Raw genomic sequence first — 110,068 nt, 5'->3', positions numbered from 1 at the left:
CCCCCGGATTCGCACCGAACAGGCGCCTGGCCATCCTCAGAGCCCCGCGACAGAGCCGCGCAGGAGACCGCACGCAGGCGTGCCGGAGGCGCCGGAAGTCGCGGCGGTCCCGCGCAGCCGGCCGGGCCGGACCCGGGGAGGGCCCGGCGGACACCCGCCCCACGCCACGCACAGCCAACGCCCGCACCACCGGCCGCCCGGATCCACGGAAGGAAGGGGACCTCATGAACGGGACGTCGACCCGCGGAGATGCCGCGATCTCCTTGAGCTCCTGGGAGGACCTGGTCACCACCGCCCTGCTCGGCACGGACCGGCGCCCCCTTGCGGCCGGCGCGTCCGAGGCATCCAGCGCGTCCAGAACATCAGCGGCCGGCCGCTCGGCGCCCCTGGCGCTGCTGGACGCGGCTGCCCTGGCGACCGTACGGCGGCGGGCAGGGCTACGGCCCGCGCGAGCGGCGCGGCGGCCGGAGCCGGCCCCGGAGGATCCGCGCCCGGCCCTGCCCGCCGCGGCGGCGCGCAGACTGGCGCTGCTGCTGGCCGACCGTTCCGGCGGCGCGGGCGGCGGCCGCAGGGGCAGCTCCCCGGACCTGATGGAGCTGCTCCCGCAATGGCTCGCGGCGGCCAACGGGCACGGGTACGCGGCACCCCCGCAGGCGCTCCCCGCCCTGCTGGACGCGGCCCGGGGCCGTACGGACCTGCGCCCGGCGGCGCTGGCGTTCGCGGGCCCGCGCGCCCTGTGGCTGGCCCGGCTGAACCAGGACTGGCGCTTCGCCCTGCGCGCGGCCCCAGGCGGCGGTGCCGCACTGCCCGGCCCGGAGGACACCGAGGGGGTGCGCCGACTGTGGCAGGAGGGGCTGTTCGCCGAGCGGGTGGCCCTGCTGGGTGCGCTGCGCGCCCGTAGGCCAGCCGTCGCGCGCGAGCTGCTGGCGTCGACCTGGGCGTCGGAGCGGGCGGAGGACCGGCTGATGTTCCTGGACTCACTGCGCGCCGGCCTGTCCGCCGGGGACGAGCCGTTCCTGGAGCAGACGCTCGGCGACCGCAGCCGCAACGTCCGTGCGACGGCGGCGGAGCTGCTGTCGGGGCTGCCGGACTCGGCGCTCGCCGGGCGCATGGCCGTACGGGCGGCAGCGTGTGTGGCCCTGGACCGTTCGGGGAACTCGACGGTGATCGTGGTGGAGGCGCCGCACGAGTGCGACTCCGGCATGGAGCGGGACGGTGTGGTGGCCACGCCGCCCACAGGCAGAGGAGAACGGTCGTGGTGGCTGGGTCAGCTGGTGGAGGCCGCCCCGCTCGGCACCTGGCCGGAGCGGCTCGGCGGGCGGACGCCGCGGGAGATCGTGGCGCTGCCGGTGGCGGACGGCTGGCAGGGAGAGCTGCACGCGGCCTGGTGCCGGGCGGCGGTACGGCAGGGGGACGCCGAGTGGGCGAGGGTGCTGCTCGGGGTGCCGTCCGCGCCGGAGGCGGGCGGGCCGGGCGCGGTGTCCCTGGCGGAGCGGGCCAAGCTGCTGGCGACGCTGGAGCCGGTGGAGAGGGCCGCGTGGGTGGCCGGCTTCATCGCCACGCACGGCCTGTCGGAGGCGTTCCAACTGCTCGGCGTGTGCGCGGTCCCGTGGTCCGCGCCGCTGGGCCGCGCCGTGGTGGACGCCCTCGACATCGCGCGGGACGCGGGCAGTTACCCATGGAGTTTCAGCGGGGTGATGGGACTCGCGGAACGCTGCCTGGACCCGGCCGAGGCCACCCGGCTGGAGGGGCTCCTGGCGATGCCCGACGAGCGGGAGGACGCCGCACCGGGGGCCGGCGGATACTGGTCGGAGGCCTTCCAGCGGCTGGTCACCACGCTGCGGTTGCGCGCGGCGATGGCAGCCGAACTCCGCCCCGAGGAGCACCGGCCCGCGGCGGGCGCCCCCTCGGTTCAGTCCCCGGACGCGGTTCAGCCTCCGGACGCGGCAGGCTGACGCACGTTCTCCCGCACCCACTCCACGATCGACGCGGTCGTCGCACCGGGCGTGAAGATCTCGGCGACGCCCTTCTCCTTCAGCGGCGGGATGTCCTCGTCCGGGATGATGCCGCCGCCGAACACCAGGATGTCCTCCGCGTCCCGCTCCTTGAGCAGGTCGATGACCTTGGCGAACAGCGTGTTGTGCGCGCCGGAGAGGATGGACAGGCCGATCGCGTCGGCGTCCTCCTGGATGGCGGTGTCGACGATCTGCTCCGGTGTCTGGTGGAGCCCGGTGTAGATGACCTCCATACCGGCATCGCGCAGAGCGCGCGCGATGACCTTGGCCCCGCGATCGTGGCCGTCGAGCCCCGGCTTGGCGACCACCACGCGGATCGGACCGGCTGCCACACCCATCACTGCCTCCATCAAACGACCACGGAAGCGATCGCTTCCGTCCGTAACGACAAGTACCGCACTTTTGGCGCGTTCCGCCACCCGTCGCGAAGTGAACGAACGTTATCTCCAGCATCCCGCAACCGGCAGTTTTACGGGGCCCAGCGAGGGGGAAATCACACGGTGGGACATAAGGGCACACGGGGGAGCGAGCCGTCCTCCGGCGTGCCGACAGGAGGTCGGCCATGAAGGTCACCGGGGTACTGCCACTCTTCCTCCCGCTCTGCCGCCGTCTCTGGCCGGGCAGGCTCGCCGGACTCTCCCTGGCGCTGCTCAAGGCGACGGCCCTGGAGGCCGCGATCCTGGCCGGCCACCTCCTGTTGTATCCGACCGGCCTCGTCCAGGAGCGCCGCTGCGCCGCACTGCCCCCAGGTGACGGCATGGCCCAGCTCCCGGTCCGCACCGGCCCGCCGGTCGTGCTGCTGCACGGCTTCATCGACAACCGCTCGGTGTTCGTGCTGCTGCGCCGCAACCTCGCCCAGCACGGCAGGCAGCGGGTGGAATCGCTCAACTACTCCCCGCTGACCTGCGACATCCGCGTCGCGGCCGAGCTGCTCGGGCGGCACGTGGAGGAGATCTGCGAGCGCACCGGCAGCAACCAGGTGGACATCGTGGGGCACAGCCTCGGCGGCCTGATCGCGCGGTACTACGTGCAGTGCCTCGGCGGCGACCTGCGGGTGCGCACGCTCGTCACCCTGGGCACCCCGCACTCCGGGACCCGTTTCGCACCGCTGGCCGACGCCCACCCGATCGTGCGCCAGATGCGGCCCGGCTCGGAGGTGATCGAGGCGCTGTCCGGGCCCGCGCCCGGCTGCCGTACCCGGTTCGTCAGCTTCTGGAGCGACCTGGACTCCCTCATGGACCCGCTGGAGACGGCCTGCCTGGAACACCCCGACCTCGAGGCACACAACGTCCGTGTGACCGGCATCGGGCATCTCGCCCTGCCCGTGCACCCCGCCGTGGCGGCCGGGATACGCGAGGTCCTCGACGCACCACACCCCGGGGACCGGATCTCCGGCGGACTGACGGTGGCGTGACGCGGAGGCGGGCGGTCGCGTGACGCGGAGGTGATGCGGTCACGTGAACCACCGGTTGACGACAGCGTGACATTCTGGTGACGGAAAGTCACCTCGCATCGAACACCAATCGAACTCTCGGCCAAACTCCCGTCCGGCGCCCCCCGAAACACGGCTGATTGCCCGTTTCGGCCAACGCGAAACCGGCCGAAGATTGTCGCGCCCAGGTACCGGCGGGTACAGTCGCCGCACTGCTCTGGCAGCCCCTGTTGTCGAGGCGAAAGAGAAGTTGGTGAACGACCGTCACCCGTCGGGGATCATGACCACCCCGGCCCCGGCTTCCGACGCCTCCTCCGCGCACTACGCGCCGTACGGGACAGCGGAAGCCCGCTACGACGACTTCACCACCTACGGCGGCTACGACACCACCGGTTCTGCCACCCAGGGTGCAGGCACCGCGACGTTCTCCACCGACCCGCTCTTCGGCAGCTTCCCCGGCACCGAGCAGACCACCGGCACGTACGACACCACGCAGTGGCAGACCGGTCAGAGCCCGATCCACGACCCGTACGCGGCCCAGCACCATGCGGCCTACGACTCCGGCGCCTACGACAGCACCGCCTGGACCGTTCCCGCGCAGGCCACGGGGCACGACATCAGCGGCCAGTGGGACGCGAGCGCGTGGCTCCAACCCGACCAGACCGGCGGCGCCGACCCGACCCAGCAGTGGGAATGGGGCACGCAGGCCTTCGACACGGGCGCCTACGACGCCACGCAGTGGAACTCCGGCGGCCATGCGGTGCCCGAGCAGGCCGGTGAACCGTTCGACCACGAGGCCGGCGAACCGTTCGACCAGCAGGCCACCGCCACGTTCGAGCAGGTCGGCGAGGTGCAGGCGACGGCGGCCGACGAGCAGTTGCTGGACGACGTGGAGGAGGTCGCCCCGGCGCCTGCGACCCGCGCGGGCTCGCGCAGCGCGGCGCGTTCCCGGCGTCGTACGCCCGCCAAACGGTCCGCGCTGCTGACCGTCGCCGTGCCCTCGGCCTGCGTGATGGGGGTCGCCGGGATCGCCGCCGCCTCCGTCGGCGCCCTCACCGACGGCACCAAGGACACCACGGCGTCGGCCTCGGACGCGCACGCGGTGCAGCCGTCCGTCGCCAACAGCAAGCTGGACACCCAGCTCAAGACGCTCTCCGCCGGCGCCGACGACTTCGCCGACCGCGCGAGCCGTACCCAGGAGCGGATCGACCTCAAGAACCAGCAGGCGCTGGAGAAGAAGAAGGCCGCCGCGGAGGCCGCGCTCAAGGAGCGGCTGCGCCCCAAGTTCGTGCTGCCGGTGACGCAGAAGGGGCTCAGCGCCTACTTCGGCCAGGCGGGCGTGAACTGGATGTCGGTGCACACGGGCATCGACTTCCCCGTCGCCTACGGCACCACGGTGATGGCCGCGACCGACGGCACCGTCTCCACCAAGTGGAACAGCGCCTACGGCAACATGCTGATCCTGACCGCGAAGGACGGCACGCAGACCTGGTACTGCCATCTGTCCAGCTACCGCGTGCCCTCCGGTACGACCGTCAAGGCCGGCCAGCCGATCGCCTACTCCGGCAACTCGGGCAACTCCACCGGCCCGCACCTCCACTTCGAGGTGCGTCCGGCGGGCGGGGCCGCCATAGACCCGCTGCCGTGGCTGCGCAGCCACGGGCTCGACCCCACGTAGCAGCCGGGGGCTGCGCCCCCGGACCTCCTACAGCTTCTCCACCGGCGCGTACCGCAGCAGCAGCCGCTTCGGCTTGCCGTCGCCGAAGTCGATCGTCGCCTGCGCCTTGTCCTCCGCGCCCGACACCGCGACGACCGTCCCGAGGCCGAACTGGTCGTGAGTGACCCGGTCGCCGACCGCCAGGGACACCGCCGGCCTCTCGGCGGTCCGCCGCGTGGCGAACCCGGACGCGCCCGCCGCCGACGAGCGCGAACGCGTCGAGGACAGCGAGGCCGCGATCCCGGACGCCGGCCCGGACGACACCGGCGCCGCCGCCCCCGTCCGCTTCCAGTCCACATGCGTGGGCGGAATCTCCTCCAGGAACCGGGAGGGCGGGTTGTACGACGGCTGGCCCCAGGCGCTGCGCATCGCCGACCGGGTCAGGTACAGCCTCTCCCGCGCGCGCGTGATGCCGACGTACGCCAGGCGGCGTTCCTCCTCCAGTTCCTTGGTCTGGCCGAGGGCACGCATGTGCGGGAAGACGCCGTCCTCCATGCCGGTCAGGAAGACGACCGGGAACTCCAGGCCCTTGGCGGTGTGCAGCGTCATCAGCGTGATGACGCCGTCGCCGTCCTCCTCGTCGGGGATCTGGTCGGAGTCGGCGACCAGGGCGACCTGCTCCAGGAAGTCGGCCAGTCCCACCGGCTCGCCCTCACCGCGCTCCTGCTCGAACTCGAGGGCGACGGCCGCGAGTTCCTGGAGGTTCTCGATGCGGGTCTCGTCCTGCGGGTCGGTGGAGTTCTGCAACTCGGCCAGGTAGCCGGTGCGTTCGAGTATGGCCTCCAGGACCGTGGCCGGTCCGGCACCGGACTCCACGATGGTGCGCAGGTCCTCCATCAGCGTGTTGAACCGCTTGACCGCGTTGGTGGAGCGCGCGGCCATGCCGTACGCCTCGTCGACCCGCTTGAGCGCCTGCGGGAAGCTGATCTTCTCGCGCTGGGCGAGGGCGTCGATCATCGCCTCCGCGCGCTCGCCGATGCCCCGCTTGGGCACGTTGAGGATGCGGCGCAGCGGCACCGAGTCCTCCGGGTTGGCGAGGACACGCAGGTAGGCGAGGACGTCCCGGACCTCCTTGCGCTCGTAGAAGCGGACACCGCCGACGACCTTGTAGGGCAGGCCGACGCGGATGAAGACCTCTTCGAAGACACGGGACTGGGCGTTGGTCCGGTAGAAGACGGCGACGTCGCCGGCCTTGGCGTCGCCCGCGTCGACCAGGCGGTCTATCTCGTCGGCGACGAACTGGGCCTCGTCGTGCTCGGTGTCGGCGACGTAGCCGGTGATCCGGGCGCCCTGGCCGGCGTTGGTCCACAGGTTCTTCGGGCGGCGGGACTCGTTGCGCTCGATGACCGCGTTGGCCGCGCTCAGGATGGTCTGCGTGGAGCGGTAGTTCTGCTCCAGCAGGATCGTCGTCGCGTCCGGGTAGTCCTCCTCGAACTGGAGGATGTTGCGGATCGTCGCACCGCGGAAGGCGTAGATCGACTGGTCCGCGTCACCCACCACGCACAGCTCGGCGGGCGGGACATCGTACTCGCCGGGCGGGGTGTCCTCGTCGTGATCCCCGGTGCCGACGAGTTCCCTGACGAGCGCGTACTGGGCGTGGTTGGTGTCCTGGTACTCGTCGACCAGGACGTGCCGGAAGCGGCGGCGGTAGTGCTCGGCGACGTCCGGGAAGGCGCGCAGCAGGTTGACCGTCGTCATGATCAGGTCGTCGAAGTCGAGGGCGTTGGCCTCGCGCAGCCGCGACTGGTACAGGGCGTAGGCCTGGGCGAGGGTCTTCTCGAAGCCGTCGGAGGCCTGGGCGGCGAAGTCCTCCTCGTCGATCAGCTCGTTCTTCAGGTTGCTGATCTTGGCGCTGAAGGACTTCGGCGGGAAGCGCTTGGGGTCGAGGTCCAGGTCGCGGCAGACCAGGGCCATCAGGCGCTTGGAGTCCGCGGCGTCGTAGATCGAGAACGACGACGTGAAGCCGAGCTTCTTCGACTCACGGCGCAGGATGCGCACGCACGCGCTGTGGAAGGTCATCACCCACATCGCGTTCGCCCGTGGGCCGACGAGCTGCTCGACGCGCTCCTTCATCTCGCCCGCGGCCTTGTTGGTGAAGGTGATCGCGAGGATCTGGCCCGGGTGCACGTTCCGCTCGGCGAGCAGGTGCGCGATGCGGTGGGTGAGCACACGGGTCTTGCCGGAGCCGGCACCGGCGACGATGAGCAGCGGGGTGCCGGCGTGCACGACCGCGGCGCGCTGGTTCTCGTTCAGCCCCTCCAGGAGCGCCGCCGCGTCGATCGCCGGGCGCGGGGCGCCGTCGCGGTAGTAGGCATCCCGGTCCGGCGGCACGTCGAACTTCCCGCCGAACAGATCGTCCGGAAGCGGCTCCGGAGCGTGGTCGTCCTCGGGCGGTGGCGGGGGCTCCTCCTCGTGCCCGCGCGAGGGCTGGAGGTCCGCCAGGAAGCTGTCGTCAAAGAGGCTGCTCATCGCTCTCCGAGTCTAGGGCGCCCCACCGACAACCGGTCGCCGTCCCCGGAACATGGCCGGTCCGGCGGAGAGTTGATCTTCACGTCAATAGTGCCCGGTAACCCCTCACGCTGCGGAAGCACCTGCTCACGTGGACGTGAAAGTGCCCTCAGGTCACGGAAATGTATCGGACATACCTCGCACCAACCTTCACAGAAGACACACGAGTTGGCTAGGTTTCCGTCAGGCCGCACGACCCCTCTCCGGCGAACGTCGCCGGGCCATGCGGCCTCCGCCGAGTCCGGCGCGCCCCGCACGGCGCCCGGAGCCGGGGACCCACCGATCCTGGGGTGAATCGGCCGACTCCCGCCCGGGACGACGCCGTAGGGCAACCCTTCCGAAGCACGCGCCCGAACCCGACAGCTAACCCGGTAGGCGGCACGTTGGAAGGAGTCGCCAGCCTTGGCGTCGCACCGCAAGCCGCGCCCCGTCGGCACCCGTGGACCGGGCCTGCGTGGCCCTGCCCTCGCCACCGCCGCGTTCACCTCCGTGGCCGTCCTGTCCCAGACGGCCGAGGCAGCCTCCGCCGACGACGGCAGGCCGAGCCTGGAGGAGATCGAGAAGAAGATCGACGAGTTCTACCGCCGCGCCGACGCATCGCCGGAGGAGGAGTCGGCGGCCCGGCAACGGGCGCGCGCCGAGGAACAGGCCGCGGCCCGGCAGCGGGCCAGGGCCGAGGACCAGGCGGCCCGGGAGCGCGCGCTGGCCGAGAACCGTACGGCCCGGGACAGGGCTCTCGGCGAGGACCGGACGGTCCACGAGCGGGCGCACGTCGGGGACCGGGCGGTCCCGGAGGGGGCGCGTGAGCGGGGTTGGACGGCCCACGAACGGGCGCGCGTCGAGGAACCGCGCCAGGAGGGCGCCCGGCGCGCGGCCCGGCGCGCCAGGGCCCGCGAGGGTCTGGCGCCGTTCACGGCGGCCCCGGACCCGGCCGCCTCCCTCCTCGCGGAGTATCCGCAGGACCACTTCGCCCAGCACAGGGTGATGAACCGGCTGGCCTCGCGCGTGAAGGACGCGACCGAACGCGAGAAGGCCACCAGGACCACGGAGACACCGGCCGCCGCGCCGTACGACGTGAAGGGCGCCAAGGCCGCCGTCCAGCGCAAGCTCGGCACCGCGCGCGAGCTGCTGTCCCGGCTCACGGCCGAGGCGAGCCCCCGCCCGACCGCGCATTCCCAGGAGAAGCAGCCGGACGCCGGACCGCAGGCCTACGTCGCCCCCGGCCCCGAGGCCACCAGGGCCGAGAAGGCGATCGCCTTCGCCCGCGCCCAGATCGGCAAGCCGTACGTGAGCGGCGCCAGCGGCCCCGGCTCCTACGACTGCTCGGGCCTGACCCAGGCCGCCTGGAAGGCCGCCGGCGTCACCCTCCCGCGCGCGGCCCGGGACCAGGCGTTCGCCGGCACGGCCGTGCCCCTCGACGACGCCCGCCCCGGTGACCTGGTCTTCTTCCGCGACGACAGCAGCCACGTCGGACTCTGTACCGGCGACGGCATGATGATCCACGCCCCGGGCCCCGGCGCGTACGTCCGCGAGCAGGCGGTCCACCACCTCGGAGAGCCGGTGATCCACAGCGTGGTGCGACCGGTCTGACCGCGGCGCACGCGCGCGTGCGGTGCACACGACGCGGACGGCCCGCGTCGTGCCCGGGGCCGGCACGACCTCCACACCGTGCCCACGCGCGCGTAGCGGCGTTTTCGCCCGCCCTCGCGCGCGTGCCCTTCCCGATGCCGGGCCGCTCGGCTGCCTAGCATCGGCGCATGTCCGGCTTCTCGGCTCTGCGTGCGTGGTGGGCGGGTCGGCCTCCCGCGGCCGGGGCCGCCGTGATGGCGACCGGCATCCTCTCGGTGGGCCTGCACCTGACCGGTGACGAGACGCTCTCGCAGCCGGCGCTGGTGCTGACCGGACTCGGCTGGATCGCGCTGGCCGCCGACTTCGTGCTGCGGCTGGTCGGCGAACGGCAGCGCTGGATCGCCGAGGCGCAGAGTCCGGGTGCGCTCACCGCCGTGGCCGCGACCACCGTGCTGGGCACGGGGCTCTCGGTGTCGGGCCGGCAGACCCTGGCCGAGGCGCTGCTGGCGCTCTCGGCCCTGCTCTGGCCGGCGCTGCTCCTGCTCGTCGTGGGGCACTGGAAGCGGCGCATGCCGGGTGCGGTGTTCCTGTGCTGTGTGGCCACGCAGGGGCTCGCCGTGCTGGCCGCCACGCTGGCCGTGGCCGAGGGGACGGCGTGGCTCGCGCACACCGCGCTGGTGCTGTTCTGGCTGGGCCTGGTGCTCTACGGCTTCGCTCTCGCCCACTTCGACGCGCGGCAGGTGCTGGAGGGCCCCGGAGACCACTGGATCGCCGGCGGAGCGCTGGCGATCTCGGCGCTGGCCGGGGCGAAGCTGCTCATGGCCGGCGATGGCCGCATGTACCTGTGGGACGGCGACGACCGCGCGGTGTTGCGCACGGCGACGGTCGTGCTGCTCGCGCTGGACCTGGCCTGCTACGTCGTGCTGCTGACCACCGAGGCGGTGCGGCCCCGGCCCGCCTACGACGTACGGCGGTGGGCGACGGTGTTCCCGATGGGGATGACGGCGGCGGCGACGCTGTCCGTCGCGACCGCCGTGGGCGTCCCGTGGCTCGAGGGGCCGGGACACGTGCTGGTGTGGGTGGCGGTGGCGGCGTGGCTGGTGACCGCCGCCGGTGCGGTGCGTGCGGCCCGCGCCGGCGGCAGGGACGGCTGACCCGTCAGGTCCAGAGGACCGCGATGAAGACGTTGGCGGCGGTCAGCGCCCCGACCAGACCGAACTGGGCCTTGTCGATCTTCTCCTCGTCGCGCTTCACATAGACCAGCCCGAGGATCACGATCAGCAGGGCGAGCTTCACACCGATCTTGACGGCGTTGACGTGGTGGCCGTCGGCCTGGTTGAGCCCGACCAGGGCCACACCGGTGACGAGCATGGTCAGCGCGCCGTGCAACATCCCGGGGACGAACCGGGCCGTGCCCTGGCCCATCGCCTTCATCTGGGTGAGGAAGCCGCCGAGGAGCGCGGCGATGCCGATGATGTGCAGGCCGACGAAGAGATGGATGAGTACGTCCATGGGGCCGGAGCCTAACCAGGGGCCCGGGAGCCCTCTGCCACCGGGCCCGGCGACCGAGGCCGGGAAGCCCGGTGATGATCGGGGCCACGGCGCCCGGTGGTCGCGGCTCGGGAATCAGTGATCGGGCCGTGGATCTTGCATATATGCGCTCCGTAGCATCCTGCGGCTGTCGCCGGGCACGGTTTCCCCGCTTCGGTCACCACGCTGTGTGAAGAAGGCAACCTTGGACCGTCGATACGGTCACGAACAGTCACTTCGAGATCCGTCGAAGCCAGTTTCGTACACCGCGTTACCGACTCGTCACCGTCCGGCCTAGCGTCCTCCCCCAGGTGACCGGCTCCCCACCGCCGCCCGGGCCAGGGGCGGCAGCCGGTCGCCCCGCCGAGAAAGGTCCGGCGGCGGCCCGATACCCCTGTGCGGGCCGCCGCCGGCCGTATCGACCGCTCGGTCGTACGGGTCGTACGGAAGGACGTGACGGTCCAGGTGGCAGAGCACCGCAAGCCCCGGCAGAGCTCGCTCAGCGGTCATACGGTCCGGACGGCCGTCACGATCGTCCTGGCGGGTGCCGCCACGGCGACGGGCTTCGACGGGACCGGCCACGCCGAGCCGCAGCTGACGCCGGCGCAGGTGAAGGCCAGGGTGGACAAGCTGTACCAGCAGGCCGAGACCGCCACCCAGAAGTACGACGGGGCGAAGGAGAGGGCGGACGCGGCCCAGCGGCGGCTGAACACACTGCGGGACGAGGCCGCCCGCAGACAGGACCGGCTCAACACCGCCCGGGACGCGCTGGGTTCGATCGCGGCGGCGCAGTACCGCGACGGCGCCGTCGACCCCGCCTGGCAGCTGGCTCTGTCCGGCGATCCCGACCGGTACCTGGACGACGCCGCGTTCGCGGAGCGGGCGGGTCACCGGCAGGCCACCGCCGTGGCGCGGGTGCGTGAACAGCTGCGGGAGATCGAGCAGTTGCGCGGCGCCTCCCGGGTGGAGCTGACCTCGCTGCGGTCCCGGCAGGCGGAACTGCGGCGGCAGAAGAAGACCGTCACCGGCAAGCTGGACCAGGCCCGGCGGCTGCTGGGACAGCTCACCCCGGCGCAGCGGACCGAGGTCACCGGTGCCGGCGCCGCGGCGGGACGCGCCTCGCGGTCGGCCTCGAGTGCGCGGGACGCGCTGGAGCGGGCGGGGTCCGTCACGGCCCCCGACGCACGCGCCGCGGCGGCCCTCGCGTACGCCTACGCCAAGCTCGGCAGCCCCTATGTGTGGGGCGCGACCGGCCCGAACGCCTTCGACTGCTCAGGCCTGGTCCAGGCCGCCTACCGCTCCGCCGGCATCTCCCTGCCCCGCACCACCTACGCCCAGATCGACGCGGGCCGACGCGTCTCCCGCTCCGAACTCCAGCCCGGGGACCTGGTGTTCTTCTACTCGGGCATCAGCCACGTCGGCATCTACATCGGAGGCGGCCGGATGATCCACGCCCCGAACCCCTCGGCACCGGTGCGTGTGGCACCGATCGACGAGATGCCGTTCGCCGGGGCCACCCGGGTGGTGTGAGGGGGCGCTCCCGCAGGGGTCAGACCAGTCGGCGGGCCGTCGCCCAGCGGGTCAGCTCGTGCCGGTTGGACAGCTGGAGCTTGCGCAGGACCGCCGAGACATGGGACTCGACCGTCTTCACCGAGATGAACAGCTGCTTGGCGATCTCCTTGTAGGCGTAGCCCCGGGCGATGAGGCGCAGCACCTCGCGCTCGCGCTGGGTGAGGCGGTCGAGGTCTTCGTCCACGGGCGGGGCGTCGGTGGAGGCGAAGGCGTCCAGCACGAACCCGGCCAGGCGCGGCGAGAAGACGGCGTCGCCCTCCTGGACCCGGAAGATCGAGTCGATCAGGTCGGTGCCGGTGATGGTCTTGGTGACATAGCCGCGGGCGCCACCGCGGATCACGCCGATCACGTCCTCCGCCGCGTCCGACACGGACAGCGCGAGGAAGCGGACGGGCCGCTCGGCGTCGGCCATCAACGCCGCGCACCGGCGCAGCACTTCGACACCCCCGCCGCCCGGCAGATGGACGTCGAGGAGAACCACCTCGGGCCGGCTCGCGGTGATGACCGTGACCGCCTGGTCGACGTCCGCGGCCTCGCCGACCACCTCGACGCCGGTCTCGGCGGTCTGGCCGATCTCGGCCTGCACGCCGGTGCGGAACATCCTGTGGTCGTCCACCAGCACGACCTGGACGTGCCGTCCCACCTCCGCCGCTCCCGCCGTGCCGTTCGCCTCGGTCGCGTCGCTCATGACGTCTTCTCCACCCTCTCCATCTCCAGCTCGACCTCCGTGCCACCGCCCGGCACCGCCCGCAGCCGTGCCGTGCCGCCGTTGCGCTCCATGCGGCCGATGATCGATTCTCTGACGCCCATACGGTCGGCGGGTATCGAGTCCAGGTCGAAGCCCGGGCCCCGGTCGCGCACGGACACGAAGACCGCTCTCCCCTCGACCTCGGCATAGACCTGTACGGCGCCGCCCTCGCCACCGTACTTGGCGGCGTTCACCATCGCCTCGCGCGCGGCCTGCATCTGGGCCCCGATTCTCTCGTCGAGCGGGCAGTCGCCGACCACGACGACCTCGATGGGCACACCGTGCTTGTCCTCCACCTCGGCCGCGTTGCGCCGCACCGCCTCGGCGACCGTGTCCGGCTCGTCGGCCTCGTCCTTGCCGGTGCCCTCCGGCTTGTACAGCCAGGTGCGCAGGTCGCGCTCCTGGGCGCGGGCCAGGCGTCGGACCTCGTTCGCGTTGTCGGCGTTGCGCTGGATCAGGGTGAGGGTGTGCAGCACGGAGTCGTGGACGTGGGCGGCGACCTCGGCACGCTCCTGGGCGCGGATGCGCATCAGGCGCTCCTCGGACAGGTCCTGGGTCATGCGTACCAGGTACGGCCCGGCGAGGAGTGTGATGCCGACGAGGACGGCGAGGGCCGCCTGGAGGACCGCGCCGAGGTGAGCGGCGGAGCCCTGCAGGACGAAGACGGCGGAGACGCCGGCGGTGACGAGCAGGACACCGGCGGCCGCACGCAGCAGGGTGAGGGTGCGGCGCCGACGGCCGGCCTCGACCCAGCGGGCCCGCCGGGCGTTGTCCGCCTGCCGCCAGACCAGGGCGACACCGGCCGCCACGAGCACGGCGGGCACCAGATACGCCTTGGCCGCGCCGCTGAGATTGACGCTGCCCACGAAGACCATGGACACGATGACCATGAGGAGCAGCGCGGCGATCTGCCCTTTGTCAGGCTTGCGGGTCAGCAGTCTGCGCCGGCCGCCCGGTGCGGTCTCCGTGGCCACCAGCGGCGGCTTCTGGCCGCCGACACCCCCGACGCCGAGCGGGACGAAGAACCAGAAGGCCGCGTACAACAGCGCACCGAGTCCGTTGGCCATGAACAGGCCGACGAAGGCCAGCCGCACCCAGACGACGGGCAACCCGAGATGCCCGGCCAGGCCCCGCGCCACTCCGCCGAGCCAGCGTCCGTCGCTGCTGCGGTAGAGCTTGCGCGGCGGCCGCGGGTCGTCGAGTGGCAGGCTTGCGGCTTCCGGCATGCCAACGATGGTCACACGGCGGGCGGGGCGGAGCATCAGGGTCGGCCCCCGAGACGCCCCTGATCTTCGCCGGGGGCGGGTCGGGGAGGGCCGGGCAGGCGGCGGTCCGGGCTGCTCGAACGCTTCCCGGCCCCGTCTCAGGGCCGATTTCAGGGTTCACCCAGGGTCGTCCCGACTGCCGTCGCACCGGGTGGGCCGTCACCATGGACGCATGACGGATCACGAGCACGCCGCGACGGGTCCGGGACCCGGCCCCGGCCCGCGCCCGGACCCGGGCACCGGGCCGACGGATGCCGCGCCCGCCGCGACGGAAGGGGCGGGAGCGGCCGACGCCGACACCGGTTCCGGCGCCGACCCCAGGACCGACGACCACGGCCAGGAACAGGGCCGGGACCAGCTGCGCCAGGACGCCGCCGGCACCGCCCGGTTCCGGCGCGACCGCGGGCACAAGATGATCGCGGGCGTGTGCGCGGGACTCGGCCGGCACACCGACATGGACCCGGTGATCTTCCGCATCACCCTGGCCGTGCTGTCGGCGACCGGCGGCATCGGCCTCATCTTCTACGGCTTCGCCTGGCTGCTGGTGCCGTACGAGGACAGGGAGCAGAACGAGGTCCGCAGGCTGCTCACGGGCCGGGTCGACGGCCAGGCGCTGGCCGCCGTGCTGTTCGCCCTGGTCGGCTGCGGGGTCTTCCTGACCATGCTGAGGAACGGCTCGGTGCTGGCCTTCGCCGTGGTGCTCTCCCTGCTGCTGGCGGGCGCCGGGTACTGGTCGCGGCGCCGTGGCGCCCCCGATCCCGATCCGCTCTCCGCGCAGGCCGCCGCCGACGCCCCGCCGGAGGCCCAGGCCCCGCCGGTCGTCACCGCCTACCCGTCCTGGTGGCGGGACCCGATCGTCAAGGACGGCACCCATGTCGGCGGAACCGGCTATCTGTGGGGGCCCGGCGAGGCCCGTGAGAGGGATCTCCTCTCGGTCGTCGACGTCGGCATCGCCGCCCCCTGGACCCACCCCGGTTCCCCGCAGCCGTCGCGCACCGCGCCCTCGAGACCGCGCGGCCCGCGCTGGGTCGGCGGCTGGGTGTTCCTGTTCGCCCTGCTCGCCGGCGGCCTGGGCACCGGGCTGACCTGGGACACCCACCCGCTGGGCACCAGCCTGCAGACCGGCCTGGCCTGTGCGCTGGCGGTCTTCGGACTGGGCGTCATGGTCAGCGCCGTCCTCGGCCGCACGGGAGCGGGGACGGTGTTCCTGGCGCTCGTCACGGCGGCGCTGCTCGCCGGGGCGGCGGCCATGCCCCGGGACATCACCACCCACTGGCGGGACACGACCTGGAGACCGGCCGCGACGACGGAGCTGCGGCCCCGATACGAGCTCGGCACCGGGCGGGGCGTCCTGGACCTGACCCGGATACACCCGGGCAAGGGACGGACCGCCGCGACGGACGCCCATGTGGGAGCGGGACAGCTGAAGGTGATCCTGCCGGCGGACCCGACCGTGCACATGGACATCGACGTGGGCCTGGGCGACATCCGGTTGCCCGGCGCCGACAGGAAGGACGTGGACGTGCAGCCGGGCAGGCACAAGGTCGTGACGGTGGCGCCGGCCAAGGGCGCCGAGGACGCGGGCACCCTGGACCTCACGCTCGGGGCCGGCGTCGGAGAGGTGGAGGTCAGCCGTGCTGCGTCATGAGTTCCAGCCGGGGAGGCTGGTCGCCGGGCTCTTCCTGACGGCCACGGGCGTGGTCTACGCGGGAGACGCGGCCGGGGTGTGGCGGACGCCGTGGTTCGTGGTCGTGCCGCTGGTGGTCGGCGGCCTGTGCCTGGGCGGTGCCACGGGGGTACTGGCCCGGGCGATACGCAGACGGGGCGGTGCCGAGGGCGGCTAGTGCTCTGACCGGGAAGGTTCGCCGGGTTCGCGGGCCGGTGGATGCCAAGACGACTTCCGACGATGTGGATCCGCCCCATACGATCTTGAGTCCAGACCATGGATGCCGGAGGGCGACGATGGAAGAGCCGCGGATACGCCTCGGCAACGACGACGTGTGGCTGGAACTGGCTCGGACCCGTGCGGACAGCTGGCAGATCACCGCAGATTGGTCCTCATGCCTGACAGCTGACTTCACCGCGGATCTCAGCGCTGCGGAGGTGGTGGACTTCGTGGCCCGCATGCTCTCTCACCTGCGCGCGCCGTCGGGTGGACGCTTTTCGGCGGCGGTGACCCCTGGTCGGAACAATCCGCTGACGTTGAAGGCGGAGCCGGTCGGGGACGGTTTCGCCTTTTTCGTGCGCCTCACGCCCAACGGCGACGACGACGTGTGCCATGTGCAGATGGAGATCGACCCGATCGCCACGTTGGAACTGCGTGAGACGTTCAGTGCGCTGCAGGCGGCGCTGGTGGTCTGAACCGCCGGAACGTTTGGTCAGGCTGCCGTCGTGAGCAGGCGTTTGCCCCAGCGGATGCCCTTCTCGCTTCGGACGCGGGCGCGTTCCTTGCGTTCGGCGGCCAGGACGTCGCGGTGACGAGCATTGGCGTTGTGCCACCGCAGGCAGGCGTGCAGAGCGCGGGTCCGGACGGTGTGGTTGGGGTAGTCGGAGTTGGCGATGGTGAACTGCCTCAGCGGTCCGAAGTGCGCTTCAATCGAGTTTGCCCACGAGGCGTAGGTCGGGGTGAAGCACAACTCGACCTTGTGCTTCAGCACGGCACGGCCTACGACGAGTCGCTCGCCTTCGGGGCCCCTCTCGCCGAGGCCGTTGGCGACGCCGCTCGAGACGGTCAGCGGGGAGTGAGACAGGCTTCGAGAGCGGCTCGCCGTTGCGGGGGCAGGTGGTCGCCGAGAGGGGTCTTGCGCGGGCTGTGATCGCCCTCGCAGAGCCAGCTCTGCTCGTCCTCGTCGAACCACCAGTCCTCGACACCCCACATGGGGTGCCCCTGAAGCAGCTGCCTGGCCAACGCCTCGCTCGCCTCGGGCGCACCCTGAGCGATCAGAGCCTCGACCACCGCCGCCACGGCCTCCTCCGGAACCGCCGCGTCGCCGAGAACAGGCAACAGAAGGAGGAGACGGGCGTGCGGGTCGGCAACGCCTGCGGCACCCGGTGGTGCCTCCAGCAGGGCGGCGAGCTCGGGCCAGCACAGCCCGGGGCCGATGCGGTCCTGATCGTCGCTGGCCAGGACAAGATCCTGGTTCCAGTCGGGGTGCGTGAGGAAGTAGTCCGTAGTCGTGAACTCCTCGCCGCTGTTGTAGTGCACGACGATCGTGAAGCCGCCGGTCAGAGGCACCGTGAACACTGGCCACGCTGATGGGTCGTGGAGCTTGTCCAGCATGGCGTCCGCGTCACCCGCGTCCGAGCCGTACGCCTCCGGCGCGAAGCCCTCGGACAGATCCCCCAAGTGCGCCGGCCAGAAGCCCGGCTCATCCAGGAGCGCTTGCCCGTCCACAACGGGCGACGAGGAGTACCAATGCCGTGCCATCACCATGCCGGGATTCTCCCCTGCCTGGTCAGAACTGTTCGAAGAACCCGGCCCTCAAGGCCGACCGACTTGACGGCATGGCAACGTGAGGTGTCTATGCGGTCAGAGCACTAGCGGTAGCCGCCGGACCGTCGGCGGCGCCGGGTCCGCCAGGCCGCGTCCAGGGAGAGGTAGGGGGCGCCGGCGAGGATCAGCGGCAGCCAGGCCATCAGGTAGGCGAGGTCGTTGCCGTAGTAGTAGGGGGTCGTCGCCCAGCTCACCGTCAGCCACAGGCTGAGCGAGATCAGGGCGCCGCCGAGCGCGGCCAGCCGGCCGAACAGGCCGAGGAGGGTGCCGATGCCGACGGCCACTTCACCGAGGGCGATGCCGCAGCCGAAGCCGACCGGGCTCTTCAGCGCCAGGTCGATCAGCGCCGGGACGGCGGCGGAGTCGCGGGCCGCGCGCATGGTGTCGCCGATCGAGCCGGTGCCGGCGGACTTCAGGAAGGCGCTGTCGGTGAGCTTGTTGAGGCCGGCGTAGAGGAAGGTGACGCCGAGGAAGATGCGGAGGGGCAGCAGGGCGTAGTGGCTCGCGGTGTCCCGCAGGCTGCGCAAACCACCCAGCCGGTCCATGTCCGTGTCCGTCCGGATGCTGTGGGTCATCGTTTACAGCCGCCTCTCGCCCGCGGTACCGCCCTCACTTCGACGATACGTATGACGCGCGGGGCCCGTTCAATCCTGTCCCGCGGATTTTTCCGGATTTCGGTCCTGCGCACGCACGGCGGAAGGGTGTGCGCGACGGGAGGGGGACGCGCAGTGGGAGCTTGTCGGAGCCGGTCGCGCCGTTCACTCGGTCACCTGGACGATGCACCGGTTGGTCGCCACCCCGGCCGCGGTGATCACCTGGATCTCCACCGTGCCGGGTTCGACATCGGCGGGGACGGGCACGGTCAGGACGGTGTCGGTGGGGTTGCGGAAGCCGCCCGTGACGGGGACCAGCGGGACATGGACGTCGACCGCGCCGATACGGACGACCGTCCGGCAGAGCCGGTCGGCGCCCTGGGCGCCGGGCGGGACGAAGCCCGTGCCGCGGATCTCGATGTCGTCGCCGGTGCGGATCGGACCGTCCAGGTCGCCGGGTTCGCGGGCGCGGACCACCGAGAGGATCACCGGGCGGCCGCCCTCGGCGTACTTGCCGGCCAGGTAGGTCGCGGCCGAGACCAGCACGATCACCCCCAGCCCCCAGGGAAGGTCGGGCAGCTGGTCGGGGCGGCGGGCGAGCCGTACGGCGGTGAACAGCAGGGCGACGGCGCTGACGGCGACGTACTGGATGTCGGTGAAGGACCCCCGGCCGGAGTCGTCGGTGAGCAGGTCGGCGGCGCTCGGCCGGTGCGCCGGCACCTTCTGCAGCCGCTGGGCGAGGACACGCAGCGTCACCACCCGGCGGACCAGGACGGCGATCCCGCACACCACGGCGAGGACGCTCACCGTGCCGGCGCCGCGCGCCAGATCGAGGCCCGAGATCAGCGCGTCGCGTTCGGTGTGGTCGGAGGCGGCGGCCAGGCGGGCCGCCAGCAGCAGGACGGCGTAGCCGACGAACAGCACCCAGGAGGCGGCCACCGTCCGGGAGGTGGACATCCGGTTGTCCTCGCCGATCACCGGGGCGAGCATCCCGCCGCGCGCCCGGTGGAGCCGGCAGGCGGCGGTCAGTGCGCCGGCCACGACGAGCGCGGCCAGCAGGGCCGCGCTGCGGGCGCCGGTCCAGCCCGCGCCGATCGCGGTGAGCGCCTCGCCGAGCAGCAGGGCGACGACCGCGCCCCACACCACGCACACCGTCCGCACCCACAGCCCGGCGAGCCATGCCTCGCCCTCGGCGCGACCGCGTTCGGCAACGGCCTCCGCCCGCTGGGTCAGCTCCTCCGAAACCCACTGGCGGGACGCCGACGCCGAGTGCGCCACGGCCGCCGGCAGGCCCTGCCCGGCCGCGAACTCGTCCCGACGGCGCAGGAACGCGGCGACGGCCCGCCGGTGTCCCTCCCGGGCGCCGTGCGGACAGTCCCCGCAGGTGCAGCCGCCCTCATGAAGCCGCCCGGCACCCGCACCCGTGCCTCCTCTCGCCTCCTGCACCGCCATGCCCGACGCCCGCCTTCCCCACGACCTTCCGACACGGCCGACGGCCCCTCGGTGGGCCGTCCCGTCGCCGTGCAACTCCCCTGCGTCGCCAGCGAATTGTTCCCTACGGCGGGCCGTGCGGGGCCGTCGGGCCGGGTCACGGCGGGTGAAGTACGGGCTGCCGTGTTGACCCGGCTGCGAGAATTCCCGCATGGCCGAGATCATCCAGCGGGACGGGACCTGGGCCTTCGACGGCAGCACGATCCGGATCACCCCCGGACTGCACCGCTCCGTGCCGCTGTTCCGGCAGACGTACGGGGAGATCGCCGTGCCCCTGGAGGCGGTGTCGGGGGTGGTCTACGAGCCGGAGCGCAAGGGGGGCAGGCTGCGGATGCGGCTGCGCGAGGGCGCCGACCCGCTGCTGCAGGCCACCGGCGGCCGGCTCCCGGACCCGGCCGACCCCTACCGGCTGTCGGTGGACGCGAACCGCGGCGGGGTCGCCGAGTACGTCGCGGAGGAGATCCGGCACGCGCTGCTCCTCGACCAGGTGCCCAAGGAGCCCGCGACCGCCTATCTGCTGCCGGGCCCGCCGGTGCCGGTGTCGGTGCGGTCCTCCGACGGCACGGTGTCCTTCGACGGCGGCCAGGTCCGCATCGACTGGGCCGACACCTCGGACCGGGTCAAGCGCGCGACGGGCCCCAGGATCATCGCGGTCGGCGATCTGGTGCAGGTGGAGTGGCTGCCGAACTCGGGGCACGAGGACGGCTTCCTGCGGTTCGTGACCCCGGAGACGGTGTTCTCCAAGCTGCCGCCCGAGCGCGACCCCTACACCCTGGACCTGTGGGGCAGCGTGCGGCGCGATCTGCTGACCGCGCTGGTCGCGGCGGCCGTCACGGCCCGGCTGCCGCACCCCTCCACCCGGGTGGGCGGCGGGTACGACGGCCTGGACGGGCAGCGTCCTGCCGTACCGGCGCAGGGCGACCGGCACGACGTACTGCTCCGCCGGCTGCGGGAGTTGGGGGCGCTGCACCGGGACGGGGTGCTCACGGACGAGGAGTTCGCGAGGACGAAGGCAGCGGTGCTGCGGGGCTTCAGCTGAGGAGGTCCGGTTCGCTGCGGCTGATGTCCTGCCACAGGGGCTGGTAGTTGATCCAGGCCACCAGGTCGCCGCCGAGCTGTTCGCGCGTGGCGACGGCCAGTTTGTGGTCGATGAGCACCGGGCGTCCGGCGGCGCGGGCCAGCAGCTGCACCTGGCAGGACCGTTCCATGGACAAGAACCACCAGGCAGCGGCGTCCACCGAGTCCCCGACGGTGAGCAGGCCGTGGTTGCGCAGCACGAGCGCCTTGCGCGAGCCCAGGGCGCCGGCGATGCGGCGGCCTTCCTCGGCGTCCACGGTGACGCCGCTGTAGGCGTCGTAGAGCGCCACGTCCTCGTAGAAGGCGCAGCTCTCCTGGGTGATCGGTTCGACCAGCTCGCCGAGCGCGGCGAGGGCGCGGCCGTGCACGGAGTGGCAGTGGGCGACGGCGACGACGTCCGGGCGGGCGGCGTGCACCTGGGCGTGGACGGTGAAGGCGGCCTGGTTGACGTGGTAGCGGCCCTCGATGACCTGCCCGTCCTGGTTGGCGAGGACCAGGTCGCCGACGGTGACGTGCTTGAACGGCATCCCGAACGGGTTGACCCAGAAACAGTCGGAGAACTCCGGATCGCGGGCCGTGATGTGCCCCGACACCCCGTCCTCGAGGCCGGTCCGCCCGAAGATCCGCAGGGCGCCGGCGAGGCGCTCCTTGCGGTGCCGGCGTTCGTCCTCCAGGGATTCGTGCATCGGGGGCATGGCGAACTGCAGCTGGTCGGTGGGCAGCGGCAGGGGCGGGGTCGGCCCGTGCATAGATCCTCCAGCACTGGGATTGCGGTACGGGCCGGAAGTTACCGCCGGCCGGCGCAAAAGGGCAGAGCTGTTTTGTAAAGATGACGTACGCAGCGAATACCTGACAGAAGATGTCGGGGTTGTCCGCGAGGCTGGTGCGTATGAACTGGGCAGCCTTCACCACCACCGCACCCGGACTGGCAGCGGTCGCCGAGGAACGCTTCGGTGCGTACCGGCACCACGTGCTCGCGACCCTGCGCAAGGACGGCTCTCCGCGCACCTCCGGCCTGGAGGTCCGCTTCCTGGGCGGAGAGCTGTGGCTCGGGATGATGCCGGGCTCCCTCAAGGCGCTCGACCTGCTCCGCGACCCGCGCTTCGCGCTCCAGACCAACCCCGGTGCCGACGACATGAGCGACGGCGGGGACGTCCGGGTGGGCGGGCGGGCGTTCGAGGTCGTCGATGCGGACGTGAAGGGGGCGTACGTGAAAGAGGTGGAACCGCCGCAGCCGTTCCACCTCTTCCGTACCGAGCTGACCGAGGTCGTACGGACCTGTGTCGAGGACGAGAAGTACCTCGTCGTCCAGGTCTGGAAGCCCGGTGAGCCCCTGCACACGCTCAAGCGCACCTAGGGCTCCTGGGGACTACTCCCACTCGATGGTGCCCGGGGGCTTCGAGGTCACGTCGAGGACGACGCGGTTGACGTCCCGGACCTCGTTGGTGATCCGGGTCGAGATGCGGGCGAGGACGTCGTACGGCAGTCGCGACCAGTCGGCCGTCATGGCGTCCTCGGAGGAGACCGGGCGCAGCACGATCGGGTGACCGTAGGTGCGGCCGTCGCCCTGGACGCCGACCGAGCGGACGTCGGCGAGCAGGACCACCGGACACTGCCAGATGTCCCGGTCCAGGCCGGCCGCGGTCAGCTCCTCGCGGGCGATGGCGTCGGCGTCGCGGAGCAGGTCCAGACGCTCCTTGGTCACCTCACCGACGATGCGGATGCCGAGCCCCGGGCCCGGGAACGGCTGGCGCTGGACGATCTCCTCCGGCAGGCCCAGCTCCTGGCCGACCATGCGGACCTCGTCCTTGAACAGCTTGCGCAGCGGCTCGATCAGCTGGAACTCGAGGTCCTCGGGCAGGCCGCCGACGTTGTGGTGCGACTTGATGTTCGCGGTGCCGGTGCCGCCGCCGGACTCCACCACGTCCGGGTACAGGGTGCCCTGGACCAGGAACTCCACGGCCGGGCCCTCGTCGGCGATGATGTCCGCCTGCGCCTGCTCGAAGACGCGGATGAACTCACGGCCGATGATCTTGCGCTTCTCCTCGGGGTCGGAGACGCCCTTGAGGGCGGTCAGGAAGCGCTCCTCGGCATCGACGACGACCAGCTTCACGCCGGTCGCGGCCACGAAGTCCTTCTCGACCTGCTCGGTCTCGCCCTTGCGCATCAGGCCGTGGTCGACGTACACGCAGGTCAGCTGGTCGCCGATGGCCCGCGCGACGAGGGCGGCGGCGACGGCGGAGTCGACACCGCCGGACAGACCGCAGATCGCGCGCTTGTCGCCGACCTGCTCGCGGATCGCGGCGACCTGCTCCTCGATGACGTTGCCCGTGGTCCAGTCCGGCTTGAGGCCCGCGCCGCGGTACAGGAAGTGCTCCAGCACCTGCTGGCCGTGCGTGGAGTGCATGACCTCGGGGTGGTACTGGACGCCGTAGAGCTTCTTCTCGTCGTTCTCGAAGGCGGCGACGGGGACGACGTCCGTGGACGCGGTGACCGCGAAGCCCTCGGGGGCGGCGGAGCAGGCGTCGCCGTGCGACATCCACACGTGCTGCTCGTCCGGGGTGCCCTCGAACAGGGTGGAGGAGTTCTTCGAGACGTGCAGGTCGGTACGGCCGTACTCACGGGCACCGGTGTTGTCGACGGTGCCGCCGAGGGCCTGGGCCATCAGCTGGAAGCCGTAGCACATGCCGAAGACGGGGACGCCGGCCTCGAAGAGCGCACGGTCGAGGGTGGGCGCACCCGGCTCGTACACCGAGGAGGGGCCGCCGGAGAGGATGATCGCCGCCGGGTTCTTGGCGAGCATCTCCTGGACCGGCGTGGTGCTCGGCACGATCTCGCTGTAGACCCGCGCCTCGCGGACGCGACGGGCGATGAGCTGGGCGTACTGCGCACCGAAATCGACTACCAGGACGGTGTCGGGGGTGGCGTCAGTGGGAGTCGCTGATGACACGGGGTGCCTTCTGGTGGTCGGGCGGGGGTCTGTGCTACCGAGTCTAACGGTGTGGGCGGGAAGGCTTCCCCTGGACTTCGCCATGGCATACTGGGCCCATGCTTCAGCACTCGACCTTCGTCTTTACCTATGGCACCCGGCCCGCCGGCTGCCATGGTCGTGCTGCTTGAGCGAACCGCCAAGCGACTTCCCAGGCGCCCCGGGCCGACAAGGCCCGGGGCGTCTGGCGTTCTCCGGGTTCTGTCGTTCCGGGGCTCCACACCCTTCCGATCGAGGAGCCCCGACATGAGCAGCACCGTCACCCCGGAAGCCATGACCGCCACGGTCACTCCGCAGGACGTGACCCGCGCGGTCACTCCGGAGACGACCATCGCGAACGCCCGCGAGCGCATCGACTCGCTCGACGACCGGATCATCGGTCTCGTGCAGGAACGGATGGCCGTCTCCGCCGTCGTCCAGGAGACCCGGATCGCCTCCGGCGGCCGGCGGGTGAACCTCTCCCGTGAGATGGAGATCCTCGGCCGCTACCGCGAGGCCCTCGGCAAGCCCGGCACCGCCCTCGCCATGACCCTGCTGGAACTGAGCCGGGGTCGCATCTGAGTTCGAGCGCCGTCTCACCCGTACGGCGCGTGACCGGCCCGCGCAGCCCTTCGTTGAGCGGGGTGTCCGTGCCAGCCAGGGGCGGGCCCGACAGAACCACGCGTGGCTCGCTGGGGCGATGAGGCGTACGGGTCGTGCCGTGCGCCGTGGGACCTCGCTCCAGGGAAGTGACCGGACGGCAGGGGACAGCAGCCCGGTCACCCAAGAGAACGATCGGCTCCGGGGACGCCCGGAGCCGATCGGCGGAAAACTGCACATATACCACCGGTGCCGGGTCGCACGGTTGCGGATGTCACCCATCCAGCACAATGCGCCGAATCCCCGAGTCCCCGCGCAGACCCCGGCACTGCTGCCTCCCCGGAACCAGCGGCGCACCCCCCCGGCGCCGCTCCTGGCACCGACGCCGCTCTGACGTCGGTGCTGACCCGAGAAGGGCCCCGCGGTTTCTCCGTCCCGCGGGGCCCTTTCGTCATCCCGATGTGACGCACCCCACACCACAAACCGGTGCGGCCGGAGCAACCCTTCCGCGTTCTCGCTGATCAAACCTGCCGAGTCCGAAAAGACGCCAAGAGGGACCTGCCTTCGGAGGGGGATGCAGGTCCCTCTGTGCGGTTGCGGGCTCTACTGCTTCTTCGCCGGCACCGCCGGCATCCCCAGGAACGGCAGCCGCAGCGCCCCGAACGCCTCCGCCGGCACCGCCGGGGACTGCGGCTCCACCGGCTTCAACCGCTCGTACGCCGCTCCCTGGGCCGGACGCGGGTCCTCCTCGCCCTTGTTCGGCCAGAAGGACATCGCCCGCTCGGCCTGCGCGGTGATCGTCAGCGACGGGTTCACGCCCAGGTTCGCCGAGACCGCCGCACCGTCCACGACCGAGATGCCCGGGTGGCCGTAGAGGCGGTGGTAGGGGTCGATCACGCCCGTCTCCGCGGAGTCGCCGATGGGGCAGCCGCCGAGGAAGTGCGCGGTCAGCGGGGTGCCCATCAGCTCGCCGACGTTGCTGCCCGCGAACCCGTTGATCTCGGCGGCGAGCGCGGAGGCGGCCTCCGTGGCGGCCTTGATCTGCTTGGGGTTCGGGGAGCCGTGGCCCTGTCGCGCGGTGAGCAGGCCCTTGCCGACGCCGCCCGGCTTCAGGTACGTGGTCAGCGAGTTGTCCAGCGACTGCATGACCAGGCCGATGATGGTCCGCTCCGACCAGCGCCGGTTGGACAGCGAGCGGGCGACCAGCATCGGGTGCCGGGCCGCGTTCGCCAGCCAGGCCAGGACCCGCGAGGAGCCCTCGCTGTAGGGCACCTGGAGGATCGACAGACCGCCCATCGCGTTGGAGCCCTTGCCGTAGCGGACGGGCTCGATGTGCGTGTTCTCGTCCGGGTGGATGGAGGAGGTGATCGCGACGCCGCGGGTGAAGTCGGCCTTCGGCTCGCCGGTCGCCTTGCGGTAGCGCCGGCTGTCGGTCTGCGCGCCGACCAGCGCCTCGGAGTTGGTGCGGGTCAGCTCGCCCAGCCGGTTCGACAGGTACGGCAGCTGGCCGCCCGACCGCATGCGGTGCAGCAGGGTCTGGGTGCCGTAGGTGCCCGCCGCGAGGACGACCCTGCGCGCGGTGAAGATCCGGCCCTCGCCCTTCTTCTTCCGGTCGGTCGGCAGGGTGGCCACGGCGTATCCGCCCCGCGAGTCGTCGGTGACCGACACGACCGTCGTCATGGGGTGGACCACCGCGCCCGCCTTCTCGGCGAGGTGCAGGTAGTTCTCGTTGAGGGTGTTCTTCGCGCCGTGCCGGCAGCCCGTCATGCACTCGCCGCACTCGGTGCAGGCGTTGCGGGACGGCCCGGCCCCGCCGAAGTACGGGTCCGCGATCCGCTCCCCCGGCTTCGCCTTCGCCGACCCGTCGGCGTCCTTGCCGTCGCCGAAGAAGACGCCGACCGGGGCGAGGTGGAAGGTGTCGCCGACGCCCATCCGTTCGGCCGCCGCCTTCAGATGCACGTCGGAGGGGGTCATGGTGGGGTTGAGCCGGACGCCGAGCATGCGCTGGGCCTGGTCGTAGTACGGCGTCAACTCCTCCTGCCAGTCGGTGATGTGCCGCCACTGCGGGTCCTCGAAGAAGGGCTTCGGGGGGACGTAGAGGGTGTTGGCGTAGTTGAGCGAGCCGCCGCCGACGCCCGCGCCCGCCAGCACCATCACGTTGCCCAGCAGGTGGATGCGCTGGATGCCGAACAGGCCGAGCCTGGGGGCCCAGAGGTAGTTCTTCAGGTCCCACGAGTTCTTCGGGAGGGTGTCGCGGGTGAAGCGGCGTCCGGCTTCGAGGACGCCGACCTTGTATCCCTTTTCCGTCAGACGCAGGGCGGATACCGAGCCGCCGAAGCCGGAGCCGACGATCAGGACGTCATAGTCGTAGGCATCTTGCGGCACGTGTACTCCTCATTGAGTTTCGGCTGCGGGCCGTCTGTGGCCGGGCGCGCTTCCCCGCGCCCCTGGGTTGGCTACCTGAACCGGAACGCCTTCATGACCCGGAGGCTCGTGCTCATGAACTGGGCGTACTTCTCGTCCGTCATGCCCAGCGACGGCGCCATCGGCAGCAGGCGCTGCTGGGCCACCGTCTGGGCCTCCGTGTACTTGAGGATGCCTTCGGAGCCGTGCCGGCGGCCGAGGCCGGAGTCCTTCATGCCGCCCATCGGGGACTGGACGCTGCCGTAGGCGGGGGCGTAGCCCTCGTTGACGTTGACCGTGCCGGTGCGCAGGCGGCCGGCGACGTCCAGGCCGCGGCGGGCGCTCCTGGTCCACACGGACGCGTTCAGGCCGTACGGCGTGGCGTTGGCACGCTCGACGGCCTCCTCGTCGCTCTTGAAGCGGTAGACCGAGACGACCGGGCCGAAGGTCTCCTCCTCGCACACCGCCATGGAGTCCTCGACGCCGTCGAGGATGGTGGGCTCGAAGAAGTAGGGGCCGATGTCGGGGCGGGCCACCCCGCCCGCGACCACCTTCGCGCCCTTGGTGACGGCCTCCTGGACGTGCCGTTCGACGGTCTTCAGCTGCCGCTCCCCGACCAGCGAGCCCATGTCGGCGCCGTAGGCGAGGGAGTTACCGAGCCGCATGGCCCGGGTGCGGGCGGCGAAGCGCTCCAGGAAGGCGTCGGCGACGGACTCGTGGACGTAGAGCCGCTCGATGGAGATGCAGAGCTGACCGGCGGAGGAGAAGCAGGCCCGTACGGCGCCGGCGGCGGCCTTCTCGATGTCGGCGTCCTCCAGGACCAGCATGGCGTTCTTGCCGCCGAGTTCGAGGGAGACGCCGACCAGGCGGGCGGCGGCGCCCTGGGCCACCTCGCGGCCGGTGCGGGTGGAGCCGGTGAAGGAAACGTAGTCGGCGTGCTTGACCAGCTCCGGGCCGACGACGGGGCCCTCGCCGAGGACGATCTGGAAGACGCCCTCGGGCAGGCCTGCCTCGATGAGCAGGTCGCGTGCCCAGAGCGCGGTGAGGCAGGTCTCGGTGTCCGGCTTCATCACCACCGCGTTGCCCGCGACGAAGGCCGGCAGGGCGTCGCCGACGGACAGCTCCAGGGGGTAGTTCCAGGGGGCGATCTGGCCCACGACCCCGCGCGGCTGCCGGAGTTCGGTGACCTTGGTCAGGGTCGGCATGGCGCCCGCGTGCCGCTTCGGCTTCAGGTAGGCGGCGGCGCGGCGGCCGTAGTGACGGGCCGCGACGGCGACGGCCTGCACCTCCTCGTGCGCGTGCAGCCGGGCCTTGCCGGTCTCCAGCTGGATGAGGTCGAGGACCTCGGCCTGCCGCTGGAGCACCAGGTCGTGGAAGCGGAGGAGGACGGCGGCCCGCTGCCGTACGGGGGTCTTCGCCCAGACGGCCTGCGCGGTCCGGGCCGCCTCGAACGCCTCGAGCACGTCGTCGGGGGTGGACTCGGGCAGGTCGGCCAGCTTCTCGCCGGTGAACGGGGTGTGGTTGGCGGTACGACCGGAGCCGACGACGCCCTTGGTGAGCTGGGCCACCAGTTCCGGGGTCACCACGTCGGCGGCGGTGCGGGCGCCTTCGGGGGCGGGCGCGAGGGGGTTGGTACCGGCGATGTCCGAGGCCTGCGTGTCCGTCATGACGCGCAGGGTATGCCGCGCCGGAGGCTTTGGGTACCCGTCGGTAACGGGGATTCACCGACTGCTCACACACTGCCAGTGATCACTGGCAGCGAATGCGCTGATCAGGGCGTTGACGCGGCTGCGGGCGAGACGATCAGTCGGTTCCGGGTTTTTTCGCGAGGAGGAGACCGAGGGCGGCGAGGGGGGTGCGGCGGCGGGGGTCACGGTGGGGGCCGCGGTCCTGGTCGCGGTGCTTGCCGTGATCCTCGCCGTGGTCCTGGTCACGGTCCCGCCTCGGGACGTCCGGGACGTCCGGGACGTCCGGGACCAGCCCCGGCAGGGGCTCGGGCACGAGTTCGGGCTCGGACGCGGATCCGGGCATGGGTTCGGCTTCGGTCGCGGCTTCGGCTTCGGATGCGGGGGTGCGCGCTTCCGGGGCGGGAGTCGGTACGGGCGTGCGCGCTTCCGGTGCCGGCGTCAGTCCGAGGTACGCGCGCAGTTCCGCCGTGACCTCCTCCGCGCCGGGCCGCGCCTCGGGGGTGTCCGCGTGCAGGCGGTCCAGCAGCGGGCCCAGCGAGCCCAGTTCTCCCGGGGCCGCGTCGCCGACGGCGGTGCGCAGCAGCGCACCCAGGGACCACAGGTCGGAGGCGGGACCGGCGCCCGGCCCGGCGGCCCGCTCGGGGGCGACGAAACCGGCCGGAGCCTCCTCGGTGTGCCCGCCCCCGATCGCGAAGTCCGTGACGACCACCCGCCCGGTGCCGGACTCGAGCAGGACGTTGGCCGGTTTCACGTCCCGGTGGACGATCCCGACGGAGTGTGCGGCGCGCAGGGCACCGAGAACGGCGAGGCCGATCCGGGCGGCCTCGCCGGGCGGCAGCGGGCCGCGCCGCACGGCTTCCTCCAGGGACTCCCCCGCCACCAACTCCATGACGATCCAGGGGACTCCGGCCTCGGTGACGACGTCGTACACCGTGACGGCGGAGGGGTGCCGGACCCGGGCGGCGGCACGGGCCTCCCGGTAGAGCCGGTGCGCGGTCCGCCGGCTCTCCTCGTCGTCGGCCGGATCGCCGGGCAGCAGCGGCTCCTTGACGGCGACGTGGCCCTGCCCCTGTTCGTCCCGGGCGCGCCAGACGGTTCCGGTGGGACCGGATCCCAGGCGCCCGGTCAGCCGGTAGCGGCCGCCGATCAGACGTGCGTCGGGCGGGCGTTCGCCGTCTCCACTCATGTCACATGAGTACCGTGCGCACCACGCCGTTGTCGAAATGGACCGGCTCAGAGCTTCCCGATGTCGAGGTCGGCGATCGCCGCCTTGGCCACCTCCCGGCCGCGGGCCGTGAAGTCGCCCTTGCCCGGGTAGCCGACGATGAGCTTGTAGAGGTCCCCGGCGTCGGTGCGGTAGTAGAAGATCTGCAGTTCGCGCGGGCGGGGGTTCTCGCTGTCGTCGGTCCGGTAGCGGACGGTGTTCTGCGCGGCCGGCCTGCCCTGGTACGTGACGTCCTTGTCCGGGGACGTCGTCGCCCCCTTGGGCATGTCGAGCGTGTACTCGCCCTCGTTCTTGAACTTCTCGTTGTCGGACAGCATCTGGGCCGGCGCGTTGCTCAGGATCTCGTGGCCGGCGTCCTGCGACCTCCTCGACAGCTGCAGGAGGACCGAGATGCCGCCGCTCCAGTCGGAGTACGACACCCAGTTCTTGTCGGTGTCGTCCTTGCCGGGCCGGGTGACCTGGTAGTCCGCCGGGACGGCGAGGGTCGCGCCCAGTGCCGGGACGGGGCGTTTCGCCCAGCCGTCCGGGAGCGGGCCCGCGAAGGGGTCGGCGAGGACCAGGTACGCCGTCACCGCCGCCGCGACGAGCACCGCGCCCAGTCCCAGCCAGGCGCCGCGGCCGAGGCGCCGGGGACCGGCGGCGGGAGCCGTCGTCTGCACCTGCCGGGTCGGCACGGGCGGCGCGGGGGGCTCGACCGCCTCCTCCAGCAGCGCGCGGACCCGGGCCGCCGGGGGCCGGTGCGCGGGGTCCTTCCGGAGCAGCCCGTCGATGACCTCGGCCAGCGGGCCCCGGGCGGCGGCGGGCGAGGCCGGATGGGCGTTCAGGACGGACTGGAGGGTGGCCGGGGTGTTGCTGCGGCGGAAGGGCGAGACGCCCTCGGTGGCCGTGTACAGGAGCACGCCCAGGGACCACAGGTCGCTCGCCGGACCGGGCCGCTGCCCCAGCACCCGCTCCGGGGCGATGTACTCGGGCGAGCCGACGAAGCCGCCGGTGTCCGTGAGCCGGGAGTCGCCCTCGATCTGGGCGATGCCGAAGTCGGTGAGGACCACCCGGTCGTGCCGGCCGAGCAGGACGTTGTCCGGCTTGACGTCCCGGTGCAGGACGCCCGCCGCGTGCGCCGCCTCCAGCGCGCCGAGCACCTCCAGACCGACCCGGGCCGCCTCGCGCGGGCCCATCGTCCCCTCCTGGAGCACACTGCCGAGCGTGCGGCCGCGCACCAGCTCCATCACGATCCAGGGCCGGCCGTCGACGACCGCGACGTCGTGCACGGTCACCACGGCCGGATGGTCCAGCCGGGCCGCCGCACGGGCCTCGCGGCGCATGCGCTCGAAGGCGTTGGCGCGTTCCCGTTCGGGAAGGTGGTCCGGGACGCGGGGCTCCTTCACGGCGACCTCGCGGTCCACCGTCTCGTCCTTGGCCCGCCACACGGTGCCCATCCCGCCGTGCCCCAGTTTGCCGAGCAGCCGGTACCGGCCCGCGACGAGCCGTCCGGCACCCGGGTCCTGGGCCCGGGACGGCGGCGGGACCGCGGGCGGGGCCTGGAACGGCGACGGTACCGCGGGCGGGGTCTGAGCCGGCTGCGGGGCCTGGTGCGGGACCTGAGGCGGCTGCGGGGCCTGGTGCGGGGCCTGAGACGGCTGCGGGGCCTGAGGCGGCTGCGGGGTCGGGTGCGGGCGCGCAACCGGATGCTGCTGCGGCGGTTGCAGAACAAAACTCGTCGTGTCGTCGGTCCCGTGACCGACTCCCCCGTCACTGCTCATGCGTCATCCATATCGCGCCAGGCGCGCCCGCAGCCACAGAGAAGACGAACCGGTCACAGACCCGTGACCGAGAGGCCGGTCAGCCGCCCGTGGCCGAGAAGGTGTCCACCGCCACGTCGAAGTACTCGCGCGCCTCCCGCACCTTCCCCACCGGTGCCGACACCCACACGTCGTACAGCCGTCCGGCCTCCTCCCAGCACAGGTCGTAGGTGTGGCGCGGGCCCTCCGCGGCGCTGAAGCCGTCCCAGGTGAACTCCCACAACGCGGCCCGGTGTCCGCGGTGCGTGGTGCGGGTGACCCGGCCGTCGCGGTAACCGGGGTTGGTGGACGCCCCGTCGGCGGCCGACCGGTCCATCACGCCCTGGGGACCGCCCGGTTGGGGCTCGGTGGTCTTGATGCCGAGGCGGTAGGCGCCGCCCGGGGAGAGATAGAAGACGCGCTCGCCCTGCGGACTGCGGGTGAAGTCCTCCGGTACGGCGAGGGAGAAGCCGCCCGGGTCCCGGGCCGTGCGGTACCCGGAGGGCGCCGTGTGCGCGTCGCCGGTGCCCGGCGTGGAGGCCGTCGGGCGGGTCGCCGAGGGCGTCGGACGCGCCGTGCCGCCCGAGGGGGAGGCCGGGCCGGTGCTGCTCCCCGGCGCCCGACTCGTCGCCGTACCTCCCGGGCTGCCGCCGCCCCCGCCCCCGTCCCGGTGCAGCAGCAGCGCCGCCGACACGCCCGCACCGGCCAGCGCGGCGACGAGCAGCGCCGCGACCAGCATGCCGCGCGTCGACGACCGGGCCGGGACCGGGGCCGTGGCTCCGTCCGCCGGCGATCCGGGCGCGGCGGACGGCAGCGGGCCACCGCGCGGCCTGTCGGGCCGGGTCGGCGCGTGGGCCGCGGCGTCTCCCGCCCCGGACGCGGGTGTCCCGCCGGGGCCGGGTTCCGCCCCGGCGCCGGACCCCGGCGTACGGCCCCCGGCCGCACGTCCGCCGCGCGCCCCGGGCCACGCCGAACGGCCGCCTCCGGACCCCGGCCACGCCGTGAACGCCCCGCCGATCCGGTGCCCGCGCCCGGTGCCCGGTGCGCCGGACGACGCGCCGGGCGGGCCCGGGGCTTCCGGGGTCCGGCCCGTCTCCAGGTAGGTACGCAGCATCCACTCGGCGTCCGCCGCGTCCAGCCGCCGCTCGGGGTCGCGTTCCAGCAGCCCCCGTACGACGGGCAGCAAGGGCTCGGCCTCGGCCGGCGGCCGGATGTCGTCGGCGACGACGGCGTGCAGGATGCCGCCGAGCGAGTCGCGCCGGAACGGCGACTCGCCGCTGAGCACCGTGCACAGCAGCGCGCCCAGCGACCACAGGTCGGACTCCGGCCCGGTGCGCAGCCCCGACATCCGCTCGGGCGCGGTGTACTCGGGCGAGCCGACGAAGGAGCCGGTCTCGGTGAGCGTCGTCGCGCCCGCGACCTGAGCGATGCCGAAGTCGGTGAGCACGACCCGGCCGGTGTCGGACTCGATCAGGACGTTCGCCGGTTTGATGTCCCGGTGCAGCACCCCCGCCTCGTGCGCGGTGCGCACCGCACCGAGCAGGGCGATGCCGATCCGCGCGGCCTCGGCGGCGTCCACCGGGCCGTCCCGCGAGATCCGGTCGGCGAGCGAGCCGCCGTCGATCAACTCCAGGACGAGGTAGGGACGTTCGTCGTGCTCCACCACGTCGTGCACGACGATGAGGTGCGGGTGCCGCAGCTGGGCGACCGCGCGGGCCTCGCGGAAGGTACGGTCCCGGCGGCGGCGCGCGTCGTCCTCGGAGAGCGAGTCGTCCGGCAGGAGTTCCTTGACCGCGACCCGCCGTCCCAGCACCTCGTCGACGGCCTGCCACACGACGCCCATGCCGCCACGCCCGATGCGTGCCTCCAGGCGGTAACGGCCCGCGATCAGCCGGAAGTCGGCGCCCTCGGTCCCCATGCGCCCCATCATGCCGCACCGGACCCATGCGCTCCGGGGCACCGGTCGGCCAAGCCGGGCGGTTCACCCCGCCCTTTTCGGCCGTCTTCGGCCCGCCCCGGCCGCCGACGGCGGCCCGTCAGCCGCCGCTCGCTTCCTGCCAGCTCTGCAGCACCCACTTGAACTGTTTGCTGGTCGTGGCCCAGTCCTCGGCCGGCGTCGACATGTAGATGGCGTACTCGGTGCCGGTGCGCGCGTAGTACGTCTCCTCGATCGCGTGGCGCTCACCGGCCACGTGCGGAGGATCCTTCTCCAGGGCGTACCAGGTGTACTCCCACACCGAGCCGCTGCGGTCGCGGTAGAGGTTCGCCTTCATGGTCACGCGCTTGTAGTCGACCAGCCCCTGCAACTGCTGTTCCAGGTCCTTCTGGTGCTCGAAGGCGTTGGCGAAGTCCGGGGAGCTGTCGACGGAGACGCGGGCGAAGTGCAGGCCGTTGTCCGGGGAGTAGTCGACCTGCTTGATGTTGGTGTCCTTGAGCTTGTAGGCCTTCCGCTTCCAGCCCTTGGGCAGGGAGAGGCTGAAGCCGAGCGGGTCGTGGTACACCTCCCAGCCGGCGCGGACCGTGCCGTCGCCGCCCGGCGTGGCGCTGCCGCTGACGACGGGGCTCGTGGCCGGGCTCGCACCACCGCTCGCGCCGCTGTCCTGCTCCGATCCGCCCCACTGCTGGTAGGCCACCGCCGCGCCACCGCCGAGCACGGCCGCGAAGGCGACGACGAGCGCGAGCGTGCGGAGCCGGCGCCGGCGCCGGGGCCGGTGCGCGGGTCCGCCGGGCTGGACCGCCGTACCGCCCGCGGCCGTCCCCGCCGACGGCCCCATCGGCGTGGGCCCGACCGCCGTCGGCCCCGAGCCGTAACCCCCGGCCGAACCGCCCGCGCCGTAGCCTCCGCCCGAACCACCGGAGCCGTAGCCCGACGCGCCCGTGCCCTGGCCGCCGCCCGCTCCGGACATGCCCGAGCCCTGCGTCGGCACGAACGCCTGGGCCGCGCTGGGCCGTCGGCCCTCCGCCGCCTCGGCGAGCATCTGCTCCGCCTCCTCCGCGCCCGGCCGCTGGGCGGGTTCCTTGCGCAGCAGGGCGGCGATGACCGGTCCGAGCGGGCCGGCATGGCGTGGCTCGTCGGCATCCTCCTCGACCACCGCCTGCATGGTGCCCAGCGGCGAGGTCCGGCGGAACGGCGAACGGCCCTCGACGGCCGTGTACAGCGTGGCGCCCAGCGCCCACAGGTCGGAGGACGGGCCGGGGTCGTGACCGCGCACCCGCTCCGGTGCGAGGTAGTCGACCGAGCCGACGACCTCACCGGTGCGGGTGATGGTCGTGTCGCCCTCGATCTGGGCGATGCCGAAGTCGGTGAGCAGCACCCGTCCGTCCCGGCCGAGCAGCACGTTCCCGGGCTTGACGTCCCGGTGCAGCACGCCGGCGGAGTGCGCGGCGCGCAGCGCCCGCAGCACCCACAGCCCGATGCGGGCCGCCTCCCGCGGCTCGATGCGGCCCTGCTCCTTGACGGCGTCGGCCAGTGAGTTGCCCTCGACCAGCTCCATGACGATCCACGGGCGGCCGTCGTGTTCGAGGACGTCGTGCACGGTGACGACGGCGGAGTGGTTGATGCGGGCCGCGGCCCGCGCCTCGGCCCGGGTGCGGGCGAGCAGGACGCCCCGGTCGCTGTCGGAGACGTAGAGCGCGGCGGTCAACTCCTTGACGGCGACCGTCCGGTGGAGCACCTCGTCGTGGGCGCGCCATACCCGGCCCATGCCGCCGCTGCCGATCGAATCGGCGAGTCGGTAGCGGCCCGCTATGAGCAGGCCCTGCATCTGATTCACGTTGCCCCGCAATGCTCTTGACAGGGTCAGACTAAGGACCGGTCACCCGACTGGGAACCAGCGGGGTGCCAAGGTGACAGCACTGTGACGGTTGTCGCCCCGGCCCGTGTACGGGGTGCTCAACGCGTGTAGCGGTACGTCGCCGTAGCCTGCTCGTAGAGCCGTGTCACCTCGTCCCGCTGGGCCTCCGGGCCACGCACCTGGACGATGTGGTAGCGGCCGTTCAGCAGGATCGCCATGTTCCGCACGAACAGGTCGCGCCCCTGCCCGTCGGTCCAGGTGAACTGGCCCTCCGCCATGGTGCGTCCACCGACCTCTATGGTTCTCAGTCCGGTGGCCGTGGCCCAGCTGGAGTTCCGGTACGGCTGGAGTTCGCTCTCCTTGTCCCGCTGGTAGGCCATCGGGTCGCTGCCGTACGCCGAGGCGCTGTCCCGTCCGGGGACGACGATCAGCTCGAAGTTCCCGTGCGCGTACTCCACCTGGCCGCTGCCGTTCTTCGGAGTGCGGTCCCAGCCCTTGGCGACGGCGACCTGGAATCCCTCCGGGTCCTTGCGCAGGGTGAATCCGTCGCCGACGGCAGGGTCACCGCCGGTCTGCGTCTCGGTGGCGGGCGCGGAGGCGGAGGCGCCCGCGTCGGGCGCGCTCTGCCCGGAGGAGGGCTGCCCGGAGGAGGGCTGCCCGCTCCGTGTGGGCGCGGGGTTCGCCTGTCCCGCGCTGCCGGTACGGTCGCTGCCCGCAGCGCCGCTCTCGCCCTGCTTCGGCATGAACAGCAGCGCGTAGGCGATCGCGCCCGCCAGCAGGAGCAGGATCAGCAGGAGCAGGGTCCGGCCGAGGCTGCGCGGGGATCCGCCCTCCTCCCGGGCCCGCTTGTGCCGGCCGTGCGGATGAGCCGCGGGCAGTCCGGCGCGCCGCCGCCGCACCAGCTCACCGCGCCGCCGGACGATGGGCAGCCGGCTGGGGTCGGCGGGCGGTACGGGCACCACATGGACGCCGGCGTCCGGTTCGGGCGCGGACCGCACCAGCGAGCGCAGCCAGCCGCTCAGCTCCTCGACGTCCGGCCGCTCGGTGGGGTCCTGGCGCAGCAGCGACTCCACGACCGGCCTGAGCGGCCCGCACTCCTCCGCGAACGCGGGCGGCTCCGCACACACCAGTTGCACCAGCTCCGCCGTGGACTCCTCCGGGTACGGCGCATGCCCCTGCACGGCCCGGAACAGCAGCGCGCCCAGCGCCCACAGGTCGGTCGCCGGGCCGATGGGGGGCGCCAGCTGCCAGTTCTCGTGCACCGGGCCGGCCTGCTCGGGCGCCCACCGCTCGGTCACCGGCCCCACGACGGTCATCCGCACCTGCCGCGCCCGCTCGGCGGCCAGCGCGGTACCGGGCCCCCGGCGCGCGGCACTTCCGGCACCGGGGCCGTCCCAACGGCCGTGCCGGCCGCCCTGCGCGGGGAGGACGGGTTGGGGGGTGGGGCTGCCGGTGGGCCGACCGGTGGGGTGGCTGGTGGAACGGCCGTTGGGGTGGTCCGCCCAGCCGTTCCGGTGGGTGGGTCCGAGCGCGGGGCCGAGGCCCGGGCGGGCGGGGTCGGTGGCGCGGTCGGCGCCGGGCGGCAGCCCGGGGCGGTGCTCGGGGCCGTCCAGGGCGGGAGACATGCCGGCTCCCCGGGCCGGGGGTGCGCCCGCTGCTCCGGTGCCCGCTGCTCCGGTGCGCGGTGCGGCGCCGTGCCAGGGCGCGCCGTGCACGCCGTAGGGGTCGGGTGTCCGGCCGGGCGGCGGCACGGGCCCCGCGGGGTACGGCGGCTGCGCCGCGCCCTCGGCCCGCTCGGCACCGGTGTCGTCCTCGGCGGGCGGACGGGCCCCGGGCAGCGCGGCGCGCCCGTTCTGCTGGGCCTCCTGCACCCGGGCGGCGGCGCGGGCGCCCGCGCGGTACGCGGCGATCGCCCCGGCCCGGGCGGCCCGGACGTCCGCGCCGGTCTCCGTGGACCGGTGTCCCGTCGGATCGGGCGCCGGCACTCCGGGGCCGCCGGACGCCCCGTTCGCCCCCGGCAACGGCAGCCCTCCGGCCGCCCTCGCCTGGATCGCGGCCCGGCGCGCGGCCTCGGGATCGATGTCGGCGGACGGAACACCCCCCGCCCCCGCGGCCCCACCACCCGCCTCGAAGCCGGAACCTGTACCGGCACCCGAGCCGGCACCGGAACCGGAACCCGGGAAGACACCCGGGTCTCCGCCGGGACCGGTCCCCTCACTCCCCTGCTGCGTCCCCTGGTGCCCGGCATCGTCCTGCACCGGCACGGGGTCGTACCCGCAGAGGGCCTCCTCCGCGGCGCCGACCGCGAGGCCGGTCAGCAGCACGCGGCCGTCGTCGCAGACGAGCACCGTGCGAGCGGTGATGTTGCGGTGCACCCAGCCGTGGGCGTGCAGCACCCGCAACGCCATGAGCACGTCGGAGGCGACCTCGGCCGCCCGGTACGGCGACAACGGCTGCTCGGCGAGCATCGCGGACAGCGGGCGCGCGGCCACCAACTCGCTGACGACCCACAGGGAACCGCCCTCGGCGAAGACGTCGAAGACCTGGTCCAGGCGGGGGTGATCGGGGATGCGGGCCGCTGCCTGCGCGGCCTCCACGGCGCGCCGCACCGCCGGGTCGGTGGGCCGCCGGGTGGCGGTCCGTGCGGCCGGCGTCGGACGGGCCCCGCGCTCACGTGCGGTGAAACCCTCGGGCAGCCCGTCCGCGTCGAGCACCTCGGCCTCGACGACCTCCGGCAGCGGCACCTGACGGACCAGCACCTCCTGGCCGCTGTAGGTGTCGAAGGCAGGGGACTCGGTGAGTTCGTACTCCTCGGAGGGCGGCAGCGGCAGGCGGTAGCGGTCGGCGAGCACCCGACCCGCGTAGTCGTCCACTTTGCCTCCCCCGGCCGCCCGGTCGGTCACATCCGTTCACCTGACGGCCCGTTTCGCACACGCATCCGGCTGCGTACGGTCCGCGACCATTCACGATACGTGCCGGAGGCAACCCGCACTGAGTGGATGACGGATTCTCACGCCCCAAACCGGGGTGCGAGGCCTACGACTTGGGCCGGAAGGAGGCGGTGAGCGTCTTCCAGGTGTCCGTACGCAGGTCGCTGTGCCAGTTCGCGGCCTTCGCGGTGTACATCAGTCCGTAACCGAGGTGGTCGTTCACCACGAAACCCCGGTCGATGGTGCGGTACTCGGTGCCGCCGTCGACGTACGTGAACTCCCAGTCGGCCGTGTTCCAGCCGCGGTAGCCCACCTTCTCGATGCGGATCTTCCGGTACTGGGAACGCACCATGGCGCGCTCCTGGTTCTCCCAGTCCGCCACCGGGTCGTCCTTGGGCGAGCCGGTCCAGCCGACGAGCAGCTTCTGCCCGTCCGGTCCGGTGTAGCGGTCACCGGCGCCATCGCTGGACTTGTACGACCACCCCTCGGGCAGCCCGATCGAGTAGCCCTGTCCTCCCTTGTGGGTCGACACCACCGGCGCGCTCCCGCCGTCCTTCGAGCCGGCCGAGCCGGTGGAGGCGTCGTCGGCGGACGGGCTCGCGCCGGTGCCGGCCGCGTCGTCCGACGCCGACCCGCTGCTCGCGGACGCCTGGCTCGCCCCGTCCGTGCGCGACCCGCTGTCCGGGCTGCCCGAGCCGCTCCTGTCCTGCTTGGTGGACGCGCTGGCGCTGACCACGGCCTTGGTGCGGCCGCTGCCCCTGTCGTCCTTGCCGTCGCCGCCGAGAACGAGGGCCAGCACCGTGCCCAGCACCGCGAGGACGATCACCACGGCGATGATGACCAGCGTGCGCCTGGGCACCACATCGGTCAGCGGCGCTCTCGGCACCGGCCGCGGCGGCAGGTCCAGGTCCGGCGGCGGCACCACGGGCCAGCCGGAACTCGGCTTGTCCGTGCCGGAACTCTGCGTGCCGGCAGCACCCGGAACCACCGGCCGGCCGGCCGCCCCGGCACCCGACGCCGCGGAGGAGGCCGACGAGGCCCCGGGCCGCGTTCCACCGGAGACCGCACCGCCCGCAGCGCCGACACCGCCCGCACGCGTCGTACCCGCCGTGCCCGGGGCGCCGCCGGTCCCCGGCGCGGCCGTGCCGCTGCCGCTCTTCGCCCGCGCGGAAGCCGCGGCAGTGGCCGCGGCGGTGGCCGCTCCCGCCGCCTTGCGGACCGAACGCAGGGCACCGCGCAGCTTGTCCGCGGCCTCCTCGCCCCGCTTGCCCTCGGGCGAGCCGGGCTGCGCCGGCAGCGGCACCACCCGGGTGGCGTCCATCGGCTCCGGCTCGGGCGCGTGGATCACCGCGTCGAGCATGGTCCGCGCCCCGGCGTCGTCGAGCCGCTTGGCCGGGTCCTTGGTGAGCAGGCCGTAGATGACGTCCCGGAGCGGGCCCGCGTTCTTGGGCTCCTCCAACGGCTCGGTCATCACCGCGGTGAGCGTGGCGATCGCCGAACCCTTGTCGTAGGGCGGCACCCCCTCGACCGCCGCGTACAGCAGCCCGCCGAGCGACCACAGGTCGGCCGCCGGCCCCGGCTTGTGCCCGCGGGCGCGCTCCGGGGAGATGTAGGAGGGAGCGCCGACGAGCATGCCGGTGGAGGTGATGGACGGGTCGCCCTCGACCTGCGCGATGCCGAAGTCGGTGAGCACGACCCGGCCGTCCTCGGCGATGAGCACGTTGGACGGCTTCACGTCCCGGTGCAGGATGCCCTCCCGGTGCGCGGAACGCAGCACGTCGAGGACCGCGAGCCCCACCTCCGCCGCACGCTTCGGCTTCAGCAGGCCGTCCTCACGGATGACCTCGGCGAGGGACTTGCCCTCCACCAGCTCCATGACGATCCACGGCCGGTCGTCCTCGTCGACCACGTCGAAGACCGTGACCGCGCTGTTGTTGCGGATCCGGGCGATCGCCTTGGCCTCGCGCAGGGTGCGCGTGATCAGGCGCCGCTTCTCCTCCTCGTCGATGTTCGACGGGAACCGCAGCTCCTTGACGGCGACCGTCCGGCCCAGGGTCTCGTCCTCGGCACGCCAGACCGTGCCCATGCCGCCTCGGCCCAGCACGTCTCCCAGCCGGTACCGCCCGGCGAGGAGACGCCGCTCGCTCTTGTCCCGACGAGTCTCCTGACGAGATGAGCCCGCCCGCTCCGCCTCCGACATGCGTCCCCTCATACAACCCGCCCTGACAGAGCCTCCATTGTCTCTCACCCGACAAGTGGCCGACGCCCAGGGTGCCCCTGCCCGCGGCCCGCCCGCCGCGCACCGGGAGCCCGGCTGAGGCGGCTGTTCCGGTCAGCGGGATGAGGGGCCGTGCGAAGGGAGGCCCCGGGACGCCGACGCTTCGGACACTGCTGTCCATACCGGTGTCCCTGGTGCTGGTGCTCGCCCCGGCCGCCGCGCGGAACACCCCACGGGAGACCTCCCCGGCCAAGGCCGTGGACGCCGTGCTGCCCCTGCTCGTCAGCGAGGGCGGCGCACCTGCCGCGGCCCTGCCGGCCCAGGACGGGAAACTGTCCCGCTACGCGGCCGCCGACCGCGGCATCGGCCGTACCGACCACTTCCGCGCCGGCAGCATCACCAAGACCTTCGTCACCACGGTCGTGCTCCAACTGGCCGCGGAGCAACGGCTGTCCCTGTCCGACACGGTGGAGCAGCACCTGCCGGGCCTGCTCCGTGGGCACGGCACCGACGGCTGGCACATCACCCTGCGTGCTCTGCTGGCCCACACCAGCGGGCTGGCCGACTTTGCCGAAGCCGCATACGGCGCCTTTGCCCTGATACCGTCTCAGGCGGTACGCATCGCTCTCACTCTCCCTCCGGCCCGTCCGGGCCACTACGCGTACTACAGCACCGACTACCTCCTGCTCGGCATGGTCGTCCGGCAGGTCGCCGGTCACTCCTACGCGGCCGAAGCCGAAGCCGAGCGCCGCATCATCGCTCCGCTGAGTCTGCCCGGCACCTCCTTCCCTGGATCGCGCACCTCACTGCCCTCACCGCACGGCCGGGCGTACGCGGCCGACGGCTCCGACGTCACCGAGCTCGACCCGCGCGTGGCCGGCGCGGCAGGTGAGCTGGTGACGACGCCGGCCGAACCCGACCGCTTCTACGCGGCGCTGCCCCGTGGCCGGCTGCAACCCCCGCGCCGGCTGCGCGAGATGCTCGACACCCGTGCCGCACACGGCTCGTACGGCGTGGGGCTGTTCCCGGTGAAGCTTCCGTGCGGCACCACGGTGCGGGGGCACAACGACCGGATAGCCGGTAGCTACGTGCGCAGCGCAGCCACCGCCGACGGCCGTCGTGTCCTCACCTTCCGGGTGAGCACGGACGCGATGACAGATCCCCGCCTCGAACCGGCCCTGCTCGATGCCGAGTTCTGCCCTCGCATCCGGTAGAACGAGTGGATTCCGAACGAGGATCCCGATTCGCGACACCCGTTCGAGTGAAAGATCGAGCGCGGGGCAGAGTGCGGGAACGGTGCCGGGACCGGGTGAAGGACCGAGCGAAGGACCGGGAGAGCCGTCGGGTCAGGTGAGCGGCACGATGTCCGGCGCCCCCAGCCGGGCCGCGTCCGCCGTCAGGTCGTCCGGCTGACGCTGGGACTCCCGCTCGGCCTCCACCCGCTTCTCGTAGTGCTCGACCTCGCGCTCGATCTGGTCCTTGTCCCACCCGAGGACCGGCGCCATCAACTCGGCCGCCTCCCGCGCGCTGCGCGTGCCCCGGTCGAAGGTCTCGATGGAGATACGGGTGCGGCGGGTGAGGACGTCGTCCAGGTGCCGGGCTCCCTCGTGCGACGCCGCGTACACCACCTCGGCGCGCAGATAGTCGTCGGCGGCCTGCAGCGGCTCGCCCAGGGCGGGGTCGGCGGCGATGAGGTCGAGGACCTCCTCGGCCATGGAGCCGTATCGGTTCAGCAGGTGCTCGACGCGGACCACGTGCAGTCCGGTGCGGGCGGCGATGCGCGCCCGCGCGTTCCACAACGCCTGGTAGCCCTCCGCGCCGAGCAGCGGGGTCTCCTCCGTCACGCAGTCGGCGACGCGCATGTCCAGCCCGTGCACCGCTTCGTCGACCGCGTCCTTGGCCATCACCCGGTACGTGGTGTACTTGCCGCCCGCGACCACGACCAGGCCGGGCGCCGGGTGGGCGACCGTGTGCTCGCGGGACAGCTTGCTGGTGGCGTCCGACTCCCCGGCGAGCAGCGGCCGCAGACCCGCGTACACGCCCTGGACGTCGTCGCGGCCGAGCGGCACCGCGAGCACCGAGTTCACGCGCTCCAGCAGGTAGTCGATGTCGGCGCTGGACGCGGCCGGGTGGGCCTTGTCGAGGTCCCAGTCGGTGTCGGTGGTGCCGACGATCCAGTGCCGGCCCCAGGGGATGACGAACAGAACCGACTTCTCGGTGCGCAGGATCAGACCGGTGGTGGAGTGGATGCGGTCCTTGGGCACGACCAGGTGGATGCCCTTGGACGCGCGGACGTGGAACTGGCCGCGCTCACCCACCATGGCCTGGGTGTCGTCGGTCCACACGCCGGTCGCGTTGACGACCTGCTTGGCGCGGACCTCGTACTCCCCGCCGCCCTCCACGTCCCGCACCCGGGCGCCGACGACCCGCTCGCCCTCGCGCAGGAACCCGGTCACGCGCGCACGGTTGGCCACTTTCGTGCCGTAGGACGCCGCCGTGCGCACCAGGGTGGCGACGAAGCGGGCGTCGTCCATCTGGGCGTCGTAGTACTGCAGGGCACCGACCAGCGAGTCCTTCTTCAGACACGGGGCGACGCGCAGGGCGTGACGACGGGTCAGGTGCCTGTGTATGGGCAGGCCCCGGCCGTGGCCGCGGGCCATGGACATCGCGTCGTAGAGCGCGACGCCCGAGCCCGCGTACCACCGCTCCCAGCCCTTGTGCTGCAGCGGGTAGAGGAACGGCACCGGTTTGACCAGGTGCGGGGCGAGCCGCTCCAGGAGCAGGCCGCGCTCCTTCAGGGCCTCGCGGACCAGGGCGAAGTCGAGCATCTCCAGATAGCGCAGACCGCCGTGGATCAGCTTGCTGGACCGGCTCGAGGTGCCGGACGCCCAGTCGCGGGCCTCGACCAGACCGGTGGACAGGCCGCGTGTGACGGCGTCCAGAGCGGTGCCCGCGCCCACGACGCCGCCGCCCACCACCAGCACGTCCAGCTCGCGCTCCGCCATCGCCGCCAGTGCCTCGGCGCGCTGCGCCGGCCCCAGAGTCGCTGTCCTCACCGCTGCCTCCCGCTGTCGCAGACTCGCTCGCGTCGGCCACACCCGGTGGGCGAAGCCCGGTTCATCCCCTCCTCATGCCCAAATTCTGACGGGGTTGCCCGACTTCAGCCACAACAGGCCTCCCACCCTGTGGACAACACGCTCACAACCACCGGAAGACACACGAACACAATCCCACATAACGGTCATATTTACTCCTAGTGTGACAGTGCGCTCGTACATGCTGTTCACAGCGGTTGCGCATCTGTTTCGCTTCGGCTACTGGTAAGGACGGCCCCCGCCATGCCCGCAGACCTCGCCGTCATCGGACTCGGCCCCTACGGCTTGCCGGTCGCCCAGGCCGCCGTCGCCGCAGGCATCCCCACCATCGGCTACGCCACCGGCCCCGAGGCAGGCTCGCTCAGCCCCGCCGAGCTGCGCCGGATGCACGCGGCGGGCTTCCGGCCCGGTACCGATCCGGCCCAGCTCGGCCGGGTGCGCACGGCGGTGATCTGCGCGCCGACCCCGCGCGGCGCCGACGGCGGGCTCGACCTCGGCCAGGTGGAGGCGGCGGCCCGCACGCTCGGCGAGCGGCTGCGCCCGCACACCACGGTCATCCTGGAGTCGCCGGTGCGGCCGGGGACGACCGAGGAGTTCCTGCGGCCCCTGCTGGAGGAGGGCTCGGGCCTGCGCGCCGGCCGCGACTTCCACCTCGCCTACTCCCCCAGCCGGGTCGACCCCGGCAATCGCGACCACACCCCCGCCAACACGCCCAAGGTGATCGGCGGCCTCACCCCGGCCTGCACCGAGTCGGCCGCCGCGTTCTACGGCCGGCTGACCGACAAGGTGGTACGCGCGCGTGGACTGCGCGAGGCGGAGACGGTGCAACTGCTGGAGACCAACTTCCGGCACGTCAACATCGCGCTGGTCAACGAGATGGCCGTCCTCTGCCACGAACTGGGCATCGACCTGTGGGACGTCATCCGGTGCGCGGAGACGAAGCCGTTCGGCTTCCAGGCGTTCCGGCCCGGCCCGGGCGTCGGCGGTCACGGCGTCCCGCAGGACCTCACCGGGCACGCCACCCGCAGCCTGCGCATGGTGGAGCTGGCCCAGCAGGTCAACCACCGGATGCCCCGCTACGTCGTGCAGCGCGCCGCCACCCTCCTCAACGAGCACGGCAAGTCCGCCCGCGGCGCGCGCGTGCTGCTGCTCGGCGTCACCTACAAGGCCGATGTCGCCGACCAGCAGGCCACGCCCGCGAACGAGGTCGCCGCACGGCTGATGGGCCTGGGCGCCACGGTGAGCTACCACGACCCGTACGTGGCCGCCTGGAGCGTCCAGGACCGGCCGGTGCCGCGCGCGGACTCCCTGTACGAGGCCGCCGCCGACGCCGATCTGACGATCCTGCTCCAGCAGCACCGCACGTACGACCTCCAGGGCCTGTCGGTGAAGGCCCAGCTGCTGCTGGACACGCGGGGGGCGACGCCCACGGGGGCCGCGCACCGGCTCTGAGGGCGGTCACGAACGGAAAACGGCCGGGGGCATTGTCGTCCCCGGCTGTTAGTCTCCCTCGGACTTGCCGCACACACGTGCGCGTACGTCTCCTTCTTCGTATTCCAGTTGTGCCACAGCACGGGGGGATTCCTGTCATGAGCCAGTCAGCTCCGCCGCCACCGCAGTCCGAGCCGGTCGACGGCAACCCGTACGCCCAGCAGCCGCCTGCCGGGGCGCCGTACCCGCCGCAGCCGGGCGCCTTCGCCCCGCCGCCGGCGCCGCCCGCGCCGGTGAGGAACAACGTCGCCCTCGGCCTGGTCGCCGCGGTCGTCGCCGCCGTGGTGACCGCCGGGCTGTACGGCCTCGTCATCGGCGCCACCAAGCACGAGATCGGCTACGCGGCCGTCGGTGTCGGCTTCGTCATCGGCCTCGCGGCCGGCAAGGCGGGCGGCCGCAACCCCGCCCTCCCCGTGCTCAGCGCCGTCCTCGCGCTCGGCTCGGTCTACCTCGGCCAGCTGATCGGCGAGGCCATGATCATCACCAAGCAGCTGCCCGTCAGCTTCAACGAGCTGTTCTTCCAGCACATCGACGTCGTCCAGGAAGTCTGGAAGAAGGACGCCGACCCGCTGACGTTCCTCTTCTTCGCCATCGCCGCGTTCGCCGCGTTCTCGGGCGCCAAGAAGGCCGCCGCGTAAGGCACGCACACAACCGAAAGGGCCCGCCCACCGCTGACGGTGGCCGGGCCCTTCGCGTGCCGTGGGGTCAGCGGCGGTGCTGGCTGTCCGCCACCGTCACCTCGACCCGCTGGAACTCCTTCAGCTCGCTGTAGCCGGTCGTGGCCATCGCGCGGCGCAGGGCGCCGAACAGGTTCATCGAGCCGTCCGGGGTGTGCGACGGGCCGGTGAGGACCTCCTCGATCGTGCCGACCGTGCCCAGGTCGACCTTCTGGCCGCGGGGCAGCTCCTCGTTGACCGCCTCCATGCCCCAGTGGTGTCCCTTGCCGGGCGCGTCCGTGGCACGGGCCAGCGGGGAGCCCATCATCACCGCGTCGGCACCGCAGGCGATCGCCTTGGGCAGGTCGCCGGACCAGCCGACGCCGCCGTCCGCGATCACGTGCACGTACCGGCCGCCGGACTCGTCCATGTAGTCACGGCGGGCCGCCGCCACGTCCGCGACGGCGGTCGCCATCGGGACCTGGATGCCCAGCACGTTGCGCGTGGTGTGCGCGGCGCCGCCGCCGAAGCCGACCAGGACGCCGGCCGCGCCGGTGCGCATCAGGTGCAGGGCGGCGGTGTAGGTGGCGCAGCCGCCGACGATCACCGGGACGTCCAGCTCGTAGATGAACTGCTTCAGGTTCAGCGGCTCGTGCGAGGACGACACGTGCTCCGCGGAGACCGTCGTCCCACGGATGACGAAGATGTCCACGCCGGCGTCGACGACCGCCTTGGAGAACTGGGCGGTGCGCTGCGGGGAGAGCGCAGCCGCCGTGACCACACCGGAGTCGCGCACCTCCTTGATGCGGGCACCGATCAGCTCCTCCTTGATCGGGGCCGCGTAGATCTCCTGGAGGCGGCGCGTCGCCTGCTCGGCGGGCAGCTCGACGATCTCGTCCAGCAGCGGCTGCGGGTCCTCGTGCCGCGTCCACAGGCCCTCGAGGTTGAGGACGCCCAGGCCGCCCAGCTCTCCGATGCGGATCGCGGTGGCCGGGGAGACGACCGAGTCCATCGGAGCGGCCAGGAAGGGCAGCTCGAAGCGGTAGGCGTCGATCTGCCAGGCGATCGAGACCTCCTTCGGGTCCCGCGTACGGCGGCTGGGGACGACGGCGATGTCGTCGAAGGCGTACGCCCTGCGCCCGCGCTTGCCGCGCCCGATCTCGATCTCAGTCACGTCTTGGCCTTTCCCTGATGCGTTTCAGCGTCTTCCAGTATCGCCGACGGGTGGGACACAAGCCCTCCGCAGGTACGACAAGGGCGGCCCCGGATGTTCCGGGACCGCCCTTGCATGCCCTTCACGCGTGCGCGTGGGTCACTTCTTGCTGCTGTAGTTCGGCGCCTCGACCGTCATCTGGATGTCGTGCGGGTGGCTCTCCTTCAGGCCCGCCGAGGTGATCCGGACGAAGCGGCCGTTGGTCTGCAGCTCCGGCACGGTGGCGCCGCCGACGTAGAACATCGACTGGCGCAGGCCGCCGACCAGCTGGTGGACGACCGAGGACAGCGGGCCGCGGTAGGGCACCTGGCCCTCGATGCCCTCGGGGATCAGCTGCTCGTCGGAGGCCACGCCCTCCTGGAAGTAGCGGTCCTTGGAGAACGACCTGCGGTCGCCGCGGGTCTGCATGGCGCCCAGCGAACCCATGCCGCGGTACGACTTGAACTGCTTGCCGTTGATGAACAGCAGCTCGCCCGGGGACTCCTCGCAGCCGGCGAGCAGCGAGCCGAGCATCACCGTGTCGGCGCCCGCGACCAGGGCCTTGGCGATGTCGCCGGAGTACTGCAGACCGCCGTCGCCGATCACCGGGACACCGGCGTCCTTGGCGGCGAGCGCGGCCTCGTAGATCGCGGTGACCTGCGGGACGCCGACGCCGGCGACCACACGGGTCGTGCAGATGGAGCCCGGTCCGACACCCACCTTGATACCGTCGGCGCCCGCGTCGACCAGGGCCTGGGCGCCGTCGCGCGTGGCCACGTTGCCGCCGATGACGTCGACACCGGACGAGTTCGACTTGATCTTGGCGATCATGTCGCCGACCAGGCGGGAGTGTCCGTGGGCGGTGTCCACGACGATGAAGTCGACGCCGGCCTCGATCAGGGCCTGGGCGCGCTCGAAGGCGTCACCGGCCACACCGACCGCGGCACCGACCAGCAGGCGGCCGTCGGCGTCCTTCGCGGCGTTCGGGTACTTCTCCGCCTTGACGAAGTCCTTGACCGTGATCAGGCCCTTGAGGACGCCGCCGTCGTCCACCAGCGGCAGCTTCTCGATCTTGTGCTTGCGCAGCAGCTCCATGGCCTCGGGGCCGGTGATGCCGACCTTGCCGGTGACCAGCGGCATCGGGGTCATGACCTCGTGCACGCGGCGGCTGCGGTCGCTCTCGAAGGCCATGTCACGGTTGGTGACGATGCCGAGGAGCTTCTTGTCGCCGTCGGTCACCGGGACCCCGCTGATGCGGAACTTGCCGCACAGCGCGTCGGCCTCGGCGAGCGTGGCCTCCGGGTGGATGGTGATGGGGTCGGTGACCATGCCGGACTCGGAGCGCTTCACCAGATCAACCTGGTTGGCCTGGTCCTCGATGGAGAGGTTGCGGTGCAGCACGCCGACGCCGCCCTGGCGGGCCATCGCGATCGCCATGCGGGCCTCGGTCACCTTGTCCATGGCGGCGGACAGCAGCGGGATGTTGACCCGCACATTCTTGGAGACGTACGAGGCGGTGTCGATCTCGTCGGGTGCCATGTCCGACGCGCCCGGCAGCAGCAGCACGTCGTCGTAGGTCAGCCCGAGTGTCGCGAATTTACCGGGCACTCCGTCGACGTTTGCAGTCATGACACCTTCCCCAAATGGCCTTGATCGGTGCGGATGTCCATGCTAACGGGAAGCATCGCTAGCAAATTCCACGGTACGCGGTCGCTTCAGGCTTCGTATGTTCGTACGGAAGTGAGGACGTACCTGTTCAGCGGGGGAGCTACGACGGCCCCGCGCAGGGTGGTTACTGCTCGGCGAGCGCCCGGAGGCGGCTCAACGCCCGGTGCTGGGCCACGCGGACCGCGCCGGGTGACATTCCCAACATCTGCCCCGTCTCCTCCGCGGTCAAGCCCACGGCGATGCGCAGCAGGAGCAGTTCACGCTGGTTCTCCGGCAGGTTGGCCAGCAGCTTCTTGGCCCACTCGGCGTCGCTGCTGAGCAGGGCGCGCTCCTCGGGGCCGAGGGAGTCGTCGGGCCGCTCGGGCATCTCGTCGGAGGGCACCGCCGTCGATCCGGGGTGGCGCATGGCGGCGCGCTGCAGGTCGGCGACCTTGTGGGAGGCGATGGCGAAGACGAACGCCTCGAAGGGCCGCCCGGTGTCGCGGTAGCGCGGCAGGGCGAGCAGGACCGCGACGCAGACCTCCTGGGCGAGGTCCTCGACGAAGTGGCGCGCATCGCCGGGAAGCCGGGACAGCCGGGTGCGGCAGTAGCGCAGCGCCAGCGGGTGGACGTGCGCGAGCAGGTCGTGCGTGGCCTGCTCGTCGCCGTGGACGGCACGGTGGACGAGCGCACCGATCGCCCCGTGGGCCGTGCCCGCCTCGTCGTCGCGCATCGGTCCATGGTGCCTTGCGGCCGTCCGGTCCGTCGCATTGTGCTCGTGGTTGTGCACCGAAGCGTTATGAGCAGGTGCGCCGGCACTCATTCCCTGCGCCCTCCCCTTCCGCTCGACCGACTCGTCCCCGAGAGACTCCACATCTCAAGGATGCGGCATGCGCGCCGAAACGAGCAGCGCGCGTCCGGCGGGCCGTCCCGAACCCCGCCCGCCGAGGCGTCCGGCGGGGGGCGTGCGCCCGCTGGGCGAACGGCACGCGCGTAGGTGCCGGCTCGCACCGAACCGTGCCCTGCCGGCAGACCGGGCCCTCTCACCCCCGCGGGTGACGCCATCACCCGAGAGCACCGCATCACCGCTTCCGCGGACGGCCGGGACCCTCGTCCGGCGACGTCGACGCACTCCTCGACGGCGGTCCCGTGGTCCTCGGAGGCGGGTGTCGACGACAGGCCCCCGCGGACAGCGGCAGCCGCACCGGCCCGCCCTCGTTGCCGGGGACGGCGGCCGCCTGCCCCCGGGCCGGACCGGGAGACGCCGGTGGTCTCACCCGGCCGAGGCGCATGTCGCGCTCCTGGACGGGCGGCGAGGACTCACGCACGCGCGTACGCCCTCCCGGCCGACGCCCGCATGCACCCGCCGTCACGCACGGCGGGGCCGTCGGGCCACCTTCCCCTGGGGCCGCGCTCGTCCGCCCGCGCGGCGAGACGCCACTCGTTCGTCCCCACGCGTCCTGGGCACGCCGGCACGGCCACGGAACCGGTGCCCGCGCTCGTCCGCCTCGGCACCTGACCCGAACCCGTGGGCGCGGCCTCGGAGCACACGACCGCCACCTCGGCCCCGGCGCCCGGCCACCACGCGTCGACACGGCTCCCGCTCGCGGGACTCCCCGCGCCCACCGGCCCGGCACACTCCGTCGGCACGATCGGAGCGCACGACCGCCACCCCGCGCCCCCGCCCCGCCCGGACCACATCCATGGCGCATCCGGGCAGAAGGGGCGCCGGGGTCGAGATCGCGATCAGCGGGCGGGTGGCGAGGAAGAGCTGCCCGGTTGCTGCCCCGCAGGGCTGCGCACGTCCTACCGGACCAGTCCCCAGCGGAAGCCGAGCGCCACCGCGTGGGCCCGGTCCGAGGCCCCGAGCTTCTTGAACAGACGGCGGGCGTGCGTCTTCACGGTGTCCTCGGAGAGGAACAGCTCGCGGCCGATCTCCGCGTTGGAGCGGCCGTGACTCATGCCCTCCAGGACCTGGATCTCACGCGCGGTGAGCGTGGGCGCTGCGCCCATCTCGGCCGAGCGGAGACGGCGGGGGGCAAGCCGCCAGGTCGGGTCGGCGAGGGCCTGCGTGACCGTGGCGCGCAGCTCCGCGCGGGAGGCGTCCTTGTGCAGGTAACCCCGGGCCCCGGCGGCGACCGCGAGGGCCACGCCGTCCAGGTCCTCGGCGACCGTGAGCATGATGATGCGCGCGCCCGGGTCGGCGGACAGCAGCCGGCGCACGGTTTCCACGCCGCCCAGACCGGGCATGCGCACGTCCATCAGAATGAGGTCGGAGCGGTCGGCGCCCCAGCGGCGGAGGACTTCCTCGCCGTTGGCCGCCGTCGTCACGCGCTCGACACCGGGCACGGTCGCGACCGCGCGGCGGAGCGCTTCTCGGGCAAGCGGGGAGTCGTCGCAGACGAGGACGGATGTCATGACCGCCCTCCGCAGCTGATGCGCGTCACCTTGAGCCTCCAGGCTGGTACGGAATCGTCACCTGTGCGGTCGACCGTCTCGGACGCCTGCCCGAGCGCTTCTGTTTTCAACCGCCTCCGCACTCTCAACGACGGTCACTCGAAAGAGTTACGGGGCTGCGTGCCGTCTTCGGCACTCTACGTGAGGGCGTCGACACGGTGCAGACATGGCCGCCGGACCCTCAACGTTTCATCACAACCTATGCCCCATTCAGCTGCTTTTCTTCCCGTTTCGTAGTGTTCGGGGCTAGATTCGCAATGAGTCATATTTACATCTCCTTAGACCGGAGATGTACGGTCGTTGGCACCGTATCCGCCCAGAACGGCTACAAGGGGTCACGTAATGGCAGATTTCTCCCGCCTTCCCGGACCGAACGCGGACCTGTGGGACTGGCAGCTGCTGGCTGCCTGCCGCGGGGTCGACAGCTCGCTCTTCTTCCACCCGGAGGGCGAGCGCGGGGCGGCTCGGAGCGCTCGCGAGAACTCGGCCAAAGAGGTCTGCATGAGGTGCCCCGTCCGTGCGGAATGCGCGGCGCATGCGCTGGCGGTGCGCGAGCCGTACGGAGTGTGGGGCGGCCTGACCGAGGACGAGCGCGAAGAGTTGATGGGACGGGCACGGAACCGTCTGGTGTCGGCGTCGACGACCAGCGGCACCACTGCTCCGAACCACTGAAGGAACGTTTCTGCAAGATCACCGGCGGGCACGCGCGCGCGTGCCCGTTGCTCCGTGCCCCCAAGCCCCCGCTGCCGCTACTTCCGCCCGGCCACCCGGGCCAGCTGCTCCAGCGTCGCCGCCACGGCCGGCACCTGCGCCAGGTCGGGCAGGGTCAGGGCGACGATCTCCCGCCGTACCGCCGGTTCCAGCCGTACCGTGCGCACCCCCCTGGGCCGTACCGACTCCACCGCCAGCTGCGGCAGTACGGCGACCCCGAGACCCGCGCCGACCAGGCCGACCACCGCCGGATAGTCGTCGGTCGCGAAGTCGATGCGCGGGGTGAAGCCGGCCCCCTCGCACACCTCCACCAACTGGCTGCGGCAGCGCGGACAGCCCGCGATCCACGGCTCACGGGCCAGCTCGCCGATGGCGACGGCGTCCGCGCGCGCGAGCCGGTGCCGCTCCGGGACCAGGGCGACCAGGCGGTCCGACAGCAGGGGCCGTACGACCAGGTCGTCCCAGTCCTCGGCGACCGCCGCTCCCTCGTAGCGGAAGGCCAGGGCCAGGTCGCAGTCGCCCTCGCGCAGCAGGGCGACCGACTTCGGGGGCTCGGCCTCCTCCAGGGAGACGCGGGTGCCGGGGTGGGCGGCGCGCAGGGCGGCCAGGGCGGTGGGGACCAGGGTGGAACTGCCGCTCGGGAAGGAGACCAGCCGGACCCGGCCCGCCCTGAGGCCCGCGATGGCGGCGACCTCCTCCTCGGCCGCGGTGAGCCCGGCGAGGATCCCGGAGGCGTGCCGGACCAGGGCCTCCCCGGCCTGGGTCAGGCGCATCTCGCGGCCGGTGCGGACCAGCAGCGGGGTGCCGACCGAGGCCTCCAGGGCCTTCATCTGCTGGCTGACGGCGGGCTGGGTGCAGCCCAGTTCGCGGCCCGCCGCCGAGAAGGAACCGGTGGCGGCGACGGCGCGCAGGACGCGGAGATGACGAGCCTCGATCACCCTTCGAGCATAAGGCCGCCTTGGGGCAGGCGCCTCATACTCGCTCGACGCTTTGAGGTCCGCTCCCGTACCGTGCGGTCATGAAGCTTCTCTCGGTCAATCTGGGCCTCCCCCGGCCGGTGCCGTACACGGACCAGCCGCAGGGGGTGACGGGCATAGACAAGCAGCCGGTCGACGGCCCGGTGCGGGTGGCGGCTCCGGGTCCCAAGGGGACCGCCGGCAGCGGGCTGGCCGGGGACGCGGTGTGCGACCTGCGCCACCACGGCGGGGACGACCAGGCGGTGTACGCCTACGCGCGCGAGGACCTCGACGACTGGGAGCGCGAGCTGGGCCGGTCACTGGTCAACGGCTGCTTCGGGGAGAACATCACGACGGCCGGTCTCGAGGTCTCCCGGGCCCTGATCGGCGAGCGCTGGCGGATCGGTCCCGAGGTGGTGCTGGAGGTGACCTCGGGGCGGATTCCGTGCCGTACTTTCCAGGGCCATCTGGGCGAGCGGGGATGGGTGAAGAGGTTCACCCGGAAGGGCGCCACCGGGGCCTACCTGCGGGTGATCGCACCGGGCGAGATACGAGGGGGCGACGCGATCGAGGTCGTGCACCGGCCGGACCACGGGGTGACGGCGGAGATGCAGTTCCGCGCGGTCACCACGGAGCGCGAGCTGCTGCCCCGGGTGCTGGCCGCGGGAGAGGCGCTGCACGCGGAGACGCTCGCGGCGGCCCGCAAGTACAGGACCGCTCGGACACGCTGAGGGGCTGTCACCGGCAGCCGACGCTGTCGGTCCGGGTCACTACCCTTGGGCCATGACAACGGCTCTGATTACGGGATCGACGGCGGGGATCGGTGCCGCGTTCGCGCGGCGGCTGGCGGCTGACGGGCATGACCTGGTCCTGGTGGCGCGGGACACCGGGCGGTTGCGCGAGCAGGCGACGGAACTGCACGACCGGCACGGCGTGGTGGTGGAGGTGCTGACCGCCGACCTGTCCGAGGACAAGGGCATCGAGACGGTGGCCGACCGGCTCGCCGACCGGAAGAACCCGGTCGACCTGCTGATCAACAACGCCGGTTTCGGCAACAAGGGCCGCTACCTGGAAGTCCCGATGGCCGACGAGCTGAAGATGCTCAAGGTGCACTGCGAGGCGGTGCTGCGGCTGACGTCGGCGGCGACGGAGGCGATGCGCGAGCGCGGCAGGGGCGGGGTCGTCAACGTCGCCTCCGTGGCCGCGTTCGTCCCCCGGGGCACCTACGGCGCGTCCAAGGCGTGGGTCGTGCAGTTCACCCAGGGCGCGGCCAAGGACCTGGCGGGCAGCGGGGTCCGGCTGATGGCGCTGTGCCCCGGCTTCGTGCGCACGGAGTTCCACCAGCGGGCCGGGATGGGCACGGACAACATCCCCGGCTGGATGTGGCTGGACGCGGACAAATTGGTCGCGGCGGCGCTGGCGGACCTCGCGCGGGGCAGGACACTGTCGATCCCCGACCCGCGCTACAAGGCGCTGATGGGCCTGGTGAAGGTCACTCCGCGCGGGCTGCTGGGCGGGATCTCCTCCAGGACGGGGCGCAAGTACGGCCCGCAGTAGCGGGCGGGTGCCGTCGGCGGTCCGGTGCGAAAATGAGCGTGACACGACCGGACCAGGGGGGCCGGAGGCGGCGGCATGACCTTCGTACAGCTCATCGAGTGCAGGACGAGCCGGCTGGACGAGATGAACCGGCTGATGGACGACTGGGTCAGACAGACCAAGGGCAGGCGCACGGCGACGCACGCACTGGTCGCCAAGGACCGCTCGGACGCGGCGCACGTCGTCGAAGTGGTGGAGTTCCCGTCGTACGAGGACGCGATGCGGAACTCGAACCTTCCGGAGACCGACAAGATCTTCCGGGAGATGGTCGCGCTGTGCGACGAGATGCCCTCGTTCACCGATCTGGACGTCGTACGGGACGAGCGGTTGTCCGAGGACACCGTGCGGCGGTTCTTCGAGGCGCTCGCGACCGCGGGTGAGCTGCCTCCGCTCAACGATCTGCTGGACGAGGACATCCACAGCCACGATCCGGTGAACCCGCAGGACACCCTCGGCCTGGACAACGCGCGCAGCGAGTACCGGATGTGGCGGGGCGGCTTCGACTTCGCCTTCACCCTCGAGGACGTGCTGGCCCAGGACGACCGGGCCTGCGCGCGCTGGACGTGGAGCGCCACGCACAAGGGCGACTTCCTGGGGATCCCGCCCACCGGCAGGCAGGTCACGATGACCGGGATGACGCTGTTCCGCTTCGGCCACGAGGGCAAGATCGCCGAGATCTGGTGGCAGCACGACCAGCTGGGGCTGATGCAGCAGCTGGGGGCGCTGGACGAGCTGGAGCAGTAGACAGGGCGAAGGCCCGGCCCCCGAAGGGTGCCGGGCCTCAGCCGTGCGATGCCTCAGTGGTGCGTGCCTCAGTGGGCGTGGCCGTGGCCGTGGCCCGCGGCGGCCGGCTCTTCCTCTTCCTTCTTCTCGACGACCAGGGTCTCGGTCGTGAGCAGCAGGGAGGCGATGGAGGCGGCGTTCTCCAGGGCGGAGCGGGTGACCTTCACCGGGTCGATGACGCCGGACTTGACCAGGTCGCCGTACTCGCCGGTGGCGGCGTTGTAGCCGTTGCCCTTCTCGAGCTCGGCCACCTTGGAGACGATGACGTAGCCCTCGAGGCCGGCGTTCTCGGCGATCCAGCGCAGCGGCTCGACGGCGGCGCGGCGGACGACCGCGACACCGGTGGCCTCGTCGCCGGTCTTGCCGAGGTTGCCCTCGAGGACCTTGACGGCGTGGACCAGAGCGGAGCCACCACCGGAGACGATGCCCTCCTCGACCGCGGCGCGGGTCGCGGAGATGGCGTCCTCCAGACGGTGCTTCTTCTCCTTCAGCTCCACCTCGGTGGCGGCGCCGACCTTGATCACGCACACGCCGCCGGCCAGCTTCGCGAGGCGCTCCTGGAGCTTCTCGCGGTCCCAGTCGGAGTCGGTGTTCTCGATCTCGGCCTTGATCTGCGCGACGCGGCCGGTGAGGTCCTCGGCCTTGCCGGCACCCTCGACGATCGTGGTGTCGTCCTTGGTGACGGTGACGCGGCGGGCGGAGCCGAGCACGTCGATGCCGACCTGGTCGATCTTGAGACCGACCTCCTCGGAGATGACGGTGGCGCCGGTGAGGACGGCCATGTCCTGCAGCATCGCCTTGCGGCGGTCGCCGAAGCCCGGGGCCTTCACCGCGACGGCGTTGAAGGTGCCGCGGATCTTGTTGACGACCAGGGTCGACAGGGCCTCGCCCTCGACGTCCTCGGCGATGATCAGCAGCGGCTTGGAGGCACCGGCCTGGATGACCTTCTCCAGCAGCGGCAGCAGGTCCGCGATGGCGGAGATCTTGCCCTGGTGGATCAGGATGTACGGGTCGTCGAGGACGGCCTCCATGCGCTCCTGGTCCGTGACGAAGTACGGCGACAGGTAGCCCTTGTCGAAGGCCATGCCCTCGGTGAAGTCCAGCTCCAGACCGAAGGTGTTGGACTCCTCGACGGTGATGACACCGTCCTTGCCGACCTTGTCCATCGCCTCGGCGATGAGCTCGCCGACCTGCTGGTCCTGGGCGGACAGCGCGGCGACGGCGGCGATGTCGGACTTCTCGTCGATCGGGCGGGCGGTCGCGAGGAGGTCCTCGGAGACCGCGGCCACGGCCGCGTCGATGCCCTTCTTCAGCAGGGCCGGGGAGGCACCGGCGGCGACGTTCTTCAGGCCCTCGCGCACCAGCGCCTGGGCGAGCACGGTCGCGGTGGTGGTGCCGTCACCAGCGATGTCGTTGGTCTTGGTCGCCACCTCCTTCACCAGCTGCGCGCCGAGGTTCTCGTACGGGTCCTCGATCTCGACCTCGCGGGCGATCGTGACACCGTCGTTGGTGATGGTGGGGGCGCCGAACTTCTTGTCGATGACGACGTTGCGGCCCTTGGGGCCGATCGTCACCTTCACCGTGTCGGCCAGCTTGTTGACGCCGCGCTCAAGGGCGCGACGGGCGTCCTCGTCGAACTTCAGAATCTTCGCCATGACAGCGGAAGCCCTCTCGGAAATCTGTGGGAGTAAAGACAACTGCGCCCCGGGCGCCCGGCTTCGTTATCGGTCGCGGGGGCCAGGGGCGCAGCTCAAGAGCAAAATGTGCTCGAGGTGATTACTTCTCGATGATCGCGAGCACGTCGCGAGCCGAGAGGACGAGGTACTCCTCGCCGTTGTACTTCACCTCGGTGCCGCCGTACTTGCTGTAGAGGACGACATCGCCGACCTTGACGTCGAGCGGAAGGCGCTCGCCGTTCTCGAAGCGGCCCGGGCCCACGGCGAGGACGGCGCCCTCCTGGGGCTTCTCCTTCGCGGTGTCCGGGATGACCAGGCCAGAGGCGGTGGTCTGCTCGGCGTCGAGCGGCTGGACCACGATGCGGTCCTCGAGCGGCTTGATGGCAACCTTGGAGCTGGTGGTCGTCACGATCCGACCTCCCCCTTCGGAGATCTCACGGGGTTAACTGTCTGAGGTGGCGACCAGGTCGATCCGTCGTCGCGGGTGCCGGACCTGCCCGTCGCGTATTGGCACTCTCCGGTGGTGAGTGCCAGAGCCGAGACTATGACCGCGATTAGCACTCGGTCAAGCGGAGTGCCAATGCCGTGCGGCGCGTCGGCCGAAGATCGCTCGCGCCGGGCTCCTCGGCGGCCGCCGCTCAGTTCAGATAGTCCTCCAGCCGCCCCACCGTCAGCCCCCTCTGCTGGGCCCCCCGCACCACCCTGACCGTGCGTTCCCGCAAGTTCGGGCCCGTCGTCTCGTCCGGGCCGACCAGGACGATGTCGCCGGGGCGGAGGTGGTGGGGGCCGTGCGTGTAGACGAGGTCGGTCGGGGTCATGGCGGCGCGCCACAGGACGATCGCCGAGATGCCGCAGTCGGCCGCCGCGTGCAGGGTCGTGGTGTCGTACGTGCCGTAGGGCGGCCGGAAGAGGAGGGGGCGGATGCCGAAGTGGGCGCGGAGCCGGTCCTGCTGGCCGCAGATCTCGGCACGCTGGCCGTGGTACGGCAGTCCGGCGAGGGCGCGGTGGTCGAGGGTGTGGTTCTGGATGCCGGCGCCGAGCGCGCGCAGCCGGCCGAAGTGGCCGTAGCCGGGGCCGACGACGCTGTCGGTGAGGAACATGCTGACGGGGAGCCGCAGTTCGCGGACCATGTCGACGAAGCGGGGGTCCTGCTCGGAGCCGTCGTCGTAGGTGAGGAAGACGACCGGGTCGCGGGTGGGGACGTGGTCGATGACGCGCGGCAGCGACCGGCCCCCCGCGTGCGGGGCGAGGGCGAGGGCGCGGGCGGGGGGCCGGGGCGGGCGCGGCAGGGGCTCGGCCAGACCCCAGCGGCGATAGGGCTGGTCGGGAGAGGGCCCGTGCGGGCGTACTTGTTCCGCGGCCTTCTTGCCGAGGCGTTCGATGGGGTCGACGGACTGGGCGCAGCCCGTCAGGAGGAGGGCCACGGCGAGAACGGCGGCCGGGCCCCGGCCGCGCGGCGGGCGCCGCCGGGAGCCGGTCCGTGCCGTCCTGCCCGGCCGGCTCCTCCCCGGCGTCACAGGTAGTCCTCCAGGCGGGCCACGGCATAGCCCTCGCGCGTGACCTTGTCCAGGAAGCGGCGCATGTCGTCGACCATCGTGCCGTTCCAGTCGTCCCGGCCGCGGAAGTGGGTGAGGACGATGTCGCCGCGGCGCAGCTTCTGGTCGTCCTCGCGGTACTCCCAGTGGTCGACGAAGACCTCCTCGTTCCAGATCGGTGCGTACTTGATGCCGCAGGTCTTGGCGGCGATCAGGGTGTCCTGGTTGTAGTTGCCGTAGGGCGGGCGGAAGACCGTCGGGCGCTTGCCGAACTGCTTCTCCATGATGTCCTGCATGCCGCAGATCTCGTCCTTCTGCTCCTCGTAGGACAGACCCGGCAGGTAGGGGTGGTGGAGGGTGTGGTTGTTGAGGGTGTGGCCGTAGGACTGCATCGTGCGGAAGTAGCCGTAGTCGTCCTTGACCAGGTAGTTGCTGAGGAAGGCGGTGTACGGGACCTTCAGGTCCCGCATCATCTGCAGGAACCGGGGGTCCTTCTCCGAGCCGTCGTCGATGGTGAGGAAGACGATCTTCTGCTTGGTGGGGACGGTGGTGAAGACCGGGGGCAGGTACCAGTCCTCCTGGTGGTCCACCTCGAAGCCGGCCCGGGCGGTGATGACCGGCTTCTTCGCGGGCGGCGGTGGGGGCGTGAGCGGGACCTGCTGCAGCCCCCAGCGCTTGGCGGCGGCGACCAGCCGGGCGTGTTCGGTGAGCCGGCCGGCGTGGGGGGCGGCGTGGGCGGGGGCGCCCTGGCCGGGTGTGGCGCCGGTGCCGGGATCCTCCGCCCCGCAGCCGGCGAGGAGGGCGGTGGAGGCCAGTGCGGCGGCACAGCAGCCGGCGGCCAGCCTGCGGCCACGGACACCGGCACCTGCTCCCCACCGTGCCCGGCTTTTGTCATTTTGTAGTACTAGTCGCATGGTGCCGGATCCTCCCAGGACCCGGCACCGAACCCCGGGCGACACCGCCGCCGCAGGCGCACCATCCACCGACTGGCCCACAATGACCCGGTGAACGACCTCGCTCTCCTCCTCACCCCCGAAGGCCGCGCCCTCCTCGACGAGGTCCGCGACACCGCGCCCGCGCAGGAGCTGGCCGTCGCCACCCGGCTGCGCCGCGACCACCCGGCGGAGCTGGTGTCGGCCGCGCTCGGCCAGGCCCGGCTGCGGCAGCGGGCGGCGGCGAAGTTCGCGGCCGAGGACGCGGAGCGGATGTTCTTCACACCGAACGGGGTCGAGCAGTCGACGCGGGCGAGCGTGGCGACGTACCGGGCGGCGCGGTTCAGGGACTCGGGGGTGACCTCGGTCGCCGACCTGTGCTGCGGGATCGGCGGTGACGCGATCGCGCTGGCCCGGGCCGGGATCCGGGTGCTGGCCGTGGACCGGGACCCGGTGACGGCGGCGGTGGCGCGGGCGAACGCCGAGGCGCTGGGGCTCGCCGGCCTGATCGAGGTGCGGGAGGCGGACGTCACGGAGGTCGACACCGCCGGGTACGACGCGGTGTTCGTGGACCCGGCGCGGCGGGGCGGGCGCGGCAGGATCTTCGACCCCGAGGCGTACTCACCACCCCTGTCCTGGGCGGTCGCCGCAGCACTCGGCGCGCCCCACGCGGCCCTGAAGATCGCCCCCGGCATCCCGCACGAGGCGGTGCCCGCCGAGGCCGAGGCCGAGTGGATCTCCGACGGCGGCGACGTGAAGGAGGCGGTGCTCTGGTTCGGGACCGGGGCGCCGGGGGCCGTACGGGCCACGTTGCTGCCCGGCCCGCGCACGCTGCTCGGCCGCGGGCTGCCCGATCCCTCGGTGCGGCCGGTGGGGCGGTACCTGTACGAGCCCGACGGTGCCGTGATCCGCGCGCATCTGGTCGCGGAGGTGGCCGAGGAGGTCGGCGGCGGACTCGTCGACCCGACCATCGCGTACGTCACGGGCGACGAGCTGCGGACCACGCCGTACGCCTCGGCCTACGAGATCACCGACCACCTGCCCTTCAACGTCAAGAAGTTGAAGGCCCTGCTGAGGGAGCGCGAGGTCGGCACGCTGACGGTGAAGAAGCGTGGCTCCGCCGTCGAGCCGGAGGAGCTGCGCCGGAAGGTGAAGCCGCAGGGGCCGAACGCGGCGACCGTGTTCCTCACCCGGGTCGCGGGGGCCCCGGCCATGCTGATCGGTGCCCCCGCCGGGCCGCCGGCCGCTGTCGGCGGAGCGTCCTGAGCGGCTCCGGCCGCGGATCGGCGCCCGCCGTGGCCGGAGCGCACCAGGAGACCGAGCGGCACCGGGAGGCACGCGGTCACGAGGAGCACGCGTCCGCCCTGCTCAGCAGCAGGTCCCGTTCCTTCTCGTTGCGGGTCAGCCCGGCCGCCCGCAGAAACTCCTCGCGGGCCTCCGCGGTGCGTCCGAGCCGGGCCAGCAGATCGCCGCGGACGCTGGGCAGCAGGTGGTAGTCGCGCAGGGCGGGCGCGTCGGCCAGGGCGTCCACCAGCTCCAGGGCCGCCGCCGGTCCGTCGGCCATCGAGACGGCGACCGCCCGGTTCAGCTCGACCACCGGGGACGGCGCGCGCGCCGCGAGCAGGCCGTACAGGGTGGCGATGGTGCGCCAGTCGGTCTCCTCGTAGGTGTACGCGTGCGCGTGGCAGGCGGCGATGGCGGCCTGCAGGGCGTACGGGCCGGGCGGGCCGGCGGCGGTGGCGTCGGCGCGGGCGAGGGCCTGGATGCCACGGGCGATCAGCATGCGGTTCCAGCGGCGCCGGTTCTGGTCCCGCAGCAGCACGGGGGTGCCGTCGGGGCGGGTGCGGGCGGCGGACCGGGACGCCTGGAACTCCAGGAGCGCGGTCAGGGCGTGCACCTCGGGCTCCTTGGGCATCAGCGCCGACAGCACGCGGGCCAGCCGCAGCGCGTCCTCGCACAGGCCGGGGCGCAGCAGGTCGTCGCCGACGGTGGCCGCGTACCCCTCGTTGAAGATCAGGTAGATGACGTCCAGGACGGAGCCGAGGCGGGCGGCGCGGTCGGGCCCGTAGGGCACCTCGAAGGCGACGTTCTTCTTCGCCAGCGTGCGCTTGGCGCGGACGATGCGCTGGGCGATGGTCGGCTCCGGGACCAGGTAGGCGCGGGCGATCTCGGCCGTGGTCAGGCCGCCGAGCAGGCGCAGGGTGAGGGCGGTGCGGGCCTCGGGGGACAGCACCGGGTGGCAGGTGGTGAAGACCAGCCGCAGCAGGTCGTCGTCGATGTCGTCCGGGTCGGCGGGTTCCTCGGGCGGGGCCGCCGCGGAGAGGTCACGGCCGATCTCGGCGAGCTTGCGGGCGTAGGTCTCGCGGCGCCGGATCAGGTCGACGGCGCGGTGCCGGGCGGTGGCCGTGAGCCACGCGCCCGGGTTGTCGGGCACGCCGTCCCGGGGCCACCGCTCCAGGGCGGCGACCAGGGCGTCCTGCGCCAGCTCCTCGGCGATGCCGACGTCCCGGACGATACGGGCGACGCCGGCGACGATCCTGGGGGACTCCAGCCGGAAGACCGTCTCGATGGCCTGGGTGGTGGCGGGCCGCGTGTCGCCGGACCGGGTGGGGGTGGGCTGCTGTTCCACAGCCCACCACTCAACACCCCCGCGCCCGTGAGGCCAAGGAATGCTCAGCCCTCGGCGATCTCGCGAACCTCACAGGTCACCGTCCAGAAGTCCTCGTGTACCTGGAGGAACCGCTTGGTCCACTCCAGGGCCTCGGCCTTGTCCTTGCACTGCATGATCGCGTAGCCGCCGATGACCTCCTTGGACTCGGTGAAGGGCCCGTCGGTGACGGAGAGCTTCCCGCCCTCCCAGGTCATCCGGGTGCCCTGGGCGGTCGGGGTGAGCCCGGCGGTGTCGAGCATGACGCCGGCCTTCGTGACCTCCTCGATCAGCTCGCCCATCCGTCGCATCAGCTCCTCGCTGGGGCCCTCGGCGGGCACGGAGGACTCGTCGATGCGCACGAGGGACAGGTAGCGGGGCATGGTGACTCCTTCGGTCGGTCCGGTCGGGCGGCGGGGCTTCTTCCCCGCCGCTCACCCCTGCGTCGAACGGGAGACCCCCGGATCGACACGCTCTCCGACTTTTTTTCCGGCGTCCCGCACCACCGCGACCGAGGCCCCGGCGCCGAAGCCCGTCGAGGCTCAGCGCAGCGACGCCCACAGGTCGCTCGCCGCGGGTTCCTTCGCGACCACCCGGTTGGGGTCGGAGGGTGCCGTGACGACCGGCATCATCACCGTCCTGACGTGGTCGGCCGTCAGTCCCTGCAGGCTCTGGCCGAGCCGCATCAGCTCGCCGAGGGAGTCCAGGCCGGTGTCGGTGGTGAGGCTCGCGGTGACCGCGTCGGCGACCCGGTACAGCCTGGCCGGGTCGGTGAGCAGGTTCGTCGTGGCCATCTGCTCCAGCAGGGCCCTGACCAGCTGCTGCTGCAGGCCTATGCGGCCCAGGTCGCTGCCGTCCCCGATGCCGTGCCGGGTGCGGGCGAGGGCCAACGCATGCTTGCCGTCCAGGTGGTGGGGGCCGGCCGCGAGGTGCAGATGGCTGTCGTCGTCGTCGATGTCCTGGGTGGTGGTGACGTCGACCCCGCCGAGCGCGTCCACCAGCTTGGCGAAGCCGGAGAAGTCGATCTCGACGAAGTGGTCCATGCGGACGTTCGTGAGCGACTCGACCGTCTTCACCGCGCACACCGGCCCGCCCACCGCGTAGGCGCTGTTGAACATGGCACCGTACGCCGGCGCCGTCGCGCCGCCCGAGGCCAGCGGGCAGGACGGGCGGGTGACGAGGGTGTCCCGCGGGATGCTGACGACGGTGGCCCCGGTGCGGCCCGCGTCGATGTGCACCACCATCGCCGTGTCGGAGCGGGCCCCGGAGCTGTCACCACCGCCCAGCTCCTTGTCGGCCTTGCCGCTGCGTGAGTCGGAGCCGAGGACCAGGATGTCGACGGCGCCGGTCGGCAGCGGCGAGGCGGCGGCCGCGGCACCGGCGGGCGGGGTGATCACCGCCTCGGCGGGCCGGTCGTCACCGAGCGCGCCGTTGATGTCGACGCTTTTGATGTTGTGGTCCAGATGCCAGTACGCCCAACCGGTGGCGGCCATGCCCAGCACCAGGGTGCCTGCCAGGGTGAAGCCGACGATCTTCAGCGCCCGAGACCGCCGGCCCGCCCGTCTGCCCGTTTCGCCGTACTCCTCGTGTCCCGTCACGGGCAGGAACGTAAGTCCGAATTATTAGGGGACTGTTAGCGGAAGCCGTGAGAATCGGTTTTCTTCGGAAATTCTCACGGCGGGCCGTTGCCGACGCCTCCGAAAGTTTCGGCTGGACAACCGATTGGCTTCGGAGGAGTGCGGGGACACGCCCCACCCGTCAACACGTCACCTTCCGGCCACCCGCGTCACGGCGCCGCCGTGCTCGACCGCACCACCAGGCTCGTCGCCAGCTCCACCCGGGTCGCCGCCCGCTCCTCCTGCGCCCGCCCGAGCTCCAGCACCAGCCGGGCGGCCGCCTCGGCCATCTCGGTCAGCGGCTGCCGTACGGTCGTCAGCGGCGGGCCCACCCAGCGGGCCACCGGCAGATCGTCGAAGCCGACCACGCTCAGGTCCTCGGGGATGCGCAGCCCCAGTTCACGGGCGGCCTCGTACAGGCCGAGCGCCTGCAGGTCGTTGCCCGCGAAGACGGCCGTCGGCCGGTCCGGGCGGCGCAGCAGCTCCAGGCCCAGCCGGTAGCCGGCGTCGTGGTGGAAGTCGCCGGTCACGATGAGCGCGGGGTCGGCGGGCAGGCCGGCCGTCTCCAGGGCCGCGCGGTAGCCGTCGACGCGGGCCCGGGCGCACATCATCCGGGGCGGGCCACTGATCGCGCCGATGCGGGTGTGGCCCAGTTCGACCAGGTGGCGGGTGGCGGCGAGGCCGCCCTGCCAGTTGGTGGCACCGATGGACGGCACGTCCGGGCCGGGGTCGCCGGCCGGGTCCATCACCACGAACGGGATCGAGCGGCTGGCCAGCAGGGCCCGCTGGGACTCGTCGAGCCCGGACAGCACCAGCACCACCCCGTGCGGGCGGCGGGCGGCGACCTGGTCAGCCCAGGTCCGGCCCGGAGTGAGCCGCCCGGCGGACTCGGACAGCACGACGCTCAGCCCGGCGTCCCGCGCCACGTTCTCCACGCCCCGGATGACCTCCATCGCCCAGGCGCTCTCCAGTTCGTGGAAGACCAGGTCGATCAGTGGCGACCGGGAGGCCTCGGCGCGCCGGCGCCGGTAGCCGTGGACACGCAGCAGCTCCTCGACCCGGGTACGGGTGGCGGGAGCCACGTCGGCGCGGCCGTTGAGGACCTTCGAAACAGTCGGAGCCGACACCCCGGCCTCCCGGGCGATCTCGGCGAGGGTCGCCGTCTGCGTTTCTGCGGGCTTCGAAGGCTTCATGCCCGCGATCGTATCGCCGTCGGACCTCTTGACGAAGGTGCGTGTGCGCCATAGGTTCCCGGAACATTCGGAGTAAATTCCGAAACATTCGTAGCAGACGGGAGTTCCATGACCACCGCTCCTTGGCGCGACCCCGCCCTGCCCGCCGAAGCCCGCGTGGCCGACCTGCTCTCCCGGATGACGCTGGAGGAGAAGGCCGCCCAGCTGTACGGCGTGTGGGTGGGCGCCGCCACGGACGGCGACGGAGTCGCACCGCTGCAGCGCGAGATGGCGACCGAGCACGACTGGGACGAGCTGATCACCCTCGGACTCGGCCAGCTGACCCGCTCGTTCGGCACCGCCCCGGTCGATCCGGCCCTCGGCGCCCGGGCCCTGGCCCGCGCCCAGCGCCGCATCGCCGCCGCCGGCCGCTTCGGCATCCCGGCCGTGGCCCACGAGGAGTGCCTGGCCGGCTTCACCGCCTGGCGCGCCACGGCGTACCCGGTGCCGCTCGCCTGGGGCGCGTCCTTCGACCCGGAGCTGGTCGAGGAGATGGGCCGCCGCATCGGCCGGGACCTGCGCGCGGCCGGGGTGCACCAGGGCCTGGCCCCCGTGCTGGACGTGGTCCGCGACCCGCGCTGGGGACGGGTCGAGGAGACGATCGGCGAGGACCCGTACCTGGTGGGCACGGTCGGCACGGCCTATGTGCGGGGCCTGGAGTCGGCCGGGGTGGTGGCCACGCTCAAGCACTTCGCCGGGTACGCGTCCTCGGCGGGCGCCCGGAACCTGGCCCCGGTGCGGGCGGGTGTGCGGGAGTTCGCGGACGTCACCCTGCCGCCCTTCGAGATGGCGCTGCGCGAGGGCGGGGCCCGCTCGGTGATGGCGGCCTACACCGAGACCGACGGGGTGCCGGTCTCCGCCGACCCGCGCCTGCTGACCGACGTGCTGCGCGACGAGTGGGGCTTCACCGGCACCGTGGTCGCCGACTACTTCGGCATCGGCTTCCTGCGCAGCCGGCACCGGGTCGCCGCCGACGACGCCGAGGCGGCCGGGCTGGCCCTGGCGGCGGGCATCGACGTCGAGCTGCCGACCGTGAGGTGCTACGGCGCGCCGCTCGTCGACGCCGTAGGGGAGGGCCGGATCCCCGAGTCCGTGGTGAACCGCGCCGCCCGCCGCGTCCTGCTGCAGAAGTGCGAACTGGGCCTGCTGGACGAGGACTGGCGGCCGGAGCCGCAGGGCCCGCTCGACCTGGACTCGGCGGCCAACCGGGCCGTCGCCCGGCGGCTCGCCGAGGAGTCGGTGGTCCTGCTGGACAACCCCGGCGCACTGCTGCCGCTGGCCTCCGTCACCCGGATCGCGGTCGTGGGCCCGCGCGCGGCGGACGCCCTCGCCATGCTCGGCTGTTACTCCTTCCCCTCGCATGTCCTCACCCATCACCCCGAGGTTCCGCTCGGCATCGAGATCCCCACGGTCGTCGAGGCCCTGCGCGCCGAACTCCCCGCCGCGAAGGTGACGTACGCCGAGGGGTGCGGGGTCTCGGACCCGGACACCGCCGGCTTCGCGGAGGCGGCGGCCAGGGCGGCGGAGGCGGACGTGTGCGTCGCGGTGCTCGGCGACCGGGCGGGCCTGTTCGGCCGGGGCACCTCCGGCGAGGGGTGTGACGTGGCCGACCTGCGGCTGCCCGGCGTACAGGCGGAGCTGCTGGACGCGCTGGTCGCGACGGGAGTCCCGGTGGTGCTGGTGCTGCTGACCGGCCGTCCGTACGCGCTCGGCCGGTGGCAGGGCCGGCTCGGCGCGGTCGTGCAGGCCTTCTTCCCGGGCCAGGAGGGCGGCCCGGCGGTGGCCGGGGTGCTGTCCGGCCGGGTCGACCCCTCCGGCCGGCTCCCGGTGAGCGTGCCGCGCCTGCCCGGCGGCCAGCCCTGGACCTATCTGCAGCCGCCGCTGGGACTGGCGGGCGAGGTCAGCAGCCTGGACCCGACCCCGCTGTACCCGTTCGGGCACGGCCGCTCGTACACGACGTTCACCTGGGAGGACTTCCACGGCCCCGAGGCGGAGATCCCGACGGACGGCTCGTACGACGTCTCGGTGACCGTCCGCAACACCGGCGACCGCGCGGGAGCCGAGGTCGTCCAGCTGTATCTGCACGACCCGGTGGCGTCGGTGACCCGCCCGGACGTCCGGCTGATCGGGTACCGGCGTCTGGAGCTGTCCCCCGGCGCGTCCCGCCGGCTGACCTTCCGTTTCCATGCCGACCTGTCGGCCTTCACGGACCGGACGGGGGTACGGGTGGTGGAGCCCGGCGCCCTGGAACTGCGGCTGGGGGCGTCGAGCACGGACGTACGGCACACCGCGCGGCTCCGCCTCACCGGCCCGGTGCGAGGGATGGGGCCGGAGCGGCGACTGCGCTGCGACGTGGAGGTGTCCCGGGGAACTGATTGAACCTCAGGGGCCGGGTGGAACGTATCCAGTCACGGCGGAAGCACAGGGTCTCCCTCTTCCGCAAGACTCCTGCATGGGCGTTCAGGATGGTTTCAGGTTGTCCTTGGCAGGGTCGGGCCGTAATTGATCACCCCCCACCTGGCAGGAGCACCGTTGCCGACGACACAGTCCGTCATGAAGAAACTGCCCGAGGTCACTCTCGCGTTCTGGATCATGAAGATCGCGGCGACGACTCTCGGCGAGACCGCGGGCGACCTGTTCGCCCAGACGCTCAAGCTGGGCTACTTCCTCACCACCGTCGTCCTGTTCATGGTCTTCGTGGTGACGCTGGTGATCCAGCTGCGCTCGGCCCGCTACAACCCGTTCTTCTACTGGACGGTGATCCTGTCGACCTCCATGGCCGGCACCACCATGTCCGACTTCATGAACCGCGACGCCAGCGCGAAATACCTCTCGGGCGGCGCGACGAGGCTGGGCTGGGGCCCGCAGGGCCTGGGCCTCGGCTATCCGGAGGGCGCCGCGATCCTGGTCTCGATCCTGGCGCTGATCTTCCTCGGCTGGAAGCTGAGCGGGATGACCTTCCAGATCACCGAGATCGTCACCTTCCGGGGCGAGGCCCTGTTCTGGTCGGCGATCCTGGTCTCCAACACGCTCGGCACCTCGATGGGCGACTTCCTCTCCGACAGCTCGGGCCTCGGCTATCTGGGCGGTGCGGCCCTGGTGACCGGCGTGCTGCTGGTCCTGGTGGCGCTGATGAAGGTGCCGCCGGTGCCGAACGTGCTGCTGTTCTGGATCGCGTTCGTCCTCACCCGCCCGCTGGGCGCCACGGCCGGCGACCTGCTGACCAAGCCGGTCGCCAAGGGCGGTCTGGACCTGGGGACGGCCGGTTCCTCGGCGGTGCTGCTCGCGGTGCTGTTCGGCCTCATGGCGTACGCGCAGCTCAAGGAGCGGCGGGCGGCGGCCACCGAGGTCCTGGGCCCCGAGGCCGGAGCGGTCCAGCCGCAGCGCACGGGCCGCCCGTAACGGCGAAACCCGCCTCCGGATCACCGGAGGCGGGTTTCGAGCGGAGCGCCGGGCAGGCCTTGCACCTGCATCTCCCCGCAGGAAGCGGGACGTCTTTCCTTGGACCACCAACGCACTGCGTTCCGACCGGAGTTCCGGCCGTTCGCTGTGTGATGATCATAGCGCAGTCCGGCCGGACACTTCAACTTCAGCCGCCGGCCACCGACTCGAACCGCCAGCGGTGCACGGCCCGCGTCACCAACGTGCCGTCCGGTTCGGGCAGTTCGGGCAGATCGGCATCGTACGGCGCGTCCCACCAGGTGATGACCAGCACCCGGTCCTGCGGCGCGCGGAAGGTCTCCCGGCGCACCGGCCGCCCGGCGAGCCCCTGCGCACGGGCCCAGGCGAGCAGCTCCTCGCCCCGGCCCTCGGCGGCCCGCGCCTCCCACATCAACGCCACGGTCACGAGTACAGGTTCTCCTTGCTGACCTCGTGCACATGGTCGTGGTCGTGGCCCGGCACGTGCGGGTCGGTCACCGGCAGGGAGGAGTCGGCCGACAGGTCCCAGCCGGAGGCGGCCCGGTTGCGGGCGACCATCTCGGCGCCGAGCGCGGCCACCATCGCACCGTTGTCCGTGCACAGCTTGGGGCGCGGCACGCGCAGCCGGATACCGGCCGCCTCGCAGCGCTCCTGGGCGAGGGCCCGCAGCCGGGAGTTGGCCGCCACGCCGCCGCCGATCATCAGGTGGTCGACGCCCTCGTCCTTGCAGGCGCGGACGGCCTTGCGGGTGAGCACGTCGACGACGGCCTCCTGGAAGGAGGCGGCCACGTCCCGGACCGGGACCTCCTCGCCGGCCGCCCGCCTGGCCTCGATCCAGCGGGCCACGGCCGTCTTCAGGCCGGAGAAGGAGAAGTCGTACGCCGGGTCGCGCGGACCGCTGAGCCCGCGTGGGAAGGCGATGGCCGCCGGGTCGCCCTCGCGCGCGTACCGGTCGATGACCGGGCCGCCGGGGAAACCCAGGTTCAGCACACGGGCGATCTTGTCGAAAGCCTCGCCGGCCGCGTCGTCGATGGTCGCGCCCATCGGGCGGACGTCGGAGGTGATGTCCGAGGACAGCAGCAGCGAGGAGTGGCCGCCGGAGACCAGCAGGGCCATCGTCGGCTCGGGCAGCGGGCCGTGCTCCAGCTGGTCGACGCAGATGTGCGAGGCGAGGTGGTTGACGCCGTACAGGGGCTTGCCGAGGGCGTAGGCGTACGCCTTGGCCGCCGAGACGCCGACGAGCAGGGCGCCGGCCAGACCGGGGCCCGCGGTGACCGCGATGCCGTCCAGGTCCCTGGCGCTGACCCCCGCCTCCTTCAGCGCCCGGTCGATGGTCGGGACCATGGCCTCCAGGTGCGCCCGGGACGCCACCTCCGGCACGACACCGCCGAAGCGGGCGTGCTCGTCGACGCTGGAGGCGACGGCGTCCGCCAGCAGGGTGGTGCCGCGGACGATGCCGACGCCGGTCTCGTCACAGGAGGTCTCGATGCCGAGGACGAGAGGTTCGTCAGCCATTGATCTCGGTTCCTTGTTCTGGATCTGAGGAGGGGCCCGCGGCGGAGCCGCCGTCGGATGCTGTGGTCAGACGCATGACCAGGGCGTCCACGTTGCCCGGCTGGTAGTAGCCGCGCCGGAAGCCGATCGGCTCGAAGCCGAACCGCTCGTAGAGCTTCTGGGCGCGGACGTTGTCGACCCGGCACTCGAGCATCACCTCGTGGCACTCGAACGCGGTCGCCGCGCGCAGCAGCTCGGCCAGCAGCCGGCCGCCGAGGCCCGTGCCCTGGTGGCTACGGGCCACGGCGATGGTCTGGATGTCGCCCTGGTCACCGGCGGCGACGAGACCGGCGTAGCCGACGATGCGGCCCTCGGCCTCGGCGACGACGTACCGCCGGGTCGCCGCCGGTCCCCGGGCGTGGGCCAGCTCGGACCAGAACATGCCCCGGGACCAGGTGTCCTCGGGGAACAGGTCCTTCTCCAGCTCCAGGACCGGGTCGATGTCCCACCAGCGCATCTCGCGCAGTTCTTCGGTCACTTCGGGGTGACCACCTTGTAGTTCTTGGGCACCTGGGCGTCCGGGCGGCGCAGGTACAGCGGGCGGGGTGCCGGCAGCTCCTCGCCCGCGGCCAGCCGCTCGGCGGCGAGCGAGGCGAGCGAGGCGGCGGACACGTGCTCGGGCTCGTGGGCGCTCGGGAACGTGTCCGGGTAGAGCAGCGCGCCGGCGCCGACGGCCGGGACTCCGGCGACCTGCTCGGCGATGTCGGCCGGGCGGTCGACGGCCGGGTCGGTCAGCCGGGTCCGGGAGTCGGCGTACTTGGCCCAGTAGACCTCCTTGCGCCGGGCGTCGGTCGCCACGACGAAGGGGCCTTTCTCGATGTCGGCGGCGTAGGCGAGGCCGTCCAGCGTGCAGACGCCGTGGACGGGGACGCCGAGCGCCAGGCCGAAGGTGTCGGCGGTCATCAGGCCGACGCGCAGGCCGGTGTAGGGACCGGGCCCGGTGCCGACGACGATCCCGGTGACCGCCTCCAGCTTGAGTCCGGCTTCGGCGAGCACACGGTCCACGGCCGGCAGCAGCAGCTCTCCGTGCCGGCGCGCGTCCACCTGGCTCGACGAGGCGATGACGTCCGTGCCGTCGTGCAGCGCGACGGTGACGGCGGGTGTTGCGGTATCCAGAGCGAGCAAGAGCACGCGAACAGCCTACGGCGCCCGCGCCTCGTGCATGGCCGTCCGGGCGGGACCGTCACTGGCTGCTACGGTCTGTACGAAGTACGACATATGGTACGAGGCAGAGGTGGGCGCAGGTGGCAGGGACCAGCTCGGGAATCGTGGCCGGCCTGACCGCGGTCGCCGTCGGAACCGTCGGCTTCCTCGCCTATCGGGCCCAGGCGACCGTCCCGGCGGGCCTGGGCGGCAGGCCCACGGCCAGCGCGTCCCCCTCGGCGACGCCCACCAAGGCGCCCCGCGACCGGCTCCACCCGACGGCCCTGCCGGGCAGCTCCGGTACGGGTGAACGGGTCGTGTACTCGGTGGACGACAACCGGGTCTGGCTGGTCGACGAACGCAACCGGGTGCAGCGCACCTTCCGGGTGAACCCGGGCAGCGTGGACCCGCCGGTCGGCCAGTACTGGGTCAGCTCCCGCTCCAACGCCGTCACCGGCACCGACGGCCTGCCCATCGAGCACGTCGTGCGGTTCACCAGCGTGGACGGGGTCGTGATCGGCTTCAGCGCGGCGGTGGGCGGCGGCGACGCGCAGACCGTGGCCGATCCGAACGTGAAGACGGGGGGCATCCGGGAGAGCCGGGTGGACGGGGAGGCGATGTGGAAATTCGCGACGATCGGGGTGCGGGTCGTCGTGATCCGTTAGGCGGCCGCGGGTGAGCGCCGCGCCGGGCCGTCGTCCGATTGCGGGCCGTGGCCCTGGACACCTTCGGGGCGCTCCGGTGCCCGGGGCGGCAGGGAGACCGCCTTCGCCGCCGCGCACGCCGCCAGCAGGTCCTGCATGGACACCGCGGTGGACAGGGTCGGGCCGGGCTGCTGCTCCGTGGGGCCGTCGGCGGGCATGGGCGCCTCCTGGGGTGCCGGGGGCGGCGCGGTCGGGGGCTGGTTAGGCACACCTAACCACGGGCTGGACACCATGTCATCACGCCCGGGACGTCCTGCGCAATATGTTGCCGACGGCTTGTCGGAAACGGCGGCTCAGGCCGCGAGCGTCTCCAGGCCGGCCGCGGACCAGCGCTCCCCCAGCCCGGTCACCGTCACGTGCCGCACCTCGTCCGTGGTGTCGCCCACCGCCCTGTGGATGACCACCTGGAGCCGGTCGTCGGTCAGCTCCTCGACCTTGCCCTCGCCCCACTCCACGACGATCACCGAGTCGGGCAGCGAGACGTCGAGGTCCAGGTCCTCCATCTCGTCCAGACCGCCGCCGAGCCGGTAGGCGTCCACATGGACCAGCGGGGGGCCGTCACCGAGCGAGGGGTGCACCCGGGCGATCACGAACGTCGGCGAGGTGACCGCGCCACGCACCCCCAGCCCCTCGCCGAGACCCCGGGTCAGCGTGGTCTTGCCCGCGCCGAGTTCCCCGGAGAGCATCACCAGGTCGCCCGCGCGCAGCAGCTTGGCCAGCCGGCGTCCCAGCTCCCGCATCTGCTCGGGCGAGGTGATCGTCAGCCGCGTCTCAGCGGGGTTGTGCGGTACTGCCGGTGCTGCTGGATGTTCCATAGCCACTTACGGTAGCCCCTGCCGGCACCGCACCCGCGCGGGTGAGCAGGTCGGCGAGGCGGTCGGTGACCACCTCCGGGTGCTCCAGCATCACGAGGTGTCCCGCGTCCGGTACGAGCACCAGCTCGGCCTCGGGGAGCAGGTCGGCGATGGCCTCGCTGTGCTCGCTGGGCGTGACCAGGTCCTGGACGCCGGCCAGCACCAGCACGGGCATGTCCCGGAAGCAGGTGAGCGCCTCGGTCTTGTCGTGGTCGGTGAAGGCCGGGTAGAACTCGGCGACCACGTCGATCGGGGTGGCCTCGATCATCCGTTCGGCGAAGCGCTCGACGGCCGGATCGACGTCCCGGGAGGCGAACGAGTACCGCTTGATCACCCCGGCGAACAGATCGGCGGTGGCCCGGCGCCCCTTCTCCACCAGCTCCGCCTGCTGGCCGAGCGCCTTCAGCACTCCGGGCAGGATCCGGCGCACCGCGTTGACACCGGCGACGGGCAGCCCGAAGTTGACCTCGCCGAGCCGCCCCGACGACGTCCCGACGAGGGCGGTGGCGACGACCCGGTCCCGGATCAGTTCGGGGTACTGGGCGGCGAGCGCCATCATGGTCATCCCGCCCATCGAGTGCCCGACCAGCACGATCGGCCCGTCGGGTACGGCGGCGTCGAGGACGGCCTTCAGATCGCGGCCGAGCTGGTCGATGGTGACCGGCACCCGGTCCCGGGTCTGCCCGACCCCCCGCCCGGAGCGGCCGTGGCTGCGCTGGTCCCAGTGCACGGTCCGGACGACGCCGCGCAGGGCCGCCCGCTGGAAGTGCCAGGAGTCCTGGCTGAGGCAGTAGCCGTGGCAGAAGACGACGGTGACCGGGGCGGGCGCCTTGCGGCCGAAGAGGCGGCGCCGGCGCGGGGAGACCTGCGGCCCCGGATCGGGCTCGGCCTCGTCGACCTCGTAGTACAGCTCGGTGCCGTCGTCGGCGTACGCCTTGGCCGGGGTGCCGCGCAGGGTGCCGTACGGCCCCGCGGAGTCCAGCGCCAGCCGCGCCTTGCGGCGCATGCCCCGCCCCACCGTCATCCGCTCCACGGCGACACCGGCCGCCGCGCCCGCGGCCAGCACGCCTATCGCGGCACCGGCGATGCCGGTCGCCCGGCGCCAACTCCCGGCCGCCCCCGCGGCGGAGGCGGCGGCCGCCGCGGCGACGACGTCCGCGACGGCCTCCGCACTGCTCTCGCTCACGTACCGCTCCTCTTCGCCGTACTGCAGTTCGCCTGGGTGGGTGAAACCGATGGTGCCGGTGGTGCCGGTGGTGCCGGTGTGACTGGTGCCGATGATCCGGGTTGCCGCTTCCGGACGCGTTACCCGGGTTGTTCCCCGTTCACATAGACGCGAGGAACGCGCGTTCCGATCCGCGTGACGATCTCGTACGCGATCGTGCCGCTGGCCTGCGCCCAGTCCTCGGCGGTGGGTTCACCGCGGTCGCCGGGCCCGAACAGCACGGCCTCGCTGCCCACCGGGGGTTCGTCGCCGCCGAGGTCCACCACGAACTGGTCCATGGCGACCCGTCCGGCGACGGTCCGCCACTTGCCGGCGATGAGGACGGGACCGGTGCCGGAGGCGTGCCGGGGGATGCCGTCGCCGTAGCCGACGGGAACGAGACCGAGCGTGGTGGCACCAGGGGTGACGTAGTGGTGGCCGTAGCTGACCCCGTGCTCGCCCGGGACGTGCTTGACCAGCGCGAGCGAGGCGCTGAGGGTCATCACCGGGCGCAGTCCGAAGTCGGCCGGGGTGCCGAGCTCGGGGCTGGGCGAGATGCCGTACATGGCGATGCCGGGGCGGACGAGGTCGAAGTGGGTCTCGGGGAGGGTGAGCGTCGCCGGGGAGTTGGCGATGTGCCGTACCTCGGGCCGTACGCCCTGGTCCTCGGCGTGACCCAACATCTCCCGGAAGCGGTCGACCTGGGCGGCGACGGACGGGTGACCGGGCTCGTCGGCACAGGCGAAGTGCGACCACAGCCCGGTGATCCGGACCAGCCCCGCGGCCTCGGCGCGCAGGGCCTCGGCGACCAGTTCGGGCCAGTCGGCGGGCTGACAGCCGTTGCGTCCGAGACCGGTGTCGGCTTTGAGCTGCACGCGCGCGACCCGGCCGGCCTCCCTGGCCGCCCGCTCCACCTCGCGCAGGGCCCACAGTCCGCTCAGGGACACGTCGATGTCGGCCTCGATCGCCTGCCGCCAGGGCCCGCCGGGCACCCACAGCCAGCACAGGATCCGCCCCGGCAGCCCGGCCTCGCGCAGCGCGAGGGCCTCTTCGGGGGTGGCCGTACCGAGCCAGGTCGCTCCCGCCGCGAGCGCGGCGCGGGCGCACGGCAGCGCCCCGTGGCCGTACCCGTCGGACTTGACGACGGCCATCACGGCCGCGCCCTTCGCCCGGGCACGCAACACCCGCACATTGGCGCGCAGGGCGCCCAGATCGATCTCGGCGCGGGCGCGCAGGGGGGCGCTCGGCACAGCTGCAGTCTCACTCATGGCGCCCCCAGTGTCTCAGAGGGCCGTCCCGGCACCGGCTGCCGTGTCAGGTACCCGGCACTGATCGGATACGCCGCGAATTAACCCAAGAGGTGCAAGACGGGACGAACGGCCTCGCCCGGGTGCGGCTCCGGGCGGGCTGGTCGCGCAGTTCCCCGCGCCCGCAGGGAGCTGCGGTCCCGTCAGCTGCACGGCGCCGCCACCGCTGCCGGCAGGCGGCTCGGCCCGACACGCGCCGACGGCCGGGCTCACCCCCGCACATCCCTCCACGCCTCAGGGATGCGGGCGGCCACGTCGTGGGCCCCCACCGGTGCCCCGTCCGCCGCGAACCGCCCGGCCAGGCCGTGCAGATACGCCGCCACACCCCCCGCGTCCACGGCGGACAGCCCCGCCGCCAGCAGCGACCCGGCCAGCCCCGACAACACGTCCCCGCTCCCCGCCGTGGCCAGCCAGGGCGTCCCCGTGGCGTTCACCCGCACCGCACCGCCCCCGGCGTCGGCCACCAGTGTCGTCGACCCCTTCAGCAGCACGGTCGCCCGGTACACCGCCGCCAACTCCCGTGCCGCGGCCAGCCGAGCCTCCTCGACCTCCTCGCGCGGCACCCCCAGCAACGCGGCGGCCTCCCCCGCGTGCGGCGTCATCAGGGTCGGCGCGGTACGCCCCCGCACCGCGTCCCGCTCGGCCAGCCGCAGCCCGTCCGCGTCGATCAGCACCGGCACGTCCGCCGCCAGCACCTCGGCCACGGTCGCCGCGTCCTCGCCCGCCCCCGGCCCGACCACCCAGGCCTGCACGCGCCCTGCCTTGGCGGGTCCGGTGTCGGACACGAGCGTCTCCGGGAAACGGGCGATGACCGCCTCTCCGGCGGGCCCGACGTACCGCACGGCCCCCGCGCCACCCCGCAACGCCCCGGACACGGCGAGCACCGCGGCCCCCGGATACCGCGCCGACCCGGCCGCGATCCCCACCACACCGCGCCGGTACTTGTCGCTCTCCCCGGCGGGGAGCGGCAACAGCCGCGCGACGTCCGCGTGCTGCAGGGCCGTCAGCTCACCCTCGGGCGGCAGCTCCAGGCCGATGTCGACGAGCCGCACGACCCCCGCGTACTCCCGAGCGGGATCGACCAGCAGCCCGGGCTTGTACGTCCCGAAGGTGACGGTGAGATCGGCCTGTACGGCGACTCCCCGCACCTCGCCGGTGTCGGCCTCCACCCCACTGGGCAGGTCCACGGCCACCACCGTGGCCCGGGACCGCTCCACGGCCCACGCGAGCCACTCGGCATCGGGCCGCAACCCGCCCTTGCCCCCGATCCCGACGATCCCGTCGACGACCAGATCGGCCCGCTGGATCCACTCGTCGACGGATGCGGCGGACTCGGCCGACTCCGCGGAGACGACGGCACCGCCCGCCCGCCGCAGCGCGGCCAGTCCCCCGCCGTGCGCCCGCCCGGGCGACAGCAGCACGGCGGTGACGCCGGCCCCCCGCCGGGCCAGCCGCGCCCCGGCGTACAGGGCGTCCCCGCCGTTGTCCCCGCTGCCGACGAGCAGCACCACCCGACTGCCGTACACCCGCCCGAGCAACTCCGCACAGGCAGCGGCCAGCCCGGCGGCCGCCCGCTGCATCAGCGCTCCCTCCGGCAGCCGCGCCATCAACGCCCGTTCGGCCGCCCTTACCGTCTCCACGCTGTACGCAGTACGCATGGCACCGAGTCTGCCCCGGAACCCCCCACCCCCACACCCGGACCGTTCACCCCTCGGCGACCACCACGGCCGAGGCGATCCCGGCGTCATGGCTGAGGGACACGTGCCAGGCCCGCACCCCCAGCTCCGCGGCCCGCGCGGCCACGGTCCCCTTCACCCGCAACCGCGGCTGGCCGCTGTCCTCGACGTACACCTCGGCGTCGGTCCAGTGCAGCCCGGGCGGCGCCCCCAGCGCCTTGGCCAGCGCCTCCTTGGCGGCGAACCGGGCCGCCAGCGAGGCGATGCCCCGCCGCTCCCCGCCGGGCAGCAGCAGCTCCCGCTCCACGAACAGCCGGTCGGCCAGTCCGGGCGTACGCTCCAACGACGCCCGGAACCGGTCGATCTCGGCGACGTCGATCCCCACTCCGATGATGCTCATGCCGGGCAGCCTACGGCGGCCGTCCCCGGCCGGTGCCTGCCCGGACGCCAAGATCACCCGACGGCGCCGGGCACCCTCCGTCTACGCTGCGGCCATGACTTCCCAGGCCTATCTCTCCGACCTCTTCTCGCTCGACGGCCGTGCCGCCCTGGTGACCGGGGGCAGTTCGGGCATCGGCCGGGCCATCGCCGGGGCACTGGCGCGCGCCGGGGCGAGCGTGGTGGTCGTGGCCCGGAAGAAGGATCAACTTGCGGAGACAGTGGAGGAGTTGACGGCAGACGGATGCCGGGCGGCCTGGGTCCAGGGTGACCTGAGCAACCGCGACGGGATCCGTGCGGCGGCCGAGGAGGTGGCCGGCGCCCACGGCGAACCCGACATCCTCGTCAACTGCGCCGGCGTCAACCTCCGGCCGCCGATGAGCGAGCTGGACGAGGACGTCTGGGACACCACCATGACGGTGAACCTGGAGGCGCCCTTCCTGCTGGGGCAGCGGTTCGGACCCGGCATGGCCGAGCGGGGCTTCGGCCGGATCATCCACATCACCTCCCAGCAGGCCCACCGCGCCTTCGTGCAGAGCGGCGCGTACGGCGTCTCGAAGGGGGCGCTGGAGTCGCTGGCCCGCTCCCAGGCCGAGGCGTGGTCTCCGCACGGCGTCACCTGCAACACCCTGGTGCCGGGCTTCGTGATGACGCCGCTCAACGCACGGCTGTCGTCCGACCCCGGCAAGGTCGAGGCACTGGCCGCGCGCACGATGGTCGGGCGCAACGGCCTCGCCGAGGACTTCGCGGGCGCGGCGGTGTTCCTGGCGAGCCGCGCCTCCGCCTACGTCACCGGCCAGTCGATCTTCGTCGACGGCGGCTTCTCGACCCACTGAGCCGCCGTCGGCCGCACGGTCCGCGGTCCTACTCCACCGTCACCGACTTCGCCAGGTTCCGCGGCTGATCCACCTCGTTCCCCCTGGCGGTGGCCAGCTCGCACGCGAAGACCTGCAGCGGCACGGTGGCCACCAGCGGCTGCAGCAGGGTCGGGGTGGCGGGGATGCGGATCAGGTGGTCGGCGTACGGGACCACCGCCTCGTCGCCCTCCTCCGCGATGACGATGGTGCGGGCGCCGCGCGCGCGGATCTCCTGGATGTTGGAGACGATCTTGTCGTGCAGGACCGAGCGGCCACGCGGGGACGGCACCACGACCACCACCGGTACGTCCTCCTCGATCAGCGCGATCGGCCCGTGCTTCAGCTCGCCCGCCGCGAAGCCCTCGGCGTGCATGTAGGCGAGCTCCTTGAGCTTCAGGGCGCCTTCCAGCGCCACCGGGTAGCCCACGTGCCGGCCCAGGAACAGCACCGTGTCCTTGCCGGCCAGGGTGCGCGCCAGGGCCCGTACCGGCTCCATCGTCTCCAGGACCCGCTCGACCTCCTCGGAGATGCGGGAGAGGTCCCGGATCACGACCTGGATCTCGTCGCCCCACTTGGTGCCGCGCACCTGGCCCAGGTACAGGGCGACCAGGTAGCAGGCCACCAGCTGGGTGAGGAACGCCTTGGTGGAGGCCACCGCGACCTCCGGGCCGGCGTGCGTGTACAGCACCGCGTCCGACTCGCGCGGGATGGTCGAACCGTTGGTGTTGCAGATCGCCAGGACCTTCGAGCCCTGCTCACGGGCGTGGCGCAGCGCCATCAGGGTGTCCATGGTCTCGCCGGACTGGGAGATGGCGATCACCAGGGAACGGCCGTCCAGGATGGGGTCCCGGTAGCGGAACTCGCTCGCCAGCTCCACCTCGCACGGGATCCGCGTCCAGTGCTCGATGGCGTACTTGGCGATCAGGCCGGCGTGGAAGGCCGTACCGCACGCGACGATGACGACCTTGTCGATCTCCCGCAGTTCGGACGGGGAGATGCGGACCTCGTCCAGGGTGAGGGAGCCGGACGGGTCGATGCGCCCGAGCAGGGTGTCGGCGACCGCCTTGGGCTGCTCGGCGATCTCCTTGAGCATGAAGTAGTCGTAGCCGCCCTTCTCGGCGGCCGAGGCGTCCCAGTCCACGTGGTAGGAGCGGACCTCGGCCGGGCGGCCGTCGAAGCCCGTCACCGTGACGCCGTCCCGGCGCAGCTCCACCACCTGGTCCTGGCCCAGCTCGATCGCCGACCGGGTGTGGGCGATGAACGCGGCGACGTCGGAGGCGAGGAACACCTCGCCCTCGCCGACGCCCACCACGAGCGGCGAGTTCCGGCGCGCGCCCACGACCACGTCCGGCGCGTCCGCGTGCACCGCGACCAGCGTGAACGCGCCCTCCAGCCGCCGGCACACCAGCCGCATGGCCTCCGCCAGGTCCGCCGTCCCCGAGAACTCCTCGGCGATCAGGTGGGCGACCACCTCGGTGTCCGTCTCGGAGTGCAGCTCGTGGCCCCGCTCGGCCAGTTCGGCGCGCAGGACCGCGAAGTTCTCGATGATGCCGTTGTGGACGACGGCGACGCGCCCGGCGTTGTCGAGATGCGGATGGGCATTGGCGTCGGTCGGGCCGCCGTGCGTGGCCCAGCGGGTATGGCCGATGCCCGTCGAACCCGCCGGCAGCGGCCGCTCGACCAGCTCCTTCTCCAGGTTGACCAGCTTCCCGGCCCGCTTCGCCGCGGCGAGCCCGCCGTCCGCGAGCACGGCGACGCCCGCCGAGTCGTACCCCCGGTACTCCAGCCGCTTCAGCCCGGCCATCACGACATCGAGCGCCGACTGCGACCCTACGTATCCCACGATTCCGCACATGCGCCGCAGCCTACGGCGCGAAGGCGGTCGGATCGGGGCTCCTGCTGCCCGAAATCGGAAATTCCCACCGTCGTACGAAGGGGTGTCCGGCGCGTGACGGACCCCACCCTCCGGCCTGTTCAAACTCCGTTAACAATGAACTGTGATCTCACCGGTCTCCTCGATGCCCCGGAGCGCCCACCGGCACAAGCCGGAGGCGACTCCCTTCGTCGACCTCACCCGCGCCGAGTGGAGTGCGCTGCGCGACAAGACGCCGCTGCCGCTCACCGCCGAGGAGGTGGAGAAGCTGCGCGGCCTCGGCGACGTGATCGACCTGGACGAGGTGCGGGACATCTACCTCCCGCTCTCCCGGCTCCTCAACCTCTACGTCGGCGCCACGGACGGCCTCAGAGGCGCCCTGAACACGTTCCTCGGAGAGCAGGGGTCCCAGTCCGGTACCCCGTTCGTCATAGGGGTCGCCGGCTCGGTGGCCTGCGGCAAGTCCACCGTCTCCCGCCTCCTGCAGGCGCTGCTCTCCCGCTGGCCCGAGCACCCGCGCGTGGAGCTGGTGACGACGGACGGCTTCCTGCTGCCCACCAAGGAGCTCCGGGCCCGCGGGCTGATGTCGCGGAAAGGCTTCCCCGAGTCCTACGACCGCCGGGCCCTGACCCGTTTCGTCGCCGACATCAAGGCCGGCAAGGACGAGGTGACGGCCCCCGTCTACTCCCACCTGATCTACGACATCGTCCCCGACCAGCGGCTCACGGTCCGCCGCCCGGACATCCTGATCGTCGAGGGCCTGAACGTCCTGCAGCCCGCCCTGCCCGGCAAGGACGGCCGCACCCGGGTCGGTCTCGCCGACTACTTCGACTTCAGCGTGTACGTCGACGCGAGCGCCGAGGACATCGAGAGCTGGTACCTCAACCGCTTCAAGAAGCTGCGCCAGACGGCCTTCCAGAACCCGTCCTCGTACTTCCGCAAGTACACCCAGGTCTCCGAGGAGGAGGCCCTCGACTACGCCCGCACCCTGTGGCGGACGATCAACAAGCCCAACCTGGTCGAGAACATCGCCCCGACCCGCGGCCGGGCCACCCTGGTCCTGCGCAAGGGCCCGGACCACAAGGTCCAGCGTCTGAGGCTGCGCAAGCTGTAGCCCGCCCGGTTGGATGGGCTCATGCTGCATCTGCGCCTGATCACCCCGGCCGAGAAGACCGACGAGGTGGTGCGGCTGATCGAGAAGACGGTCGGCACCACCCATCTCGTGGTGCTGCCGGGGGCCGCCCGCAATCCCGTCGGCGACCTCGTCCTGTGCGACGTGGCGCGCGAGGCGGGGGACGAACTCATCCACGGACTGCGCCGGACGGGACTGGACGAGTCCGGTGCGATCGCCGTGGAGGACATCGACCTCACGCTCTCCCGACGCGCCGACAAGGCGGAGCAGGAGGCGCCGGGCGCGGGTGTCGACGCGGTGCTCTGGGAGGGCCTGACCGAGGCGACCCACGAGGAGTCGACGCTGTCGGTCACCTACCTCGCCTTCATCACCCTGGCGACGATGATCGCGGCGTGCGGTGTCGTCCTGGACAACGCCGTGCTGATCGTCGGCGCGATGGCGGTGGGACCGGAGTTCGGTCCGCTGGCGGGTCTGTGCACCGCCCTGGTGCGAAGGCGCCCGCGCCTCGCGCTGCGCTCACTGATCGCGCTGCTGGTGGGCTTCGGGGTGGCGATGGCGGTGACCGTGGGGTTCACCCTCTTCATGGACGCCGCGGGCTTGTTCCACCGGTTCCAGCTGGACGGCAAGCGGCCCAACACGGCGTTCGTGTACGCCCCCGACGCCTTCTCGTTCATCGTGGCGGTCCTGGCCGGCATCGCAGGCACCCTGTCCCTGACCTCCGCCAAGTCGGGCGCACTCGTGGGCGTCGCCATCTCGGTGACCACCGTCCCGGCCGCCGCGAACGCCGCCGTGGCCCTCGCCTACGGCGACACCTCCCAGACGGTCGGGTCGACGAACCAGCTCCTGCTGAACCTGCTGGGCATCGTGCTGGCGGGCACCGTCACCCTGCTCGCGGAGAAATGGTTCTGGACGCGACAGAGGGAACGTCTCGGCTGACAGCGGCAGCCGACACGGGGCACGGGGCTGCGCCTGATGTGCGGCTCCGCCGCGTGGGCGTGCCGGGCCACGACGACCGCCGCGGCCGGCGAAGCGCAGTTCCCCGCCTCCCGAACCCTGGAAGAGCTATCCCAGCGCCGACTTCACCGCGTCGGCCAGCCGCCCGGCCACCGACCGCGCCTGGTCGATGTCCGCCGCCTCGACCATGACCCGCACCAACGGCTCGGTCCCGGAAGGCCGCAGCAGCACCCGCCCGGTCTCACCGAGTTCCCGCTCCGCCTCGGCGACAGCGGCAGCGAGGTCGGCCGACGTCCGCACCCGCGACTTGTCCACGTCCGGCACATTGATCAGCACCTGCGGCAGCCGCTCCATGACGGAGGCCAGATCCCGCAGCGTACGGCCGGTCTCGGCGACCCGCGCCGCCAGCAGCAGGCCCGTCAGCGTGCCGTCACCGGTCGTGGCGTGGTCGAGGATGATCACGTGCCCGGACTGCTCGCCACCGAGGGCGTAGCCGTGCTCCTTCATCTCCTCGAGCACGTACCGGTCGCCGACGGCCGTCTGCACGAGCCGGATCCCGGCCTTCTCCATGGCCAGCTTGAAGCCCAGGTTGGACATGACGGTCGCGACCACGGTGTCGGAGCGCAGCTCGGAGCGCTCCCGCATCGCCAGCGCCAGCACGGAGAGGATCTGGTCGCCGTCGACCTCCTCACCGGTGTGGTCCACGGCCAGGCAGCGGTCGGCGTCGCCGTCGTGCGCGATGCCGAAGGCCGCGCCGTGCTCGATCACCGCGGTCTTCAGCAGGTCCAGGTGGGTCGAGCCGCAGCCGTCGTTGATGTTGAGGCCGTCCGGCTCCGCGCCGATCGTGACGACCTCGGCGCCCGCCCGGGAGAACGCCTCCGGCGAGACCCCCGAGGCCGCACCGTGCGCTTCGTCCAGGACGATCTTCAGGCCGTCCAACCGGTTCGGGAGGACCGAGAGGAGATGGGCGACGTACTGCTCGAAGCCCTCTCCGTACGACCGTACGCGGCCGACCCCGGCGCCCGTCGGGCGCTGCCAGGGCTCGCCGTGGCGGTGGGACTCGTAGACCGCCTCGATCCTGTCCTCGAGCTCGTCGGCGAGCTTGTGGCCGCCGCGGGCGAAGAACTTGATGCCGTTGTCCGGCATGGCGTTGTGGCTGGCGGAGAGCATCACGCCCAGGTCGGCGCCGAGCGCGCCGGTCAGGTGCGCCACCGCGGGCGTCGGCAGCACGCCGACCCGCAGGACGTCCACGCCCGCGCTGGCCAGGCCGGCGACGACCGCGGCCTCCAGGAACTCCCCGGACGCTCGCGGGTCCCGTCCGACCACCGCCGTCGGCTTGTGGCCCTCGAAGGTGCCCGCCTCGGCCAGCACGTGCGCCGCGGCGACGGAGAGGCCGAGCGCCATCTCGGCCGTCAGGTCCGCGTTGGCGACACCGCGCACGCCGTCCGTGCCGAAGAGTCGTCCCACTTGTCCTCCTGAGGAAGCAGCATTTTGGCGATCGGTGCGGTCCGGCGCGCGCCTCCCGACATCCGATCACACAAGCCTCTGAGCGTCTTGTGTCGTTATACGCCCTTGGCTGGGATAAACGAACGCCCCGACGGCACAAGTGGCGTGCCGCCGGGGCGTTCGGAGTACGAGCAGGCAGCTCCTGATTAGCGCTTGCTGTACTGCGGAGCCTTGCGGGCCTTCTTCAGACCGGCCTTCTTGCGCTCGACCGCACGGTCGTCGCGCTTGAGGAAGCCGGCCTTCTTCAGCGGGCCGCGGTTGTTGTCGACGTCGGCCTCGTTCAGCGCACGGGCGACACCGAGACGGAGCGCACCGGCCTGACCGGAGACACCGCCACCCGCGATGCGGGCGATGACGTCGTAACGGCCCTCGAGCTCGAGCACCTTGAAGGGCTCGTTGACCTCCTGCTGGTGCACCTTGTTCGGGAAGTAGTCCTCGAGGGTGCGGCCGTTGATCTTCCACTTGCCGGTGCCCGGGACGATCCGGACGCGGGCAATGGCGTTCTTGCGGCGGCCCAGGCCGGCGGCCGGCTGGGGCTCGCCGAAGCGGGAGGCCAGGGACTCCGAGGTGTACTCACCCTCGACGGGGACCTCGGACTCGGTGGTGTAGCTGTCGATGTCAAGCTCTTCGAGCGGCTGCTCGGCAGTGGTCTCGGCCACGATTCTCCTCAGATTCTCTTCAGTCTTAGGGGGTGGCCGGACTTACTGCGCGACCTGGGTGATCTCGTACGGCTGCGGCTGCTGCGCGCCGTGCGGGTGCTGGTCACCCTTGTAGACCTTCAGCTTCGAGAGCATCTGACGGCCCAGGGAGTTCTTGGGGAGCATGCCCTTGACGGCCTTCTCGATGGCCTTCTCCGGGTTCTTGTCCAGCAGCTCGTCGTAGCGGACGGAGCGCAGACCACCCGGGTAGCCGGAGTGGCGGTAGGCCATCTTCTGGGTCCGCTTGTTGCCGGACAGGTGCACCTTGTCGGCGTTGATGATGATGACGAAGTCACCAGCGTCGACGTGCGGCGCGTAGATCGGCTTGTGCTTGCCCCGGAGAAGGGTCGCTGCGGTGGTGGCGAGACGGCCCAGGACAACGTCCTGAGCGTCGATGACGTGCCACTGGCGCGTCACATCGCCGGGCTTGGGGCTGTACGTACGCACGGTTCGTAGCCTTCGCTTCGAGTGAATGGTCCTGAACAGGTCACCGAAACGATCACGACAGCCTTGACCGCACCACGGTGACGCAAACCGTGTGCTGGTCGCTGGTCATCGGCCCGGCGGACCGGTGTAAGGGCCCGTCCCGTGAGAATGAGCAAGCCAATACACAACGAAGAAGCAGGTTACCTGCAGGCCCCCGGCAGGGTCAAAACGAGGCGCTTCCCTCTTATGTCGGCGGACAAACGCGGCATGCCGCCCGACGCCCTCCAGCACCCTCCGGCCCCCGTCTAAGATGCGCCCCATGAGTTACGGGCAGGGGGGACCCCAGTCTCAGTGGGATCCCTGGAAACCTCATTCCCAGCAGCCCTGGAACAGTGGCGGTGACGACGGGACTCCGGACTGGGCCGCGCTGGCCGAGGCCTCGGAGAGCCGGAACAAGCGCCGCAAAGTGCTGTTCATAGCGGGCGGCGCGCTCGCGACGGTCGCCGTGGGCACGGCCGTCGCCATGGCCGTCGTCTCCGCGAACGGAAAGGACGACACGCACGCCGGTCCCAGCTTGTCCGCCGGCGCGTCCTTGCCCGCCTCGGGCACCGCGGCGCCGTCCTTCGCGCCGACCAGCGCCCCACCGCCGCTGGACCCGAAGGACTTCATATCCAGCGCCAAGAAGGACACCGCGCCGCTGAGCCCCGAGACGCTGTTCCCGGGCACCCAGCTGACCATCGGCAGCACGGTGTACAAGAAGGGCGCCACCGCCGACACCACGAACTGTGCCTCCGCCGCCGACGCGACCCTGCCGAAGATCCTCACCGCGAACGGCTGCACCCGCCTGATCCGCGCCACCTACACCGAGAACGGCATCGCGGTCACCACCGGCGTCGCCGTCTTCGCCACCGAGGACCGGGCGGCGAAGGCCAAGGGCCAGACCGACGACCACAGCATCGTGCGCTCGCTGTCCGGCAAGGGCGTCAAGCCCTTCTGCGACGGAGCGATCTGCTTCTCCACGCGCAACGCCGTCGGCCGGTACGCCTACTTCACGATCACCGGCTTCACCAACGGCAAGAACGTCACCACGAAGGACACCAAGGCCTTCTCCGCCGGGAAGGACCTGCAGGACTTCACCTTCCGGCAGATCTGGCGCCGCGGCCAGGCCCAGGCGTCCGCAGCGGCGAACCAGTGACCCGGCCCACCCCCGCGTAGCGCCCGTACGCGGGGGTGGCGACGGTCTCTAGCAGCAGCCCGCTCCAGGCAGCGTGCGCTTGTTCCGCGCCTCCTTGTTCCGGGCCGCCAGCAGCTCGTCGGCGGGGTAGCCGACCTCCTCCAGGGTCAGCCCGTGCGGCCGTACGACATGCACGGCGGAATCCCGCACGCCCGCGGCCAGCACCTTCCCGGGCCACTCCGGGCCGCGGTGCCCGTCCCCGACGAACAGCAGCGCGCCGATCAGCGAGCGCACCATGTTGTGGCAGAACGCGTCCGCGCGGACGGTGGCCGTGATGATCCCGTCCTCGCCCCGCACCAGGCTCAGCTCCTGGAGCGTCCGGATCGTCGTCGCCCCCTCGCGCTTCTTGCAGTAGGCGGCGAAGTCGTGCTCGCCGAGCAGTTCCCGGGCGGCCGTGTTCATCGCGTCCACGTCCAGCGGCCAGTCGTGCCACAGCACGTGGTTGCGCAGGATGGGGTCGACCCCGCCGGGGTTGTCGGTGACCCGGTAGGCGTACCGGCGCCAGACGGCGGAGAAACGGGCGTTGAAGCCGCTCGGCGCCGGCCTGAGGGCCCACACCCGTACGTCCTTCGGCAACCGGCCGGCCAGCCGCTTCAGCAGCTTCTGGTTGTGCTCCCGCCAGACCTCCTCGGGCAGGTCGACGTGCGCCACCTGGCCGCGCGCGTGCACCCCGGCGTCGGTCCGCCCGGCGACGGTCAGCTCGTACGTCTCCCGTGACCGCGTCACCGTGCGCAGGGCGTCCTCGATCTCGCCCTGCACGGTCCGTTTCCCGCCGGCCTGCTTGGCCCAGCCGTGGAAGTCGGTGCCGTCGTAGGAGACGTCGAGGCGGACACGGACGTACCCGGGCTGTACTTCGTCACTCACGTGCACATCCTCTCAGGGCCGTGCCCGGCGGAAGAACGTGCCGGAAAACGCGGAAGCGGGCCCGCCCCTGAGGGCGGACCCGCTTCCGGCGTCAGGCAGAGACTCAGGCCTCCGTCGACTCCTCGGCAGCGGCCTCCTCGGCCGGCGCCTCGGTGGTCTCCGCAGCCTTGGCCTCGTCGGCCTCCTTGACCGCACGCTTGGTGGCGGCCTCGGCCTCACCGGTGGCCTGCTGCGCGACCGTCAGCGCCTCGACCAGCTCGATGACGGCCATGGGCGCGTTGTCGCCACGGCGGTTACCGATCTTGGTGATGCGGGTGTAGCCACCCGGACGGTTCTCGTACCGCGGGCCGATCTCGGTGAAGAGCGTGTGGACGACGCCCTTGTCCGTGATGACCTGGAGCACCTGACGGCGGTTGTGAAGGTCGCCCTTCTTCGCCTTGGTGATCAGACGCTCGGCGTACGGGCGCAGGCGGCGCGCCTTCGCCTCGGTGGTGGTGATACGGCCGTGCTCGAAGAGGCTCTTCGCCAGGTTCGCGAGGAGCAGCTTCTCGTGCGCGGCGCTGCCGCCCAGACGGGCACCCTTGGTGGGCTTCGGCATTGTTCTTCTCCTGTGTGTCTGCCCCGGCCGTGTCAGGTACCGAGGTCAGTATCCGAGCAGGCGGTTGCCTGTCGGAGATCCGGGTGCCCGTTCAGACACCCGGAGCGTCCGCGCCCCGAAGGGCGCGGGGAACTGCGCGACCGGCCGCAACCGGCCCGCAGCCGCAGTACGGTGCTCCTCGCGGAGCGCTCAGTACTGCTCGGTCTCCACGAAGCCCGCGTCCGCGTCGTCGTCGGCGCCGAAGGCGTCGGCAGCGGCCGTGGGGTCGAATCCGGGCGGGCTGTCCTTCAGGGCCAGGCCCATGCCGGCCAGCTTCGCCTTGACCTCGTCGATGGACTTCGCACCGAAGTTGCGGATGTCCAGCAGGTCGGCCTCGGAGCGGGCGACGAGCTCACCCACGGAGTGGATGCCCTCACGCTTGAGGCAGTTGTAGGAGCGGACCGTGAGCTCCAGCTCCTCGATCGGCAGCGCGAGGTCGGCGGCCAGGGCGGCGTCCGTCGGGGACGGGCCCATGTCGATGCCCTCGGCGTCGATGTTGAGCTCGCGCGCCAGACCGAACAGCTCGACCAGGGTCTTGCCGGCCGACGCCATGGCGTCACGCGGACGCATGGCCTGCTTGGTCTCGACGTCGACGATCAGCTTGTCGAAGTCGGTGCGCTGCTCGACACGGGTCGCCTCGACCTTGTAGGTGACCTTGAGAACCGGCGAGTAGATGGAGTCGACCGGGATACGGCCGATCTCCTGGCCCACCTGCTTGTTCTGCACGGCGGAGACGTAACCGCGGCCGCGCTCGACCGTCAGCTCCATCTCCAGCTTGCCCTTGCCGTTGAGCGTGGCGAGGACGAGGTCGGGGTTGTGCACCTCGACACCGGCCGGCGGCGCGATGTCGGCGGCGGTGACCAGACCCGGACCCTGCTTGCGCAGGTACATCACGACCGGCTCGTCGTGCTCCGAGGAGACGACCAGCTGCTTGATGTTGAGGATCAGGTCGGTGACGTCCTCCTTGACGCCCGGCACGGTGGTGAACTCGTGCAGCACGCCGTCGATCCGGATGCTGGTGACAGCAGCGCCGGGGATCGAGGACAGGAGGGTACGGCGCAGGGAGTTGCCGAGGGTGTAGCCGAAGCCCGGCTCCAGCGGCTCGATCACGAACCGGGAGCGGAACTCGTCGACGACCTCTTCGGTCAACGAGGGACGCTGAGCGATCAGCATGTGTGGATCAGATCCTTCATTCGTGGACGCCCGCTATTTGACGCCCGACGGAAACCGCACCTGTGAGAAGTGCGGGTACTGCAAGGGTACGGGCGGCACGGCCCGAAGGAGCCGTACCGCCCGAACCCTCAAAGCGACCAGGCCTCAGACGCGGCGGCGCTTCGGCGGGCGGCAGCCGTTGTGCGGGGTCGGGGTGACGTCCTGGATGGAGCCGACCTCGAGGCCCGTGGCCTGCAGGGAGCGGATCGCGGTCTCACGACCGGAGCCCGGGCCCTTGACGAACACGTCGACCTTGCGCATGCCGTGCTCCTGGGCGCGGCGGGCAGCCGACTCGGCGGCCATCTGCGCGGCGAACGGCGTCGACTTCCGGGAGCCCTTGAAGCCGACGTGGCCGGCGGAGGCCCAGGAGATCACGTTGCCGGACGGGTCCGTGATCGAGACGATCGTGTTGTTGAACGTGCTCTTGATGTGCGCGTGGCCGTGAGCGACGTTCTTCTTTTCCTTGCGGCGCACCTTCTTGGCAGCGCCCTGACGACCCTTGGGGGGCATCTACTAACTCCTACGGGAGGTGGTCGGTCCTACAGCGAAGACCGTGGACAGGTGTCCGCTGCGGACTACTTCTTGCCCGGCTTCTTCTTGCCGGCGATGGCGCGACGCGGGCCCTTGCGGGTACGAGCGTTGGTGCTGGTGCGCTGACCGCGGACGGGCAGACCGCGACGGTGACGGAGACCCTGGTAGCAGCCGATCTCGACCTTGCGGCGGATGTCGGCCTGGATCTCGCGACGGAGGTCACCCTCGGTCTTGATGTTGTTGTCGACGTACTCACGAATCGCGACGAGCTGCTCCTCGGAGAGGTCGCGAACGCGGGTGTTCGGGTCGACGCCGGTCGCAGCCAGCGTCTCCTTCGAGAGGGTCCGGCCGATGCCGAACACGTAGGTGAGGGCGACCTCCACGCGCTTTTCGCGCGGGATGTCAACACCGGAAACGCGTGCCATTCAATGGCTCCTGGTGATTCTTCGGAGGTCTTCCGCAGAACCGGTTCCCGGCCGCCGTACCAGGTACGAACCGGGTCCCCGGCCTCCGACCGGGGGTGTCAAGCCGCTCGCGACGGCTTGGGTCCTGCGTATGAACATATTCAGCTCGCGTCGCGCGAATCTCTGCGATGGAGGTGCAGAGGGTACGGTCGTGCGTCAGCCCTGGCGCTGCTTGTGGCGCGGGTTGTCGCAGATGACCATGACCCGACCGTGACGGCGGATCACCCTGCACTTGTCGCAGATCTTCTTGACGCTCGGCTTGACCTTCATGGGATTGAGGTTCTCCGGGTCAGTGCCATCACCCCGCCGAAGCGGAATGCGGGCAAGATCTACTTGTACCGGTAGACGATCCGGCCACGCGTCAGGTCGTACGGAGACAGCTCCACCACGACCCGGTCGTCAGGGAGGATGCGGATGTAGTGCATACGCATCTTGCCGCTGATGTGTGCCAGGACCTGGTGGCCGTTCTGGAGCTCGACCTTGAACATGGCGTTCGGCAGAGACTCGACGACAGTGCCCTCGATCTCGATGGCACCTTGCTTCTTGGCCACGCTTCGCCCTTCGAATCGACTACCTTGATCGACTCCCCTGCTTCCCCTTGCGGGAGCATGCGGACATGCGGGTGCACGAGAGCCGACGAGTCAGTCTACGTCGGCGTACCAGGAAACGCGAATCGAGGAAGTCTGCCCCATACGGGTGATCCTTACGCGAGGGGATCGGGAGCGGCCGTGATGCCGTGCTCGGCGAGCTTCGCCCTGCCCCCGTCGGGAGCGGTGAGGACCAGGGGGCCCTCCGCAGTGAGCGCCACCGAGTGCTCCCAGTGGGAGGACCAGGTGCCGTCCGTCGTGATGACCGTCCAGTCGTCCGACAGGACCTCCGTGCGCGGGGTGCCGAGAGAGACCATCGGCTCGATCGCGAGGCAGAAGCCGGGCACCAGCTTGGGGCCCTTGCCGCGGCGACGGTCGACGTAGTTCAGCAGGTGCGGGTCCATGTGCATCTCGGTGCCGATGCCGTGGCCGCCGTAGTCCTCGATGATCCCGTACTTGCCGCCGCCCGGCTTCGGCTGGCGGCGGATGTACGTCTCGACCGCGCGGGAGATGTCGACCAGCCGGTTGCCCTGCTTCATGGCCGCGATGCCGGCCCACATCGACTCCTCGGTCACCCGGGAGAGCTCGACCAGCTCCGGAGCGTGACCGGAGCCCACGAAGGCCGTGTAGGCGGCGTCGCCGTGCCAGCCGTCGACGATCGCGCCGCAGTCGATGGAGATGATGTCGCCGTCCTTGAGGACGACGTCGTCGGAGGGGATGCCGTGGACGACGACGTCGTTCACGGAGGTGCAGATGGTCGCGGGGAAACCGCCGTACCCGAGGAAGTTCGACTTGGCGCCGTGCTCGGCGAGGACCTTGCGGGCGACCTCGTCGAGATCCTTGGTGGAGGCGCCGGGCACCGCGGCCTCACGGGTGGCCGCGTGGATGGCGGCTACGACCAGGCCCGCCGCACGCATCTTGGCGATCTGCTCCGGCGTCTTGATCTGCACCATGGGGGCCTGCGCTCTCCGTCACTCACGTCGACTGGGGTATCTGTACAACAGTACGGCCGCGGCGCCCTGGGAGGGCACCGCGGCCGGAAGAGCCGGGCTGTGTCAGCTCTCGGCCTTCTCGCGCTTGAGTGCCTCCAGCGCGCGCTGCGTGATCTCGTCCACCGGGCCCAGGGCTGAGATCGTGACGACCAGGCCCTGCGCCTTGTAGTAGTCGATGATCGGCTCGGTCTGCGTGTGGTAGACCTCGAGCCGCTTGCGGACGGTGTCCTCGGAGTCGTCGTCGCGCTGGTACAGCTCACCGCCGCAGACGTCGCAGACGCCCTCCTTCTTCGGCGGGCTGTACGTCACGTGGAAGACGTGCGACGACTCGTTGCGGCAGACGCGGCGGCCGGCGATCCGCTTGACGACCTCGTCCTCCGGGACCTCCAGGTCCAGGACCGCGTCCAGGGTGATGCCCTCGGTGCGCAGCAGCTCGTCCAGCGCCTCGGCCTGGGACACGTTCCGCGGGAAGCCGTCCAGCAGGAAGCCGCCCTCGGCGTCCGGCTGCTCCATGCGGTCCTTGGCCATCGCGATGGTCACCTCGTCCGGGACGAGGTTACCGGCGTCCATGTAGGACTTCGCGAGCTTGCCCAGCTCGGTCTGCCGGCTGATGTTGGCCCGGAACAGGTCACCCGTGGAGATGTGCGGGATCGCCAGCTTCTCTGCGAGGCGGACGGCTTGCGTTCCCTTACCGGCACCCGGCGGCCCGACGAGGACGATACGCATCAGCGGAGGAACCCTTCGTAATTGCGCTGCTGGAGCTGGCTCTCGATCTGCTTCACCGTCTCGAGACCGACACCCACGATGATGAGGATGCTCGTCCCTCCGAAGGGGAAGTTCTGGCTTGCCCCGAAGCCCACCAACGCCATTGTCGGTACGAGAGCGATCAGACCCAGATACAGCGAACCCGGCCAGGTGATCCGGTTGAGCACGTAGCTGAGGTACTCAGCGGTCGGTCGGCCAGCCCGGATGCCCGGGATGAAGCCACCATACTTCTTCATGTTGTCGGCGACTTCCTCGGGGTTGAAGGAGATCGCCACGTAGAAGAACGCGAAGAAAACGATGAGCAAGAAGTACAGAGTGATGTAAATCGGGTGGTCGCCCTTGGTCAGGTTCTGCTGGACCCAGTCCTTCCAGCCCGACCTGCCCCCCGCGAACTGCGCCACGAGTGCCGGGATGTAGAGCAGCGAGGAGGCGAAGATGACGGGAATCACACCCGCCTGGTTCACCTTCAGCGGGATGTACGTGGACGTACCGCCGTAGGAGCGGCGGCCGATCATGCGCTTGGCGTACTGCACCGGGATGCGACGCTGGGCCTGCTCGACGAAGACGACGAGCCCGACCATGACCAGGCCGACCAGGATGACGGTGCCGAACTCGATCCAGCCGCCGGCCAGGGTGCCCTGCTTCTTGATCGCCCAGAGCGCGGACGGGAAGGTCGCGGCGATCGAGATGAACATCAGGATCGACATGCCGTTGCCGATGCCGCGGTCGGTGATCAGCTCACCGAGCCACATCACGACACAGGTGCCGGCGGTCATGCAGATCACCATGGTGATGGTGGTGAAGATCCCCTGGTCGGGAACGATCCCGTTGGCGACCGGGCAGCCGCTGAAGAGCGCACCGCTGCGCGCGGTGGCCACCAGGCCGGTGCCCTGCAGGATGGCCAGGGCCACCGTCAGGTACCGGGTGTACTGCGTGATCTTCGCCGTGCCGGCCTGACCCTCCTTCTTCAGGGCCTCCAGACGCGGAATCACCACGGTCAGCAGCTGCAGAATGATGCTCGCCGTGATGTACGGCATGATGCCGAGGGCGAAGATCGTGATCTGGAGCAGCGCGCCGCCACTGAACATGTTGACCAGGCCGAAGAGGCCCTGGTTGCCCGAGGCCTCGTCCACGCACTGCTGGACGGCCTTGTAGCTGACGCCCGGGATCGGGATGTGGGTGCCGACCCGGTAGACCACGATGATGGCCAGCGTGAAGAGCAGCTTCTTACGCAGGTCGGGCGTCCTGAACGCCCGGGCGAACGCGGTGAGCACGGTTCCTCCTGCGACCCCCGCGACGCGCGCGACAGGGACTAGTCGTATCAACAAGGCCCAGTGGGCCGAACGATGTTTTCTGCCACCCCGTCGCCGTACGACGTCTCACGCGCGGGCACAGGTGGACCTCAAGGACTCTAACAGTGCGCGCCCAGCCTGGTGAAGTTCGCCTGTCCGTCAGGCTCGTCGGCGGCGCTCACGGATGACTGGATACTCCCCCGAGCCGGTCGGGCTCCTTGGACAACGCCCGAACGATCCGAATAGTTTCTCGGGGCTCGAGAGAAAGATCATGCGCGGGAGGTTCTCTCCCGCGCGGCAGCGATCGGCGTGGGGCACCGGCCGTCGCGGCCCGTGCGGGCCGCGCTCCGGCATCCGGCGGACATACGGCAGGGCCGGGCAGCTCCCCGAAGGGACCTGCCCGGCCCTGTTGCGTACGCGGCGGTGCCGCCCGGGCTCAGACGAGCTCGGTGACCGTACCGCCGGCGGCGGCGATCTTCTCCTTGGCGGAGCCGGAGACGGCGTCGACCGTCACCTGCAGCGCCACGGAGATCTCGCCCTGGCCGAGGACCTTGACGAGGCTGTTCTTGCGAACGGCACCCTTGGCGACGAGACCCTCGACGGTGACCTCGCCACCCTCCGGGTACAGCGCGGCCAGCTTGTCGAGGTTCACGACCTGGTACTCGGTCTTGAACGGGTTCTTGAAGCCCTTCAGCTTCGGGAGGCGCATGTGGAGCGGCATCTGGCCGCCCTCGAAGCGCTCCGGAACCTGGTAGCGGGCCTTGGTGCCCTTGGTACCACGACCGGCCGTCTTACCCTTCGACGCCTCACCACGACCCACACGGGTCTTGGCGGTCTTGGCGCCCGGGGCGGGACGGAGGTTGTGGATCTTGAGCGGGTTCTGCTCCGCCATGATCAGTCGACCTCCTCGACCGTCACGAGGTGGCGGACGGTGTGCACCATGCCGCGGAACTCGGGGCGGTCCTCCTTGACGACCTGCGTGTTGATGCCCTTGAGGCCAAGGGAGCGCAGGGTGTCACGGTGGTTCTGCTTGCTGCCGATGTAGGACTTGACCTGCGTGATCTTGAGCTGAGCCATCACGCACCTGCCCCGGCACGCGCACGCAGCAGGGCCGCGGGAGCGACGTCCTCGAGCGGCAGACCACGGCGGGCCGCGATCTCCTCGGGACGCTGCAGACCCTTCAGGGCCTCCACGGTCGCGTGCACGATGTTGATCGCGTTGTCGGAGCCGAGCGACTTCGACAGCACGTCGTGGATACCGGCGCACTCGAGCACGGCACGCACCGGGCCACCGGCGATAACACCGGTACCGGGGGACGCGGGCTTGAGCAGCACGACGCCGGCAGCCTTCTCACCCTGGATGGGGTGCGGGATGGTGCCCTGGATCCGGGGGACCTTGAAGAAGTGCTTCTTGGCCTCCTCAACACCCTTGGCGATGGCGGCCGGCACCTCCTTGGCCTTGCCGTAACCGACACCCACGGTGCCGTCACCGTCGCCCACCACGACCAGCGCGGTGAAGCTGAAGCGACGACCACCCTTCACAACCTTGGCGACGCGGTTGATCGCGACGACGCGCTCGACGTACGCGGTCTTCTCGGCGGCAGCAGCGCCGCCGTCACGGCCCTTCCGGTCCCGCCGCTCGCCGCCACCGGCACCGCCACCGCGGCGCTGGGGTCCAGCCATTGGAATTACCTCTCTCTGTTTCCGCTAGCTACGGCAGGCTCAGAACTTGAGCCCGGCTTCGCGGGCGGCGTCCGCCAGGGCGGCGATGCGCCCGGCGTACTGGTTGCCACCACGGTCGAACACGACAGCCTCGACACCGGCGGCCTTGGCACGCTCGGCGACCAGGGCGCCGACCTGCTTGGCCTGCGAGGACTTGTCGCCCTCGCCACCGCGGACGGACGCGTCCAGAGTGGACGCGGACGCCAGGGTGTGGCCCTTGAGGTCGTCGATCACCTGCGCCACGATGTGGCGGTTGGAGCGGGTCACGACCAGACGGGGACGCTCCGCCGTACCCGCGATCCGCTTGCGGATCCGGATGTGACGGCGCTTGATCGCGGCGCGCTTGTAGGCGTCGCCCTTGAGGATCTTCTGCCCGTATGCCATGGCTTACTTACCCGCCTTTCCGACCTTGCGGCGGATGACTTCGCCCTCGTACTTGACGCCCTTGGCCTTGTACGGGTCGGGCTTGCGCAGCTTGCGGATGTTGGCCGCAACCTCGCCGACCTTCTGCTTGTCGATGCCCTCGACCTGGAAGCGGGTCGGGGTCTCCACCTTGAAGGTGATTCCCTCGGGCGCCTCGACGACGATCGGGTGGCTGTAGCCGAGCGCGAACTCGAGGTTCGCACCCTTGGCCGTCACGCGGTAACCGACACCGCTGATCTCGAGCTTCTTCACGTAACCCTGGGTCACGCCGGTGATCATGTTCGCCACCAGCGTGCGGGACAGGCCGTGGAGGGCCTTGTTCTGACGCTCGTCGTTCGGGCGGGTCACCTGCAGGGTGTTGTCCTCGCCCTTGACGATGTCGATCGGCGCGACGACGGTGTGGGTCAGCGTGCCCTTAGGGCCCTTGACCGAGACCGTACGGCCGTCGATGGTGACGTCCACGCCGGCGGGAACCGTGATGGGGAGCTTGCCAATACGCGACATAGCTGTTTCCTCCGTTCCCTTCCGTTACCAGACGTAGGCGAGGACTTCCCCACCCACGCCCTTCTTGCCGGCCTGCTTGTCGGTGAGGAGCCCGTGCGACGTGGAGATGATCGCCACGCCGAGGCCGCCCAGCACCTTCGGCAGGTTGGTGGACTTCGCGTACACCCGGAGACCGGGCTTGGAGATCCGCTTGATGCCCGCGATGGAGCGCTCACGGTTCGGGCCGAACTTCAGCTCGAGAACGAGGTTCTTGCCGACCTCGGCGTCCTCGATCTTCCAGCCCGTGATGAAGCCCTCCTGCTGGAGGATCTCCGCGATGTGCGACTTGATCTTCGATGCCGGCATCGTCACGGAGTCGTGGTATGCCGAGTTCGCGTTCCGCAGACGCGTAAGCATGTCTGCGATCGGATCAGTCATGGTCATGAATTGGCCTTCGGCCTCTCTCGCCGGGGTTTCCTGGTGCGCCATCCCTCTCCCCGATCCGAGACGGGACGGGTGCGGCGCGGTGGACCTACGGCGTAGTAAGTCGTACGGGCGCGGCAGACGCCCAACCCCACAAGCCTACGGCATGCGGAGTAGGGCCCCTGCCGACCCAGATGCTTACCGAGAGCTTCAGGAATCCCTAAAAGCAGGGATTACCAGGAGCTCTTGGTCACGCCCGGCAGCTCGCCACGGTGAGCCATCTCACGCAGGCACACGCGGCACAGGCCGAACTTGCGGTACACGGAGTGCGGACGGCCGCAGCGCTGGCAGCGCGTGTAGCCACGCACACCGAACTTGGGCTTGCGAGCAGCCTTGGCAATCAGAGCCTTCTTCGCCATCTCGCTCACGCCTCCTTGAACGGGAAGCCGAGGTGACGAAGGAGCGCGCGGCCCTCAGCGTCGTTGGTCGCCGTGGTGACCACGGTGATGTCCATGCCCCGGGTACGGTCGATCTTGTCCTGGTCGATCTCGTGGAACATGACCTGCTCCGTGAGACCGAAGGTGTAGTTGCCACGGCCGTCGAACTGCTTGGGGGACAGGCCGCGGAAGTCGCGGATGCGCGGCAGCGCGAGCGACAGGGTGCGGTCCAGGAACTCCCACATGCGGTCGCCACGGAGCGTGACGTGGGCACCGATCGGCTGGCCCTCACGCAGCTTGAACTGCGCGATGGACTTGCGGGCCTTGGTGACGGCCGGCTTCTGACCGGTAATGGTGGTCAGGTCGCGGATCGCGCCCTCGATCAGCTTCGAGTCACGGGCGGCGTCGCCGACACCCATGTTGACCACGATCTTGACGAGGCCGGGAACCTGCATGACGTTCTCGTACTTGAACTCGTCACGCAGCTTGCCCGCGATCTCCTCGCGGTACTTCTGCTTCAGACGCGGAGTGGTGGTGGTAGCCATCAGATGTCCTCACCCGTCCGCTTGGCAACGCGGATCTTGTTGCCTTCGTCGTCGAAGCGGTAACCGACACGCGTGACGACCTTCTGACCGTCCTTCTCAACGACCAGCTGGACGTTGGAGACGTGGATCGGCGCCTCGGTCGTGACGATGCCACCGGCCTGCGAACCGCGAGCGGTCGGACCGGCCTTGGTGTGCTTCTTGACCCGGTTGACACCCTCGACCAGGACGCGCTCCTCGCGCGGGTAAGCGGCAATGACCTTGCCCTGCTTGCCCTTGTCCTTACCGGTGATGACCTGGACCAGGTCGCCCTTCTTGATCTTCATGCTTACAGCACCTCCGGCGCGAGCGAGATGATCTTCATGAACTTCTTCTCGCGCAGCTCACGGCCGACGGGGCCGAAGATACGGGTGCCGCGAGGGTCGCCGTCGTTCTTCAGAATGACGGCGGCGTTCTCGTCGAAGCGGATGTACGAGCCGTCCGGACGGCGGCGCTCCTTGACGGTGCGAACGATGACCGCCTTGACGACGTCACCCTTCTTCACGTTGCCACCGGGGATCGCGTCCTTGACGGTGGCGACGATGACGTCACCGATGCCCGCGTAGCGGCGACCGGAGCCACCGAGCACACGGATGCAAAGGATTTCCTTCGCACCAGTGTTGTCGGCGACGCGCAGTCGCGACTCCTGCTGGATCACGTCTATCTCCTGATCGTCTGCCGGTTCCCGGCAGGGGCCTCAGGTAGAGGACCCCTGCCGAGCCTGGCGGAACTGACCTGCGGGTTTGTCCCGCAGGAAATTACTTGGCCTTCTCGAGGATCTCGACGACGCGCCAGCGCTTCGTCGCGGACAGCGGCCGGGTCTCCATGAGGAGGACGCGGTCGCCGACACCCGCGGCGTTCTGCTCGTCGTGCGCCTTGAGCTTGTTGGTACGGCGGATGACCTTGCCGTACAGCGCGTGCTTGACGCGGTCCTCGACGGCGACGACGACGGTCTTGTCCATCTTGTCGCTGACGACGAGACCCTCACGGGTCTTGCGGAAGCCGCGGGCCTCTGCAGTCTGCTCAGTCACGTTGCTCTCACTCATCAGGCGCTCTCCACCGTCTCGATGCCCAGCTCGCGCTCACGCATCAGGGTGTAGATCCGCGCGATGTCCTTACGGACGGCCTTCAGCCGGCCGTGGTTCTCGAGCTGACCCGTCGCCGCCTGGAAGCGGAGGTTGAACAGCTCTTCCTTGGCCTCGCGGAGCTTCGCCAGAAGCTCCTCGTTGCCCAGCTCGCGCAGCTCGGACGCCTTGGTACCGGCCGACATCACGCTTCACCTGCCTCGCGCTTGACGATCCGGCACTTCATCGGCAGCTTGTGGGCCGCGCGAAGGAGCGCCTCACGGGCGATCTTCTCGTTGGGGTACGACAGCTCGAACATCACGCGTCCGGGCTTGACGTTGGCGATCCACCACTCCGGCGAACCCTTACCGGAACCCATGCGGGTCTCGGCCGGCTTCTTGGTGAGGGGACGGTCCGGGTAGATGTTGATCCAGACCTTGCCGCCACGCTTGATATGACGGGTCATCGCGATACGAGCCGCCTCGATCTGGCGGTTCGTGACGTAGGCCGGGGTCAGCGCCTGGATGCCGTACTCGCCGAACGCAACCTGCGTGCCACCCTTGGACATACCGTTGCGCTTCGGGTGGTGCTGCTTGCGGTGCTTGACCCTACGGGGGATCAGCATGACGGTCAGGCCTCCGTTCCGGTGCTCTCAGCCGGAGCGGCGGCGGGAGCCTCGGCCTTGGGGGCCTCGGCACCGGCAGCCTGCTGCGGCTTGCGACCGCGCCGCTCGCCACCACGGCCACCACGGGCCGGGCGGTCGGCACCACCACGGGCCGGGCGGTTACCCGCACGGGCCGCAGCGTTCTCGGCGCGGACCTCGGCGATGTTCTTGACGTCGCCCTTGTAGATCCAGACCTTCACACCGATGCGGCCGAAGGTCGTCTTGGCCTCGAAGAAGCCGTAGTCCACGTTCGCGCGGAGCGTGTGCAGGGGCACGCGGCCCTCGCGGTAGAACTCCGAGCGGGACATCTCGGCGCCGCCGAGGCGGCCACCGCACTGGATCTTGATGCCCTTGGCGCCGGCCTTCATCGCCGACTGCATGCTCTTACGCATGGCGCGGCGGAAGGAGACGCGGGAGGAGAGCTGCTCGGCAACGGCCTGGGCCACCAGCTGAGCGTCGGTCTCGGGGTTCTTGACCTCGAGGATGTTCAGCTGGACCTGCTTGCCGGTGAGCTTCTCGAGGTCGCCGCGGATGCGGTCGGCCTCGGCGCCACGGCGGCCGATGACGATGCCCGGACGAGCGGTGTGGATGTCCACCCGCACGCGGTCACGGGTGCGCTCGATCTCAACCTTCGAGATACCGGCGCGCTCCATGCCGGACGTCATCATCCGACGGATGGCGACGTCTTCCTTGACGTAGTCCTTGTACAGCTTGTCGGCGTACCAACGCGACTTGAAGTCGGTCGTGACACCGAGCCGGAACCCGTGCGGGTTTACCTTCTGGCCCATTACCGGGTTCCTTCCTTGCTGCTGACGACCACGGTGATGTGGCTGGTCCGCTTGCGGATCCGGTAGGCACGGCCCTGAGCACGCGGACGGAACCGCTTCAGGGTCGGACCCTCGTCGACGTACGCCTCGGAGATGTAGAGGCTGTCGGCGTCGGTGTGGTCGTAGTTGTGCGCGGCGTTGGCGATGGCGCTGTCGAGCACCTTGCCGACGGGCACGGAGGCTGCCTGCGGAGCGAATCGCAGAACAGCCTGGGCCTCCGTGGCGTCCATGCCACGGATGAGGTCCACCACACGGCGGGCCTTCATGGGCGTGACGCGGATGTACCGCGCCTGGGCCCTGGCTTCCATGGTTGTCCCTTCAGAGTTACTTACGTGTCTGAATGCGATCCGCTACTAGCGGCGCTTCGACTTCCGGTCTTCCTTGACGTGGCCCCGGAAGGTGCGGGTCGGCGAGAACTCGCCGAGCTTGTGGCCGACCATCGACTCGGTGACGAACACCGGGATGTGGGTCTTGCCGTTGTGCACCGCGAGCGTGTGGCCCAGCATGGCCGGGACGATCATCGAGCGGCGGGACCAGGTCTTGATGACGTTCTTGGTGCCGGCTTCGTTCTGGGCGTCCACCTTCTTGATCAGGTGGTCGTCGACGAAGGGCCCCTTCTTCAGGCTACGAGGCATCTCAACCCGTCCTTAGCGCTTCTTGTTCGTCTTGCGGCGGCGGACGATGTACTTGTTCGACGCCTTCTTGGGCGAACGAGTACGGCCTTCCTTCTTGCCCCACGGGGACACAGGGTGGCGACCACCGGAGGTCCGGCCCTCACCACCACCGTGCGGGTGGTCAACCGGGTTCATCACGACACCACGGACGGTCGGGCGAACGCCCAGCCACCGCTTACGGCCGGCCTTACCCCAGTTGATGTTGGACTGCTCGGCGTTGCCGACCTCACCGATGGTGGCGCGGCAGCGGACGTCGACCAGGCGGATCTCACCGGACGGCATGCGGAGGTGGGCCATCGAGCCCTCCTTCGCGAGCAGCTGCACGGAGGCACCGGCGGAGCGGGCGAACTTGGCACCGCCACCGGGACGGAGCTCGATCGCGTGGATCGTGGTACCGACCGGGATGTTGCGGAGGGCCAGGTTGTTGCCCGGCTTGATGTCGGCCCCGGGACCGTTCTCGACGCGGTCACCCTGCTGCAGGTTGCGCGGGGCGAGGATGTAGCGCTTCTCGCCGTCGGCGTAGTGCAGCAGCGCGATGCGCGCGGTGCGGTTGGGGTCGTACTCGATGTGCGCGACCTTCGCCGGCACGCCGTCCTTGTCGTGACGACGGAAGTCGATCACACGGTAGGCGCGCTTGTGTCCGCCACCCTGGTGGCGAACGGTCACACGACCGGCGTTGTTACGGCCGCCCTTGCTGTGCAGGGGGCGGACCAGCGACTTCTCCGGCGTGGACCGCGTGACCTCGACGAAGTCGGCGACGCTGGCGCCACGACGGCCCGGCGTAGTCGGCTTGTACTTGCGGATTCCCATTTCTCAGTCCTCGTCCGATATCGGACGATCCGGACCGCCCTTAGGCGGTCGGACCGCCGAAGATGTCGATACGGTCGCCCTCGGCGAGGGTCACGATCGCGCGCTTGCTGCCGGCACGCTGACCGAAGCCGGTCTTCGTGCGCTTGCGCTTGCCCTGGCGGTTGATCGTGTTGACCCCGGTGACCTTGACCGAGAAGACCGCCTGGACGGCCTGCTTGATCTGGGTCTTGTTGGCGTTCGGGTCGACGATGAACGTGTACTTGTTCTCGTCGAGGAGCGCGTAGCTCTTCTCGGAGACGACCGGCTTCAGCAGGACGTCACGGGGGTCCGTGTACGACTTGCTCAGCGGGGTCTCGACGGTGTTCTTGCCCTCGGTGGCGTGGCGACGCGCCTTGGCGACGCGCGCGGCCTTGGCGGCCTTGGCGGCCTTCGAGGCAATGCTCGGGTGACGCGTAGCCATCAGGCCTCGCTCCCTTCGGTGTCAGCGGCCTTGGGGCCAGACACGAAGGACTCGAAAGCGGCCTGGGTGAAGACCACGTCGTCCGAGACGAGAACGTCGTACGTGTTCAGCTGGCCCGGCTCCAGGATGTGGACCTGGGGCAGGTTGCGGGCGGACAGCCACGCGGCCTCGTCGGCGCGGTCGACGACCAGGAGCAGGTTCTTGCGCTCCGAGATCTTGCCGAACAGCGACTTGGCGGCCTTCGTGGAGGGGTTCGCGCCCTCGACCACGCCGGAGACGACGTGGATGCGGTTGTGACGCGCCCGGTCGGTGAGGGCACCGCGCAGGGCGGCGGCCTTCATCTTCTTCGGGGTGCGCTGCGAGTAGTCACGCGGCACGGGACCGTGCACGACGCCACCACCGGCGAACTGCGGCGCGCGGGTCGAACCCTGACGGGCGCGACCGGTGCCCTTCTGGCGGTACGGCTTCTTGCCGCCACCACGGACCTCGCCACGGGTCTTGGTCTTGTGCGTGCCCTGGCGGGCAGCGGCCAGCTGCGCGACGACGACCTGGTGGATCAGCGGAACGCTGACCTTGGCGTCGAAGATCTCCGCGGGGAGCTCGACGGAACCGGCCTTCTCGCCAGCCGGCGAAAGGATGTCAACAGTGCTCATCGGTTACCTCAGGCCCCCTTGGCCGCGGTGCGGACCAGGACGAGGCCGCCGTTCGGACCGGGAACCGCGCCCTTGATGAGCAGCAGACCCTTCTCCGCGTCAACGGCGTGGACGGTCAGGTTCTGGGTGGTGACCCGCTCGTTGCCCATGCGACCCGCCATGCGGAGGCCCTTGAACACGCGGCCCGGGGTGGCGCAGCCACCGATGGAACCGGGCGAGCGGTGCTTGCGCTGGGTGCCGTGTCCGGCGCCGAGGCCACGGAAGTTGTGGCGCTTCATGACACCGGCGAAGCCCTTGCCCTTGCTCTTGCCGGTGACGTCGACCTTCACGCCGGCCTCGAACACCTCAGCGGTGATCTCCTGGCCGAGCGTGTACTCGGAGGCGTCCGCGGTGCGGATCTCGACGAGGTGACGACGGGGGGTGACGTCGGCCTTGGCGAAGTGGCCCTTGAGGGGCTTGTTCACCTTGCGCGGGTCGATCTCGCCGAAGGCGATCTGGACCGACTCGTAGCCGTCGACGTCGTTCGTACGAACCTGGGTCACGACGTTGGGGCCGGCCTTGACGACGGTGACCGGAACAACACGGTTGTTCTCGTCCCACACCTGCGTCATGCCGAGCTTCTCGCCCAGGATGCCCTTGATCTGCTTAGCCATTCTCAGCCCACCAGCCTCAGAGCTTGATCTCGATGTCGACACCGGCCGGGAGGTCGAGTCGCATCAGAGAGTCAACGGTCTTGGGGGTCGGGTCGAGAATGTCGATCAGGCGCTTGTGCGTGCGCATCTCGAAGTGCTCGCGCGAGTCCTTGTACTTGTGCGGCGACTTGATGACGCAGTACACGTTCTTCTCAGTGGGCAGCGGCACCGGGCCCGCGACCGACGCACCAGTGCGGGTCACCGTCTCGACGATCTTCTTCGCCGAGGAGTCGATGACCTCGTGGTCGTAGGCCTTGAGCCGGATGCGGATCTTCTGTCCCGCCATGGCTACTCAGTAGTCCTGTCTCTTCTCACGCTCTGGAACCCGGCGGATTCCTTCTGCTGCCTTCGCTCCTCCGACCCACGCGGTCGGGTGTGTCGCGGTCCCGCTGACACAGATGTCCCTTGTTCGAACATCCCTGCGGGGGAATGCGACGGCCCTTCCGGAACCGCGGACCGGGGACCTCAGGCCCACCGGGCGCCTGGCCGGTGCCGCGCCCACACTTCCCGGAAGATTCCCGTACGTCCGCCCCAGTGCTGCCATCAGGCAGTTAGGGCGACGAGTACTGTGGGACTCGCTTCCAGTCCTCCCGGCGGGAGGCGCGCAGCATCAACACTCGACCGAGCAACTCGGACAGTCTGCCATATGGGGCAGGCAGACCGCCAATCGAGCCGTAGAGATTACCCCCGTCGTGACGAAGGTCAAACGCCGGGCGATGCCTGCGCCGGGCCGCCCCAGGCGGGACTGCAGCCTGGCGTAGACGGCCGTGCTTCCCGCGACCACCGAGACGATGCCCGCGACGGCGGAGAATTCCAGCAGCGCGGGCCACTGGCGCCACCGGTCGTCGCGGCAGATCCCGTCCCGGGGCCACGGCTCGACGAGCGGGCCCCGGCACAGGGACGACCGGCCGCCGTAGGAGTCGATCTCGGGGCCGTAGTCCGAGACCAGCAGGACGTACACCACCGCCCGCAGCACGAGCGCGAGAAACGCCCGTGTCGACGGAGTATTCGTACGTGCCGTCGTCCCTCCGCACCACGAGTCCGACGTCGGAGTCGACGCGGATCAGCTCCCCGAGCGGGAGCATCTCGGCCGACGAGACGCTCCACGCGTCGATCAACGACTCGAACCCGAACCGTCCGTTCTACGGCATCAGCCACATCGTGTTCTGCTCGGTGAAGACCAACTGCACCTGACAGGACCTGACCCGTAGCGTGACAGCGAAGAGGCCCGTACGACGGAAGTCGTACGGGCCTCTCACAGGTCGAAGACCTTCAGGTCAGTCGATGACCCTCAAGCAAGCGGAACTTACTTGACGATCTTGGTGACCTGGCCGGCGCCCACGGTGCGGCCACCCTCACGGATGGCGAACTTCAGGCCCTCTTCCATGGCGACGGGCTGGATGAGCTCCACCTTCATCTCGGTGTTGTCACCCGGCATGACCATCTCGGTGCCCTCGGGGAGGGTCACCACGCCGGTCACGTCCGTCGTACGGAAGTAGAACTGCGGACGGTAGTTGTTGAAGAACGGCGTGTGGCGGCCACCCTCGTCCTTGGACAGGATGTAGGCCTGCGCCTCGAACTCGGTGTGCGGGGTGACCGAGCCCGGCTTGATGATGACCTGGCCGCGCTCGACGTCCTCGCGCTTGATGCCGCGGAGCAGCAGACCGACGTTCTCACCGGCCTGGCCCTCGTCGAGCAGCTTGCGGAACATCTCGATACCGGTGACCGTGGTGGTGGTCTTCTCGGTCTTGATGCCGATGATGTCGACGGTCTCGTTGACCTTCAGGACACCGCGCTCGATACGGCCGGTGACGACCGTACCGCGACCGGTGATCGTGAAGACGTCCTCGATCGGCATGAGGAACGGCTTGTCGACCTCGCGCTCCGGCTGCGGGATGGCCTCGTCGACAGCGCTCATCAGGCTGAGGACGGAGTCCACCCACTCCTTCTCGCCCTCGAGGGCCTTGAGGGCGGAGACCTTGACGACCGGAACGTCGTCGCCCGGGAACTCGTACTCGGAGAGGAGCTCACGGACCTCGAGCTCGACGAGCTCCAGGATCTCCTCGTCGTCCACCATGTCGGCCTTGTTCAGGGCGACGACGATGTACGGAACGCCGACCTGGCGGGCCAGGAGCACGTGCTCCTTGGTCTGCGGCATCGGGCCGTCGGTGGCGGCGACCACGAGGATCGCGCCGTCCATCTGCGCGGCACCGGTGATCATGTTCTTGATGTAGTCCGCGTGACCCGGGCAGTCGACGTGGGCGTAGTGACGCGCCTCGGTCTGGTACTCGACGTGCGCGATGGAGATGGTGATACCGCGCTGACGCTCCTCGGGCGCCTTGTCGATGTTGTCGAACGGGGTGGCCTCGTTCAGGTCCGGGTACGCGTCGTGCAGCACCTTGGTAATGGCGGCCGTGAGGGTCGTCTTACCGTGGTCGATGTGACCGATGGTGCCGATGTTGACGTGCGGCTTAGTCCGCTCGAACTTCGCCTTCGCCACTGGGGTCCTCCTGTGGAGTGGTTCTGTACGCCTTACTTCATCGGCGCCAGGTGATCTTTGCTGGGAAGCCCGGAACCCGGGGCATTCATCCAGGATTGCGGCTGAATGCCCCTTGAGGCTCCGGAGTCAAGCCTAAAGCGTGCGAACGCGGTGCGTTACTCGCCCTTGGCCTTCGCGATGATCTCCTCGGCGACGTTCCGCGGAACCTCGGCGTAGGAGTCGAACTGCATGGAGTAGCTGGCGCGGCCGGACGTCTTGCTGCGCAGGTCGCCGACGTAACCGAACATCTCCGAGAGGGGCACGAGACCCTTCACGACGCGGGCACCGGCCCGCTCCTCCATGGCCTGGATCTGGCCACGGCGGGAGTTGATGTCGCCGATGACCTCACCCATGTAGTCCTCGGGCGTGGTGACCTCGACGGCCATCATCGGCTCGAGCAGCACGGGCGAAGCCTTGCGCGCGGCCTCCTTGAAGGCCTGCGAGCCGGCGATCTTGAAGGCGAGCTCGGAGGAGTCGACCTCGTGGTAGGCGCCGTCGTGGAGGATGACACGGACACCGGTCATCTCGTAGCCGGCGAGGATGCCGAACTGCATGGCCTCCTGCGCACCGGCGTCGACCGAAGGGATGTACTCCTTCGGGATACGACCACCGGTCACCTTGTTCACGAACTCGTACGAGGTGTCGCCACCCTCGAGCGGCTCGATGCCGATCTGCACCTTCGCGAACTGACCGGTACCACCGGTCTGCTTCTTGTGGGTGAAGTCGACGCGCTCGACGGCCTTGCGGATCGTCTCGCGGTAGGCCACCTGGGGCTTGCCCACGTTGGCCTCGACCTTGAACTCACGGCGCATACGGTCGACCAGCACCTCGAGGTGCAGCTCGCCCATGCCACCGATGATGGTCTGGCCGGTCTCCTCGTCCGAGTGGACCTGGAAGGACGGGTCCTCCTCGGCCAGGCGCTGGATCGCGACGCCCAGCTTCTCCTGGTCACCCTTCGACTTGGGCTCGATGGCGACCTGGATGACCGGCGCCGGGAAGTCCATGGACTCCAGGATGACCGGGTTCTTGTCGTCGGACAGCGTCTCACCGGTGGTGGTCTGCTTCAGGCCCATGACGGCGACGATGTCACCGGCGCCCACCGACTCGATCTCCTCACGCTTGTTGGCGTGCATGCGGTAGATCTTGCCGATGCGCTCCTTCTTGCCCTTGACGGAGTTCAGCACCGAAGAGCCGGACTCCAGGCGGCCCGAGTAGACCCGGACGAAGGTGAGCTTGCCGAGGTGCGGGTCGCTCATGATCTTGAACGCCAGCGCCGAGAGGGGCTCGTCGTCGGACGGCTTGCGCTTGACGACGACCTCGGCGTCCTTGACGTCGTGGCCCTCGATGGCCTCGATGTCGACCGGGGACGGCAGGTAGCGCACGACCGCGTCGAGCAGGGGCTGCACGCCCTTGTTCTTGAACGCGGTGCCGCAGAACACCGGGGTGATGGTGGTGCCGGTGCCCTTGCCGGACGCGATGGTGATACGACGGATCGCGGCGTACAGCTGCTCCTCGGTGGGCTCCTGGCCCTCCAGGAACAGCTCCATGATCTCTTCGTCGTTCTCGGCGACGGCCTCGACCAGCTTGCCGCGCCACTCCTCGGCGGCCTCGGCGTGCGTGTCGGGGATGTCGACGACGTCGTACATCTCGCCCTTGGTCGCCTCGGCGGACCACACGAGCGCCTTCATGCGGACCAGGTCCACGACGCCCTTGAAGTCGGCCTCGGCACCGATCGGGAGCTGCATGACGATCGGCTGCGCGCCCAGGCGGTCGACGATCATGTCGACGCAGCGGTGGAACTCGGCACCGGTGCGGTCGAGCTTGTTGACGAAGCAGATGCGCGGAACGCCGTAGCGGTCCGCCTGACGCCACACCGTCTCGGACTGGGGCTCAACGCCGGCGACGCCGTCGAACACCGTCACGGCACCGTCGAGCACGCGCAGGGAACGCTCCACCTCGACGGTGAAGTCGACGTGGCCCGGCGTGTCGATGATGTTGATGGTGTGGTCGACGTCTTCCAGCGGCCAGTGGCAGGTGGTGGCAGCAGAGGTGATCGTGATGCCACGCTCCTGCTCCTGCTCCATCCAGTCCATGGTGGCAGCGCCGTCGTGGACCTCACCGATCTTGTACGAAACGCCGGTGTAGAACAGGATCCGCTCGGTGGTGGTCGTCTTGCCCGCGTCGATGTGGGCCATGATGCCGATGTTGCGCACCTTGGCCAGGTCAAGCGAAGTGGTAGCCATAAGGCTTCAGTCTTCTCTCGGTCTCGATGTGGACTGCGACTACCAGCGGTAGTGCGCGAAGGCCTTGTTGGACTCGGCCATCTTGTGCGTGTCCTCGCGCTTCTTCACAGCGGCACCGAGGCCGTTGGAGGCGTCGAGGAGCTCGTTGAGCAGACGCTCGGTCATGGTCTTCTCGCGACGGGCGCGGGAGTAACCGACCAGCCAGCGCAGCGCCAGGGTGTTGGCACGGCCGGGCTTGACCTCGACCGGGACCTGGTAGGTGGCGCCACCGACACGGCGGGACTTGACCTCGAGGGTCGGCTTGATGTTCTCGAGAGCGCGCTTCAGCGTGATGACCGGGTCATTGCCCGTCTTGTCACGCAGGCCCTCCATGGCGCCGTAGACGATGCGCTCGGCGGTGGAGCGCTTGCCGTTCAGCAGCACCTTGTTGATGAGCGACGTGACCAGAGGAGAACCGTAGACCGGGTCGATGATGACCGGGCGCTTCGGGGCGGGGCCCTTACGAGGCATTCTTACTTCTCCTTCTTGGCGCCGTAGCGGGAACGGGCCTGCTTGCGGTTCTTGACACCCTGGGTGTCGAGGGAGCCACGGATGATCTTGTAGCGAACACCCGGCAGGTCCTTCACACGGCCGCCGCGCACGAGCACGATGGAGTGCTCCTGCAGGTTGTGTCCCTCACCCGGAATGTAAGCGGTGACCTCGATCCCGCTGGTCAGACGCACACGCGCGACCTTACGCAGGGCCGAGTTCGGCTTCTTCGGGGTGGTCGTGAACACACGCGTGCAGACGCCACGACGCTGAGGGGAACCCTCGAGTGCGGGCGTCTTGTTCTTCTCGACCTTGTCCTGCCGGCCCTTGCGGACCAGCTGCTGGATCGTAGGCACTACTTCTCCGGTTTCTGTGTGCCGATGGGTACAGCTAACCTGGAACGTCGCCGACCCACGCGGTCGGGTGTGTCGAATCCGCCAGACTCCCGCCGCAAGGCGATAAGGGCGCAGATTACGGTGGCCGGTCACGGCTCGCCATGCGGTTTGCAGGCACGCACAGGAGCCAGGGCACACCCCAGGCACAAGGTCTGAGCGTACCCAGCCCACAGAGTTCGGTCAAAACAAAAGCAAGGGCACCGGGCGGGTGGGAGGCCATTATCACAGGCGGAGGATGAGCCCGCACCTCGGCCGGTGCGCTCAGGTACGGCCACCCCCGGCGCGCACGGTCTCCTCCACACTGTCCCGAGCGGTGTCGTGACCCCTGTCACGGGGCGTGTCGTGAGCCGTGTCGTGCCGTACGTAGTACGCCGGCCGGTTCTGCACGGCCGTGTAGATGCGCGCCACGTACTCCCCGAGCATCCCCACGCAGATCAGCTGCACCGCACCGATGAACAGCACCCCGGTGAACAGGGACGTCCAGCCGGGGACCGTCTGCTCCAGGGCGTGCGCCCCCAGCGTGTAGCCCATCAGCCCGATGCAGACGACGAAGGCGACACCGCCGAGCCAGGTGGCCAGCCGCAGCGGAGCCGCCGAGAAGCCGGTGACACTGTCCACGGCGAGCCGGATCATCCGGCCCAGCGGATACTTGCTGCGCCCTGCGGTCCGCGGGGCCCGGTCGTACGTCACCTCACCGCTCGGGAAGCCCAGCCACGGCACCAGGAGCCGGTAGACGCGCTGCTGGTCCGGCAGCGCCTTCAGGGCGTCCACGGCCGCCCGGCTGAGCAGCCGGAAGTCACCGGCCTGCGCGGGCACGGAGGGCCCGGCCAGCCGTCGCACGAGCCGGTAGTAGAGCCCGGCCGTCCACCGCTTGAACCCGCTGTCGGTGGTCCGGTCCGCGCGGATGCCGTAGACGATGTCCAGCCCTTCGGCGCGCGCCAGGGCCAGCATCTCGGGGATCTTCTCGGGCGGATCCTGCAGGTCGGCGTCGATGCTGACGACGTAGGCGCCCACCGCCCGGTCCAGCCCCGCGGTCAGCGCCGCCTGGTGACCGGAGTTCCGGCGCAGGCCGATGACGCGCAGTTCCGGCCAGCCGAGCCGGAACGCGGCGAGCAGTTCGGCGGTGCGGTCGGTGCTGCCGTCGTCCACGGCGACCAGCTCGTACACCACCCCCAGGCCGTCCAGCACCGGGCGGAGCCGGCTCACCAGGGCAGGCAGCGCCTCCTCCTCGTCGTACATCGGTATCACCACGGACAGCTCGACCGGCTCCGCCGTCGGGTCGTCCTGGTCG

The 110,068-nt window shown here is 71.1% G+C and carries 111 protein-coding genes, 1 pseudogene and 1 riboswitch (1 of these 113 cut by a window edge); of the genes and pseudogenes, 28 read left to right on the top strand and 84 right to left on the bottom strand.

Translation table 11 applies throughout. The features are described 5' to 3' along the window. Nucleotides 1-224 precede the first annotated feature (224 nt). Nucleotides 225-1,955 (top strand): DUF5691 domain-containing protein, encoded by a 1,731-nt coding sequence (locus ACIHEJ_RS25815; RefSeq protein WP_400139004.1) that lies wholly within the window; start codon nucleotides 225-227, stop codon nucleotides 1,953-1,955. Here the strand turns inward: ACIHEJ_RS25815 and ACIHEJ_RS25810 are convergent. Beyond that, a complete protein-coding gene (locus ACIHEJ_RS25810) occupies nucleotides 1,931-2,353 on the bottom strand; it encodes a cobalamin B12-binding domain-containing protein (RefSeq protein ID WP_400139003.1) in 423 nt (140 codons plus the stop codon). The two genes, ACIHEJ_RS25815 and ACIHEJ_RS25810, sit on opposite strands and share 25 nt — an antisense overlap. Nucleotides 2,354-2,577: 224 nt before the next feature. Between ACIHEJ_RS25810 and ACIHEJ_RS25805 the strand changes: the two genes are divergently transcribed. Both ACIHEJ_RS25805 and ACIHEJ_RS25800 read left to right on the top strand, forming a co-directional pair. After that, nucleotides 2,578-3,429, top strand: a complete 852-nt coding sequence (locus ACIHEJ_RS25805; RefSeq protein WP_400139002.1) for an esterase/lipase family protein — start codon at nucleotides 2,578-2,580, stop codon at nucleotides 3,427-3,429. A gap of 271 nt (nucleotides 3,430-3,700) precedes the next feature. After that, complete coding sequence (locus ACIHEJ_RS25800) at nucleotides 3,701-5,125, top strand: peptidoglycan DD-metalloendopeptidase family protein (RefSeq protein WP_400139001.1); 1,425 nt, start codon at nucleotides 3,701-3,703, stop codon at nucleotides 5,123-5,125. Nucleotides 5,126-5,152: 27 nt separating this feature from the next. On the opposite strand, the gene pcrA is transcribed toward ACIHEJ_RS25800, so the two are convergent. After that, entirely contained in the window at nucleotides 5,153-7,633 is a 2,481-nt protein-coding gene (pcrA, locus tag ACIHEJ_RS25795; RefSeq protein ID WP_400139000.1) for a DNA helicase PcrA, read from the bottom strand. A gap of 262 nt (nucleotides 7,634-7,895) precedes the next feature. Then, nucleotides 7,896-8,067, top strand: a riboswitch (cyclic di-AMP (ydaO/yuaA leader). Nucleotides 8,068-8,074: 7 nt separating this feature from the next. Between pcrA and ACIHEJ_RS25790 the strand changes: the two genes are divergently transcribed. Further along, nucleotides 8,075-9,262 carry a C40 family peptidase gene (locus ACIHEJ_RS25790; protein WP_400138999.1) on the top strand — a complete coding sequence of 396 codons (1,188 nt, stop codon included), beginning with the start codon at nucleotides 8,075-8,077 and terminating at the stop codon, nucleotides 9,260-9,262. Nucleotides 9,263-9,429: 167 nt separating this feature from the next. Further along, nucleotides 9,430-10,395, top strand: coding sequence for a tellurite resistance/C4-dicarboxylate transporter family protein (locus tag ACIHEJ_RS25785; RefSeq protein WP_400138998.1), 966 nt, complete (start codon nucleotides 9,430-9,432; stop codon nucleotides 10,393-10,395). Between the two features lie 4 nt (nucleotides 10,396-10,399). Here the strand turns inward: ACIHEJ_RS25785 and ACIHEJ_RS25780 are convergent, their stop codons facing one another. Further along, nucleotides 10,400-10,753 (bottom strand): hypothetical protein, encoded by a 354-nt coding sequence (locus ACIHEJ_RS25780; protein ID WP_400138997.1) that lies wholly within the window; start codon nucleotides 10,751-10,753, stop codon nucleotides 10,400-10,402. 483 nt (nucleotides 10,754-11,236) lie between these two features. On the opposite strand from ACIHEJ_RS25780, the gene ACIHEJ_RS25775 reads away from it, so the two are divergent. Further along, nucleotides 11,237-12,301 carry an NlpC/P60 family protein gene (locus ACIHEJ_RS25775; RefSeq protein ID WP_400139156.1) on the top strand — a complete coding sequence of 355 codons (1,065 nt, stop codon included), beginning with the start codon at nucleotides 11,237-11,239 and terminating at the stop codon, nucleotides 12,299-12,301. A 19-nt stretch (nucleotides 12,302-12,320) separates the two neighbouring features. Here ACIHEJ_RS25775 and ACIHEJ_RS25770 read toward each other — a convergent pair whose 3' ends face one another. Both ACIHEJ_RS25770 and ACIHEJ_RS25765 read right to left on the bottom strand, forming a co-directional pair. Beyond that, nucleotides 12,321-13,031, bottom strand: a complete 711-nt coding sequence (locus ACIHEJ_RS25770; RefSeq protein ID WP_400138996.1) for a LuxR C-terminal-related transcriptional regulator — start codon at nucleotides 13,029-13,031, stop codon at nucleotides 12,321-12,323. Further along, complete coding sequence (locus ACIHEJ_RS25765; protein WP_400138995.1) at nucleotides 13,028-14,317, bottom strand: PspC domain-containing protein; 1,290 nt, start codon at nucleotides 14,315-14,317, stop codon at nucleotides 13,028-13,030. Before ACIHEJ_RS25765 ends, ACIHEJ_RS25770 begins: the two co-directional genes overlap by 4 nt. 211 nt (nucleotides 14,318-14,528) lie before the next feature. Between ACIHEJ_RS25765 and ACIHEJ_RS25760 the strand changes: the two genes are divergently transcribed. From ACIHEJ_RS25760 to ACIHEJ_RS25750, 3 genes are all read left to right on the top strand, one after another. Further along, the gene (locus ACIHEJ_RS25760; protein ID WP_400138994.1) at nucleotides 14,529-16,004 is read left to right on the top strand and encodes a PspC domain-containing protein; all 1,476 of its coding nucleotides are present in this window, start codon (nucleotides 14,529-14,531) and stop codon (nucleotides 16,002-16,004) included. Next, nucleotides 15,991-16,200: a hypothetical protein gene (locus ACIHEJ_RS25755; RefSeq protein ID WP_400138993.1), complete on the top strand. Its 210-nt coding sequence runs from the start codon at nucleotides 15,991-15,993 to the stop codon at nucleotides 16,198-16,200. The genes ACIHEJ_RS25760 and ACIHEJ_RS25755 overlap by 14 nt, the downstream gene beginning before the upstream one ends. A 118-nt stretch (nucleotides 16,201-16,318) precedes the next feature. After that, nucleotides 16,319-16,717, top strand: coding sequence for a hypothetical protein (locus tag ACIHEJ_RS25750; RefSeq protein WP_400138992.1), 399 nt, complete (start codon nucleotides 16,319-16,321; stop codon nucleotides 16,715-16,717). Nucleotides 16,718-16,734: 17 nt separating this feature from the next. Here ACIHEJ_RS25750 and ACIHEJ_RS25745 read toward each other — a convergent pair. From ACIHEJ_RS25745 to ACIHEJ_RS25730, 4 genes and pseudogenes are all read right to left on the bottom strand, one after another. After that, nucleotides 16,735-17,010, bottom strand: a pseudogene (locus ACIHEJ_RS25745) (IS630 family transposase); the annotation flags it as partial. A 77-nt stretch (nucleotides 17,011-17,087) separates the two neighbouring features. Continuing rightward, nucleotides 17,088-17,789 (bottom strand): hypothetical protein, encoded by a 702-nt coding sequence (locus ACIHEJ_RS25740; protein ID WP_400138991.1) that lies wholly within the window; start codon nucleotides 17,787-17,789, stop codon nucleotides 17,088-17,090. Nucleotides 17,790-17,893: 104 nt separating this feature from the next. Further along, entirely contained in the window at nucleotides 17,894-18,424 is a 531-nt protein-coding gene (locus ACIHEJ_RS25735; protein ID WP_400138990.1) for a DoxX family protein, read from the bottom strand. A gap of 183 nt (nucleotides 18,425-18,607) precedes the next feature. Beyond that, nucleotides 18,608-19,894, bottom strand: a complete 1,287-nt coding sequence (locus ACIHEJ_RS25730; protein ID WP_400138989.1) for a hypothetical protein — start codon at nucleotides 19,892-19,894, stop codon at nucleotides 18,608-18,610. Between the two features lie 190 nt (nucleotides 19,895-20,084). On the opposite strand from ACIHEJ_RS25730, the gene ACIHEJ_RS25725 reads away from it, so the two are divergent. Continuing rightward, nucleotides 20,085-20,972 carry a DUF4429 domain-containing protein gene (locus tag ACIHEJ_RS25725; RefSeq protein WP_400138988.1) on the top strand — a complete coding sequence of 296 codons (888 nt, stop codon included), beginning with the start codon at nucleotides 20,085-20,087 and terminating at the stop codon, nucleotides 20,970-20,972. On the opposite strand, the gene ACIHEJ_RS25720 is transcribed toward ACIHEJ_RS25725, so the two are convergent. Beyond that, nucleotides 20,965-21,759, bottom strand: coding sequence for a class II aldolase/adducin family protein (locus ACIHEJ_RS25720; protein ID WP_400138987.1), 795 nt, complete (start codon nucleotides 21,757-21,759; stop codon nucleotides 20,965-20,967). The genes ACIHEJ_RS25725 and ACIHEJ_RS25720 overlap by 8 nt on opposite strands. A 140-nt stretch (nucleotides 21,760-21,899) precedes the next feature. On the opposite strand from ACIHEJ_RS25720, the gene ACIHEJ_RS25715 reads away from it, so the two are divergent. After that, nucleotides 21,900-22,367 carry a pyridoxamine 5'-phosphate oxidase family protein gene (locus ACIHEJ_RS25715; protein WP_400138986.1) on the top strand — a complete coding sequence of 156 codons (468 nt, stop codon included), beginning with the start codon at nucleotides 21,900-21,902 and terminating at the stop codon, nucleotides 22,365-22,367. Nucleotides 22,368-22,379: 12 nt separating this feature from the next. Here the strand turns inward: ACIHEJ_RS25715 and guaA are convergent, their stop codons facing one another. Continuing rightward, on the bottom strand, nucleotides 22,380-23,960 hold the full coding sequence (gene guaA, locus ACIHEJ_RS25710; protein ID WP_400138985.1) for a glutamine-hydrolyzing GMP synthase: 1,581 nt from the start codon (nucleotides 23,958-23,960) through the stop codon (nucleotides 22,380-22,382). 285 nt (nucleotides 23,961-24,245) lie between these two features. On the opposite strand from guaA, the gene ACIHEJ_RS25705 reads away from it, so the two are divergent. Beyond that, the gene (locus tag ACIHEJ_RS25705) at nucleotides 24,246-24,560 is read left to right on the top strand and encodes a chorismate mutase (protein WP_400138984.1); all 315 of its coding nucleotides are present in this window, start codon (nucleotides 24,246-24,248) and stop codon (nucleotides 24,558-24,560) included. 621 nt (nucleotides 24,561-25,181) lie between these two features. Here ACIHEJ_RS25705 and ACIHEJ_RS25700 read toward each other — a convergent pair. From ACIHEJ_RS25700 to ACIHEJ_RS25665, 8 genes are all read right to left on the bottom strand, one after another. Then, nucleotides 25,182-26,963 (bottom strand): GMC family oxidoreductase N-terminal domain-containing protein, encoded by a 1,782-nt coding sequence (locus ACIHEJ_RS25700; RefSeq protein WP_400138983.1) that lies wholly within the window; start codon nucleotides 26,961-26,963, stop codon nucleotides 25,182-25,184. Nucleotides 26,964-27,034: 71 nt separating this feature from the next. Further along, complete coding sequence (locus tag ACIHEJ_RS25695) at nucleotides 27,035-28,648, bottom strand: succinic semialdehyde dehydrogenase (protein WP_400138982.1); 1,614 nt, start codon at nucleotides 28,646-28,648, stop codon at nucleotides 27,035-27,037. A 136-nt stretch (nucleotides 28,649-28,784) separates the two neighbouring features. After that, complete coding sequence (locus ACIHEJ_RS25690; protein ID WP_400138981.1) at nucleotides 28,785-29,855, bottom strand: serine/threonine-protein kinase; 1,071 nt, start codon at nucleotides 29,853-29,855, stop codon at nucleotides 28,785-28,787. A 47-nt stretch (nucleotides 29,856-29,902) separates the two neighbouring features. Continuing rightward, entirely contained in the window at nucleotides 29,903-31,654 is a 1,752-nt protein-coding gene (locus ACIHEJ_RS25685) for a protein kinase (protein WP_400138980.1), read from the bottom strand. Nucleotides 31,655-31,733: 79 nt separating this feature from the next. Next, on the bottom strand, nucleotides 31,734-33,590 hold the full coding sequence (locus ACIHEJ_RS25680; protein WP_400138979.1) for a protein kinase: 1,857 nt from the start codon (nucleotides 33,588-33,590) through the stop codon (nucleotides 31,734-31,736). 118 nt (nucleotides 33,591-33,708) lie between these two features. Beyond that, on the bottom strand, nucleotides 33,709-35,436 hold the full coding sequence (locus ACIHEJ_RS25675; protein WP_400138978.1) for a serine/threonine-protein kinase: 1,728 nt from the start codon (nucleotides 35,434-35,436) through the stop codon (nucleotides 33,709-33,711). A gap of 128 nt (nucleotides 35,437-35,564) precedes the next feature. Beyond that, a complete protein-coding gene (locus ACIHEJ_RS25670) occupies nucleotides 35,565-38,339 on the bottom strand; it encodes a protein kinase (RefSeq protein ID WP_400138977.1) in 2,775 nt (924 codons plus the stop codon). Between the two features lie 163 nt (nucleotides 38,340-38,502). Further along, nucleotides 38,503-40,596, bottom strand: coding sequence for a serine/threonine-protein kinase (locus ACIHEJ_RS25665; RefSeq protein WP_400138976.1), 2,094 nt, complete (start codon nucleotides 40,594-40,596; stop codon nucleotides 38,503-38,505). 140 nt (nucleotides 40,597-40,736) lie between these two features. Here ACIHEJ_RS25665 and ACIHEJ_RS25660 point away from each other — a divergent pair, with 140 nt between their 5' ends. Then, nucleotides 40,737-41,828, top strand: a complete 1,092-nt coding sequence (locus ACIHEJ_RS25660) for a serine hydrolase domain-containing protein (RefSeq protein ID WP_400138975.1) — start codon at nucleotides 40,737-40,739, stop codon at nucleotides 41,826-41,828. A gap of 132 nt (nucleotides 41,829-41,960) precedes the next feature. On the opposite strand, the gene ACIHEJ_RS25655 is transcribed toward ACIHEJ_RS25660, so the two are convergent. Further along, nucleotides 41,961-43,670 carry a glycerol-3-phosphate dehydrogenase/oxidase gene (locus ACIHEJ_RS25655; protein WP_400138974.1) on the bottom strand — a complete coding sequence of 570 codons (1,710 nt, stop codon included), beginning with the start codon at nucleotides 43,668-43,670 and terminating at the stop codon, nucleotides 41,961-41,963. A 282-nt stretch (nucleotides 43,671-43,952) separates the two neighbouring features. Here ACIHEJ_RS25655 and ACIHEJ_RS25650 point away from each other — a divergent pair, with 282 nt between their 5' ends. Next, on the top strand, nucleotides 43,953-45,161 hold the full coding sequence (locus ACIHEJ_RS25650; RefSeq protein WP_400138973.1) for a nucleotide sugar dehydrogenase: 1,209 nt from the start codon (nucleotides 43,953-43,955) through the stop codon (nucleotides 45,159-45,161). 137 nt (nucleotides 45,162-45,298) lie between these two features. Continuing rightward, nucleotides 45,299-45,838, top strand: a complete 540-nt coding sequence (locus ACIHEJ_RS25645; RefSeq protein ID WP_400138972.1) for a hypothetical protein — start codon at nucleotides 45,299-45,301, stop codon at nucleotides 45,836-45,838. A gap of 67 nt (nucleotides 45,839-45,905) precedes the next feature. On the opposite strand, the gene ACIHEJ_RS25640 is transcribed toward ACIHEJ_RS25645, so the two are convergent. The 4 genes from ACIHEJ_RS25640 to ACIHEJ_RS25625 all read right to left on the bottom strand — a co-directional run bounded on the left by ACIHEJ_RS25640 (nucleotide 45,906) and on the right by ACIHEJ_RS25625 (nucleotide 51,113). After that, complete coding sequence (locus ACIHEJ_RS25640) at nucleotides 45,906-47,030, bottom strand: GuaB3 family IMP dehydrogenase-related protein (protein WP_366014728.1); 1,125 nt, start codon at nucleotides 47,028-47,030, stop codon at nucleotides 45,906-45,908. Nucleotides 47,031-47,168: 138 nt separating this feature from the next. Beyond that, entirely contained in the window at nucleotides 47,169-48,677 is a 1,509-nt protein-coding gene (gene guaB / locus ACIHEJ_RS25635) for an IMP dehydrogenase (RefSeq protein WP_400138971.1), read from the bottom strand. A 163-nt stretch (nucleotides 48,678-48,840) separates the two neighbouring features. Further along, nucleotides 48,841-49,428: a sigma-70 family RNA polymerase sigma factor gene (locus tag ACIHEJ_RS25630; protein WP_330338279.1), complete on the bottom strand. Its 588-nt coding sequence runs from the start codon at nucleotides 49,426-49,428 to the stop codon at nucleotides 48,841-48,843. A 1,073-nt stretch (nucleotides 49,429-50,501) separates the two neighbouring features. Further along, entirely contained in the window at nucleotides 50,502-51,113 is a 612-nt protein-coding gene (locus ACIHEJ_RS25625) for a response regulator transcription factor (protein ID WP_003948568.1), read from the bottom strand. Nucleotides 51,114-51,494: 381 nt separating this feature from the next. On the opposite strand from ACIHEJ_RS25625, the gene ACIHEJ_RS25620 reads away from it, so the two are divergent. After that, nucleotides 51,495-51,824: a WhiB family transcriptional regulator gene (locus ACIHEJ_RS25620; RefSeq protein ID WP_400138970.1), complete on the top strand. Its 330-nt coding sequence runs from the start codon at nucleotides 51,495-51,497 to the stop codon at nucleotides 51,822-51,824. A gap of 77 nt (nucleotides 51,825-51,901) precedes the next feature. Here ACIHEJ_RS25620 and ACIHEJ_RS25615 read toward each other — a convergent pair whose 3' ends face one another. Continuing rightward, nucleotides 51,902-52,801: a LysR family transcriptional regulator gene (locus tag ACIHEJ_RS25615; RefSeq protein WP_400138969.1), complete on the bottom strand. Its 900-nt coding sequence runs from the start codon at nucleotides 52,799-52,801 to the stop codon at nucleotides 51,902-51,904. An 80-nt stretch (nucleotides 52,802-52,881) separates the two neighbouring features. Between ACIHEJ_RS25615 and ACIHEJ_RS25610 the strand changes: the two genes are divergently transcribed. The 3 genes from ACIHEJ_RS25610 (at nucleotide 52,882) to ACIHEJ_RS25600 (ending at nucleotide 55,159) form a co-directional block, all read left to right on the top strand. Further along, on the top strand, nucleotides 52,882-53,550 hold the full coding sequence (locus ACIHEJ_RS25610; RefSeq protein ID WP_400138968.1) for an MOSC domain-containing protein: 669 nt from the start codon (nucleotides 52,882-52,884) through the stop codon (nucleotides 53,548-53,550). A gap of 52 nt (nucleotides 53,551-53,602) precedes the next feature. Then, nucleotides 53,603-54,376: an SDR family NAD(P)-dependent oxidoreductase gene (locus tag ACIHEJ_RS25605; RefSeq protein WP_400138967.1), complete on the top strand. Its 774-nt coding sequence runs from the start codon at nucleotides 53,603-53,605 to the stop codon at nucleotides 54,374-54,376. 75 nt (nucleotides 54,377-54,451) lie between these two features. Next, nucleotides 54,452-55,159, top strand: a complete 708-nt coding sequence (locus ACIHEJ_RS25600) for an ester cyclase (protein WP_400138966.1) — start codon at nucleotides 54,452-54,454, stop codon at nucleotides 55,157-55,159. 68 nt (nucleotides 55,160-55,227) lie between these two features. Here the strand turns inward: ACIHEJ_RS25600 and groL are convergent, their stop codons facing one another. The 4 genes from groL to ACIHEJ_RS25580 form a co-directional block, all read right to left on the bottom strand. Then, the gene (gene groL / locus ACIHEJ_RS25595) at nucleotides 55,228-56,853 is read right to left on the bottom strand and encodes a chaperonin GroEL (RefSeq protein ID WP_400138965.1); all 1,626 of its coding nucleotides are present in this window, start codon (nucleotides 56,851-56,853) and stop codon (nucleotides 55,228-55,230) included. Nucleotides 56,854-56,974: 121 nt separating this feature from the next. Further along, the gene (gene groES / locus ACIHEJ_RS25590; protein ID WP_020132158.1) at nucleotides 56,975-57,283 is read right to left on the bottom strand and encodes a co-chaperone GroES; all 309 of its coding nucleotides are present in this window, start codon (nucleotides 57,281-57,283) and stop codon (nucleotides 56,975-56,977) included. 229 nt (nucleotides 57,284-57,512) lie between these two features. Beyond that, complete coding sequence (locus tag ACIHEJ_RS25585) at nucleotides 57,513-58,298, bottom strand: polysaccharide deacetylase family protein (protein ID WP_400138964.1); 786 nt, start codon at nucleotides 58,296-58,298, stop codon at nucleotides 57,513-57,515. A gap of 89 nt (nucleotides 58,299-58,387) precedes the next feature. Beyond that, nucleotides 58,388-59,323 carry a polysaccharide deacetylase family protein gene (locus ACIHEJ_RS25580; protein WP_400138963.1) on the bottom strand — a complete coding sequence of 312 codons (936 nt, stop codon included), beginning with the start codon at nucleotides 59,321-59,323 and terminating at the stop codon, nucleotides 58,388-58,390. A gap of 90 nt (nucleotides 59,324-59,413) precedes the next feature. Between ACIHEJ_RS25580 and ACIHEJ_RS25575 the strand changes: the two genes are divergently transcribed. Continuing rightward, nucleotides 59,414-60,607, top strand: a complete 1,194-nt coding sequence (locus ACIHEJ_RS25575; RefSeq protein ID WP_400138962.1) for a methyltransferase domain-containing protein — start codon at nucleotides 59,414-59,416, stop codon at nucleotides 60,605-60,607. 76 nt (nucleotides 60,608-60,683) lie between these two features. Here ACIHEJ_RS25575 and ACIHEJ_RS25570 read toward each other — a convergent pair whose 3' ends face one another. From ACIHEJ_RS25570 to ACIHEJ_RS25555, 4 genes are all read right to left on the bottom strand, one after another. Then, nucleotides 60,684-61,970 carry an RNA polymerase sigma factor gene (locus tag ACIHEJ_RS25570; protein WP_400138961.1) on the bottom strand — a complete coding sequence of 429 codons (1,287 nt, stop codon included), beginning with the start codon at nucleotides 61,968-61,970 and terminating at the stop codon, nucleotides 60,684-60,686. 44 nt (nucleotides 61,971-62,014) lie between these two features. Next, a complete protein-coding gene (locus tag ACIHEJ_RS25565) occupies nucleotides 62,015-62,371 on the bottom strand; it encodes a YciI family protein (protein WP_400138960.1) in 357 nt (118 codons plus the stop codon). Between the two features lie 159 nt (nucleotides 62,372-62,530). After that, a complete protein-coding gene (locus tag ACIHEJ_RS25560; RefSeq protein ID WP_400138959.1) occupies nucleotides 62,531-63,586 on the bottom strand; it encodes an LCP family protein in 1,056 nt (351 codons plus the stop codon). A 188-nt stretch (nucleotides 63,587-63,774) separates the two neighbouring features. Next, complete coding sequence (locus ACIHEJ_RS25555) at nucleotides 63,775-64,797, bottom strand: LacI family DNA-binding transcriptional regulator (protein WP_400138958.1); 1,023 nt, start codon at nucleotides 64,795-64,797, stop codon at nucleotides 63,775-63,777. Between the two features lie 108 nt (nucleotides 64,798-64,905). Between ACIHEJ_RS25555 and ACIHEJ_RS25550 the strand changes: the two genes are divergently transcribed. Further along, nucleotides 64,906-67,215, top strand: a complete 2,310-nt coding sequence (locus tag ACIHEJ_RS25550; protein WP_400138957.1) for a glycoside hydrolase family 3 N-terminal domain-containing protein — start codon at nucleotides 64,906-64,908, stop codon at nucleotides 67,213-67,215. Nucleotides 67,216-67,368: 153 nt separating this feature from the next. Next, on the top strand, nucleotides 67,369-68,238 hold the full coding sequence (locus ACIHEJ_RS25545) for a hypothetical protein (protein WP_400138956.1): 870 nt from the start codon (nucleotides 67,369-67,371) through the stop codon (nucleotides 68,236-68,238). Between the two features lie 187 nt (nucleotides 68,239-68,425). Here the strand turns inward: ACIHEJ_RS25545 and ACIHEJ_RS25540 are convergent, their stop codons facing one another. Genes ACIHEJ_RS25540 through tsaB form a run of 4 tightly spaced genes read right to left on the bottom strand, consistent with a single transcriptional unit; the run spans nucleotide 68,426 to nucleotide 70,941 of the window. Beyond that, the gene (locus ACIHEJ_RS25540; protein WP_400138955.1) at nucleotides 68,426-68,683 is read right to left on the bottom strand and encodes a hypothetical protein; all 258 of its coding nucleotides are present in this window, start codon (nucleotides 68,681-68,683) and stop codon (nucleotides 68,426-68,428) included. After that, nucleotides 68,680-69,771 carry a tRNA (adenosine(37)-N6)-threonylcarbamoyltransferase complex transferase subunit TsaD gene (gene tsaD / locus ACIHEJ_RS25535; protein WP_400138954.1) on the bottom strand — a complete coding sequence of 364 codons (1,092 nt, stop codon included), beginning with the start codon at nucleotides 69,769-69,771 and terminating at the stop codon, nucleotides 68,680-68,682. Before tsaD ends, ACIHEJ_RS25540 begins: the two co-directional genes overlap by 4 nt. After that, nucleotides 69,764-70,267, bottom strand: a complete 504-nt coding sequence (gene rimI / locus ACIHEJ_RS25530) for a ribosomal protein S18-alanine N-acetyltransferase (RefSeq protein WP_400139155.1) — start codon at nucleotides 70,265-70,267, stop codon at nucleotides 69,764-69,766. Before rimI ends, tsaD begins: the two co-directional genes overlap by 8 nt. 17 nt (nucleotides 70,268-70,284) lie before the next feature. Next, complete coding sequence (gene tsaB, locus ACIHEJ_RS25525; protein WP_400138953.1) at nucleotides 70,285-70,941, bottom strand: tRNA (adenosine(37)-N6)-threonylcarbamoyltransferase complex dimerization subunit type 1 TsaB; 657 nt, start codon at nucleotides 70,939-70,941, stop codon at nucleotides 70,285-70,287. A gap of 113 nt (nucleotides 70,942-71,054) precedes the next feature. On the opposite strand from tsaB, the gene ACIHEJ_RS25520 reads away from it, so the two are divergent. Then, nucleotides 71,055-71,618, top strand: a complete 564-nt coding sequence (locus ACIHEJ_RS25520; protein WP_400138952.1) for a hypothetical protein — start codon at nucleotides 71,055-71,057, stop codon at nucleotides 71,616-71,618. Here the strand turns inward: ACIHEJ_RS25520 and ACIHEJ_RS25515 are convergent. The 6 genes from ACIHEJ_RS25515 to ACIHEJ_RS25490 form a co-directional block, all read right to left on the bottom strand. Further along, nucleotides 71,615-71,815 carry a hypothetical protein gene (locus ACIHEJ_RS25515; protein WP_400138951.1) on the bottom strand — a complete coding sequence of 67 codons (201 nt, stop codon included), beginning with the start codon at nucleotides 71,813-71,815 and terminating at the stop codon, nucleotides 71,615-71,617. The two genes, ACIHEJ_RS25520 and ACIHEJ_RS25515, sit on opposite strands and share 4 nt — an antisense overlap. A gap of 135 nt (nucleotides 71,816-71,950) precedes the next feature. Then, complete coding sequence (gene tsaE, locus ACIHEJ_RS25510; protein ID WP_400138950.1) at nucleotides 71,951-72,472, bottom strand: tRNA (adenosine(37)-N6)-threonylcarbamoyltransferase complex ATPase subunit type 1 TsaE; 522 nt, start codon at nucleotides 72,470-72,472, stop codon at nucleotides 71,951-71,953. Continuing rightward, on the bottom strand, nucleotides 72,429-73,697 hold the full coding sequence (locus ACIHEJ_RS25505; RefSeq protein WP_400138949.1) for an alpha/beta fold hydrolase: 1,269 nt from the start codon (nucleotides 73,695-73,697) through the stop codon (nucleotides 72,429-72,431). The genes tsaE and ACIHEJ_RS25505 overlap by 44 nt, the downstream gene beginning before the upstream one ends. Before the next feature lie 119 nt (nucleotides 73,698-73,816). Next, nucleotides 73,817-74,983: an alanine racemase gene (alr, locus tag ACIHEJ_RS25500; RefSeq protein WP_400138948.1), complete on the bottom strand. Its 1,167-nt coding sequence runs from the start codon at nucleotides 74,981-74,983 to the stop codon at nucleotides 73,817-73,819. A 248-nt stretch (nucleotides 74,984-75,231) separates the two neighbouring features. After that, nucleotides 75,232-76,680, bottom strand: a complete 1,449-nt coding sequence (locus tag ACIHEJ_RS25495; RefSeq protein WP_400138947.1) for an NAD(P)H-hydrate dehydratase — start codon at nucleotides 76,678-76,680, stop codon at nucleotides 75,232-75,234. A gap of 46 nt (nucleotides 76,681-76,726) precedes the next feature. Next, on the bottom strand, nucleotides 76,727-77,098 hold the full coding sequence (locus ACIHEJ_RS25490; RefSeq protein WP_366014700.1) for a holo-ACP synthase: 372 nt from the start codon (nucleotides 77,096-77,098) through the stop codon (nucleotides 76,727-76,729). A 94-nt stretch (nucleotides 77,099-77,192) separates the two neighbouring features. On the opposite strand from ACIHEJ_RS25490, the gene ACIHEJ_RS25485 reads away from it, so the two are divergent. Beyond that, complete coding sequence (locus tag ACIHEJ_RS25485) at nucleotides 77,193-77,972, top strand: SDR family NAD(P)-dependent oxidoreductase (protein ID WP_400138946.1); 780 nt, start codon at nucleotides 77,193-77,195, stop codon at nucleotides 77,970-77,972. 28 nt (nucleotides 77,973-78,000) lie between these two features. Here the strand turns inward: ACIHEJ_RS25485 and glmS are convergent, their stop codons facing one another. Beyond that, entirely contained in the window at nucleotides 78,001-79,848 is a 1,848-nt protein-coding gene (gene glmS / locus ACIHEJ_RS25480) for a glutamine--fructose-6-phosphate transaminase (isomerizing) (RefSeq protein WP_400138945.1), read from the bottom strand. 163 nt (nucleotides 79,849-80,011) lie between these two features. Here glmS and coaA point away from each other — a divergent pair, with 163 nt between their 5' ends. Together coaA and ACIHEJ_RS25470 are read left to right on the top strand one after the other, a co-directional pair. Next, nucleotides 80,012-80,980 (top strand): type I pantothenate kinase, encoded by a 969-nt coding sequence (gene coaA / locus ACIHEJ_RS25475; protein WP_400139154.1) that lies wholly within the window; start codon nucleotides 80,012-80,014, stop codon nucleotides 80,978-80,980. 21 nt (nucleotides 80,981-81,001) lie between these two features. Then, nucleotides 81,002-81,934, top strand: a complete 933-nt coding sequence (locus ACIHEJ_RS25470) for a DUF389 domain-containing protein (RefSeq protein WP_400138944.1) — start codon at nucleotides 81,002-81,004, stop codon at nucleotides 81,932-81,934. A 126-nt stretch (nucleotides 81,935-82,060) separates the two neighbouring features. Here ACIHEJ_RS25470 and glmM read toward each other — a convergent pair whose 3' ends face one another. The 3 genes from glmM to rplM all read right to left on the bottom strand — a co-directional run bounded on the left by glmM (nucleotide 82,061) and on the right by rplM (nucleotide 84,603). Next, a complete protein-coding gene (glmM, locus tag ACIHEJ_RS25465; RefSeq protein ID WP_400138943.1) occupies nucleotides 82,061-83,419 on the bottom strand; it encodes a phosphoglucosamine mutase in 1,359 nt (452 codons plus the stop codon). 185 nt (nucleotides 83,420-83,604) lie between these two features. After that, complete coding sequence (gene rpsI / locus ACIHEJ_RS25460; protein ID WP_103812805.1) at nucleotides 83,605-84,117, bottom strand: 30S ribosomal protein S9; 513 nt, start codon at nucleotides 84,115-84,117, stop codon at nucleotides 83,605-83,607. A gap of 42 nt (nucleotides 84,118-84,159) precedes the next feature. Beyond that, a complete protein-coding gene (gene rplM / locus ACIHEJ_RS25455) occupies nucleotides 84,160-84,603 on the bottom strand; it encodes a 50S ribosomal protein L13 (RefSeq protein ID WP_003998796.1) in 444 nt (147 codons plus the stop codon). 298 nt (nucleotides 84,604-84,901) lie between these two features. Between rplM and ACIHEJ_RS25450 the strand changes: the two genes are divergently transcribed. After that, nucleotides 84,902-85,777 carry a hypothetical protein gene (locus ACIHEJ_RS25450; protein WP_400138942.1) on the top strand — a complete coding sequence of 292 codons (876 nt, stop codon included), beginning with the start codon at nucleotides 84,902-84,904 and terminating at the stop codon, nucleotides 85,775-85,777. 48 nt (nucleotides 85,778-85,825) lie between these two features. Here ACIHEJ_RS25450 and truA read toward each other — a convergent pair whose 3' ends face one another. The 32 genes from truA to ACIHEJ_RS25290 form a co-directional block, all read right to left on the bottom strand. Continuing rightward, complete coding sequence (truA, locus tag ACIHEJ_RS25445; protein WP_400138941.1) at nucleotides 85,826-86,680, bottom strand: tRNA pseudouridine(38-40) synthase TruA; 855 nt, start codon at nucleotides 86,678-86,680, stop codon at nucleotides 85,826-85,828. A gap of 103 nt (nucleotides 86,681-86,783) precedes the next feature. Next, nucleotides 86,784-87,278: a 50S ribosomal protein L17 gene (gene rplQ / locus ACIHEJ_RS25440; RefSeq protein WP_366014693.1), complete on the bottom strand. Its 495-nt coding sequence runs from the start codon at nucleotides 87,276-87,278 to the stop codon at nucleotides 86,784-86,786. 189 nt (nucleotides 87,279-87,467) lie between these two features. Next, nucleotides 87,468-88,490, bottom strand: coding sequence for a DNA-directed RNA polymerase subunit alpha (locus tag ACIHEJ_RS25435; protein ID WP_003966937.1), 1,023 nt, complete (start codon nucleotides 88,488-88,490; stop codon nucleotides 87,468-87,470). A gap of 144 nt (nucleotides 88,491-88,634) precedes the next feature. After that, complete coding sequence (rpsK, locus tag ACIHEJ_RS25430) at nucleotides 88,635-89,039, bottom strand: 30S ribosomal protein S11 (RefSeq protein WP_003956432.1); 405 nt, start codon at nucleotides 89,037-89,039, stop codon at nucleotides 88,635-88,637. Between the two features lie 65 nt (nucleotides 89,040-89,104). Further along, nucleotides 89,105-89,485 carry a 30S ribosomal protein S13 gene (gene rpsM / locus ACIHEJ_RS25425; protein ID WP_009300593.1) on the bottom strand — a complete coding sequence of 127 codons (381 nt, stop codon included), beginning with the start codon at nucleotides 89,483-89,485 and terminating at the stop codon, nucleotides 89,105-89,107. Between the two features lie 195 nt (nucleotides 89,486-89,680). Further along, a complete protein-coding gene (gene rpmJ, locus ACIHEJ_RS25420) occupies nucleotides 89,681-89,794 on the bottom strand; it encodes a 50S ribosomal protein L36 (RefSeq protein WP_003974245.1) in 114 nt (37 codons plus the stop codon). Between the two features lie 59 nt (nucleotides 89,795-89,853). After that, nucleotides 89,854-90,075: a translation initiation factor IF-1 gene (gene infA / locus ACIHEJ_RS25415; protein WP_003948620.1), complete on the bottom strand. Its 222-nt coding sequence runs from the start codon at nucleotides 90,073-90,075 to the stop codon at nucleotides 89,854-89,856. A gap of 152 nt (nucleotides 90,076-90,227) precedes the next feature. Further along, complete coding sequence (map, locus tag ACIHEJ_RS25410; protein WP_400138940.1) at nucleotides 90,228-91,064, bottom strand: type I methionyl aminopeptidase; 837 nt, start codon at nucleotides 91,062-91,064, stop codon at nucleotides 90,228-90,230. 102 nt (nucleotides 91,065-91,166) lie between these two features. Then, complete coding sequence (locus tag ACIHEJ_RS25405; RefSeq protein WP_400138939.1) at nucleotides 91,167-91,829, bottom strand: adenylate kinase; 663 nt, start codon at nucleotides 91,827-91,829, stop codon at nucleotides 91,167-91,169. Further along, nucleotides 91,829-93,142, bottom strand: coding sequence for a preprotein translocase subunit SecY (gene secY, locus ACIHEJ_RS25400; protein ID WP_400138938.1), 1,314 nt, complete (start codon nucleotides 93,140-93,142; stop codon nucleotides 91,829-91,831). Before secY ends, ACIHEJ_RS25405 begins: the two co-directional genes overlap by 1 nt. A gap of 454 nt (nucleotides 93,143-93,596) precedes the next feature. Continuing rightward, entirely contained in the window at nucleotides 93,597-94,052 is a 456-nt protein-coding gene (gene rplO / locus ACIHEJ_RS25395) for a 50S ribosomal protein L15 (RefSeq protein WP_366015822.1), read from the bottom strand. 2 nt (nucleotides 94,053-94,054) lie between these two features. Beyond that, complete coding sequence (gene rpmD, locus ACIHEJ_RS25390) at nucleotides 94,055-94,237, bottom strand: 50S ribosomal protein L30 (RefSeq protein ID WP_003974250.1); 183 nt, start codon at nucleotides 94,235-94,237, stop codon at nucleotides 94,055-94,057. Further along, the gene (gene rpsE, locus ACIHEJ_RS25385; protein WP_009190144.1) at nucleotides 94,237-94,842 is read right to left on the bottom strand and encodes a 30S ribosomal protein S5; all 606 of its coding nucleotides are present in this window, start codon (nucleotides 94,840-94,842) and stop codon (nucleotides 94,237-94,239) included. The genes rpmD and rpsE overlap by 1 nt, the downstream gene beginning before the upstream one ends. 39 nt (nucleotides 94,843-94,881) lie before the next feature. Beyond that, on the bottom strand, nucleotides 94,882-95,265 hold the full coding sequence (gene rplR / locus ACIHEJ_RS25380) for a 50S ribosomal protein L18 (RefSeq protein WP_067299854.1): 384 nt from the start codon (nucleotides 95,263-95,265) through the stop codon (nucleotides 94,882-94,884). Between the two features lie 3 nt (nucleotides 95,266-95,268). After that, complete coding sequence (rplF, locus tag ACIHEJ_RS25375; protein WP_400138937.1) at nucleotides 95,269-95,808, bottom strand: 50S ribosomal protein L6; 540 nt, start codon at nucleotides 95,806-95,808, stop codon at nucleotides 95,269-95,271. A gap of 24 nt (nucleotides 95,809-95,832) precedes the next feature. Beyond that, nucleotides 95,833-96,231 (bottom strand): 30S ribosomal protein S8, encoded by a 399-nt coding sequence (gene rpsH / locus ACIHEJ_RS25370; RefSeq protein ID WP_007494756.1) that lies wholly within the window; start codon nucleotides 96,229-96,231, stop codon nucleotides 95,833-95,835. Nucleotides 96,232-96,443: 212 nt separating this feature from the next. Further along, on the bottom strand, nucleotides 96,444-96,629 hold the full coding sequence (locus ACIHEJ_RS25365; RefSeq protein ID WP_003948630.1) for a type Z 30S ribosomal protein S14: 186 nt from the start codon (nucleotides 96,627-96,629) through the stop codon (nucleotides 96,444-96,446). 5 nt (nucleotides 96,630-96,634) lie between these two features. Next, nucleotides 96,635-97,192: a 50S ribosomal protein L5 gene (gene rplE, locus ACIHEJ_RS25360; RefSeq protein WP_061920719.1), complete on the bottom strand. Its 558-nt coding sequence runs from the start codon at nucleotides 97,190-97,192 to the stop codon at nucleotides 96,635-96,637. Continuing rightward, nucleotides 97,192-97,515, bottom strand: coding sequence for a 50S ribosomal protein L24 (rplX, locus tag ACIHEJ_RS25355; protein WP_076097138.1), 324 nt, complete (start codon nucleotides 97,513-97,515; stop codon nucleotides 97,192-97,194). The genes rplE and rplX overlap by 1 nt, the downstream gene beginning before the upstream one ends. A gap of 2 nt (nucleotides 97,516-97,517) precedes the next feature. Then, entirely contained in the window at nucleotides 97,518-97,886 is a 369-nt protein-coding gene (gene rplN / locus ACIHEJ_RS25350; protein WP_003998823.1) for a 50S ribosomal protein L14, read from the bottom strand. A 100-nt stretch (nucleotides 97,887-97,986) separates the two neighbouring features. Beyond that, nucleotides 97,987-98,274, bottom strand: a complete 288-nt coding sequence (gene rpsQ / locus ACIHEJ_RS25345) for a 30S ribosomal protein S17 (protein ID WP_003992363.1) — start codon at nucleotides 98,272-98,274, stop codon at nucleotides 97,987-97,989. Continuing rightward, complete coding sequence (gene rpmC / locus ACIHEJ_RS25340; protein WP_003974259.1) at nucleotides 98,274-98,498, bottom strand: 50S ribosomal protein L29; 225 nt, start codon at nucleotides 98,496-98,498, stop codon at nucleotides 98,274-98,276. Before rpmC ends, rpsQ begins: the two co-directional genes overlap by 1 nt. Further along, a complete protein-coding gene (gene rplP, locus ACIHEJ_RS25335; RefSeq protein ID WP_030174541.1) occupies nucleotides 98,498-98,917 on the bottom strand; it encodes a 50S ribosomal protein L16 in 420 nt (139 codons plus the stop codon). The genes rpmC and rplP overlap by 1 nt, the downstream gene beginning before the upstream one ends. Before the next feature lie 5 nt (nucleotides 98,918-98,922). Next, the gene (gene rpsC, locus ACIHEJ_RS25330) at nucleotides 98,923-99,744 is read right to left on the bottom strand and encodes a 30S ribosomal protein S3 (RefSeq protein ID WP_014674374.1); all 822 of its coding nucleotides are present in this window, start codon (nucleotides 99,742-99,744) and stop codon (nucleotides 98,923-98,925) included. Beyond that, nucleotides 99,744-100,091, bottom strand: a complete 348-nt coding sequence (gene rplV / locus ACIHEJ_RS25325) for a 50S ribosomal protein L22 (protein WP_019329637.1) — start codon at nucleotides 100,089-100,091, stop codon at nucleotides 99,744-99,746. The genes rpsC and rplV overlap by 1 nt, the downstream gene beginning before the upstream one ends. A 45-nt stretch (nucleotides 100,092-100,136) precedes the next feature. Further along, the gene (gene rpsS / locus ACIHEJ_RS25320; protein WP_023547380.1) at nucleotides 100,137-100,418 is read right to left on the bottom strand and encodes a 30S ribosomal protein S19; all 282 of its coding nucleotides are present in this window, start codon (nucleotides 100,416-100,418) and stop codon (nucleotides 100,137-100,139) included. Between the two features lie 12 nt (nucleotides 100,419-100,430). Next, the gene (gene rplB / locus ACIHEJ_RS25315) at nucleotides 100,431-101,267 is read right to left on the bottom strand and encodes a 50S ribosomal protein L2 (RefSeq protein ID WP_031167077.1); all 837 of its coding nucleotides are present in this window, start codon (nucleotides 101,265-101,267) and stop codon (nucleotides 100,431-100,433) included. A gap of 40 nt (nucleotides 101,268-101,307) precedes the next feature. Continuing rightward, nucleotides 101,308-101,727, bottom strand: coding sequence for a 50S ribosomal protein L23 (gene rplW, locus ACIHEJ_RS25310; RefSeq protein WP_145886671.1), 420 nt, complete (start codon nucleotides 101,725-101,727; stop codon nucleotides 101,308-101,310). After that, a complete protein-coding gene (rplD, locus tag ACIHEJ_RS25305) occupies nucleotides 101,727-102,380 on the bottom strand; it encodes a 50S ribosomal protein L4 (protein WP_400138936.1) in 654 nt (217 codons plus the stop codon). The genes rplW and rplD overlap by 1 nt, the downstream gene beginning before the upstream one ends. Nucleotides 102,381-102,388: 8 nt before the next feature. Then, the gene (rplC, locus tag ACIHEJ_RS25300; protein ID WP_014674369.1) at nucleotides 102,389-103,033 is read right to left on the bottom strand and encodes a 50S ribosomal protein L3; all 645 of its coding nucleotides are present in this window, start codon (nucleotides 103,031-103,033) and stop codon (nucleotides 102,389-102,391) included. 16 nt (nucleotides 103,034-103,049) lie between these two features. Further along, the gene (gene rpsJ / locus ACIHEJ_RS25295) at nucleotides 103,050-103,358 is read right to left on the bottom strand and encodes a 30S ribosomal protein S10 (RefSeq protein WP_003948644.1); all 309 of its coding nucleotides are present in this window, start codon (nucleotides 103,356-103,358) and stop codon (nucleotides 103,050-103,052) included. Nucleotides 103,359-103,682: 324 nt separating this feature from the next. Continuing rightward, the gene (locus tag ACIHEJ_RS25290; RefSeq protein WP_400138935.1) at nucleotides 103,683-104,036 is read right to left on the bottom strand and encodes a hypothetical protein; all 354 of its coding nucleotides are present in this window, start codon (nucleotides 104,034-104,036) and stop codon (nucleotides 103,683-103,685) included. A gap of 29 nt (nucleotides 104,037-104,065) precedes the next feature. On the opposite strand from ACIHEJ_RS25290, the gene ACIHEJ_RS25285 reads away from it, so the two are divergent. Next, nucleotides 104,066-104,266, top strand: a complete 201-nt coding sequence (locus tag ACIHEJ_RS25285; RefSeq protein ID WP_400138934.1) for a hypothetical protein — start codon at nucleotides 104,066-104,068, stop codon at nucleotides 104,264-104,266. Between the two features lie 112 nt (nucleotides 104,267-104,378). Here ACIHEJ_RS25285 and tuf read toward each other — a convergent pair whose 3' ends face one another. The 5 genes from tuf to ACIHEJ_RS25260 form a co-directional block, all read right to left on the bottom strand. Then, a complete protein-coding gene (tuf, locus tag ACIHEJ_RS25280) occupies nucleotides 104,379-105,572 on the bottom strand; it encodes an elongation factor Tu (RefSeq protein WP_400138933.1) in 1,194 nt (397 codons plus the stop codon). Between the two features lie 155 nt (nucleotides 105,573-105,727). Further along, nucleotides 105,728-107,854: an elongation factor G gene (gene fusA / locus ACIHEJ_RS25275; RefSeq protein WP_400138932.1), complete on the bottom strand. Its 2,127-nt coding sequence runs from the start codon at nucleotides 107,852-107,854 to the stop codon at nucleotides 105,728-105,730. Between the two features lie 39 nt (nucleotides 107,855-107,893). Next, on the bottom strand, nucleotides 107,894-108,364 hold the full coding sequence (gene rpsG, locus ACIHEJ_RS25270) for a 30S ribosomal protein S7 (RefSeq protein WP_009330725.1): 471 nt from the start codon (nucleotides 108,362-108,364) through the stop codon (nucleotides 107,894-107,896). 2 nt (nucleotides 108,365-108,366) lie between these two features. Beyond that, nucleotides 108,367-108,738, bottom strand: coding sequence for a 30S ribosomal protein S12 (rpsL, locus tag ACIHEJ_RS25265; RefSeq protein WP_003948652.1), 372 nt, complete (start codon nucleotides 108,736-108,738; stop codon nucleotides 108,367-108,369). 300 nt (nucleotides 108,739-109,038) lie between these two features. Further along, nucleotides 109,039-110,068: the 3' portion of a glycosyltransferase family 2 protein gene (locus ACIHEJ_RS25260; protein ID WP_400138931.1), read on the bottom strand. Its footprint extends 23 nt past the window's final position; the window shows 1,030 of its 1,053 coding nt (coding positions 24-1,053); its start codon lies off the right edge, out of view; its stop codon occupies nucleotides 109,039-109,041.

Source organism: Streptomyces sp. NPDC052301 (assembly GCF_044593395.1).
GTDB lineage: Bacteria > Actinomycetota > Actinomycetes > Streptomycetales > Streptomycetaceae > Streptomyces.
This window is presented reverse-complemented; position numbering and strand designations above follow the sequence as displayed.

What these genes read in the sequence shown, in the direction of transcription:
- ACIHEJ_RS25815 (WP_400139004.1), top strand. Translation starts at nt 225, where the DNA reads ATGAACGGGACGTCGACCCGCGGAGATGCCGCGATCTCCTTGAGCTCC.
- ACIHEJ_RS25810 (WP_400139003.1), bottom strand. Translation starts at nt 2,353, where the DNA reads ATGGGTGTGGCAGCCGGTCCGATCCGCGTGGTGGTCGCCAAGCCGGGG.
- ACIHEJ_RS25805 (WP_400139002.1), top strand. Translation starts at nt 2,578, where the DNA reads ATGAAGGTCACCGGGGTACTGCCACTCTTCCTCCCGCTCTGCCGCCGT.
- pcrA (WP_400139000.1), bottom strand. Translation starts at nt 7,633, where the DNA reads ATGAGCAGCCTCTTTGACGACAGCTTCCTGGCGGACCTCCAGCCCTCG.
- ACIHEJ_RS25785 (WP_400138998.1), top strand. Translation starts at nt 9,430, where the DNA reads ATGTCCGGCTTCTCGGCTCTGCGTGCGTGGTGGGCGGGTCGGCCTCCC.
- ACIHEJ_RS25780 (WP_400138997.1), bottom strand. Translation starts at nt 10,753, where the DNA reads ATGGACGTACTCATCCATCTCTTCGTCGGCCTGCACATCATCGGCATC.
- ACIHEJ_RS25770 (WP_400138996.1), bottom strand. Translation starts at nt 13,031, where the DNA reads ATGAGCGACGCGACCGAGGCGAACGGCACGGCGGGAGCGGCGGAGGTG.
- ACIHEJ_RS25765 (WP_400138995.1), bottom strand. Translation starts at nt 14,317, where the DNA reads ATGCCGGAAGCCGCAAGCCTGCCACTCGACGACCCGCGGCCGCCGCGC.
- ACIHEJ_RS25760 (WP_400138994.1), top strand. Translation starts at nt 14,529, where the DNA reads ATGACGGATCACGAGCACGCCGCGACGGGTCCGGGACCCGGCCCCGGC.
- ACIHEJ_RS25750 (WP_400138992.1), top strand. Translation starts at nt 16,319, where the DNA reads ATGGAAGAGCCGCGGATACGCCTCGGCAACGACGACGTGTGGCTGGAA.
- ACIHEJ_RS25740 (WP_400138991.1), bottom strand. Translation starts at nt 17,789, where the DNA reads ATGGTGATGGCACGGCATTGGTACTCCTCGTCGCCCGTTGTGGACGGG.
- ACIHEJ_RS25735 (WP_400138990.1), bottom strand. Translation starts at nt 18,424, where the DNA reads ATGACCCACAGCATCCGGACGGACACGGACATGGACCGGCTGGGTGGT.
- ACIHEJ_RS25730 (WP_400138989.1), bottom strand. Translation starts at nt 19,894, where the DNA reads ATGGCGGTGCAGGAGGCGAGAGGAGGCACGGGTGCGGGTGCCGGGCGG.
- ACIHEJ_RS25725 (WP_400138988.1), top strand. Translation starts at nt 20,085, where the DNA reads ATGGCCGAGATCATCCAGCGGGACGGGACCTGGGCCTTCGACGGCAGC.
- ACIHEJ_RS25720 (WP_400138987.1), bottom strand. Translation starts at nt 21,759, where the DNA reads ATGCACGGGCCGACCCCGCCCCTGCCGCTGCCCACCGACCAGCTGCAG.
- ACIHEJ_RS25715 (WP_400138986.1), top strand. Translation starts at nt 21,900, where the DNA reads ATGAACTGGGCAGCCTTCACCACCACCGCACCCGGACTGGCAGCGGTC.
- ACIHEJ_RS25705 (WP_400138984.1), top strand. Translation starts at nt 24,246, where the DNA reads ATGAGCAGCACCGTCACCCCGGAAGCCATGACCGCCACGGTCACTCCG.
- ACIHEJ_RS25695 (WP_400138982.1), bottom strand. Translation starts at nt 28,648, where the DNA reads ATGACGGACACGCAGGCCTCGGACATCGCCGGTACCAACCCCCTCGCG.
- ACIHEJ_RS25690 (WP_400138981.1), bottom strand. Translation starts at nt 29,855, where the DNA reads ATGAGTGGAGACGGCGAACGCCCGCCCGACGCACGTCTGATCGGCGGC.
- ACIHEJ_RS25685 (WP_400138980.1), bottom strand. Translation starts at nt 31,654, where the DNA reads ATGAGCAGTGACGGGGGAGTCGGTCACGGGACCGACGACACGACGAGT.
- ACIHEJ_RS25680 (WP_400138979.1), bottom strand. Translation starts at nt 33,590, where the DNA reads ATGGGGACCGAGGGCGCCGACTTCCGGCTGATCGCGGGCCGTTACCGC.
- ACIHEJ_RS25675 (WP_400138978.1), bottom strand. Translation starts at nt 35,436, where the DNA reads ATGCAGGGCCTGCTCATAGCGGGCCGCTACCGACTCGCCGATTCGATC.
- ACIHEJ_RS25665 (WP_400138976.1), bottom strand. Translation starts at nt 40,596, where the DNA reads ATGTCGGAGGCGGAGCGGGCGGGCTCATCTCGTCAGGAGACTCGTCGG.
- ACIHEJ_RS25660 (WP_400138975.1), top strand. Translation starts at nt 40,737, where the DNA reads ATGAGGGGCCGTGCGAAGGGAGGCCCCGGGACGCCGACGCTTCGGACA.
- ACIHEJ_RS25650 (WP_400138973.1), top strand. Translation starts at nt 43,953, where the DNA reads ATGCCCGCAGACCTCGCCGTCATCGGACTCGGCCCCTACGGCTTGCCG.
- ACIHEJ_RS25645 (WP_400138972.1), top strand. Translation starts at nt 45,299, where the DNA reads ATGAGCCAGTCAGCTCCGCCGCCACCGCAGTCCGAGCCGGTCGACGGC.
- guaB (WP_400138971.1), bottom strand. Translation starts at nt 48,677, where the DNA reads ATGACTGCAAACGTCGACGGAGTGCCCGGTAAATTCGCGACACTCGGG.
- ACIHEJ_RS25630 (WP_330338279.1), bottom strand. Translation starts at nt 49,428, where the DNA reads ATGCGCGACGACGAGGCGGGCACGGCCCACGGGGCGATCGGTGCGCTC.
- ACIHEJ_RS25625 (WP_003948568.1), bottom strand. Translation starts at nt 51,113, where the DNA reads ATGACATCCGTCCTCGTCTGCGACGACTCCCCGCTTGCCCGAGAAGCG.
- ACIHEJ_RS25620 (WP_400138970.1), top strand. Translation starts at nt 51,495, where the DNA reads ATGGCAGATTTCTCCCGCCTTCCCGGACCGAACGCGGACCTGTGGGAC.
- ACIHEJ_RS25610 (WP_400138968.1), top strand. Translation starts at nt 52,882, where the DNA reads ATGAAGCTTCTCTCGGTCAATCTGGGCCTCCCCCGGCCGGTGCCGTAC.
- ACIHEJ_RS25605 (WP_400138967.1), top strand. Translation starts at nt 53,603, where the DNA reads ATGACAACGGCTCTGATTACGGGATCGACGGCGGGGATCGGTGCCGCG.
- ACIHEJ_RS25600 (WP_400138966.1), top strand. Translation starts at nt 54,452, where the DNA reads ATGACCTTCGTACAGCTCATCGAGTGCAGGACGAGCCGGCTGGACGAG.
- groL (WP_400138965.1), bottom strand. Translation starts at nt 56,853, where the DNA reads ATGGCGAAGATTCTGAAGTTCGACGAGGACGCCCGTCGCGCCCTTGAG.
- ACIHEJ_RS25580 (WP_400138963.1), bottom strand. Translation starts at nt 59,323, where the DNA reads ATGCGACTAGTACTACAAAATGACAAAAGCCGGGCACGGTGGGGAGCA.
- ACIHEJ_RS25565 (WP_400138960.1), bottom strand. Translation starts at nt 62,371, where the DNA reads ATGCCCCGCTACCTGTCCCTCGTGCGCATCGACGAGTCCTCCGTGCCC.
- ACIHEJ_RS25555 (WP_400138958.1), bottom strand. Translation starts at nt 64,797, where the DNA reads ATGAAGCCTTCGAAGCCCGCAGAAACGCAGACGGCGACCCTCGCCGAG.
- ACIHEJ_RS25550 (WP_400138957.1), top strand. Translation starts at nt 64,906, where the DNA reads ATGACCACCGCTCCTTGGCGCGACCCCGCCCTGCCCGCCGAAGCCCGC.
- tsaD (WP_400138954.1), bottom strand. Translation starts at nt 69,771, where the DNA reads ATGGCTGACGAACCTCTCGTCCTCGGCATCGAGACCTCCTGTGACGAG.
- rimI (WP_400139155.1), bottom strand. Translation starts at nt 70,267, where the DNA reads ATGCGCTGGTGGGACATCGACCCGGTCCTGGAGCTGGAGAAGGACCTG.
- ACIHEJ_RS25515 (WP_400138951.1), bottom strand. Translation starts at nt 71,815, where the DNA reads ATGCCCGCCGACGGCCCCACGGAGCAGCAGCCCGGCCCGACCCTGTCC.
- tsaE (WP_400138950.1), bottom strand. Translation starts at nt 72,472, where the DNA reads ATGGAACATCCAGCAGCACCGGCAGTACCGCACAACCCCGCTGAGACG.
- alr (WP_400138948.1), bottom strand. Translation starts at nt 74,983, where the DNA reads ATGAGTGAGACTGCAGCTGTGCCGAGCGCCCCCCTGCGCGCCCGCGCC.
- ACIHEJ_RS25495 (WP_400138947.1), bottom strand. Translation starts at nt 76,680, where the DNA reads ATGCGTACTGCGTACAGCGTGGAGACGGTAAGGGCGGCCGAACGGGCG.
- ACIHEJ_RS25490 (WP_366014700.1), bottom strand. Translation starts at nt 77,098, where the DNA reads ATGAGCATCATCGGAGTGGGGATCGACGTCGCCGAGATCGACCGGTTC.
- ACIHEJ_RS25485 (WP_400138946.1), top strand. Translation starts at nt 77,193, where the DNA reads ATGACTTCCCAGGCCTATCTCTCCGACCTCTTCTCGCTCGACGGCCGT.
- glmS (WP_400138945.1), bottom strand. Translation starts at nt 79,848, where the DNA reads ATGTGCGGAATCGTGGGATACGTAGGGTCGCAGTCGGCGCTCGATGTC.
- coaA (WP_400139154.1), top strand. Translation starts at nt 80,012, where the DNA reads ATGCCCCGGAGCGCCCACCGGCACAAGCCGGAGGCGACTCCCTTCGTC.
- ACIHEJ_RS25470 (WP_400138944.1), top strand. Translation starts at nt 81,002, where the DNA reads ATGCTGCATCTGCGCCTGATCACCCCGGCCGAGAAGACCGACGAGGTG.
- ACIHEJ_RS25450 (WP_400138942.1), top strand. Translation starts at nt 84,902, where the DNA reads ATGAGTTACGGGCAGGGGGGACCCCAGTCTCAGTGGGATCCCTGGAAA.
- rplQ (WP_366014693.1), bottom strand. Translation starts at nt 87,278, where the DNA reads ATGCCGAAGCCCACCAAGGGTGCCCGTCTGGGCGGCAGCGCCGCGCAC.
- ACIHEJ_RS25435 (WP_003966937.1), bottom strand. Translation starts at nt 88,490, where the DNA reads ATGCTGATCGCTCAGCGTCCCTCGTTGACCGAAGAGGTCGTCGACGAG.
- rpsK (WP_003956432.1), bottom strand. Translation starts at nt 89,039, where the DNA reads ATGCCCCCCAAGGGTCGTCAGGGCGCTGCCAAGAAGGTGCGCCGCAAG.
- rpsM (WP_009300593.1), bottom strand. Translation starts at nt 89,485, where the DNA reads ATGGCACGCGTTTCCGGTGTTGACATCCCGCGCGAAAAGCGCGTGGAG.
- rpmJ (WP_003974245.1), bottom strand. Translation starts at nt 89,794, where the DNA reads ATGAAGGTCAAGCCGAGCGTCAAGAAGATCTGCGACAAGTGCAGGGTG.
- map (WP_400138940.1), bottom strand. Translation starts at nt 91,064, where the DNA reads ATGGTGCAGATCAAGACGCCGGAGCAGATCGCCAAGATGCGTGCGGCG.
- ACIHEJ_RS25405 (WP_400138939.1), bottom strand. Translation starts at nt 91,829, where the DNA reads ATGCGTATCGTCCTCGTCGGGCCGCCGGGTGCCGGTAAGGGAACGCAA.
- rplO (WP_366015822.1), bottom strand. Translation starts at nt 94,052, where the DNA reads ATGGCGGAGCAGAACCCGCTCAAGATCCACAACCTCCGTCCCGCCCCG.
- rpmD (WP_003974250.1), bottom strand. Translation starts at nt 94,237, where the DNA reads ATGGCTCAGCTCAAGATCACGCAGGTCAAGTCCTACATCGGCAGCAAG.
- rpsE (WP_009190144.1), bottom strand. Translation starts at nt 94,842, where the DNA reads ATGGCTGGACCCCAGCGCCGCGGTGGCGGTGCCGGTGGCGGCGAGCGG.
- rplR (WP_067299854.1), bottom strand. Translation starts at nt 95,265, where the DNA reads ATGGCATACGGGCAGAAGATCCTCAAGGGCGACGCCTACAAGCGCGCC.
- rplF (WP_400138937.1), bottom strand. Translation starts at nt 95,808, where the DNA reads ATGTCGCGTATTGGCAAGCTCCCCATCACGGTTCCCGCCGGCGTGGAC.
- rpsH (WP_007494756.1), bottom strand. Translation starts at nt 96,231, where the DNA reads ATGACCATGACTGATCCGATCGCAGACATGCTTACGCGTCTGCGGAAC.
- ACIHEJ_RS25365 (WP_003948630.1), bottom strand. Translation starts at nt 96,629, where the DNA reads ATGGCGAAGAAGGCTCTGATTGCCAAGGCTGCTCGCAAGCCCAAGTTC.
- rplE (WP_061920719.1), bottom strand. Translation starts at nt 97,192, where the DNA reads ATGGCTACCACCACCACTCCGCGTCTGAAGCAGAAGTACCGCGAGGAG.
- rplX (WP_076097138.1), bottom strand. Translation starts at nt 97,515, where the DNA reads ATGAAGATCAAGAAGGGCGACCTGGTCCAGGTCATCACCGGTAAGGAC.
- rpsQ (WP_003992363.1), bottom strand. Translation starts at nt 98,274, where the DNA reads ATGAGTGAGAGCAACGTGACTGAGCAGACTGCAGAGGCCCGCGGCTTC.
- rpmC (WP_003974259.1), bottom strand. Translation starts at nt 98,498, where the DNA reads ATGTCGGCCGGTACCAAGGCGTCCGAGCTGCGCGAGCTGGGCAACGAG.
- rplP (WP_030174541.1), bottom strand. Translation starts at nt 98,917, where the DNA reads ATGCTGATCCCCCGTAGGGTCAAGCACCGCAAGCAGCACCACCCGAAG.
- rpsC (WP_014674374.1), bottom strand. Translation starts at nt 99,744, where the DNA reads ATGGGCCAGAAGGTAAACCCGCACGGGTTCCGGCTCGGTGTCACGACC.
- rplV (WP_019329637.1), bottom strand. Translation starts at nt 100,091, where the DNA reads ATGGAAGCCAGGGCCCAGGCGCGGTACATCCGCGTCACGCCCATGAAG.
- rpsS (WP_023547380.1), bottom strand. Translation starts at nt 100,418, where the DNA reads ATGCCTCGTAGCCTGAAGAAGGGGCCCTTCGTCGACGACCACCTGATC.
- rplB (WP_031167077.1), bottom strand. Translation starts at nt 101,267, where the DNA reads ATGGGAATCCGCAAGTACAAGCCGACTACGCCGGGCCGTCGTGGCGCC.
- rplW (WP_145886671.1), bottom strand. Translation starts at nt 101,727, where the DNA reads ATGGCTACGCGTCACCCGAGCATTGCCTCGAAGGCCGCCAAGGCCGCC.
- rplD (WP_400138936.1), bottom strand. Translation starts at nt 102,380, where the DNA reads ATGAGCACTGTTGACATCCTTTCGCCGGCTGGCGAGAAGGCCGGTTCC.
- rplC (WP_014674369.1), bottom strand. Translation starts at nt 103,033, where the DNA reads ATGGCTAAGCAGATCAAGGGCATCCTGGGCGAGAAGCTCGGCATGACG.
- rpsJ (WP_003948644.1), bottom strand. Translation starts at nt 103,358, where the DNA reads ATGGCGGGACAGAAGATCCGCATCCGGCTCAAGGCCTACGACCACGAG.
- fusA (WP_400138932.1), bottom strand. Translation starts at nt 107,854, where the DNA reads ATGGCTACCACTTCGCTTGACCTGGCCAAGGTGCGCAACATCGGCATC.
- rpsG (WP_009330725.1), bottom strand. Translation starts at nt 108,364, where the DNA reads ATGCCTCGTAAGGGCCCCGCCCCGAAGCGCCCGGTCATCATCGACCCG.